This is a genomic window from Ruegeria sp. HKCCA5839, assembly GCF_013035585.1.
In the GTDB taxonomy this organism is placed as follows: Bacteria; Pseudomonadota; Alphaproteobacteria; order Rhodobacterales; family Rhodobacteraceae; genus Ruegeria.
Genome location: NZ_WQIE01000002.1, coordinates 227,872 through 343,214, shown reverse-complemented (window position 1 = coordinate 343,214; position 115,343 = coordinate 227,872). Strand labels below are relative to the sequence as shown.

Genomic DNA, 115,343 nt, shown 5'->3' with positions numbered 1-115,343 from the left:
TCCATCTCGTCGCCGCTGATCACGCTGGGCCCCTGGGTCAAAAGCACATTCCCGCGCATGTTGATGACACCGGTATCGATCGTGTACTCTGCCCAGTCGCCTTCTGCCGCATCCGGCGGACTGACCAGCACCACATCTTCGGTCGCTTCCATCCGTTCAATGGCCGAACGTTCCTGATTGTAGATCACAAGAACCCGCTCAGCCGTCAGACGCATCTCGCCTTGAATAACGATCACATTGCCGATGAACTCGGCCGAGCCGTCTTCCTGGTTAACGTTCAAGGTTTCCGAGGTGACTTCGACCGGAAGTGTAGGGTCAGCATTTGGCGACCCGAACGCGACCTGCGCTTCTTGCCCCGCAACAGGTATTGCCGTGAAACTGAGGGCAACGGAAACAAGGGCGGCGCGCAAATCAATCACAAGTTATCTTTCTGCTTTTGGGGGTTCGTATATCAGTTTCACCCCATCTGTAAAAAGAATATGGACCGGGCCATCCTTTTTTTTAGTTCCAAAGGTCATGCGCCCGGCTGTAAATTCTCCAATCGGACCAACACCATCGACCTGCCCGGGCGTATCGCCTCGGATTTCATCCAGCGACGTGTTCAGCAGATCGGTGGTCACCTGAATACCGTCAGCCGTCAGGATCACGACATCGCCTTCAAAGGTGGCTGTGCCTTTGTCGGGCCGAATAGAGCCGGTATTCGAGTCAAGCGTGATGACGCCACCGTTGTGCAGATTGTAAGTGCCGTGAAATTCCGTTGCTGTGGGCATATCCCGGTCAGTGCCCTGGGCCGCACGGATCGCTTCTACCCGAACCTCCTCGCCGTTGCGCGTCACCCCTTTGTAGTCAGGCATCGTCACCACCTGATCGGCCAGCCGTTCGTCAATCGCTTCGGCTGTGAAGGGCACCGAGACATCCGTTTCGATGCTGCGCGACAGCAGAAAGACCGAGGCCAGTAGCAGGATCGCCGCCAGCGGCAGCAGTACCTTGAGGAACTGCACCATCCGGGAATAGCGATCCATGGTATTGCGCATCAGCCCAACCCGACGCGCAAGCAGTCATGGATGTGAAGGATACCCTGAGCCCGTCCATCCCCTTCGGGATCGACCACAAACAAACACGTGATTTTTGGCGCCTGCATTGTCATGAGAGCAACTGCACTTTCTGCCAGCTCTTCGGGTCCGATTGTGCGTGGGTTTCGAGTCATGACCTCTTCGACTGCCTTCTCCAGCAGACCATCCATGTTACGGCGCAAATCCCCGTCGGTCACGATCCCCAACAGGCGTCCGTCGGCATCCGTGACCCCAACCACGCCAAAGCTCTTCTGACTCATGACCAGCAACGCTTCGCTCATCGGGGTATCGGACAGCACAACCGGAATATCGGTATGCATCAAGTCGCGCACCTTGCTCAGCTGCGCGCCCAGTTTTCCACCGGGATGGAAATCGCGGAAATTCTCGGGCTTGAAATCGCGGTATTTCATCAGGGCAATGGCCAGCGCATCACCCATCGCCAGGGTCAAGGTGGTCGAGATCGACGGTACCATGCCGAAGCCGCAGGCTTCGCCCAGTGACGGGATCAGCAAATGCACATCTGCCTGTTTCATCAGCGAGCTTTCGGGCTTGCTGGACAAGCCAATCAACGGGATGCCAAAGCGGCGCGTGAAGGCCAACAGATTGGCAAGCTCGGGCGCTTCGCCCGAGTTGGAGATTGCCAGGACCACGTCGCCTTTTGACACCATACCCAGATCACCATGGCTGGCCTCGGCCGGGTGCACGAAATAGGCAGGTGTTCCGGTGCTGGCCAAAGTGGCGGCAATCTTATGACCGATATGTCCCGATTTGCCGATGCCGCTGACGATCACGCGGCCTGATGCCTGCAGGATCATGTGCACGGCTTCGGCAAAGTGCTCATCCAGACCGTCGGCCAGCACGTCCAGCGCTCGGGCTTCGTCGGTTACGACCTGCCGGGCCGTTTTCAGGAATGCTTCGTTATCGGTCATGAGTGCGCAAAGATATCCGTTTCGGGCCAACCTTCCAGGTCCAGCTTGGCACGCATGGGAAGGAAGTCAAAACACGCCTGCGCCATTTCGGTCCGACCTTCGCGGGCAAGACGCCCGTTGAGCGCATCCCGCAAGCGGTGCAGATACAGAACGTCAGACGCGGCATAGTCCAGTTGTGCGTCGGTCAGGGTTTCGGCCCCCCAGTCGCTCATCTGCTGCTGTTTCGAGATATCGACGCCGATCAGTTCCTGACAGAGGTTCTTCAGCCCGTGCCGGTCTGTATAGGTGCGCACAAGACGACTGGCGATCTTGGTGCAATAAACCGGCGCCGCCAAAGCGCCAAATGCGTGATACATCGCCGCGATATCGAACCGTCCGAAATGGAACAGTTTCAAAACCTCCGGGTTCTCCAGCATGGCACACAGATTGGGCGCCTCGGTCTGGCCTTTTTCGACCTGAACAATATGGCTGTCACCGTCGCCTCCCGACATCTGGATCACGCAGAGCCGGTCACGATGCGGGTTCAACCCCATGGTTTCACAGTCAATGGCCACAACAGGCCCCAGGTCCAAGCCGTCTGGCAGGTCGTTTTTGTAAAGATGGTTCGCCACGCGACTAATCCTTTGAGCGATATTGCCCCCGAGATAAGAGGTTTGCCCCATAAACTCAACGCCATCTAAGGGGCATCGGCCAAGCGGTGCCAAACCCAAGCTGTCAAAGCCATTGCCTTTTTGTTGAAAGCCACAAAAGCTGGGACGCATGTCGAAGGCTGAATTCCGATGTTGAACGTTCTCAGAAACCGAACCTATCGCCACCTGCTGGCCGCACAGATCGTTGCCCTGACCGGCACCGGCCTTGCGACGGTTGCTCTGGGGTTGCTCGCATATGATTTGGCGGGTGACGCCGCTGGTTTGATCCTTGGCACCGCGCTTACGATCAAGATGGTTGCCTATGTCATCGTGGCACCGTTGGCTGCGGCATTTGCCGAACGTTTGGATCGCCGCAAGATGCTGGTTGTTCTCGACCTGATCCGCGCGGCCGTGGCGCTCTGCCTGCCTTTCGTGACCGAGGTCTGGCAGGTCTATGTTCTGATCTTTGTTCTGCAATCCGCCTCGGCCGGGTTCACGCCGGCATTTCAGGCCACGATACCAGATGTTTTGACCGACGAGGCGGATTATACCCGCGCGCTATCGCTATCGCGACTGGCCTACGATCTGGAAAGCCTGCTGAGCCCGGTTTTTGCAGCTGCTTTATTGTTACTGGTCAGCTTCAACAGCCTGTTTTGGGGGACCGCCTTGGGCTTTGTAGCGTCGGCCCTCTTAGTCGTGTCGGTCGCCCTGCCCTCGCCCAAACCCAGCAGGCCCCGGGGGATCTATGACCGCACGACACGCGGCATCAAAATCTATCTCAAAACACCCCGGCTGCGCGGTCTGCTTGCGCTGAACGCAAGCGCAGCAGCGCTGAGCGCCATGGTCATCGTGAATACGGTTGTGATTGTGCGATCTGATCTTGGGTTGTCCGAAAGCGCGGTGGCCATTGCGCTGGCCGGGTTTGGCGGTGGATCAATGCTCGCCGCCTTCATGCTGCCCCGCCTGCTGGACCGAATCGAAGATCGCCGCGTCATGCTGGGTGGAGCAATTCTGGGTGCTACGACAATGGCCTGTGCCGCGATCTTGGCAGCACATGTCCCGTTAACGCTCGGACTACTGGTCGCGCTGTGGGCGCTGACCGGGTTTGGCTATTCCGCCACGTTGACCCCATCAGGCCGTCTTTTGACCCGATCCGCACATCCCGAAGACCGTCCTGCCGTGTTTGCCGCGCAATTCACCCTGTCGCACGGGTGCTGGCTGGTGACTTATCCACTGTCAGGTTGGTTGATGACCGTGTCAGGCGCCGCAGTCGCGCTTGGTAGCATGGCGGCGCTTTCTGTCTTGGGGATTGTCGCTGCATTTGGCCTCTGGCCGCGCAAGGACCAGGATCCCATCCAGCACGATCACCCAAACCTGCCGCCCGACCACCCACATCTGGCAGGGGGTCTGCCACACGCCCATCCCATCATCATCGACGACCTGCATCCAAAGGTCCCTCGGCAGGCTTGAGACCACGGGCAAATCTGCCATAACCAAATACATGCGCCCTGTACCGGAGCCCCAATGGATCAGCTGAATCGTCGTATTATCGCCGCTCTGCAGGCCAATGCCCGCGCCTCGACCACGCAGATTGCCGGTGCCTTGGGCGTGGCGCGCACAACCGTCCACGAACGCATCAACCGCATGGAAGAACGCGGCGTGATCGCGGGCTATACAGTGCGTCTGGGGGCGACCGAAGATACGCCCAAAGTGCAGGTCATCGTGATGCTGGAGGTAAGGCAGAATGAGACCACACGCATTGTGAAACGGCTTGAGGCCTATCCCGAAGTCAAACTCTGCCTTTCGATCAACGGAGATTTCGACCTTATGCTGTCAGCCGAGGCGCCTCGGCTTGAGGATCTGGATATTCTGGTTGATGAACTGGCGAAAATCCCGGGCGTGTTACGGACCAATACAAGCGTTGTCTTTGGCCGCCGGATTGATCGAAACTGAAGCGGTGCTAACCCTCTGTAAAGGGAAACCCCGCTAGCTTGGCCCGGACCAAAAGAATCCCGGACCGGCAGAATGCCCAATCCTTTGAACTTGATCCTTGCGCTGTGGGCGCATGTTTTTGCCCTCATGGGCGCGATGGCGCAGGCTTCGGTCTGTGATCAGGCCGCGCGACATGCAGCGCGGGCCGAAGGGGTAGGGATGTCAGAATCTCAAGCGTGGCCGTCTCGCAAGGCAATTTGACCCTGACGGTCGAAGAAGAGGAAGGCACTGGTCTGGCCGAAATCCCCGAGGCAACAACTTTGTCCGAAGTGGTGGCCGGTTTGAACGCCCTGGGTGTGTCGCCACGCGACATGATTGACATCCTGAAAACGATCAAGGCGGCTGGTGCGCTACATGCAGAATTTGTTGTCAGGTAAAGACCGGCTATGGAATAGCCGAAGGACCCTGTTCGATCTTACTTCGACTTCCAACTGTCCAGCCACCGTCTGAATCCCTTGCGCTTTTCGTCAATCGCGTCACCTGCGGCATACAAGCCGTCTTCGACATTTTCCAAAACAGGATCGATCCGTCTTTGCCGGAAACGGCGCCACCGAACCCACAGAGCCCAAACGATGGCCGCAAACACTGTCAGGAAAATTATGTTGAACCAAGGGATGATACGGACATCCGGGCCTTCGACATGTCGAATGAAAATCGCATTAGGGAAGATCGACATAAACTCGTTCCGCCAGCCATAATGGGTGACCACTACCCAATCCGGATCCTCTTTCGTCGACTTTGCATCATTCGCTTCGGTATAAAGGTTCGCCGTGTCGAATTTGAAATAGGGCGGCCAACCCCAGCCCGTATCTTCGTTGCGATACACGATGGGTTTGCCATTGGCGCGCACCGCCTGAATGAATTGAACGTCGCGGTTCGACAAGCTGGTCGATTGATCCTCGGGTTCAGACCAGAAGATCCGCGTCCAATCGTTCAGATCCTGACGTTCCTCATAAGTGTTAACGATCCGCACGACATCATGTTGCGGCAGCGCATATTGGAGGATCGTGCCAAGCGTGATCCAGAAGACAAGAATGAAACCCCATTTCAGATAAGCCATGTCTTATCCCTCACATGTAATTCACGATATAGATCAGTGCGCCAACAGCGATCCAGGGCACAATGTAGACCGCGAGTATCAACTTGCGCCGGAAAGAATTGTCATAGACGTGCAATCCGCGTTCAACAAACGCGTTCTTGTCACCGGTTTTGCCTTTCTCGTCCCACCAGCTTTCCAGTTTTTGCCGCCGGACACCGCGCGAGTAAAGAGACAGCGCAAAATATGCAACCGTCTGTAAAAACAAAAGGATCAGAAATAATCGTAGCGCTCCGAGCATTTCAATCCCTCCTTACAGAACCCCAGGGCCCGACACGAGCAATCAGATCGTCACTGATCCGATCCTCACCGCTCATATCAGGCTCATGCCCGAACAAGGCCGCCCGTGCACCTGCTTTGTCCAGCTGATACTCGCGGGCAAGGAAATCGGCAACATAGGCTTTTTTGCTTTCAGGCCACTGGGCGTAGGTCGCATAGAACAGCTCTTTGTGGCAAATGAACATCTGGCGCGGGTCCAGTGGCGCCATCTCGGTCAGCAACATGTTTACCAAATCCCGATGCGGCGTGTTGGCCGCCCGCAGAGTATAGAAATAGGCCGGGTGATCCGAGGTTATGCGCGGCCACCGCCCGCCATCCGTTGCCCAGCGCAGCAGCTGCGCCAGCCCGTGATAGGCCTCAGGCAATTGGTCCACATGACGGCGCGCAAGATGGCGCAGGTCCCGGCGGTCCAAGCCTTTCAGGTCAACATCGGCATGCGCAGCCGCCGACACCGTCAGAAAATCCATCTTTTGCTGCAAAATGGCAGCAGAATCCACGCCGCGCGCCTCGATGATGGTTTCCACGAGCTTGTTATAGCTCAGAAATTTGGCGATCTGATTGTGCTGCGCCATGTGAAACACATATTCCAGCGGCAAGCCGTCTGGCCGTTCACCCGCAAAAATCGCAGCCGGATGCTCAAGGTCAGGAAACAGATAAAGCCCGCCATAATGCGCCGTCCAGAAGTTCGGCTGATCAAACGCGGTGTGGCGCAAACGGACCGGGTTGCGCGTCACGTCGCCTGTATCTTTGGCTGTTTCGATCATCCTGGCGATCAGAACATCGTCGAACCAGGCGTCCTCTTCGGTTTTGAACTGCTCGACCATACCCGCCAATTGCTCGGCCTTGCGCAGGGTCCCGCCCACTGTATCCGCTTCGATCTCGATCTTGCTGAGCGTCAGCAGATCAGCTGGCGTGGTGAGCTTGAAGACCGAATTCACCAGCTCTCCGGCCACCGCATCCGTTGCGGTCAGAGCAAACAGCTGCGCTTCGTTCTGTTCGATAAAGTCGCGCAAGATGTCGCGCGAGGTTGAGAATTTGACATTCAGCAGAGGCGCGCGTTTCTGCTCGGTCGTCAGCAGGATGAACTGCCGATTGACCCCATTGGGGTTGAGGTAAAGCGGGTCACCCAATTCCTGCCCGATCTCGGGGGAATAGCCCGAGATATCGATATGAAAATCCGCAAGCGCCGTGGTCTTGCCCGTCAGACGCCGCAAAGCACGGTTATACCGCTCGACCAGGGCCGGGCTGGAAATGTGGACAAGATTGCCAAACATCAGGCCTTTTTCGATGAGGCGGATCATGACGACAACCTATGCGCAACTTGAAGATCAATTCCTTTGGCCAAGCCGACCCAATAGGGTGCCGACAAAATGAGCCCCCCCATCAGGAGTATGGAGGGCTCTAGACGCTGACCCAAACCCCAAATTTCCAAAACAAGAACACCGGAAAAAGCGATAACGCCGAAGTATACGGCAACTACAAAACCCAAACTTGCGGTCCACCAAACAAAGAAACGCAACCACATGAACGCTCCCTTTGGAACAGGCAAGAGACGCCTTATCACCCAAAGGACGAACTTAATGCCGAAAAAGGCGAAAAGAGTACAGGTTATCAGGAAGACGATATCTAGCACTCAGGCTCACTCGCTAAACAGTTCAAGCATATTTTCAACTCAGCTTACTCCCTTGCTGAACCGCCCCACAACCACAACCGCCAACACCAGCAAAGGCAACGCAAAGGCTCGCGCGGTGATCTGCAAATTAAACCCGATGTAAGACACCACGCTGCCCTCAAACAGGATCAGCGTCTCTTCCCACGAGGCGCCCTCGAACCCGCGGCTGGTATTGATGCCGAACTGGATCAGATAGAGAACCGCCACAGCCCCCAGAAAGCCAACTACGCCCCAGCGCAATGGCAAGATCAGACCCAAAACCAGAGCAACAGCGGTGATTGCAAGTGTCAGTATCATGTCTTCGCCTCCTTTGAACGACGACGCGTTGTTGCATACGCGCCACCTGCAAAGATCATCGCCGGAACATACCAGAACAACGACTGGCCAAGAAAATGTGAAGGCATTTCACCAGGTCCGAATGCGTGCAACAGAGACTGAGGACGCAAGACCGAGGCACCATTGATCCAAATCTCGAACAGGCTGCTCCAGATATAGGTGATCGCAAATACGATAAGCGCAAGCATCGCCACAGCCCTGCGCGATGCATTTCGACAACGGGCAACCCAAATACCCATAAAGACGCAGGCCGCAATCAGAGACGCCAAAATAAGGAACAGCCCGCCGCTCACCCTTTCCCCTCCAGATACCGGCGTTTGGCCTCCTCCATCCGGCCCATCTCACGCACCGCGTTCTCAATCGCGACCTCGTCGCTCTTGTCGGCATAGCGGAATTCGCTGTCGGCGTAGCGGTTGATTTCCTGGATCACCATCTCGACCGTGATCGGCTGGCGCAGGTCAGCGATCATGGCCTTTTTGGTGTCATAGTCGCGGAACAGGAACAGCTCGGGGTTTTCCATCCACTCGTCGGGCAGTTCGAAATCCATCGCGCGGACCTTGACCGCGTCGGTGATGTTCTTAATGGCGCGGCCCGTGAACCGTTCATCCGCGGCTTGGATCGCCTTGAGGTAGGTGCCCAGCTTGGCGATGGTGTCCATCTGGCCGATCTGAGCCGATACCCGGTCGTAAACCTGCAACAAAGCATCCTCATGCGGGCGGGAATGGCTTTCGAAACTGGCGGCGACGGCCTTCTTGATCTCCTGCGCGGCATAGGCCTCATGTTCGCCCAGCGGAATGTCGTGGTTGCGGCCCATCAGCAGGTGCAGGATGTCGATATAGTCCTCACGCGTTTGCGGCCCGTCCACCAGGAACCGCGCACCGGCCCGCTGGCGCAGGGCGTCATCCACATTCTCGGGGTAGTTCGAGAACATGCCAAAGGTGCAATTGCCACGCACAACCGTGTTGGCCCCGGCAAAGCTTTCCATCAGCACGGCGGTGATTTCCAACTGTCCGGCGCTGGACTGCCGATCACCACGCTTACCCGCCAGTTGGTCGATATCGTCGATGGTACCAAAGCCGATGACCGAGGGGTCAATAATCGTGTTGATAAACGCCTTGGCGTTCTGGCCTGACTTGCCCTGATAGCTGTCGATATTGTCGGTGCTCAGGTTCTGATAGCGGAACGGATAGCCTGCGTTCTGGCAATACTCGTTGATCAACCCGGCCATCATCTGGATCAGCGTGGTTTTCCCTGTGCCCGGTTTGCCGTCGCCCATGAAGGTAAAGATGAACCCGCCAAGCTCGGCAAACGGGTTCAGGCGACGGTCGAAATCATAGGCCATTAGCATCTTGGCCAGCTTCATCGCCTGATATTTGGCGATATGGTTGCCCACCACTTCGTTCGGTTTCTTGAACGTCATAGTCAGTGTGGTGGATTTGGCCTTGGACGCCGGCTCAAACCCCCGGATCGTCAGATCATCCGCTTCGATATGCCAGGCCGCAGTCTGAAACGGGCTCAAATGGCCCGCTGATTGCGCGCGCAATGCAACCTTGTCCATCAACTGCTCGGCATAGGCGCTGGTGGCCGCGATCAGATGCGCATCATCGGGCGCATGTTTGGCCAGCATCTGATCCAATTCCCACAGCGCGCCATGCAGAGCAAGCTGGCCATTATCCGTCAATACCTCTTCGATCTCACCCAGATCTACCGTGGTTTCGCCCAGATGCGAGGACATGAGGTAAGCCAGCGAGTTGCCAAACACATGACCCGTAATCAGCGCCTCAGCCGTCAGCAATTCCGAGAATTCACTCTTCCGCGCCGCGGGCAAATCCCCCGCCAGATTGGCGCGTTTCAGATCGGCCAGCGGGGTCTGTTCAGCATAAGCCTCAGCCACCGCCAGAGCAATCGCGATGGCCCGGCGAATACTCTGCTGCACCGTCGCCTGCGGCGGCGATACCAGCGCATCGCCATGATCCGACGCCTCGATCCGCTCGACCAGATGCACACCATCCGCCCGCGCCACCCGCCGCGTCACCAAACCCGGCGTCGTCGACCGAAATCGCCGCCTTGTTGTGACACCCGGAGACCGCTCCACCGCTGCCTCAACCGGTTTGGCAATCCGCGGCGCATGCTCGAACCCGTTCAGCAAAGCGGTCGCTGCCGGATAATGCTTGCGAATATCCGCCTCGCGCAATTCCATCTGATCTGACGTCAAACTCATGAAATATCTCCACTTTTTATCCGCTGCGACAGAAAATCCTGCGCGATCTGAGCAATCTTGTAGATAATCACATCATCTGAAATTTCGGGGCATTCGTTTCTGAGCGACCACTCCAGTTGAGCAAAAGACGCTCGAGGCTCGTCAGCATACCGGCTCCGTACCCACTCGCGAAACGTGCCAGATAGGTCGAGACTTGCTCCCATGAAGAGACCAGACAGGAAGGTATTCACAGCAAACACGTCATCGGAGCGCCCAACATACATGCCGGGTCGCCGCCCGATCACTTCAACTATTGGCATAAGCCTATTAAGATCTTCAGTCATATCTTCTTCTGTTCAAAAATACCTCCGCCGGAGGCATGAAATCTAATAGCGCAACACCTGCCCTGCCTTGCTGACCACGAATTTACGCACATCCCCAAAACCCGGCGGGTTACGCTCAGCCAGCACCTGAAACGGGCGCTGCGGCAGAATGATCGAGCGCTGCGTGCGTGTCTCCCCGGTTTCGGCCCCTTGCCCGCCAAACGGGTCCAGCGCAAAAACCTCGCGGTCGACCATGCCGAACCAGCCTGCGCGTTCCTGCACCACGTCCTCGCTCTGCAACTCCTCGGTGGTCCAGGCCATGGCCCAATCCTGTCCCTCAGGGGCCTGCGCATCTTCCAGCACCCGACGCAATGGCCCGGATTGCTCGGTATAGGCCGAGGAATACATCGGCCCCACATGGATACGGCGTACGTGTTTGGGATGCAGATCGTCGAAATCCTGATCGAACCCTTTGGCGATGGTCACCAACTTCAACCCGCCCAAAGACTGCGCCATAAGATGTGCCTGCACCTCGGGCCAGCGGCGTTGGTCCTTGGGCAGCGCTGTCTTGCCGCTGTCTTCCAACTGCATCATGTATAGAACCGGCAGGTTGATCTGACTGTCATAGACGGCCCAGTGCAGCAGGAACTTGCGGCGATCGCCTTCATTCTCGATCCAGTGACATTCGGGATCGTTACGCGCCCAAAACAGCTCTCCCTTAAGCAATTCCTCGTAATAGAGCCTTTGGGACAGCGCGAATTGCAGCTTGGTGGGGATCTCCTGATCGCCAATAATCGTCCGCACCATGTCGTTTTTCAGCTCATCGGCTGAGGGCATATTCGCCAGATGCACCTGCGCCTGCTGCGCGTCATTCGCCATGGTCAGCAACTCGGCCGCCACCGGAAACCCGCTGTCGCGCTTGTCCATCGCAAGACTGCCAAAGAACCGCCCCGTATCGCGCCCGACCAGCAGGTATTTCATGCTGAGCGCGCGAAAGGTGTAGAGCAGCCCCGAAAGATACCGCGACACGATCCGCACCTCTTGCTTGCTGAACGCGCCCTCAGCCTCCATCGTCGCAGCCACGCGCAGGAGGTGAACGGTGATCACCTCAAACTTACGGAAATAGCGGCGCGAGGCGAAAGTGTCGGTCAGGCCGACATGGTCTTGGGTGGGGTTAGTCATTTTGGGTTACCAAACTTGTCGTAGGCCCAAGGGCGGTATTTTCGATCAAGCTCGTTCCCCTTTGTGCGAAACCAAGTGAACAACCAAACACCATAGACAATGAACGCCATGCTGGTCGAGACTAAGACGACCTCGGCAATCAAAGCATCCGAACCAAAAACTCTTATTGCGATCACACATGATCCTACGCAAAACAGCATTCCGATGGCGCTAAGCCCCAAGAACGAAGCCAAGAGTTTAAGGATCGAGCTAGTCCGACCCGATCGAACCATAGAGGTTTAACCCCCATACAAATTCTTATCATGCTTCTCCACAATCGACGCGAACCGACGGGCAAAGCGTTCGTCCGCCTTGGCCTTTTTCTCCAGCACGTCGCGGGCGAAGACCATGTGGTCCTCATGCGCCTCAAGCATATCGGCCATTTTCTGGTTGGTCGCGGTGCCGATGGCGGCCATGGCGGTTTGGGCCTCTTGGTCGGTCTGCACGCCGATCTCGTTGATGCGGTGCGCCACGTCCTGCTGCTGCGCGGTTTTCAACGATTTGGTCAGGGCGTCATAGAGCACCACGCGCTGCTGCGTGTCTGTTTGCAGCTTGTTGATCAGCACCATCTGCGTCGCCGCCTGGTTTTGCAGTGAATCGACCCAGGTTTTGCCCTTTTCGATATAGCGCTCAAGCGTCTGGCTTTTGGCCAGCTTGACCTGTTCTTCCTGAACCTTGGCGTTGTATTGCGTGTTCAGCTCGGCCAGTTCGGTTTCCAGCTGTGTGCGCGCAGCGGCGTCCTGTTCGACGCTGATCTTGTTTTCCAGAGTAATAATCGTCGGGTCCATGCCTTGAATCTCGGCACGCAATGCCTCCAGTTCGGCCACGGTCGCCTCACGGTCATCCAGCGTGACGGAAAGGTTCTGTTCGACCTTCACCCGCTGTTCTTCCAGCACCGCCAACTGCCCTTCCAGCAGCTTCACGATCACATCGGATTTGGCGATCAGGTCTTGCAGCTTGTCGTCAATATTGGCGGTGCGCATCCGCTCCTGCCGCATCGACTCGGATTTACCCTTGGCGAAAATGCCGACAAAGCTCTCCCACCCGGTCTTAGAGCGCATTTCGTCGAAATCCTTGGAAAAGGCGCTGGTCACGTCGTCCAGACCCATGATCAGCTCGGCGATATTGGCGTTCATCACCTCGGTATGGGCGTGCACATCCTCTAACGTGGCATTTTCGATGTCGATATCGGCCTCAGCCGTGCCGATCTTGGCCCGTGCGGCTTCGATCCGCGAGGTCAGGCTTTCGATCTGTGACTGGCTTTCGCGGACTTTGGTCTGGGTTTCCTGAATCAATGATTCAAACTGCTGGTTCGACATCTTCTATCCCTTTTTTCGTTATATACCCTATAGATAGGTGATGTTACGGCCTTTTACATCCCCTCGGGCGATAAATTCCAGAAAAGACTGACAAATTCACCCGCCAAAAGATAGCGGCAACACCCATTTGGCGCGTGGATTTGGGTACGCGCGCTTTCCCTGCAACGCCGCCGCCCTTTGTCATCAAACTGAAACAAAACCGTCATGGTCACGCAATAAACCCGGTCCATGCCACTCGACGTTCTAGTGAGAGAGGATACCACAGGATGTCACTGCGCCTTGTCTGCCTGACATCTGCCCTTGCACTGACCGCCGGTCAGGGCCTGGCAGAGATGAATTTCAACCGGATTGCGTCTTTCCCTGTTGTCAAAAACATGGGCGAAGGGGCCGATACCACCCGCGAAACCTCGCCCGAGATCATCGCCGCTACGGCCGATGGCATGACACTGGTCTATACCGACAGCCCGCTGGGTGTGATCGGGATGATCGACATCACCAACCCCGCGAAGCCGGCCCCGCTGGGTGCGATGGATGTGGGTGGTGAGCCCACTTCGGTCGGCATCGTTGGTGCGACCGCGTTTGTCGGTGTGAACACATCCGAGAGCTATACCGCACCGTCGGGCAAGCTGATCTCGGTCGACATCGCAAGCAAAGCGGAAACCGGCGCCTGCGATCTGGGCGGTCAGCCCGACAGCGTTGCCATCGCACCCGATGGCAGTTTTGTTGCCGTGGCCATTGAAAATGAGCGCGACGAAGACCTGAACGATGGCATCATCCCGCAGCTGCCTGCCGGGTCTCTGGCTCTGGTGCCGCTGAAGGATGGCGCACTGGATTGCGCGGGCATGACACTGGCCACCCTGACCGGTCTGGCCGAGGTTGCGCCCACCGACCCCGAGCCTGAGTTTGTTGACATCAACAGCCTGGGTGAGACCGTCATCACCCTGCAGGAAAACAACCACATCGCGGTAGTCAACAAGGATGGCAAGGTCATCAGCCATTTCTCAGCCGGTAGCGTAGATCTGGACGGCATCGACGCCACCGATGAGCGCGGCGCACTGATCTTTACCGAAAGCCAGCCGGGTCGCCTGCGTGAGCCAGACGCGGTGAAATGGATCGATGACAACCACTTCGCCACGGCTAATGAGGGCGATTACGAAGGCGGTTCGCGCGGTTGGACGATCTTTCACAAGGACGGCAGTGTTGTTTACGAAAACGGCACCGATTTCGAGAAAGCCATTATCCAGATCGGTCACTATCCCGACAAACGTTCGGACAGCAAAGGGGTTGAACCCGAAAGCGTGACCGCTGCCACATTTGGTGGCACTCCGATGATCTTTGTCGGGGCCGAGCGCGCCTCGGTCGTCGGCGTCTATGACGCCACTGATCCGGCGAACCCGGTGCTGAAACAGCTGCTACCCTCAGGCGTTGGCCCTGAAGGCTATGTAGCGATCCCCGAGCGCAACCTGCTGATCTCGGCCAATGAAAAAGACCTGATCGAAGATGGTGGCCCGCGCGCGCATGTGTCGATCTTCGAATATCAGGATGCGCCTGCCACCTATCCGCATCTGACCTCGGAAGGCGCGGATGAGTTGATCGGTTGGGGCGCCCTGTCCGGGCTGGTCGCGGACGAAGATGGCATGATCTATGCGGTCAATGACAGCTTCTATGGCTTTCAGCCTTCGATCTTCAAGATCGACCCCAGCCAGCAGCCTGCCCGCATCGTGGACGTGATCCGCATCCATCGCCAAGACGGCAACCCGGCGCAAAAGCTGGACCTTGAGGGCATCACCCTGGACGGCAATGGCGGCTTCTACGTCGCCTCAGAAGGTCGCACCGACCGGGTTATCCCGCATGCGATCTATCACGTCTCGGCCGACGGTCTGATCAAGGATCGCAAGGGTGAGATCGGCCTACCAGCGGAATTGATGGCCGTCGAGAAACGCTTTGGCTTTGAGGGCATTACCAAGGTCGGCGACACTCTGTGGATGGCCGTTCAGCGTGAATGGAAGGACGACCCGGAAAATCACGTGAAACTGGTCGCCTACAATCTGGACAGCGGCGAATGGGGTGCGGTGCACTATCCCAAAGCGGATCCTGAAACCGGCTGGGTCGGTCTGTCGGAGATCGTGGCCTTTGGTGACCATGTTTATGTCATTGAACGCGACAACCAGCACGACCACCGCGCGGTGACCAAAAAGATCTATCGCATCCCGCTGGCAGACATGAGCCCTGCCCCGTTGGGAGGCCCCCTGCCCGTGGTCAGCAAGCAAGAGGTCCGCGACCTTCTGCCCGACTTGACCTCAACTGGCGGCTATGTTCTTGACAAGATCGAAGGCTTGGCGATCCTGCCCTCGGGCGACGCGTTTGTGATGACCGACAATGACGGTGTCGACGACGCTTCGGGTGAGACGATGTTCTGGTCGATCGGATCTGTGAACGCGGGCAATTGATCCAGCTCTGAAAGCACAAGCTTCGCGTCTGACTTCGCGGAGCTTATTTAACGTTGATACGACCGAAGTCGCGAATGCCGATAGGGCCGAGCGAAACAATACGACGATTAATACAGCATTGTGGCCAAAGTTGGGGTGTATTAATTTAATTTGGTTTTCTTATTTCGCGCACTATTGTATTATATTTTAAGTACTGAATATTAATTCGGTGCCCCTTTAACGAGTGAACGAATGAACCGACTGTCGACCGACTCTCAGATTATTTCTGTTACCAGATTTCTATGCATTTTTTGCATGATGTACGTTCATGTGAACCCTGGTCCTCGCCAAGAAAGCGCGGTGATGACAGGGGACTATCAGTTTCTTGCCTGGCTCTTGATTGAGACGAGCGGCCGCGCGAGCGTTGCGGCATTAAGCATGATCAGCGGCTTTCTCTTATACGACACGGTTATTCGCGGCTTGCTGAAAACCATAAAAGATCGATTTATCGTTTTATATGTTCCCATGATCGCTTGGAACGTCATCACGATTGCTTTGGCACTTTTGGCTCTTTCCGCTGGGATATCGACAACAACAGCCGAGATCCTCAAATCAGCGTCCCAGTTGGACCTATTGAATAACGTGACAGGACTGTTTGACAAAACGCTCGGCCTTCCTCTGTTCTTTCTGCGCGATTTGTTTGTTTCCTCGTGCATTATCGCGCTCGCGCGACCTTTGATTGTCGCCTTTCCCTTGGTCAGCGTTGTTGTCGGTTTGGCCGCCTACTTTACCGACAGCCTGGAACCACTGGTCTTTCGCGAGAGCATTTTGCTATTTATGCTTTTTGGCTTTGTATTGCGTCACAAGCGCGTTTCGCTAGCGCAGATGGCAGATCCCAAGATTGCCATACCTGCCTTTATCTCGTTTTTTGCGCTGATGCTCTTCATGTCGCAAACGCAACCGGATTCAAGCCAACTCCAAAACCTAGTCCACCTTGCAAGTAATCTTTTCAAACGGCTTGCACTTGTTTTTGGTTTCTTGGCACTCAGCCTTGTAGCTGTGAAAATACACTTCTCAGGCTTCTTCGTTAAGCGCGAGCCATTTATTTACCCCGCGTTTCTTAGCCACGCGATAGTTATCTCTACCTTGTATCAAGTATTGGTGCACATTGGATTAGATCCAAACCAGCCGATATATGTGCTTTTCTTCCTTGGAGCGCCGGTGATAGCACTGTTCTGCGGATCAATCCTCTATAAAGTTGCACTCAGGTTGCCGAGCACTCTGTCGGTGTTATTGATTGGCAAAAAAACGCATCGGAAATCTGTGGCAAGAGGTCAGGAAGCTACATAGTTTTTTGCGGCAGTGACCAGACCAATGCAACCAGGTCGAAGTACCCGCTTGACCCGGTGTCGCTGAGACATTAGCTGCACCACCTTCTGCGCAATTTCTAAAAAGCTTTGGGCATGGCACCTCATGGCCCCGTATTGGGTATTGATTTCGGCACGTCGAACTCCGCTGCCGGGTATCTGGAAAACGGAAAGCCCAAGCTGGTCGAGATGGCGCCCGGGCAAACAACCCTGCCCACCACATTCTTCTTCGACTTCGACACCCGCGAGACCCTGATTGGCGAGCCCGCAAACACGGCGCTGTTGAACGGGGCCGAGGGGCGATTCATGCGGGCGCTGAAACGGGTATTGGGCACCAGTCTGATGCATGAGAAGCGTCAGATCCTGAATGAAAGCGTAACCTTCGTCGATATCATCTCGCGCTTTCTGGCCCGCATCAAAGAGCGGGCCGAAGCACAGTGCGGGGCAACAATTGATCAAGCTTTGTCAGGTCGCCCCGTCGTGTTTCACGCCACCGCGGACCCACGCGAAGAACAGGCCGAGGCCGACCTGCGCGCATGCTATTTGGCGGCCGGGTTTAGCCAAGTGGATTTCATGCCCGAACCCGTCGCGGCGGCGATTTCCAGCGGGGCATTGGGGCAGACGGATCAAATCGGGTTGATCGTTGATATCGGCGGCGGAACCTCGGATTTTTCGCTGTTTCGGACCCACGGGGCGCAGGTTGAGATTTTGGCCAATCACGGGGTGCGTATTGGTGGCACGGATTTCGACCGGGCCATCAACGTGGATTTGGTGATGCCCCTATTGGGCAAAGGCACCAAACTGTGCAAAGTGATGGGCCCCGGCACCTCACCAACGCCTGCAGCAATTTTCAACGACTTGGCGACTTGGGAAAAGATCCCGTTCCTCTATACGCCACAAAATCGACGGATGGTCGACGAGATGGCGCGCCTGGCGGAAGAGCCCTAGAAGCTGGCGCGGCTGTCAACAGTTCTGCATGACGAGCTGGGCCACGATCTGGCCTTCGCGGTCGAACGCGGCAAGATCGCGGCCAACACGCAAAGCTCTGACGCAGAAATCTCGCTGGCTCAAATAGAACGCGACTTGTGTGTCCCGGTATCGATGGCGCGCTTGGCTCCGTCGCTCAACCCGTTTGAGCACAAACTGTCAGAGGCAGCACGCGAGACACTGAAACAGGGTGGCATCGCCACGAATAAGGTGGATTGTATTGTCTATGTCGGCGGATCAAGCCTGATGAGCACTGTGACAACATCCATGAAGTCGGTTTTTCCTGACGCAGAGCACCGATTTTCGGAGGTGTTCACCGCTGTAGCTGACGGCCTGTCTATTGCTGCAAACCGTAGCTAGGGGCAGATTGCGCTTCGGTGAACTGTTCCAGCATCACTTGATATTCGGACGGTACATCTTGCATCGACAACAGCCCGACAACCCGCGGCCCATCGACGACCGGCAAATGTTTGAACCCGCCCTCGACCATCAGCTTCATGGCCTCTGCAGGGCTGCAGGTCGCATGAGCGACTGACGGGCTGGGCGTCATGATTTCACGCACGCGAGTCTGACCGGTCGATTTCTTCGGATATATACATTTCTCGATTACATCGCGTTCACTCAGAATACCGATCAGCGCATCGTCTTCGATGACAACCAAGGCACCCACATTGAGGTCATCCAAAACACCACAGGCCTCGCTGACCGTAATGTCAGGACCGCTTTGTGGAAGCGCGCGCGTCTTTACAATTTCTGCAACCGAATGAACAACCATGTATTACCCCCTAAAACAAAACTCTTCCGGGCTAGCATGGAAATGAGGTGGCTTGAGTGAACTGGTTCACAGATCGAGCCGTTTACAGCCCCAGAATTTCCTAAAAACCGAAACAATCCGCTTTTTTGGGCAGGAAAGTAACGCTCAACCAGAGATATTGTCCCCGTTTCTGCGCTTCAACGCAGCGGCGATCCCGCTCTGATTCTACGGGGTGCTCTAAGATCACAACGCCCCGCGTCTGGAGGAACGCGGGGCGTGTGGTGCGATAATACGGGAGGAGGAGATTATCGCGGGTTCAAAAGGGCCTTAGTTTACGGCCTTGGCGTCAACGACGTCTTTTTCGATCGCTTTGGACGAAGAGATCTCGATCCGGCGCGGTTTCAGCGCTTCAGGCACTTCTCGCTTCAGGTCGATGTTCAGCATGCCGTTCTCATGGCTAGCGCCGGTGACGCGCACATGATCCGCCAGTGCAAAACGGCGCTCGAATGCGCGGGTGGCGATGCCACGGTGCAGATAGCTGCGTTCTTTTTCGTCCGCCGCTTTCTTGCCAGAGACGACCAGTGAATTCTCTTTCACTTCGACCGAAAGATCATTTTCCGAAAACCCGGCAACAGCCACCGAAATACGATAGGTGTCAGCGTCGGTCTTTTCGATGTTGTAGGGCGGGTATGTGGGCTGAGCCACATCTTTGGTCAACACACGATCCATCACGTCGGCGATCTGGTCAAAACCAATGGTGGCGCGATGCAGCGGTGCAAAGTCAAATGTACGCATAGGTGCAATCCTCTTTCAGAGCGATTTATGTCGAAGCCCTCCATTCGGACGGGCGATTGAGTGTTCCGGACCCCGTTGTGGCGATCCGGTAGGATTCAGATGGGAAGCCTTTGTGGTGTGTTCAAGACCCGTCCGGACGAATGAATTTGGCACCCGAACCTGACTTGCCTGAGCCGACACGCAAACGACGAATTTCGGCCTTGGGCTGCGGCGCCCGTTTGCGCATGGTGCTGCGCAATTCCGATACAATGCCCGATAACTCCATCCCAAATCCGATCTTGCCACGTTCATCTACACTGACAGCCGACACAACTGACAGGATCTGCCAACGCGATCCCTTGCGCGCCAAAAGCGCAGAACCGGAAGACCCGAAGGTAATGTCACAATTGAACAGGATCAGGCCCTGTACTCGGTCCAATATGTTGCATGACCTTTCGCGCGTTATCGCGTCGGCGCGTCCGCGGCCATATGAGGCGATGCTGACTTCATCCGACAACGCCTGCCCATCATGCAGTGCAAAGGGATTTGCAATTGAATAGGGAATTGGCTCATCCAACCGCATCAGAGCCACATCCGTACGAACACTTGCGGGCGAAAGCGGTGCATTGGTTCCATAGTCGGGGTGCGCAACAATTTGCACGACCTTACGATCCGCAAGCGCCGATCCATTGCTGAGCCCTGCGCGAAAGGTAACTTCACCGGGCAAATAAGGATTTCCAGTCTTACGATCCAAAGCGCAATGTGCAGCGGTCAAAACCAGATCCTGCGCGATTAACGTACCGGTGCAGAACGAGCGAGTGCCAATATCCAACCGACCGACAGCTTCCCATCCGTAAAGGTCGCTCCGATCGGTCAGCTTGCGCTTGTCGCTTTGGGCCAAAGCAATTGAAGCGTTCAGGGTCAACAAAATGGAAAAAAGAAATCTTATCACGGTCGAATAAACCTCGCTCCGATATTCCGGTCAGTTTCAGAACCTTGGGATGATGCTTTCAAACCCCGGCCAGCCGACAATTCATCGTGCAAGACCTCCAACGCGTCGTCGACCGGGGTCGCCAGAGCAACACGCTGTCCTCTGATTTCGGCTTTGGCCGCGACGATCGAGACAATCTGCGGCTGCTCACCCAAAAACGAGAACACCGGCGCACCCGACGCGCCCAGCTCCACGTCACAGGACATAACAAGAATGCCCCCCAACCCGCTCATGACCGAACAAACTTCTTGCAAAGAGGGTGTTTCAGCGCGGTCCTGAGCATAAGAGACAACGCCAACTTCTTGACCCTGCGCAGGGCGTTGACCGGTATCAAAGGGTGTTACCGCAGTGTTGCGAACCGGTTGCCAAAGCTCGATCAAGGCGATGTCATTTTGGACCCGCGCAGCGGTCGTTTCGTGGTGGTATTCATAGTCGGGATGAATAACGGTCTGGCGCGCAACCCGATATGCCGAAGCGCGGCCCAATCTCCAACCTGCGAGAAACTGAATGCGCGCCGGATCAATCCGCGTTTGTGTCGCCTTGTCGAAAAGACAATGCGCGGCAGTCAGCACATGTGTTGGGGAAATCAGCGTGCCGGTGCAAAACCCCGCGCCCTTGATATCCAGCCGCCCGACCGCCATCCACTGACGCCCGGCATCCGTTGTATCCAGACGCTTCAACCCTGTGTCCTGCGCCATGACGGCCGCGGGTAGAACCGCACAAATAAATGAGAAAATCCAACTGCGCACGCGTAACTCCGGCTCTCCACCCCGGACACAGGTGGTAAGCCGTGCGTTTGTCGAAATTAGGGCAAAAACGGTACCTTAGCGTTAACGCAGGATAGGAACCTCAGACCCTGGCATTGTGTCTTCTTTCAAACTGCGCGGCTCGGGCCCGCCGGTCGCCCAATCCAACAGTTCGACAGTATGGACAACAGGAAGTTTTGTACCCGACCCAATCTGCATCATGCAGCCGATATTTCCCGCTGCGATCACGTCGGGTTTCTTCGCCTCCAACGTCTGAACTTTCCTCTGCTTGAGCTTGGCAGAGATCTCGGGTTGCATCAGGTTATAGGTACCGGCACTGCCACAGCAAAGATGGCTGTCAGCAGACTCTAACACAGTGAATCCGGCCTTTTTCAGCAAGTCTTTGGGATAGGTTTTGATCTTCTGACCGTGCTGTAGGGAACAGGCTGCGTGATAGGCCACAACCATATCCTTCTGAGCTCCATCAGGCAGATCCAACTGCATCAGCAGCTCGCTGATATCCACGGCGATCTCGGATACACGCGCAGCGTCTTTGGCCAAAGCTTCGTTGCGGAACATATGGCCATAGTCCTTCACCGTGGTGCCGCAGCCTGATGTATTGATCACAATCGCATCCAGACCGTCATTATCCATCTCGCGCGTCCAGGCTTTGATATTCGCGGCCGCCGTTGCATGGCTTTGCGCTGTCTTGCCCATATGATGGGTCAGCGCACCGCAACATCCTGCCCCTTCAGCCACTACAACCTCGCATCCCAACCGCGTCAGCAAGCGGATCGTGGCATCGTTGATATCGGTATTCAGCGCCTTTTGAGCGCAACCCGTCATCAATGCGACCCGCTTTTTCCGCTGCCCCTTGGACGGAAAGCTCTGAGGATCATCGTTGCGGCTGACCGGAGGAATGTATTTTGGCGCCATGTCCAGCATCGCCCGCAATCGTGCATCCGGCATCAAAAACTTGAACGGTCGCCCCAGCTTGGCCCCGATCAACGCCCAGCGAAACCGCATCGGATAGGGCAGGATCTGCGCCAATACCCACCGCAAGACACGGTCGGTCAAGGGGCGCTTGTAGTTCGCCTCGATATACTCGCGCGCGTGATCCACGAGATGCATGTAGTGCACACCCGAAGGGCAGGTTGTCATACAAGCCAGACACGAAAGGCAGCGATCAATATGTTTGACCGTCTTTTCGTCGGGCACACGCTCATTCTCCAGCATGTCTTTGATCAGATAGATACGCCCGCGGGGGCTGTCCAACTCATCGCCCAAGACCTGATAGGTTGGACAGGTCGCGGTACAAAACCCGCAATGCACACAACTGCGCAAAATCTCATTCGAGCGCTGGATTGCCGGATTCTGCAACTGTTTTTCGGTAAATGTCGTCTGCATCGCTTTACCTCATGAGCCCCGGATTAAACAGCCCGCGCGGGTCGAATTTGGCGCGAAGCCCCTGTGTCAGAGCCGAAATCCCTGCGTTTTCGGGCTGAAAACGTCCGAGCGCTTCAATTGTCGAACGCTCTGCGCGCACAAGTGTCGCGTGACCTGAATAGGTACCAAGTCTTTGGCGCAAATCTGTGCCCGCGGGAACCCTCAGCCACACCAGACCCCCGCCCCAATCGAACAAAAGCTGATCAGCCCCGGCTTTGTCGGCAACATCCGGCGCATCGCTGGGCTTGACCGAAAGCCGCCAAACATCACCTCCGCCTTGACCAAAGGCCCGAACATCGCGGATCTCTGCCCAAAGGGATACGGCATCTGGCTCTTCGACAAGAGTACCAAATCCCCTGAGCGTCTCAGCAAGCTGATCGGTGCGATAGGCAACTGAATCTGCGAACCCCTCGACCCTAAACAAGGCTTTTTGTGCGGTTGGGTCAAAAGCGGCACCGTTCACTTCATACGGAGATCTCAGCGCTTGCGACATGGCCGAGACGGCTGTTGCCGCATCAGAGATGGCAAGCGACAGGCTCGCCACAGCCGCGGGCTTGGGCAAAACCTTCAACGACACTTCGGTCAAAACCCCCAAAGTCCCCCAGGACCCGGCCATCAGCTTGACCAGATCATAGCCGGTGACATTCTTCATCACCCGCCCGCCGTTTTTGATTACCTGACCGCGCCCATCGACAAAACGTACCCCCAAAAGGAAATCGCGGCACGCCCCCGCGTGAATGCGGCGCGGGCCCGAAATGTTCGCGGCAACTACGCCACCGATCGTAGGTTCCCCTCGCGTGCCCAACACTCCGCGATGATCCATTGGCTCAAATGCCAATTGCTGCCCTTCTGCATCCAACGCAGCCTCAATCTCGGCCACCGGTGTCCCGGCTGTTGCCACAAGTGTCAGCGCACCAGGCTCATAAAGGGTGATCCCGCTCAGGCCACGCGTGCTCAACTCCGTCTCAGGCCCGCCAACACCACGCGTTCCACCACCAACAATTCGCACCGGTTCCTGCAACCCGGCCACCAATTCGGCCAGTTCCGCTTCTGTTTGAGGGTTCATATCTCTTCTTCTGTTCAAAAATACCTCGGGGGAGTCGCGCCTGCGCGACGGGGGCAGAGCCCCCTATTCCGCCGCCATCCGCCGCCCCTCGGACACGTCCAAGGGGAACACTTTTGCCGGGTTCAGCAACCAGGTCGGGTCAAACACATCCTTGACCGCCATCTGCGCCTCCAGATCGGCTGGTGTGTACTGATGATGCATCAGGTCGCGCTTTTCGATGCCAACCCCATGCTCGCCGGTCAAACAACCGCCTTCATCCACACAAAGCTTCAGGATCTCAGCGCCAAACGCCTCACATTTCTCAAGATCACCCGGTTTGTTGGCATCAAACAGGATCAGCGGGTGCATATTGCCGTCACCGGCGTGGAACACATTGCCAACCGGCAGGCCATATTCTGCACTCAGCTCACCAATCCGGCGCAAAACCGCAGGCAGAGCCGAGACAGGGATTGTTCCGTCCAGACACATATAGTCGTTCAACTGCCCCATCGCGCCAAAGGCCGATTTGCGACCCAACCAGATCCGGGCGCTTTCCTCGGGCGACTGGCTTTCGCGCAGTTCAACCGGGTTGTGGCGCTTGGCGATCTCGACGATCTTGGCGAGTTGACTGTCAATTTCGGCTTCTGACCCTTCAACCTCGACAATCAGCAGCGCTTCGCAATCGGGATACCCGGCCTGCGCAAAGTTCTCGCAGGTTTGAATACACAGCTTGTCCATAAACTCGATCGCCACGGGCAAAATGCCCGATTTGATAATGTCAGATACGCATTGCCCGGCCACCTCATTGTCATCGAACCCCATCAGAACCGGACGCGCACCTTCGGGTTTACGCAGAATTCGCAAGGTTGCTTCGGTCACCACGCCCAATTGACCCTCCGATCCGCAAATGACGCCCAAAAGGTCCAACCCGCCTGAATCCAGATAGGCGCCGCCAATCTCGACAACGCTGCCATCCATCATGACCATGGTGACGCCCAGCAAGTTGTTCGTGGTCACGCCATATTTCAAACAATGCGCCCCGCCGGAATTCATCGCGATATTGCCGGCGATGGCACAGGCCAGCTGAGATGAGGGATCCGGCGCATAGAAAAAGTCTTCTTCTTCGACGGCTCCGGTTACGCTCAGATTGGTGCGCCCGGTTTGAAGGCGGATGAACCGGTTGTCGTAATCCGTCTCAAGCACGTCATTCATGCGGGCAATGCCAAGGATGACACAATCCGCCGTCGGCAAAGCGCCACCGGCCAATGACGTGCCCGAACCGCGCGGAACCACCGGCACGCCCTCTTCGTGGCAGATGCGTAAAACGTCCGACACCTCCTGCGTCGAGGCAGGCAACACCGCCAGCATGGGTGGGCAGCGATAGGCAGTCAGCGCATCGCATTCATAAGCGCGCGTCTCGGCTGGATCATCAATCACCGCATCAGCAGGCAGGACCTGCTGCAATCGCGTCATAACAATGCGCTTTTTCGCGAGCACATCGGGATTTGGCCGTGGCATTTCCATTGCTGATCCTCCAATTTGGTAAAATAATATTACCAATTCTTCAGTCTGGCAAGTCCTCTAAACGGGCTCTAATGTCGCGGCCATGACTTGGATTGATCGCGCTCTGGTTTTCTCTCCCCTGGATTTTGTTGCCGTCCTCGTGTTGATCGGTGCTTGGCAGGCCATTGGCTGGATGATCGAACATCCGTCACGAAAACGCCCGTCGGTTGCAATGCTGATGGATGAATACCGACGCGGCTGGATGCGCGAGATGGTGACGCGGCAACCGCGTGTCTTTGATGCGCAGGTGGTGGGTGCGATGCGTCAAGGCAGCACCTTTTTTGCCTCGACCACCATGATTGCCATTGGCGGCGGTTTGGCCTTACTGGGCAATACCGAGAAACTGGCAGGTGTCGCCAGCGATCTGGCTATCGGCATGGCCCCCGCTTTGGTGTGGGAGATCAAGATCCTGGTCGTCATACTGCTGTTGGCCAATTCCTTCCTGAAATATGTTTGGGCCCATCGCCTGTTTGGTTATTGCGCTGTACTGATGGCAGCCGTTCCCAATGAGCCCGAAGACCCCCAAGCCTATCCCCGCGCCGCCCAAGCTGGCGAAATCTGCGTTACCGCCGCGCGCAGTTTCAACAGGGCGCTGCGGGCGACCTATTTCGCGCTGGCCTCTTTGGCCTGGTTTCTTGGGCCGATCACCTTGATCCTTGGCGCGGCGATCACCTTCGGCGTGCTCTATCGACGCGAGTTTGCATCGCAATCGCGGTCAATCCTGCTAACCCTGCCCGGCGACACCAAGACGTGATCCCAATTCAAACTCTGGCATTCTATGGTTTCTCTATGCGTTATCTGATTCTCTTTGCTTTTCTGGCCACGCCTGTGCTGGCCGATCCGCCCACCATCGAAAAAGTCGAGGCGAGTCGCAGCGGCGACACCTGGCGGTTCGACGTCACGATTCGCCACCCCGACACCGGCTGGGATGACTATGCCGACGGCTGGCGGGTGCTGGATATGGACGGCAATGAACTGGGCGTGCGCGTGCTGCATCACCCGCATGTGGATGAACAACCCTTTACCCGTTCGCTGGGTGGGGTGGTGATACCCGCCGGGACGACGCAGGTGCAGATCCAGGCCCGTGACAATGTGGGCGGGTGGAGCGACGACACCACGATATTTGATCTGAACTGAGGGTCAGAACACCCCAAGGCTTAGTCCGGCCGCCATGGCAGCGCCGATCTCACGGCATTGCTCAAGCTGGTCATTTGGGATGGTCTTTTCGGCCAGAATCGCTTCGGGTGTCTGCGCATGGGTGCACAGGATCAAGTGCGGTTGCACTTCTTTCAACCGCCAGCCTGTGGCGATCCGGGCCATTTGACGCGCCGCGTTTTCGCCGTCTGACCCGGCACAAACCATCTGCGCATAGGGGCGACCTTCGATCTTGCCCAGCACCGGGTAATAGGACCGGTCAAAGAACTCCTTCATCAGACCCGAAAGTGCCGCCAGATTTTCGGGCGCACAAAAGATATAGCCATCTGCCGCGAGCAAATCCGTAGGCCCTGCCTGATCCGCCGGTTTCAAGACGACATCAGCCTCGTCGCGCCCCGCCTCAGCGGCGGCCTCGGCCATTTGCCGCGCCCCGCCGGTGCGCGAATGGTAAACGATCAAAAGCTGCGCCATGTCAGACCCGGTGATATGGGCCGCCCGACAGGATTGTTGCGGCCCGGTAAAGCTGTTCAGCCAGCATCACACGGACCAGCATATGGGGCCAGACCATTGCACCGAACGAGATGGAAAAATCCGCCTCGGCCCGCAGATTAGGGTCTATTCCGTCTGCGCCGCCAATGATCAACGCCAGATCCTGTCGCCCGGCGTCGCGCCACTCGCCAAGTTTGTGCGCGAAATCAGGAGAGGACATCATCCGCCCGCGCTCATCCAGCGTGCAGATCACCGCCCCTTTGGGCAGCGCTTTGCGCAGCAGCGCGGCTTCGGCGCCCATGCCTGCGTTCTTCTTGTCCTCAACCTCGATCACCCGCGCAGGACCAAGGCCCAGGCCACGGCCAGTCCGGTCAAAACGGTTCAGGTAGTCGTCAAGCAGTGACTTCTCGGGTCCGGCGCGCAATCGCCCGACCGCAACTATGCTGATACGCATATGTCTCTCGCCTCCGACCTTTCAATACAGGCCGGAATAGCGCCTCAGTTCGCCGAGGCGCTGCCGCCCGCAGGCAGCCACATCTTTTCCAGCTGATAGAATTCACGCACTTCGGGGCGGAAGATATGAACGATCACGTCGCCCGTATCAATCAACACCCAGTCGCCGGCATCCTTGCCTTCGACCTTCGAGGTGAACCCAAATTCCTGCTTGATGCGATCCGTCAGCTTTTCCGCCATGGCCGAGACCTGACGGGTCGAGCGACCCGACGCAATCACCATGTGATCAGCAACCGAGGATTTGCCCTGCAGGTTAATCTGCACGACATCTTCGGCCTTGTCGTCGGAAAGTGAGGAAAGGATTCGTTCAAGCAGCTTGTCGCTGATGGACTGAGAGTGGGCCATCATGCTGGCCCGGTCATCGGCGGGCAAACCCGCCTGGGTATGTAGAGACAGGACATAGTCCTCCTTTGTTGCGCGCCGCCACATCCCCGGCGCAGGGGTGTATATAAAGTAACAAGCACCTTATGACATTTCAATGAAGACGCAGCAGTGACCCCAGATCAAATTTTGGTTGATGCATCGGCGCACTCCGGAAGCTCCGAGGAAACGACATTGTTCATAACAGTCCGCGCTGGAACATCTACAAGTAATGGCAGGAATTCACCTTCTTGGCTCAGTCGAATGGCTACGGTCAGTCGTTCCTGATCAATATCGGTTGGGTGATTTAGGCAGGGACCAAAGCTCAATGACAAGCTGCCTTTTGTCCCTTCCGGATCTTCCATTTTCATCCTGCTGATCTCCTGTTGCACGGACTGGAACCTTTCAATGTCCTGATCCGCAATCAGAAAAACACCGTCATCAACCTCATGCAGCACAAAACGCTTAGAAATTGAGCCATCGGCCCCATGTCCTGAAAGTTCAATGCGCCCAGAATCCGGTCGGACACCCAACGCGCTTGGCAATTCGAGCTTCAGGGCAATGTCGGATGGGCGAGCCGTTAACGGATCGACATCCGTCAGTTGCCGAACAGTGCCTGGAACAACGCTATTACACCCTATGAAAAGCAGGAAAACCACTGGAGCTACAAATTTCATTATTCACCCTTTCGAATTATTTCTTATTGTTATACGATAATTACTAATTGCAGAAAGGCAATGATATGAAGCAACGCATTATTCAAATGTCGAAACGGCTCTATTGGTTCACCACCGGTGCCGTGGTTATCATTCCAACGCTCGTAGTTTACGCAATACTCAGCGGCGAAGTCCCTGCGTTTGCGATGTTTTCATCCGATATGCCGCTGAGCGGTACGATTGCACTTACTCTTATCGCGATGCTTGGTCTGGCCCTGCTGATTTGGGTGCTTTGGATCCTGCGCACGATCCTAAAAGATTGCGCGGGTGGTGCTGTGCTTGTTCCCGAAACAGCAAAGAACATTCAACGGCTGGGCAAAGTCGTTCTTGCGCTTGCTGCCTTTCAAATCCTAGACGATACGCTGATCGGCCTTGCCGAAAGTATTGGAAAGGCCCAGGGCGAACGCAGCCTCGTTATCAGTATTGGCTCATCAGACTTGCTTATGCTGCTTTGCGCAGGGTTGGTTTATCTGATTGGTTGGATCTTTGCTGAAGCCGTGTTGATAGATCGCGAGAACCGGGAATTCGTATGATGCAGATCGTAGTTCGGTTGGATGTCATGATGGCCAGACGCAAAATCAAAGGCAAAGACCTGGCGCATTCGATCGGCATCACCGAGCAAAATTTGAGCTTGCTGAAGTCAGGAAAAGTCAAAGGTGTTCGATTCGAAACTCTCGCCAAGCTGTGCGAAGCCTTGGACTGCCAACCTTCCGACTTGCTCGAGGCCGTCCCAGACGACCCACCCATTTCCCTTGAACCAAGCACCAACGGATAGTATCTGGGGGCCATGAGACTCTCAGTGGCCCAGATTCAGAACCTTGAAGATCGCGCGCGCTTGCGTGAACGGTTCTATGGGGCTGCCCGCACTGTTCTGGCCCGCCTATCCGCGGCCTAAGCCACCTCGCCAGCCAATTCTCATTCCAAAAAACGGGAGAGGACACATGTCCCCCAAAACACTCTATGACAAGATCTGGGATGCCCATGTCGCCCACGAGGCCGAAGATGGCACCAGCCTGCTGTATATCGACCGCCATCTGGTACATGAAGTGACCAGCCCGCAGGCCTTTGAAGGGCTGCGCATGGCGGGTCGCAAAGTGCGCGCGCCTGAAAAAACCATCGCTGTACCGGATCACAACGTGCCCACTACGGCTGACCGCGTGAACGGGATCGAAAACCCGGAATCGCGCATCCAGGTCGAAGCGCTGGACAAGAACGCCAAGGATTTCGGCATTCACTATTACCCGGTGCATGACGTGCGCCAGGGCATTGTGCATATCGTCGGCCCGGAACAGGGCTGGACCCTGCCCGGCATGACTGTGGTTTGCGGCGACAGCCACACAGCCACCCATGGCGCGTTTGGCGCGCTGGCCCACGGCATCGGGACATCCGAGGTCGAGCATGTGCTGGCCACGCAGACTCTGATCCAGAAGAAATCAAAGAACATGAAAGTCGAGATCACCGGCAAGCTGCAGCCCGGTGTGACCGCCAAAGACATCACCTTGGCCGTGATTGGTGAAACCGGCACTGCTGGTGGCACCGGCTATGTCATCGAGTACTGCGGCGAGGCGATCCGCAACCTGTCGATGGAAGGCCGTATGACCGTGTGCAACATGGCCATCGAAGGCGGTGCACGTGCGGGCCTGATTGCCCCGGATGAGACCACGTTCGAATATGTCAAAGGCCGCCCGCACGCTCCGAAAGGTGCGCAATGGGAAGCGGCGATGGAATGGTGGAAGACGCTCTATACTGATGAAGGTGCGCATTTCGACAAAGTTGTCACCATCCGAGGTGAAGATATCGCCCCTGTCGTGACCTGGGGCACCAGCCCCGAGGATGTTCTGCCGATCACTGCTACGGTGCCACATCCGGAAGATTTCGAAGGCGGTAAGGTCGACGCGGCCCGCCGGTCTATTGAGTATATGGGGCTGGAAGCCGGTCAGAAACTCAGCGACGTCGAGATCGACACCGTCTTTATCGGGTCCTGCACCAATGGGCGCATCGAAGATCTGCGTGCCGCAGCCCAGATCTTGAAGGGCAAGAAGATCAAAGACGGCATGCGCGCGATGGTCGTTCCCGGCTCGGGCCTTGTGCGGCTTCAGGCCGAAGAGGAAGGCCTGGCCGATATCTTCAAAGAAGCCGGTTTCGAATGGCGTCTGGCGGGCTGCTCGATGTGTCTGGCGATGAACCCCGACCAGTTGCAGCCGGGTGAGCGCTGTGCCGCGACTTCGAACCGCAACTTTGAAGGCCGTCAAGGCCGCGGTGGGCGCACCCATCTGCTCAGCCCGGCGATGGCTGCCGCAGCGGCAATCACAGGACGGCTGACAGACGTGCGTGAATTGATGTAAGGTCCGCTCATATCTAGATATTTGAGGGATTGAATCATGAGTGACTGGATCAAATGGCTTCTGCTGGGGCTTCTATCCATAGCGTTCGGCATATTTGTGCTGGGCGCACCGGTGGTTGCATCCGTTGCCGTAACAGTGGTGACCGGTGTGTTGCTGCTGATTGCGGGCGGATTGCAGATTGTTGGTGGCTTCACCGTTGAAGGCGTCGGTAACAAGATCCTGTCACTCATCATGGGTGCGGTCATGCTGTTCCTGGGCTGGTCCTTCCTGGATCACCCGTTGCAAGGCACGCTGACCTTGGCGACCGTGATGCTGATCCTGTTCATGGCAGGCGGCATTGCACGGGTCATTCTGTCGTTCCAGATGAAAGGAACACAGTTTTTCTGGCCCACGATGATCTCGGGCATCTTGTCCATCATCCTCGCCGGTATCATCTGGACCTATGTGGGCAAAGAGCCAGCTGCTCTGCTGAGCATTCTGGGGATTTTCCTGGGCATCGAGATGCTGTTCAACGGGTTTGGATTGGTCTTCATGGCGTTCTTCGTCAAGAACGCACCCAAGGACGAAACAACCGAAGCGAAAGAAGCTTAAACGCGGGACTTGGGCGCGGCCCTCTCTCGCAGGAGTGTAGACATGGAAAAGTTTGAAAAAGTCCACGGGGTGGCCGCCCCAATGCCATTGATCAATATCGACACCGATATGATCATCCCCAAAGTGCACCTGAAAACCATCAAGCGGTCCGGCCTGGGCGTCGTTCTGTTTGACGAGATGCGCTATCACGATCATGGCGGAGAAAACGAAGAGTTCGTTCTGAACAAGCCAGCATATCGCAACACCGAGATTCTGGTCGCTGGCGACAATTTCGGCTGCGGTTCGTCGCGGGAACATGCGCCTTGGGCAATCAAGGATTTTGGCATCAAGGTTGTGATCTCGACCAGCTTTGCCGACATCTTCTTCAACAACTGCTTCAAGAACGGCATCCTGCCCATCGTTGTTGAAGAAGAGCATCACGCTGTTCTCATGGAAGACGCACACAAGGGTGAAAACGCCCGCATGACCGTGCATCTCGAAGATCAGACGATCACCACCTCGGATGGTGTGGAAATCGCGTTCGACATCGACCCGCACCGCAAGCATTGCCTGCTGAACGGTTTGGACGATATCGGGCTGACGATGGAAAAGGATCATCACATCGACAAGTTCGAGGAACACGCGAGTCAGGCACGGCCCTGGGTCTAGGCTCAGAGTGATTCTGCGCGAATCAACTTAAAGGGGTGTCTCAGCACCCCTTATTAAATTTATAGGTGCATCAAGCTCAGCAACCACAACATGTAGCGTGTGGATTAAGATACACGTCGAATTTGCGTCGGAAATGATGCAAAGCCGCACCAGTTTCGCCATCTTTTTGCCCTAAACGACATGTTTTCTGCAGCTTGGCTTGAGCAGTCAGTTCAATGCCGCCACTGTTGATCCGAATGAGGCATCGGTCAAAGAAGAGCGGCTGGCACAAGTTGGAATTAGGTCGGCGTAGAATCGACTAATCCGGTTTGAAAAAGGGTACGGATAGTGATTGCACGCACGATGGGAGCGGCAATTCGGGGATTATTGGTGGCGCTCATGGTGCTCACCCCTGCATTGTATCTTCCGGTTTCGACGCTGAACGGCACCGAGATCGTCGTTTTCTTGGCGATTCTGGCCTTTATTCTGACCTTCTCCGAGTACAACTCGGCGTTCCCAAGCTTTATTGAATTCCGTGACGCGCCGCCGGTGAACCGCCTGCGCTTTGTTGGGCTCACCTCGATGGTGACGTTCCTGACGCTGATCTGCAAGGACATGTACAGCCCGACCGAATTGACAAATCTGTTTTACGCGATGGGGCTCGCGGTCGCCAACGTGGCTGATTTCCCCTATTCGCCGGTGCGTTTGGTTGTTCTGGTGCTGCCCAGCGACGCAAGTGTCGCGCTGATCGAACTTGTCCGGATCTGTGCCAGTATCGCCTATGTCGCAGCACTGGTCACAATCGCCAGCTTCTTCTACGCGGTGAAAATGCGCGGCTGGCCGACCGGAAACGGTGCTTTCAATGTCTGGACCAACCTGCCGCTGTTTGATCCCACCAAAGGCGTTGATGTGGTCACACGTTTGCAGCGCGACGGACGTCTGAACATCTCAATCGGTATTCTGCTGCCCTTCCTGATCCCTGCGATGATCAAGCTGCTTTCGTCTTTCGTAATGCCGATCAGCCTGGCAAATCCCCAGACGCTGATCTGGACGTTAAGCGCCTGGGCCTTTCTTCCTGCCAGTATGATCATGCGGGGCATGGCCACACTGCGCATCGCCGCTCTGATCGTCGACAAGCGGCGCGCCTACACCACATCCGAGACCACTCAAACCGCATGATCCGCAGCCTTGCCCTGCTGCTTTTGCCATTTGCGGCACAGGCAGAGGCGATCCGGGTAGCCAGTTTCAACACCGAGCTCAGCCGGGAAGGACCGGGCCTGTTGCTGAGAGACATCCAGCGGCAGGATCCCCAGGTTGCGGCTATTGTCGCGGTTCTTGTGGAAACCAAACCCGACATCGTCGCACTGCAGGGCATCGACTGGGATCTGGACGGGCTGGCAGTACAAGCCCTGATTGATACGCTCGGCTCAGATGGCCTGTCCTATCCGCATTGGTTCAGCGCGCAGCCCAATTCCGGGATGGCGACCGATCTGGACATGGATGGCGACGGGCGTATGCAGCAGCCCGGGGATGCACAAGGATGGGGGCGGTTTACCGGAAACGGAGGGCTGGCTGTCCTGTCGCGCCACCCGATCCAAACCGAAGACATCCGCGATTTCTCGGACCTGTTGTGGAAGGATCTTCCCGGCGCGACCCTGCCAACGCAAGATGGAATGCCCTTTCCTTCGGCCCAAGCACAGGAAATACAACGCCTGTCTTCTTCCGCCCATTGGATCGTACCGATCGACACGCCATTGGGACGGATCAATCTTTTGACCTACCATGCCACACCGCCGGTTTTTGACGGCCCCGAAGATCGCAACGGGCTGCGCAATCGTGACGAAACCCGGCTGTGGTCGCTGCTGTTGGACGGAGAATTCGTGGAGCCGCCCGCAGCTCCGTTTGTGATCGCGGGTGATGCCAATCTGGACCCGAACGCAGGAGATGGCCGCAGACAAGCCATGCGCGATCTGTTGGAGCACCCCAAGCTGCAAGACCCTCTGCCCACAACGCCCGAGGGCAACACCGCCACTGTCGAGTGGAAAGCGGTCGGAGAGATGCGTGTGGATTATGTGCTGCCATCCACCGACTGGGCCGTTCTGGATTCGGGTGTTCACTGGCCCGCACCAGACACTGCCCCAGGTGACGCGGCAAGGGCAGCCAGCCGCCATCGGCTTGTTTGGGTTGATCTGACCAAATAGCGCTTTTGAGGCTCAAGGCACAAATAAGCCGGGCAAGGATACCCTTGCCCGGCCATATCATTGCGTTCGAACCGGCTTAGGCCAGCAAATCGAACCGGTCGTTCATCATGACCTTGTCCCAGGCGGCCACAAAGTCACGCACGAACTTCTCGGCGTTGTCGTCCTGCGCGTAGACCTCGGCATAGGCTCGCAGGATCGAGTTCGAGCCGAACACCAGATCCGCGCTGGTTGCGGTGAACTTGACCTCACCAGAAGCGCGGTCTTTCAGCTCATAGGTGCCATCGTCAGCAGGCGCCCAGGTCAGATCCATATCGGTCAGGTTGACGAAGAAGTCTGTCGTCAGCTGGCCCACACGATCCGTAAAGACACCGTGCTGCGAACCGCCATGGTTTGCACCCAGAACCCGCAGGCCGCCGACCAGTACGGTCATTTCGGATGCGGTCAGACCCAGCAACTGTGCGCGGTCCAGCATCATCGCTTCGGGCGATACAGCGTAGGGCTTGAGCTGCCAGTTGCGGAACCCGTCTGCGAGCGGCTCCAGCACCGAGAAGCTGTCCGCATCGGTTTGCTCATCGGTCGCGTCACCACGACCCGGTGCAAACGGAACCTCTACGTCGAACCCGGCTGCCTTGATCGACTGTTCAAGACCGACACTACCGGCCAGAACGATCACATCAGCAATCGATGCGCCGCTTTCGGCAGCAATCGGCTCCAGGACACCCAGAACCTTGGCCAGACGCTCGGGCTCGTTCCCGGCCCAGTCTTTCTGAGGCGCCAGGCGGATGCGGGCACCATTGGCCCCGCCGCGATTGTCCGAGCCACGGAAAGTCCGCGCGCTGTCCCAGGCGGTGGTGATCATCTCGACCGCGCTCAACCCGCTTGCGGCGATTTTGGCTCTGACCGCATCAACGTCATAATCGGTTGCACCAGCCGGGATCGGATCCTGCCAGATCAGATCTTCTGCCGGAACGTCCGGGCCGTAATAATTCGCCCGAGGGCCCATGTCGCGGTGGGTCAGCTTGAACCAGGCGCGGGCAAAGGTATCGGCGAAATAGTCGGGATCAGCGATGAACTTTTGGCAGATCTCATTGTAGATCGGGTCAACCTTCATCGCCATATCGGCATCGGTCATCACAGGCATGCGGCGTACCGACGGATCGGTGGGATCAACCGGCTTTTCGTCTTCTGGCATATCAATCGGCTGCCACTGATGTGCACCCGCCGGGGACTTGCCCAGCTCCCACTCATAGCCAAACAGATAGTCGAAATAGCCCATATCCCATTTCAGCGGCTCTTTGGTCCAAGCGCCTTCGATACCCGAGGTGAAAGCGTTGGTCGCTTTACCATGCTGGTCGGGGTTGGACCAACCCAGGCCCTGCCCTGTAACTGGGCACCCCTCGGGCTCGGCGCCGATATTGTCGCCGGCCATCGCACCGTGCGCTTTACCGACAGTGTGACCACCGCAGGTCAAGGCTGCGGTCTCTTCGTCATTCATCGCCATCCGACCAAAAGTCTCGCGGATGTGCAAAGCGGTTTTAGCGGGATCGGGGTTACCGTTGACACCTTCGGGGTTCACATAGATCAGGCCCATATGGACCGCGCCCAACGGGTTTTCCAGCGTTTCGGGCGTTTCCAGATCGCCATAACGGTTCTCGGACGGGGCCAGCCACTGGCTTTCCGATCCCCAATAGACGTCTTTCTCAGGCCCCCAGATATCTTCGCGACCGAAGCCAAACCCAAATGTCTTCAAGCCCATCGACTCGTAAGCCATCGTGCCCGACAGCAAGATCAGGTCAGCCCAGGACAGTGCGTTTCCGTATTTCTTTTTGACCGGCCACAACAGGCGGCGGGCTTTGTCCAGGCTGGCGTTGTCCGGCCACGAGTTCAAAGGCGCGAAGCGGATGTTGCCCTTGCCACCGCCACCACGGCCGTCACCCAACCGGTAAGACCCGGCAGAGTGCCAGGCCAAACGAACCATCAGACCACCATAGTGACCCCAGTCCGCAGGCCACCAATCTTTGCTTTCGGTCAGAACCTTTTCGACATCAGCGCGAACAGCGGCGAAATCCAGGCCTTTGACGGCATCGCGGTGATTGTAATCCGCATCCATTGGATTGGTGCGCGTGTCATGCTGCGCCAGAATGTCGAGGTTCAAAGCATCCGGCCACCATTTGGTAACGGAATTGTCCATACCGGTGTTTCCACCATGCATGACCGGGCAACCACCTGTTTTGTGGTTTGTCGGATTTCCATCCATCTGAATTCTCCTGAGTCGTGTCTGAGGGGCTTATGGGCAGAACTTAGAACGTTTCTATTATAAATTCCAATTGGAACTTCTAATAGTTTTGATAATCTCTAGCTATGAAAAGCCTGACCCTGAAACACCTTCGATATTTCACCGCATTGGCCTCTCATGGGCATTTCGGGCGCGCGGCTGATGCCTGTTCAATCTCGCAACCCGCACTGTCCGTTCAGATCAAAGAAATGGAGGCAATCATGGGCCGCCCCCTGGTCGAACGTGCTGCGCGCGAGATCCGCCTGACCGCGTTTGGTGAGGATATATTGGAACGGGCGCAGGATATTTTGGAACGCGTGGACGACCTGGGAAACCTGTCGCGCCGGGCGGCTGCGCCCTTTTCTGGGCGCTTGCGGATCGGGATGATCCCGACCATCGCGCCCTATTTGCTACCGACAGTCATTCAGGCACTGGCGGCCCGGTTCCCGAATCTGACACTGGAACCCAAAGAGACGGTAACCGAGACACTGCTTAGCGAAATGACAGCGTCGAAACTGGATCTGGCCATCGTCGCGCTTCCGATCTCGGAACCCACGTTGCAGGAATTTGCGCTGTTCGAAGAAGAGTTTCTGTTGGTCCGCTCCGCCAGGGATGCTGGCAACCCGATCCCCAGCCCGTCGCAACTGTCTGCCATGGATCTGCTGCTGCTAGAGGAAGGGCACTGTTTCCGCGATCAAGCTTTGTCGTTTTGCGACCAGGCAAATGCCCGACCCAAGCAGATCATGGAGGGCAGTTCGCTTTCGACACTGGTGCAAATGGTGGGCGCCGGGATCGGCATCACTTTGATCCCCGAAATGGCGCTGTCGCTGGAAATCCGCTCGGCCGAGGTGTCCGTGGCCCGGTTTCCTTCTCCGGCACCGTCGCGCAGTGTGGGACTAATCTGGCGCAAAAGCAGCCCGCTCAGCGCTGAGATCCTGCAGATCGGGGCGGTCATCCGCAAAACGGCCGAGGCACATCTTGCCTTGCATGCCGATCAAAACGGCTGGGCGCGGAGCCTGTAACAGAGTCGGGCCATGCCAAACCAAAGCGGCGATGCGCGTGACGCTCTGTTCAGCGCTTCGCCGGGAATTTGACCTTACAACGCGCCGGTATAGGTGCCGCGCGGCGGGTAATTGTTGTTCTGTGTGAATTTCAGACCACCAATAATATCCGACATCGCAGGACGCCCGAACGGGGTGGTTTGCTGCCAAGCGTAATAAAGCGTTCGGTCCGGGGCCACGTAGAAATGGCCGGGTTCGGCAAAGAAGTCCGGTTCAGCGCTGCCTTCGCGCGCGGTTGAGATCTGCAAGCCCCAGGCGTCGCGTGCTTCAGACATTGGCAGACCATGCCCGACCCGCAAACGTGAGACCCCGGCCTTCTCGACCGCCTCGGCGGTGCGCTCGGCTGTATCTGTGGTGATCATGATCACTTCGATCCCCAGCTCTGCGAACTCATCCAATGCAGCCTCGACCTCAGCCATTTGTTTGAGGCAGATCGGACAATGCAATCCACGATATTGGATCACCAAAGCCCCGTTTTCGCCCTTGTCCGCGTCCAGATCGAAACTGCCATGGGCGACCGTATCGATTTTCAGCGCGGGAACTGGTTTTCCAGGTGTCAGCATGTGTTTTCCTCATGGATTGAAGGGCCATCTCATTGACCCGATGCGCCGCAAACGCTAGGGCCTGTGCAACGAAACGCAAGGAGATCCTTCATGTCCAACCCTTCGCTCCTTATCCTGCCCGGAGACGGAATTGGCCCGGAAGTTATGGCCGAAGTGCGCAGAATCATCGATTGGTTCGGTGCGAACCGGGACCTTCACTTTGACGTGAGCGAGGATCTGGTAGGCGGTGCGGCTTACGACGCCCATGGCAAACCGCTTTCGGATGAAACTATGGCCAAAGCGCAAGCGGCAGATGCCGTTCTGCTGGGTGCTGTTGGCGGCCCGAAATACGACGATCTGGATTTCAGCCTGAAACCCGAACGCGGGCTGCTGCGATTGCGCAAGGAAATGGATCTGTATTCCAACCTTCGCCCGGCACAATGCTTCGACGCACTGGCCGATTTTTCGTCGCTGAAAAAGGATATCGTGGCCGGCCTCGACATCATGATCGTGCGCGAACTGACCTCGGGCGTCTATTTCGGTGAGCCGCGCGGCATTCACCAAGAAGGCAACGAGCGCGTGGGGATAAACACCCAACGCTATACCGAATCCGAGATCGAACGCGCCGCGCGCTCGGCCTTTGAACTGGCGATGCGCCGGAACAAAAAACTGTGCTCGATGGAGAAAGCCAACGTCATGGAATCGGGCATCCTCTGGCGCGAGGTCGTGGATCGTGTGGCCAAGGACTATCCCGAGGTTGAAGTGACGCATATGTATGCCGACAACGGCGCGATGCAGCTGGTGCGGGCTCCGAAACAGTTTGACGTCATCGTGACCGACAACCTGTTCGGCGATATCCTGTCCGACTGTGCCGCGATGCTGACCGGGTCGCTGGGTATGCTGCCCTCGGCCAGCCTGGGTGCACCGATGGAGAATGGTCGCCCCAAGGCCATGTATGAACCCGTCCACGGCTCGGCCCCCGACATCGCGGGTCAGGGCAAGGCCAACCCGATCGCCTGTATCCTCAGCTTCGCCATGGCGCTGCGCTACAGCTTTGACCAAGGCGCCGAAGCTGACCGCCTCGAAGCTGCGATCGAAAAGGTTCTGGCTGACGGCGTTCGCACCGGAGATCTGCTGGCAGACGAAGGTGTCACACCCGTCTCGACAACAGAAATGGGCGACGCGATTCTGAAAGCGCTGGACGAAAGCCTCTGAACGTAAAAGGACCCCACCGATCGACAGATAGGTGGGGTCTTTGCTCCTTAGGATCGTTTGTCGAAAACCGACGTCGAACCCAATCAGTTCCCAAAAATACTGTTCAACAGGTTGTTGATGTCCTGCGCGAAACCGCCTTGCTGGCGACGTTGTTGTCGTTGCGGCTGAGCCGTTTGAACCGGAGGTTCGGGTGCTGACATGGGCAAAGGAGTCGGTGTCATCCCATCGGTGATACGCAACATGGTTTCGCGCCAGATCTCGGCGGGCAGACCGCCGCCTGTGACGCCTGACAGCGGCGTGTTGTCATCATAGCCCATCCAGACACCGGCCACGTAATCTGCGGTAAACCCGATGAACCAGGCATCCCGTGCGGCCTGCGTGGTGCCGGTTTTGCCCGCAACCTGCCAACCCGGCAATTTGGCGCGACCGCCGGTGCCTTCCGACACCACGCGCTCCATCATCCAAGTGAGTTCGCGGGCAGCCTTGTCATTGATCACCCGTTCACCGATCCCTGTTGTGGTCACCATGACGGGGGTTTCGTCCCCCAGCAGCTTCAACTCGGTCAGACCATAAGGTTCAACCGCAGACCCGCCGTTCAAGATACCGGCATAGGCGCCCGTCATCTCGATCAGCGTGCTTTCCGACGCACCCAGCGCCAACGCTGGTCCCTGGGCCAGATCGCTGGCGATGCCAAAGCCACTGGCCACGGTGCGCACATTCTCAAGCCCCGAAATCTCGGCCACTTTTACCGCTGGAATGTTCAAAGAATTCATCAGCGCATCCGCCAGCGTCACGCGGCCGTAGAACTTGTTGGTATAGTTCTTGGGGCACCACTGGCCCGAGCCTGGGATGTCGACGCAATAGGGCTCGTCCATCACGGTATCCAGTGGCGAATAGCCCAGTTCAAGAGCCGTGGCATAAACAAACGGTTTGAACGACGAACCGGTCTGGCGCAGCGCCTGTGTGGCACGGTTGAATGCGCCGGAAACGCGGGTCTTGCGCCCGCCGACCATTGCCCGAACCGCACCATCGGCAGACATCACCACGATCGCGGCCTGTGCTTTGGAGCCCTCGCGCACCTTTTCCTCGAAGATGTATTTCAACGCGTCTTCTGCCGAACTTTGCAAGCGTTGGTCCAGAGTTGTGCGGATCACCACATCTTCGGTGGTGTTGCGCGTGAAGAACTCGGGTCCGCTGGCCATAACCCAATCGGCGAAATACCCGCCCGCCCGCGCCGCCGCGGCCTCGGACAGTTGCGCCGGACGGCTGCGCGCCTCGCTGGCCTGCGCTGCGGACAGATAACCCTGTTCCTCCATCAGCCCAACTACCAGCCGCGCCCGATCCTGCGAGCGTTGCAAATTGTTCGTTGGCGCGAACCGCGTCGGTGCCACCAGCAACCCGGCCAACATGGCCGCCTCGGCAGGGGCAACTTCGGCGGCGGATTTGCCGAAATACCTTTGGCTTGCAGCTTCGAACCCTCGCGCGCCCGAGCCCAGATAGGCCCGGTTCAGATAAATCGTCAGAATCTCGTCCTTGGAGTACTTGACCTCCATCGCAATCGCATAGATCGCCTCTTTCGCCTTGCGCCACAAAGACCCCTGTCGGCAATCGGCCTCATACGCAGCCTCGGATTCCCATTGGTCAGGCTCATAAACCACTCCAAGGCACAGCAGCTTGGCGGTTTGTTGCGAAATAGTCGATCCACCATGGCCCGAAAGCGGCCCGCGTCCTTCTCGCAGGTTGATGCGCACCGCGCTTGCCACGCCGCGGGGGCTTACCCCGAAATGACGATAAAAGCGTTTATCCTCAGTTGCGACGACCGCGTGTTTCAGATGGGGTGAGACCGTGTCAGCGGTGATAACCCCACCAAACTGGTCCCCGCGCCAGGCGAAGACCTTGCCGTCCCGGTCCAATAGCGTCACCGAGCCTTTAGCGCGGCCATCCATCAGCGCGTCGACTTCGGGCAAAGAGGAATAGACGACACCAACAGCCAGGGCCAGCAGCAAGGCCGATACCGCTCCAACGCGCCAGGTTAGACCCCAGATCACCCGCCAAATCCAGCGGAACAGGCGACGGAAGAAGCCACCGCCACCACCACGTTTGCGGGTGGATCGCTTGCGCGTGCTGCGCGGCGTTGTCGTTTTTCGCGCTGTCGCCTTCTTGCCCGCCGGTTTCGCAACGCGCTTTTTCGCCGAAGGCTTTCGCCCCTTCGACGGATAGCGCTTGTCCGCAATCAGCGGCGACTTTCGGCGCTTGGACTCAGCCATGCTTTAACTCTGCCCGTTTTTTCTTTTGCCACACCATAGCCTGCCCTCAATGTCATGTAGAGGTGTGAAATTCGGAAATCTCCACTCTTCAATTTGACTAATATTTAATCAAACACCCCAATTTGTGCAAAAAATGTGCAACTTCTTAGGATTTTCCCAAAGGTTTCAGGCCCGGAATCGTTCCCATGGTCCTTTCGTTACGGTCTTTTTCTGCAGGTGCAAATAGGCCGGTCTAACCGGGGAAGCAGAGGGGACGAACGTGAAACTCATCATTGCGACAATCAAGCCGTTCAAGCTCGAGGAGGTGCGCGAAGCACTGACCGAAGCGGGCGTGCGCGGCATGATGGTGACCGAGATCAAGGGCTTTGGCTCGCAATCCGGTCACACCGAAATCTATCGCGGCGCTGAATACGCTGTGAATTTCGTGCCGAAGATCAAACTCGAAATCGTGGTACCCGCGACCATGGCCGACCAGATCGTCGAGACCATCACCAACACCGCCAAGACCGGCAAGATCGGCGACGGTAAGATTTTTGTCCTCGATGTCGAGCAGGCACTGCGCGTGCGGACCGGGGAAACCAACGAGGAAGCGCTGTAAAGCGCCCCGAACTCACATCATTCGAGGACTGACAATGAACCTGATGAAATCACTCATCCCTGCCGCTGCGATCGTTGCGCTGCCGCAGATGGGTCTGGCGCAAGAGGCTGCCGAGGGCGAGGCCGCGCTGCATACCCAATATATCTTTACCACCCTGCTGTTCCTGATGGCGGGTTTCCTGGTCTTCTTCATGGCGGCAGGCTTTGCCATGCTGGAAGGTGGCTTGGTGCGTTCCAAGAACGTGGCCATGCAGATGACCAAGAACATCGCGCTGTTTTCCATTGCCGCCATCATGTACTGGCTGGTCGGCTTCAACACGATGTATCCGGGCGACTTCAACGGGTTCTTTGCCCTTGGCGGTCCAACCGTGCTTGATCCGGTTGGCGTTGACCCTGCCGAGGCTGCTCTGGACTACGCTTCGATCGGCTCGGACTTTTTCTTCCAGCTGGTCTTTGTCGCTGCAACCGCGTCGATCGTATCGGGTGCCGTGGCCGAGCGTATCAAGCTGTGGCCCTTCCTGATCTTCGTCGTTGTGCTGACAGGCATCATGTACCCGATCTCGGGCTCCTGGCAGTGGGGCGGTGGCTGGCTGTCCGAAGCTGGCTTCTCGGATTTCGCCGGTTCGACCATCGTGCACTCGGTCGGCGGCTGGGCGGCTCTGGCGGGCTGTCTGATCCTTGGCCCGCGTATCGGCAAGTACAAAGACGGCAAAGTACACCCGATGCCCGGTTCGAACCTGGCACTGGCCACACTGGGTACATTCATCCTGTGGCTGGGTTGGTTCGGCTTCAACGGCGGCTCGCAGCTGGCGATGGGCACCGTGGGTGACGTATCCGACGTGTCGCGCATCTTTGCCAACACCAACATGGCCGCCGCATCCGGTGCTGTTGCAGCCCTGCTGATGACCCAGATCATGTACAAAAAGCCTGACCTCACCATGGTGCTGAACGGCGCTCTGGCTGGCCTGGTGTCGATCACAGCTGAACCGCTTGCCCCGACCCTGTTCGGTGCACTGTGGATCGGTGCTGTGGGCGGTATCATCGTGGTCCTCGCGGTCCCGATGCTGGACAAGTTCAAGATCGACGACGTTGTGGGCGCGATCCCGGTTCACCTGTGTGCCGGTATCTGGGGCACCATCGCCGTGATCTTCTATGGCGAAGCCAGCCTGGTTACGCAGCTGACCGGTATCGTTGCATACGGTGTCTTCACCTTTGTCGGCGCACTGATCCTGTGGACCATCCTGAAGGCGACAATGGGCATCCGCGTCAGCGAAGAAGACGAGATCAACGGTCTGGATATGGCAGAGCTGGGTATGGAAGCCTACCCCGAGTTCTCCAAGGGTTAAGAGCTGATCCATCAAGATCCGAAAGCCGGGCGTTCGCGCCCGGCTTTTTTGTGTTTGATACAATACTGCTGCTTGACCGGATCAGCAGTCCGCGACATCTCAGAAGTACCGCGATTGTGCGGGTTCGGGAGGTCTGGGTGAAAACAATCGGTATTCTCGGCGGCATGTCCGCTGCCTCGACACAAATCTACTATCGCCTGCTCTGCGATCTGACCCGGCAGCGTCTTGGCGGTCTGCATTCCCCTCAGCTTTTGATCCGGTCACTGGATTTCGCTGAAATTGCGGTTCTGCAAAGCAAGGGCGACTGGGACAGCGCCGGTAGCATTCTGAACCGCGAAGCCCTCGCGCTGGAACGGGGTGGTGCAGATCTTCTGGTGCTTGCAACCAACACGATGCACAAGCTGGCCGATCAGATGATGGACAGCGTTTCCATTCCCTTTGTGCATATTGCCGACGCCACAGCGGACGCCATCCAATCCGCGGGCCTGACGTCTCCTGGCCTGATGGCAACGGCCTTCACAATGCAACAGAGTTTTTACACCGATCGTCTGCATGCGGCTGGGTTGACGCCTGTTTTGCCCACCGAAGCCGATCAAAACACCACGCACCGCATCATTTACGAAGAGCTGTGCAAAGACATTGTTACAGAGGACAGCAAAACCGCCTATGTCGAGATTGCGCAACGTCTGTCTGACGCCGGAGCAGACAGCCTGATCCTTGGCTGTACCGAAGTTGGAATGCTGCTGAACCCCGAAAACGTTTCCTACCCGGTTTTCGACACCACACGCATTCACTGCGCAAAGGCCTTGGAAATGGCCTTGGCCTAGGATCAGGTCTTCATCTTATCGCGACAAAAAAGGCTGCGGGATTCGTGCAGCCTTTTGTGTTTCTCGCCAGTGTCTCAGACGCCAACGTCGACGATCGCCTGCGCCAGTATCGGCACGGTATTTGCGTTCAGACCCGCTATGTTCAACCGGCTGTCGCCGACCATGTAGATACCATGTTCGTTACGCAGCTGCTCAACCAGTTCCGGGGCTGCACCGAGGCGTGAGAACATGCCGCGATGTTGGGCAACAAATCCAAACCGGTCGGACCCGCTGAGACGTTGCAGCTCATCGGCCAGTTGCTGACGCAGCCCCAGCATGGAAAGACGCACTTCTTCCAACTCAGTAGCCCAATCGGCGCGCAAGGCATCATCGTTCAGGATCGTGGTCACGACCCGTGCGCCGTGATCGGGCGGAAAGGAATAATTCTGGCGGTTGAGAAACGCCAGCGTGCCTTGATTCAGCGCTGTTTCTTCGGCTTTGTCGCTGATGGCCATCAACAGACCCGTGCGCTCACGGTAGACGCCAAAGTTCTTCGAACAGGACGCCGCGATCAGGCAGCGGCTGACGGATGAGGCCACCAGACGGGTTGCTTGCGCGTCTTCCTCCAGCCCGTCGCCAAAGCCTTGATAGGCGATGTCGATCATCGCCACGAGGCCTTGCGCGTTGATGATGTTCACAACTTCTTGCCACTGCACCATGTTCAGGTTGGCACCCGTAGGGTTGTGGCAGCATCCATGAAGCAGGACCACGTCGCCGGGCTTGGCCGTCTTCAGATCGGCAATCATACCGTCGAAATCAACGCCGCGGGTTTCGCTGTCGAAATAGCGGTATTGAACCGTCTCGATACCCAGATAGTTCAGGATCGAACGGTGGTTGGGCCATGTCGGGTTCGAGACAAAGACGCGCGCAGACGGGTTGGCCATCCGGATCATCTCGAACGCCTGACGACAGGCGCCGGTGCCGCCGGGGGTGGCCACAGCGGCGATATTGGCGCGCGGAACCGCGCTGCCCAGGATCAGGCCGATCATTGCGTCTGCAAAAGCCGGATCACCGGCAAGACCGGTATAGGCTTTGCTGTCCTGCTCTTCCCAAATACGTTTCTCGGCGGCTTTGACCGCGCGCATCACCGGGGTCACGCCCTCGGCGTTTTTGTAGACACCAACACCCAGATCAATCTTCTGGTCTCGCGGGTCTTCGCGATACATCTGCATCAGAGCCAGGATCTTGTCGGCGGGCTGCGGTTTGAGGTTCTCGAACATCAGGTCTCTCCGGTTGCGACGGGCAGGGTCGGGAAGGCACCCCATTCCGCCCAGGAGCCGTCATAAAGCGAATGGTCTTTCTTGCCCATGCGTTCCAGCGCAAGGCTGAGGATCGCGGCGGTCACGCCCGACCCGCAAGAGGTGATCGCGGGTTTTGACAGATCAACGCCAGCAGCCTCAAAAACGGCGCGGCACGCGTCGGGCGACTTCATCGTCGCGTCCTTATTCAGCAAATCGGGAAAGGGTACGTTGCGTGACCCGGGAATATGGCCCGAACGCAACCCTTCGCGCGGCTCGGGCGTAGTACCGGCAAAACGCGCGGCGGCGCGGGCATCGATGATCTCGTGATCCGCCAGTTTGGACGCAGCCGAGACCTGAGTGACATCGCGCACCAGATGATTTTGAACCCGCACCGTCATGTGGCGGTCGCGGATAACGGGCGGCAGATCTTCGATCTCACGCCCCTCGGCTTGCCATTTGGGCAGACCGCCATCAAGAACAGCAATGTTCTCTTGCCCCATCAGGCGGAACAGCCACCAAACCCGCGCAGCTGACATCAGCCCGGCCCCGTCATAGACCACCACCTGATGCCCGTCGCCCACACCCATCGCGCGCAGCCGAGACATGAACTTTTCCACCGGAGGCGCCATATGCGGCAGGTCCGAACGGTGGTCGGATATATCGTCGATATCAAAAAACCGCGCACCCGGGATATGGCCCGCATCATATTCGGCTTTGGCGTCACGGTTCTGCGACGGCAGGTACCACGACCCATCCAAAATCCGCAGATCCGGGTCTTTCATATGAGCGGCCAGCCAATCCGTGGATACAAGGGTTTTGGGATCATCCTGCATCTTAGCATCTCCTAAGCGAGCTTGAATTTTCCCTATACCCCGCAGCATGGCGGTTCAAGGCTGGATAGCGCCTATTCTGCCGACCGGCGCAACCTGAAATGCTGCACGATCCCGACAATGCTGATCAAAATCCAGAACCCTTCGATCAGCATCGAGGCCAGATTGAAGTTGTAGACCAGCGAATAGACGATCAGCACCGAGCCCAGCAGATTCACCACCGGAAAGGCCAGATCGTCGGAGTTCATCATCCGCATCTGCGTCGCGAAATAGGCTGCAACCACGATCAGCGCCCCGAAAGAGCCGATGGCGTCCACGATAGTAAGGCTGTCAAGCAGTGCGGTCATGGGATACCCGTTCAGAAACCTCAGGGTTTTGCGCATAGTGATGCATGTTGAGGAACGCAGCGCCGTCTGCTCCGGCGCGGTAGCCATGCGGCTGATCCGCGGCAAAGCGCAGGCCCTGGCCGGTTTGTAAAGGCAGCCAGTCGCCATTGCGCATGATTTCCAGGTGACCGCTCAGCACAAAGACCTCTTCGGTCACCCCTGCTGCATGAGGCGGCGACTCGTGGCTTTGGTTCGGAGCAAGCTGGACGTGAAAGGTTTCGGCGCCAAGTGCGGGATCAAAAGGAAAGACGATCTTGACCTCGATACTGCCGGGAAAGGTCACTGTCTGGAACACGCCCGAATTGGCCGGATCACGCAGCGCCGATGGCCCGATCAAAGCGCTTAGCGGCAGTTGAAACCCTTTGGCAATCTTCCAAAGCGTCGCAATCGTCGGGCTGGATTCACCGCGTTCGATCTGGCCTAGCATCGCTTTGCTGACACCCGTCATCTCGGCCACTTTCGACAGGCTCAGCCCCGATGCGGCCCGCACGTCCCGAAGTTTCAGCGTAATCTCGTCTGGTGCCATATCCCGGCCTTCCGAATCCTCTTGTGCGTTATAGCGCACATGTGATACGTGCGCTATAACGCACAATCCTTCGAACATGCAACCCGAGGCAAAAGGGAAACAGCATCATGCCATTGTACAGATCCAGAACCTCTACCCATGGCCGCAACATGGCGGGCGCGCGTGGCCTGTGGCGCGCCACTGGTATGGGCGATGACGATTTCGGCAAGCCGATCATCGCTATCGTCAACTCGTTCACCCAATTTGTCCCCGGTCACGTGCACCTGAAGGATCTGGGCCAGATGGTCGCGCGCGAAGTTGAGGCCGCAGGCGGCGTGGCCAAGGAATTCAACACGATTGCGGTGGATGACGGGATCGCCATGGGCCATGACGGTATGCTCTATTCCCTGCCCTCGCGGGAAGTGATCGCGGATTCGGTCGAATATATGGTCAACGCCCATTGTGCTGATGCGATGGTCTGTATCTCGAACTGCGACAAGATCACGCCGGGTATGTTGATGGCCGCCATGCGCCTGAACATCCCGGCCATTTTTGTCTCAGGTGGGCCGATGGAGGCGGGCAAGATCGACATCGCCGATCTGGATGTCAAAAAGATCGACCTTGTGGACGCGATGGTCGCCGCAGCGGATGACAAATACACCGACGAACAGGTCAAACATATCGAAGAAAACGCCTGCCCGACTTGCGGCTCATGCTCGGGCATGTTCACGGCGAACTCTATGAACTGCCTGGCCGAGGCGCTGGGTCTGGCGCTGCCCGGCAACGGCTCGACCCTGGCGACGCATTCGGACCGCAAAGAGCTGTTCCTGGAGGCCGGTCGCCGCATCGTCGAGATCACCAAGCGGCATTATGAGCTGGACGAAAAAGGGTTCCTGCCCCGTGAGATCGCCACGTTTGACGCGTTTGAAAACGCAATGAGCCTGGATATCGCCATGGGTGGTTCAACCAACACGGTGCTACACCTGCTGGCCATCGCCAGCGAGGGCGGTGTCGATTTCACTATGTCCGATATGGACCGGCTCAGCCGACAGGTTCCGTGCCTCTGCAAGGTCGCGCCCAATACCGAGAATGTGCATATGGAAGACGTCCACCGCGCCGGTGGCATCTTCTCGATCCTCGGTGAACTGAGCCGCGCAGGCCTTCTGCATGAAGACTGCTGCACCGTCCATTCGGCCACCATGGGTGAGGCGATTGCCAATTGGGACATCAAGGTTGCCAACAACCCAAAGGCGCAGGATCTGTTCAAAGCCGCGCCCGGCGGTGTGCGGACAACGCAGGCCTTCAGCCAGTCGAACCGGTACAAAGAGCTGGATACAGACCGCGAAACCGGCGTGATCCGGGCCAAAGAACACGCCTTCAGCCAGGATGGTGGTCTGGCGGTTCTCTTCGGCAACATAGCGCGCGACGGCTGTATCGTAAAAACCGCAGGCGTTGATGAGAACATCCTGAAATTCACCGGCTCGGCCTATGTGTGCGAAAGCCAGGACCAGGCCGTCAATGACATCCTGACCGGCAAGGTCAAAGAGGGCGACGTGGTGGTGATCCGCTATGAGGGCCCGCGCGGTGGACCGGGCATGCAGGAAATGCTGTATCCGACGTCATACCTGAAATCCAAAGGCCTGGGCAAAGCCTGTGCCCTGCTGACGGACGGGCGTTTCTCGGGGGGTACATCGGGCCTGTCGATCGGCCATGTCTCACCCGAGGCGGCCGAAGGCGGTGAGATCGGGTTGGTCAAAAACGGCGACCGGATCGAGATCGACATCCCCAACCGCACGATCCACTTGGCGGTGTCCGAGGAAGAGCTGGCCACCCGCCGCGCCGAGCAGGACGCAAAAGGCTGGGAACCGGCAGAGCCCCGCAAGCGCAAAGTGTCCACTGCGTTGAAAGCCTACGCCAAATTGACCACCAGCGCCGCGAAAGGAGCCGTGCGTCAACTTTGAGTAAGAAACTGCTCAACAAAAACAGCCCACCTACCCGGTGGGCTGTTTTTGTTCTGCTGTGCGGACAAAGGGGCCACCGCCAATTCAGGCCACTTACGCACAAATCATCCTACAGCGGTTATGCCCAGCCGAGTTGCTTTAACGAGTGAACGTCATTCCAAATCTTGGTCATGTGCTTAATTTTGTCGCCGTCAAACTCCATCGCATAGACGTAATCTGCCGCAACCTTATTTCCGGTCGCGGGCACTGGCCCGTCTACCGAGTGGGTTCCGTGAAACACGGCAAATGCTGTTACAACGCCACGATCTGCATCGGTCGAGAATGACTTCAGCTCGTAATGACCATCTGGGACGGGTGTCAGCAAACCCTTCATCCACTCCGCATACCCCTCCAGCGTAAGTACGTCAGCTAACGCATCTGCCTGAGCAGAGAATGTAGCGTCTTCATTGCAATAGCCTTTGCACCCTTTCCAACCCTTACCAGTCTCGCAAGCCTCAAAAAATTCTCGTGCGGTCGTTTCGATTGACATAGTTTGTCCCCCCAAGGAAGTTGATTGCTTTATTCAGCTTTTCGACAGAGCAGTGTGGCGAGTGTACACGAAAGTCTGTCGTATGCCTAAAAAACTAGAGGCTACACATTGCTAACGTGCCGATGGGAACGGTTCCAATCTGGACATTGCAAAATCCGCTTTGGGCTCGTGTAAACGTTCGCCAAATCGCGGCGAATGACAGCTCGGCGGACGAAGCCGCCATTGGTGATGTCCAATCAAACGTCCGCTTTGTAGTGCGCCAAAAACATAGCGACGCAATCGTCCAGGACGTCTTTTGGTGTCGGGTTCTCGCCAAGAAAGAACTCCGGCCAGAAGAAGAAGTTTTTGACGAGCCCCAAAAGCTGGTTCGTTGCGAAGGCCGGATCAGCTTCTCGTATAACGCCAGCGTCCATAGCCTCACCAATCAACCGCGTCATCGGATAATCGTGGGTTTCGGTCTGAGTGAAGAACCGCCGGGACCGATCAAGGTCACGGATCAGCTCTGACAGGACCATGCGATTTAATCCGATGGCTGTTTCTTCCGTGATCACTCCGACGTAGCGCCAAAGAGCATCCTTCAGTTGCTCGGCGAAGTCGCGATCCGGATCATAGGATACCGGCTGCATGCTGCGGCTCTGTTCCAACATGATCTCTGAGATCGCGTCGAACAGCGCCTCCTTGCTTTCGAAGTGATTGTAGAGCGTGCGACTCGATACGTTCGCTTTTTTCGCGATTGAGGTGGTCTTCGCCCCCAGGAACCCTTGCTCACGGAACTCATCGATGGCTGCGTCGATGATATCTTTCCGTTTCTTTTCAGTACGTTTCACAGGTTTCATCTCAATAAGTAAAAAGGTGTGTTTACAAACACCTTACCACCCCATAAGTAAACTTCACAATTTACTTTTGCAAGGCCAAGCGTCTTCCAACCCGAAAGGACCAAGACCATGACAACCCAAACCCTTAGCGCTGGCAAAAACCAAGTGACCTTCAAGTCCTTTGGTGTGGATTTGGCAGGCGACCTCTACCTTCCCGAAGGATTTGACGCGTCGAAGGAATACAAAGCCATCGTCGGCGCTAGCCCCTTCCCGCAGGTCAAAGATCAGATCCCCGCGACCTACGGCCCGGAAATGGCCGCACGCGGCTTCATCTATCTGGGCTTTGACTATCTGGGCATGGGCGACAGCCCCGCGCTGCCAGGAGAGCACATGAAATCGCGTTATATGTTCCGCCTGATCGAGAACACTTGGGACGCTGTGTCATACCTCGGCACCCTGCCATTCGTCGAAGAAATCCACGGCCTGGCGTGTGCCAGGGCGGCTCGATCATCGCCTCCGCCGACGTAACCGACCACCGCATCAAGAAAATCGCTCTGGTCTCTGGAATGATGGCCGCAGATGGGTTCCAGTGGGCCGATCCCAACATGGCGCACCAGATGATCGCAGCGTCCAATGCGGCGATGCAGAAGATGTATGAATCCGGCGAGCCGGTCTACGTTGACACTTTCGGCCTGGATGACGAGATTTCCCGCGAAGATTTTGTCGCAGCCGCACCGTTCCCGTCGATGGCTGAGGCCAGCTATGACTACTACGGTCGCACAGGGGCCAAGGGGCCGGAAGCAGTTCCGAACTTCTCAAACATGCATATTGCCGATCAGAGCATGCAGTCCCTGTTCTCACTTGGTGAAGCCTATGCTGACAAGATCACGCAACCTACGCTGACGATCTACTCCAGCACGGCATTTACTGCGCCTTGCTCCACCCAGTTTGTCGAAAAGCTGACGAACGAGCATGAGGAATTGGCGTTCGACGAATTCGGCCACGTGGACTTCTACTACAAGCCAGATGCCGTGAAAGCGTCGACCGACGCCGCCGCCGAGTTCTTCAACAAGTGAACCAACGAGACAGAGGCCACAGAATGGCCTCTGCCTACCTCATACCGGGAAACAGACATTGGTCCGTAGCGCAGCATTCGAGAGTTTGGGCTCCAAGCAGACACCCACCTGCAAATCGCGTTCCACGCAGATAAATCTCTGCCGCGGACACCCAGTGCTACTCAATCCCCCAGTTTGGCGTGAATCTCTTCCAGGTCGATTTCACCGATTGGCAATTTGTTGGCCGGGTTTTCGAAATCGTATTTGAACAGTTCGAAATCCTGTTTGTAGATCTCGTAGACCAGATGCATGGACAGATCGTCAAAGAAATCCTCAACCGGATGTGCGCGTTTTGGCCCATGACCTTCGGATTCGTTGAAACGTGGAACATCTGACAAGGTGATTGTATGCTCGGTCTGCACCTGATCCAAAACGCCCTGCATGCCGTCGTTGAACTTTTCAGTCCAAAAGATCCGGTCATAGCGCCCGCCATTCACGATCAGCGTCGAGACATGGCCCGACATGGCCGACCAATGAATGTCGGGATCCATCGGGCGGCGCCACCGGATGGTATCGCGCGCAAACAGAAGGAACCGACGAAAGCTGGCGATCTGGTCGAACTCGCCCTTGCCGTCATCCCCGCCAACCTCAATCCCATAGTTATAGATCAGGCTGGGCACCAGATTGCCCCGGTATCGCTTGCCGTTGCGCTGAATCCCGCAAATCTTGTCGAAGAACGAACTCAGGATCCGCGTATAGGGATTGCGCACACAGGTAAATGTGTACGAGCTATGCCCACGGACATTCTCGGCAATCGGGGATTTGCTGTTCTCAAAGGACCACTTGTGCAGCCCCTCAGATGCATCGTGGATGTCGCCGTCGAAAAAGACACCATGATCCGAATAGTACATGATCTGACCAATGGTCGAGCAGGCGCATTTGGGCACCACACGGTAGACCATGCTTTGACTTTCGGTCATCCATGTCCCGGGAAACCCCATTAACTGCGCCTCCTTATGCCACCGGATCTCAGTCCGACACTTGGCCTATACACACAAAAAATCAAAAATATTCTGTTTATTCAATCGCTCATCCTCAGTATCACGGGTGCAAACGGGCAGAAACGGAAATAGCGCAAACCAATGGCAAAAATTGCCTTTATCTTGTTATGCCACAAAGACCCCGACGCTATCATTGCTCAGGCTCAGCAACTGACGGCGGTGGGGGACTGCATCTCCATCCATTTCGATGCGCGCGCATCCGCCAAAGATTATCAACGCATCCGCGACGCATTGCGTGAAAACCCGAATGTTGCGTTTGCGGCCAAACGGATCAAATGCGGCTGGGGCGCGTGGTCTTTGGTACAAGCCACGCTTCATGCCATAGATGCGGCGACCGAAGCGTTCCCCCGGGCCACGCATTTCTACATGTTGTCCGGCGATTGCATGGCCATCAAGACGGCAGAATATACGCATGATTTTCTGGACCGGCACGATCTCGACTTTATCGAAAGCCACGACTTTTTCAAAAGCAACTGGATCAAGACCGGAATGAAGGAAGACCGGCTGATCTATCGCCACTATTTCAACGAACGAACGCAGGCGGGCCGGTTTTACGCCAGCTATGAGGCACAAAAGAAACTGGGCCTGACACGTGAAATACCCGGTGATTTGAAAGTGATGATTGGCAGCCAATGGTGGTGTCTGCGGCGCCGAACAATCGAGATGATCCAAAAGCTGCTGCGCGAACGCCGCGATATCATCCGCTTTTTCTCGACCACCTGGATACCGGACGAGACGTTTTTTCAAACCCTGGTCCGCCATCTGGTTCCGAAACAGGAAATCGAGAACCGCACGCTGACGTTCCTGATGTTTTCCGACTATGGTATGCCGGTTACTTTCTACAACGATCACTACGATTTGCTGCTCAGCCAGGACTATCTGTTCGCCCGAAAGATCAGTCCTGAAGCACGCGAGATGAAAGAACGGTTGGGCCAGCTTTACGCGCAGGAAGGGGTCAGTTTTCAGATCTCGAACGAAGGGCGAAATCTACATGCCTTTCTTACCGGTCGCGGCAGGGTTGGGCGGCGCTTTGGCCAACGGTTCTGGGAAGCGAACAACACACTCGGGCCCGAACGGGATCTGTATCTTGTAGTTTGCAAAAAGTGGCACGTCGCCAAACGGCTGGTCGATCAGATCGCTTCGGAAACCAACATTCCCTGTATCGAATACCTTTTCAACGAAGAGGAAACGCCCCTCCCCGATCTGGGCGGGATCGAGACCACTCTGTTGAAACGCTCGCGGCATCGGCGCGCCGTTGTTCGTATGCTGTTTGAGCATTTCCAGTCTGATCAACTGGTGATTTGCCTCGATCCCGCCAATCTGGACGTCATTCAGGACTTTTGTGCCGACCAGGTCCGCACACATATCCTCGAGGTCGAATGCAGCTATTCCGATGACTACCTGACCGGGCATGCCCGAAGGGTCGGCTTGACCGGTGAAAACAGCCGGCCCGAAACGGTGGCCCACCTGCTGCCGACACTGCGCAACGATATCGCATACGAATCCGAATTGATCCGGCGAGCCGAGTTTGACGGCTATTTGCGCCTGCGCGAAACCGCGAACCGCGCCGAGAATGAACGCGCGGTTGCTAGATTTCTGGGCCTGCCATCTGACACAGCGCAGGCCATCATGCGCCTGGATTATCTATTTGCCGACTAAGGCCCGACCATGTCCAAATCGGTCGGGCCATTGGTTCAGATGTCGAACTTGACCCCCTGGGCCAGCGGAAGTTCGGCTGAATAATTCACCGTATTTGTCTGCCGCCGCATATAGGCTTTCCAGGCGTCCGAGCCGCTTTCGCGTCCGCCGCCAGTTTCCTTCTCACCGCCAAACGCGCCGCCAATCTCGGCCCCGGATGGACCAATATTGACGTTGGCAATCCCGCAATCAGACCCGGCGGCAGTCAGGAATTGCTCGGCCTCGCGCATGTTCAGGGTGAAAACGCAAGATGACAGGCCTTGCGGTACGTCATTTTGAATGTCGATGGCCTGGTCGAAATCGTCATAGCCCATGACGTATAGGATTGGCGCAAAGGTCTCGGTCTTAACCACTTCGGTCTGGCCTGGCATCTCGACAATCGCAGGTTCCATATAGACCCCGTCCGGCACACCGCTGGTGACACGATTGCCGCCAAAAACGGTGCCGCCTTGGGCTTTGGCAGCCTCCAGCGCGGCGGTCATCGCTGCTCCTGCGGCCTCGTCAACCAAAGGACCAACCAATGTGCCCTGGGCCAACGGGTTGCCGATGGGCAATCCGGCATAGGCCTTCTTCAAACGCGCAACCAGATCGGTCTTGATCGAGTTGTGGACGATCAACCGCCGCAGCGAGGTACAGCGCTGACCGGCCGTACCAACCGCCGAGAACACAATGGCCCGCACCGCCATTTCAAGGTCAGCCGAGGGGCCGACGATCATTGCATTGTTGCCGCCCAATTCCAGAATGCATTTGCCGAAACGCGATGCTACAACCGGGGCCACCGCACGGCCCATTCGGGTTGAGCCGGTTGCCGAGATCACCGGGACATGTTCGCTGGCCACCAACGCCTCGCCCAGTTGCGTACCGCCAATGAGTGTCTGTAGCAGACCCTCGGGCGCATCGCCGAACCGCGCCACTGCACGCTCAAAGATCTTCTGGCAGGCCATCGCCGTCAGTGGAGTCTTTTCTGACGGTTTCCAGATCACCGGATCCCCGCAGACAAGCGCCAGCGCCGCATTCCAGGACCAGACGGCAACAGGAAAGTTAAACGCCGAAATCACACCAACCGGCCCGGCAGGGTGCCAGGTTTCCATCATCCGATGGCCCGGGCGTTCAGATGCGATGGTCAGGCCATAAAGCTGCCGGGACAGACCCACTGCAAAGTCGCAGATGTCGATCATCTCTTGCACTTCGCCCAGACCTTCCGAGGTGATCTTGCCCGCCTCCCAACTGACCAGCGCGCCCAGGTCATCCTTGGCCACGCGCAGCTCTTCGCCCAGCAGGCGGATCAGCTCACCGCGCTGGGGCGCAGGCACGATGCGCCAGGATTTGAACGCCGCCTTGGCACGGTCGAACACGGCATCCATCTCGGACAGAGGTGTTTCATGCACCTCACCCAGCAAGCTGCCATCGATCGGAGAGGTAACGGCCAGTGTTCCACCCGTCAGCTCTGCTGCGCTCAACCCCAAATTCTGCAAAATCTGCTCTGCCGTCATAACAACATCTTTCATCGCTTAGGCCGCCTTGTTCTGTTCAGTGACATCGCCAGCACGATAGAGCTGACCAAATTCGGTGTTCAGGAAGTCGTCCAACCGGACCTGCTCTTGCCGCACAAACCCGTTTTGCGGCAGCTTGCCTGTGCGCATCAGATCAACCGCGCCCAGCACGCCGGCAGCTGTTGTGATCTGAATGGCGCTCCAGGTTTGACCGTGGATGTCGCGCGCAAAGCTTTTGTTGATCAAAGACTTTTCGCGCAGGGTTCCGTCGATTTTGCCTTTGGCCGTACAATAGACAAGAACCACGTCTTGATCGGTGCGTGGCAATGCCGTCTCGAATATGCCTTTCAGCAGATCCCGACGCTGCGCGAGCCCGAGATCATGCAACAACAGTTTGAGGACATCACAGTGACCGGGATAACGGATCGATCGGTAGGACACCGCCCGCGCCCGGCCCTCAAGCGTTTCCGGCAAAGTCCCCAGCCCGCCAGAGGTGTTGAAACACTCGTATTCAACCCCGTCATGACCGATCCGTTCATAATCTTCGAGCGGCGCGGTCTTGACGCGTTCACCATTCACGATGGCATCGCACGGGTTGCAATATTCATTGATCAACCCGTCTGTCGACCAAGTCAGATTGTATTTCAACGCATTGGTCGGGAACATCGGCAAGGCACCAACACGCATATGCAGGCTGTCGATCTGGTCAAACTCAGCCGCCAACGCAGCGCCCGCGATACCAACAAAGCCTGGGGCCAGACCACATTGCGGCATGAAGGCGGATTTGCTGCCATCGGCCAACGCGCGCACGGTGGCAGTTGCCGCGACATCTTCGGTCAGATCGAAATAATGTGCCCCTACAGCCTTGGCAGCCGCTGCAATGGCCGGAGTAAGAAAGAACGGAGCCGCCGAGATGATCGCGTCAAACCCTTCCAGCGCCGCTTTCAGCCCGGTCTCGTCCGTCGCGTCAATCTGGCGAGTGGGAACGCCCATGGTTTTGAACGCCGCAAGCGCCGACAAATCATGGTCTGCCACCGTCACCGAATAATTGCGGGATTGCTTCAGCAAAGTGGCGATCATCTGCCCAATCTTACCACCGCCAAGAACACAGATATTCCAGGTCATGCGCTGCCTCCTTACGCGTTTACTCCAGTATGAGACGCGAAATGTCCGAGGTGCAGGGACCACAGTGACGAATTGGTCGGTAATAACGTCAATATGTCGGATTTTTCGACTTTATGTCATCTCGCCTACGCCGTCACGCAAGTATCGCAATAAGACATCACAACAAAAATTTTTCACCTAATCGTTGAAAGTTAACTATTGACCAATGCGTGGCCTGATTAATCTAACCCTGCGCAAACGTGTCTTTTTTCGGCGCATCCCATTGCAACACAGATTTTAGAAACCAAACGTTAGATCGAATTAAAAAACTGAATATGTTAAGAATTATTATTGTTTTGGGCGCCGTTTTTGGCCCAAGCCTTTATCGCGCCCTTGAAGTCGAGCTCCTTGTTTCCAGCATGACTTCAACGCCACGCCATGCGTTCGTTGAAACGCTTCGAAACGACTTTATTCTGCTGGTGCCGATCTCGCTTTTGCTGCTGGTTTCCGCGGCATCGAGGCGGAAAAACATAGCGGTCGGGTGCTTTCTGGTGGCCATTATCTTGCTGAGCTTGATCTTCCTCGATGTCCTCATCTCGCAGCAATTTGGGCAGCGTTTGACCGTATCCGACATTGGAAAGTTTGGTTCCTACTCGCTGACCTACCTGTTTGACTTCAAACCTCTTACGCTGATCGCGATTGCATCGACTTTGGTGGCGTTTTGCTGCGCGGTTTTCTGTGTCTGGCGCCTGTTGCAAAGTACTAGGATCAGTCACCATACGGCAACAGCTTTGGGGATTGTCGTCGCGGTCGCGGGCATCCTCGTCTGGAACATGCGCGAGACCGGATATGTGCATTACCGTCTTTTCCAGAACGTCATTTCCTACAACCAGACAGATCTCAGCGAGTTTCGGGCCTATAGTGCCGAGTTTCGCGGCACTCTTTCTGATCCATTCGAACCGATATGCTCTGACGCCCCAAGGCTTGCCGGGCCTTTGGTTATCTACATGGTCGAATCCCTTTCGTCTTATCATTCCGGGTTTTTCAGCGGACTGAATGACTGGACACCAGAGCTTGACAAACTGGCCCGTGAAAACCTTGCCTTGGGCAATTTCCTGGCCAACGGCTTTACGACCGAAGATGCCGAGCTTTCGCTGTTGACCGCCGAATACCCGATCTATCCTCCGAACACCCTGACCGACGGAGGAAACACCCATTTCGCCGGATATTGGGCGGCAAAAGACTCGGTGGTATCGGCATACGCTGCAAACAATTATGACAGCTATTTCCTGACCACCTCTGATCTCGAGTTCTCATCAACCGGAGAATGGGCCGACGCATTGGGGTTCGAGACAGTCCATGGCAGTGCAGCCAAATTCTATGAAGGATGGCCCCGCTATCATTTTGATGCGGCACCCGATGCCGCTTTGGTCGAGCGGATCATCGACGTCATACAAGGCGCCACCGTGCCAACGTTGATCTTTGCGAAAACGGCTTCCAGCCATCATCCGTTCGTCGCGCCAGACAGTGGTATCCGCTCGGAAGAACAGGTTATCCGCTATGTCGACCGGCAAATCGGCGCGCTATACCGCCATCTTTCAGAAGCTGGCTTTTTCGAAACAGGCCATCTGATAGTTTTGGGTGATCATCGCGCGATGCGGCCGTTACTCGGCCAAGAGGTCGACAGATACGGGTACGAAAAAGCCTATACCCAAATACCCGCTGTTGTGATCGGGCCGGTTCTTGCCCCCGAGCCGAAACGTGTCGATACGCAATTCAGCCAAGTCGACATTGCCAACAGCCTCGTGGCATTGGCTGATGCCAAAGCCTGTACCAGCCCGATCCGAGGCATGATCTGGGGCGAAAACGCATCGGCGCCCAAATACACGCTGCATCGCCGCGGAGACCATCGAAACCAGTTCAGCGTTTTTTCAGGTGATCGGTTGGGGGTCGTTACGTTGAACGGTGACAGAACCCATTTTGAGGGCGCCGATTTCGAGGAAAACGAAGCTGCCGACATCGTGCAGTTCCTCAACTTCAAACGTGTTCAGGCCGACGCCGCAAACTCACAGCAGTGATCGCAGCCTAGATGTCGTTGGGAAGATCTCCACGCCGATCAACTGAGCGTCAAAGCCATAGACCTCAGACCTGTGCGCGGCGTTTTGGGGTCTTGGCCTCTCGCATCGAATATTCGGTGATCAGATCCGCAAGCTCGGGCCGGCACGAGCCGCAATTGGTGCCTGCCTGAAGCGCTTCGCCGATTTCAGCGACGCTCAGATGGCGCTCGTCTTGTATCGCGCTGATGATGGTCTTCAGCCCAACGCCGAAGCATGAACAGACAACCGGCCCGCAATCGACCTGATCCAGCGCAGCGCGTCCCGACAGCAGTTGATAGGGGGCCACATCTGGCAGGGTTGCAAGATAGTCCCGCATCAACGAGATCGGTTGCGACGAGACATAAAGTGCGGCCAAAACCCGGTGTTCATTGGACAACACAATCCGAAACGCGCCGCGTTTCGGGTCTTCGATCACTGTTGCCGTAGCATCGGGCAAGTCAAACCACGCGCGCGCGGTAACTTCCCAATCATCAATGGCGTGACATCCCGCCAATTCGGTTCTGTACCCGTTGTCGGTTTTTACCAACGCCCAATAATCCGAAGACGGAGCAGGCGCGGAAACCGATACTGCGAACCCATACCATGCCGCTTGCATGGGCTTTACGGACACAGCCGCCGCTTTGCTTTCCGGCTGACCCGAGATCGGATCTGTCACGCTGGGCACCAAGGCATCGACACGCGCAGCAGGCGCGGTTTCGCCAGTCCAGTGGATGGGGGCAAAGACCTGCCCCGGCGTGACCGCATCGGTGATCCGCAGCCGGAAGATACCTTTGCCAACCGCGCTTGTGATCTCGACCAGATCTGCTGGGGCAAGGCCCAGTTTCTTCGCGTCCTCCGGATTCACCTCGACATAAGGTTCCGCCAGATGGGCAGACAAGCGCGGCGACAGGCCCGATCGGGTCATCGTGTGCCATTGATCGCGGTTGCGCCCGGTGTTCAGCACAAATGGATAGGTCTCGGACGGCGTTTCCTGAGGTGGGCGATGGGAAACGGGAAGAAGACGCGCCTTGCCGTCGGGGTGAAAGAACGCCCCATCCTCAAAGAAACGTCCACCGGTTCGTTTCGCAGATACGGGCCAGCGTGTAGGCGCTAGCTCGGCATAGTCATCCTCGGTGATATCCGTGAGGCCAGAAATGTCGAAATCCTTGCCGAAAGACCCCGCGAGCGACGACATGGCTGCATATTCGCGAAAGATCTGCGCCGGAGAGTCAAAACTGAACGCCTCGTCCCAGCCCATACGGCGTCCGACCTCAGCCAGGATGTCCCAATCGGCGCGGGCTTGACCGGGTGGCGTCAGAACCGCGCGTTGCCGGCTGATCGTGCGGTCCGAGTTGGTAACGGTCCCGGATTTCTCGGCCCAGCCTGCCGCAGGCAGGACCACATCCGCGAGGCGCGCTGTATCTGTCTGCGCGGTCAGATCGCTGACCACCGTAAAGGGGCAATCTTTGATCGCCGCGCTGACCCGGTCTGCATCCGGCATGGTGACCGCCGGGTTGGTGTGAATGACCCACAGAGCTTTGACCTTGCCTTCTTCGATTGATCGAAACAGATCGACCGCTTTCAAACCCTGTTTTTGCGGCAGAGTTGGCGCGTTCCAGAACCCCTGCACCGCGGCGCGATGATCGTCGTTTTCGATGTCCAGATGGCAGGCCAGCATATTGGCCAAGCCGCCCACCTCACGACCGCCCATCGCGTTGGGTTGACCGGTGACCGAAAACGGCCCCATGCCTTCGCGCCCGATCCGTCCGGTCGCCAGATGGCAGTTCAGGATCGCGTTGACCTTGTCCGTTCCGCTGGAGGATTGGTTCACGCCCTGACTGAAGATCGTCACCACGCGTTCGGTTTGGGTCCAAAGCGTGCAAAACCGTTCGATGTCGGCGGGGTCCAAACCGGTGACCGCCGGATCATCCTGTTGGGCGGCCTCAAGCGCTTCGGCGAAGCCAACTGTGTGGTCCAGAAACTCAGGCGCGACATGCCCGCCTGCATGGATTTGCGTCAACAGGTGATTGAACAAGGCCACATCGCTGCCGGGCTGCAAGGCAAGGTGCAGATCGGCCTGGCTGCAACTGGCTGTCCGGCGCGGGTCGATGACCACGATCTTGGTGCCCTGCGCCTGTCGCGCGGCGATTATGCGCTGATAGAGAACCGGGTGACACCACGCGAGGTTTGACCCCACGAGAACAATCAGGTCGGCCTGATCCAGGTCCTCGTAGGTGCCCGGAACCGTATCCGTCCCAAAGGCCCGTTTGTGCCCGGCCACGGTGGAGGCCATGCACAGCCGCGAATTGGTGTCGATATTGGCCGAGCCGATGAACCCTTTCATCAGCTTGTTGGCGACATAGTAATCCTCGGTCAGCAACTGGCCCGAGACGTAAAAGGCGACGCTGTCAGGCCCGTGATCCCTGATCGTTGTGGCAAAGCGATCCGCCACCAGCTGCAACGCATCGTCCCACGTTGTGTCTTTTCCCAACACACGCGGGGCCAGCAGGCGGTGATCCAGCCCGACAGTTTCCCCCAAGGCCATGCCTTTCGAGCATAGACGCCCGTAACTTGCCGGATGCTCCGGGTCTCCACGCACGGCCAGCCCCCCGGCCCCGTCCGGGCGCAGCAAGACGCCACAGCCGACACCGCAATAGGCACAGGTTGACCGGGTCTCGGGCAGGCCGGTTCCGTCCATCAGGCCGCGCTCCGCCGGGTGACGGCGCTGTCGTCCAGCAGGATGCGGCCGTCTTCGACGCGTACGGAATAAGTGTCGATCCGCCCCTCATCCGCGCCCTGCGCCTGACCGGTGTTCAGATCAAACACCCAATTGTGCAGCGGGCAGGTCACGGATTGCCCGTGCACGATGCCTTCGGACAAAGGCCCACCCTTATGCGGGCAGCTGTTGGTGGCGGCGAAAACTTCGGCCTCGGCGGTGCGAAACACCGCGATACAGCCGATATGGGTTTTCACCAGACGTGCGCCGCGCAGGGGCACATCTTCGAGGCTTCCAATGTCGATCCAGCTCATTCCGCGGCCTCCAATGTGAAATCTGCAATCGGTGCATAGGTCTTGGCCTTGTCACGCACATGCTCGGCCCAGGGGTCCTTGCGGTAGATGCTTTGCGACAGCTCAAACCGCGCAACCAGTGCGGCACGGTTGTCCAGGTCTTCGACGACCTGCGCCTTGACCCAGTCCATGCCGACCTTGCCCAGCCATTTATACAGGCGGTCCAGATACTTGCCGCCTTCGCGATAGGCTTGCGTGACGGCCATGACGACCTCAATCGCCTCATCCTCGGTGGGGACCTGACACAGCAGCTCGGTCTCTTTCACATCCATCCCGGCAGCCCCGCCGATGCTGATCTGATAGCCCGAGTCCACACAGACGACGCCGATATCCTTGCAGGTCGCTTCGGCACAGTTGCGCGGACAACCCGAGACGGCCAGCTTGAGCTTATGCGGTGTCCAGGACCCCCACAGGGTTTTCTCAAGCTTGATGCCAAGCCCGGTGCTGTCTTGCGTGCCGAATCGGCAGTGATCAGTGCCAACACAGGTTTTCACCGTGCGCAGACCCTTGGAATAGGCGTGGCCCGAGACCAAACCCGCATCGTTGAGATCCGACCAGATCGCGGGCAAGTCCTCACCCTTAACGCCCAGCAAGTCGATGCGCTGGCCGCCTGTCACCTTGACGGTGGGCACATCGTATTTGTCGGCGGCGTCTGCGATGGCACGCAGCTCATCCGGCGTGGTGATCCCGCCCCACATACGCGGCACAACGCTGAAGGTGCCGTCCTTTTGGATATTGGCGTGTTTGCGTTCGTTCACGAACCGGCTTTGCGGATCGTCCTGATATTCCAGCGGCCAATCGGCCAGAAGGTAATAGTTGATCGCCGGGCGGCAGATATGACAGCCATTGGGTGTTGTCCAACCCAGCTCCTGCCAGACGGCAGCCTGGCTTTTCAACTCCTGCCCCTTGATCAGACGGCGCACATCCTCGTGGGTCAGATCAGTGCAGCCACATACCGGCTGCGCCGCTGGCATCTGGAACTCATCACCCAGTGTAACCTGCAACAATTGCCCGACCAGCCCCGTGCACGTCCCGCAGGATGCGCTGGCCTTGGTGCTGGCCCGCACCGCGCCCAGATCACCGGCCCCTGCTGTGATCGCTTCGACAATCTCGCCCTTGCATACGCCGTTGCAGCCGCAAATCTCCGTCTCAGGCGGCAATGCTGCAACGGCTGAGAGAGGGTCCGCGGTATCGCCCCCCTGATAGGCCGGGCCGAAGATCAACGTCTCGCGCATTTCGTCGATGTTTGTGCCGTCTTTGATCAGGCCAAAGAACCAGCTGCCATCTGCGGTGTCGCCATACATGACCGCGCCAACCAACCGGTCCTCTTCGATCACCAACCGCTTGTAGACGCCGCGCGACGGATCGCGGAACACGATGTCATCGCGCCCGGGGCCATCGGCAAAATCACCCGCGCTGAACAGGTCGCACCCGGTAACCTTCAGCTTGGTCGAAAGCGTCTTCTGAACAAATGCTGCGTCCTGCTCCATCAGAGCCTGCGCGGCGACCTTCGCCTGATCATAAAGAGGCGCCACAAGGCCAAAGACCGCACCATCATGTTCGACACATTCGCCCACCGCATACACATCCGGGTCCGAGGTGAGCATCTGGTCATCAACATGAATACCACGCCCCGTGGCCAGGCCGGCCTCCTGCGCGAGTGTGGTGTTGGGCCGGATGCCCACCGCCATCACCAGCAGGTCGCAGGGCAGTTCGGTGCCGTCCTCCAACAGCAGCGCCCGTACTTTGCCGTCCTGGCCCAGGATCTCCTTCGAGTTCGCCTGCAGGCAGATCTTGATGCCTTTCTCCTCCAGCGACTTCTTCAGAAGGTAACCGGCGGCCTCATCCAGCTGACGTTCCATCAAGTGGCCCATGATGTGCACCACGGTCACGTCCACCCCATGCACGGCCATGCCCGCTGCGGCCTCAAGGCCCAGCAAGCCGCCACCGATCACGACAACTTTGTTGTCGGGACCCATACCCATCATCTGCTGCGTATCTTCGAGATCGCGATAGGCGATCACGCCGTCCAGATCATGACCGGGCAGAGGGATGATGAACGGGTTTGACCCGGTGGCAATCACCAGTTTGTCGTAGGGCACATGACCCTTCTCACCCTCGACCACCTTCATTTCACGGTCGATCTTCGCAACCTTTTCGCCAAAGCGGCAGGCCACGCCACGCTCGGCATACCAGGCATCGTCATGGGTGACGATCTCGTCATAGGTTTTCTCACCCGACAGCACCGGGCTCAGCATGATGCGGTTATAATTCCCGCGCGGCTCGGCATTGAACAGGGTGATGTCATACGCATCCGGCGCGTTGTCGGTCAGGGTTTCCAACACCCGGCCCGAGGCCATGCCTGCGCCGATGACAACAAGTCTTTGTTTCATGGTTTCACTCCGCTGCAATCGCCTTGGGGGCGGGCGATTTCGGCTTGGCGCCGTGTTCGTATTCTTCCAGGAAATCCAGAACTTCCTGCCGATAGGCGTAATAATCGGGATGCTCCAACAACGCCTTGCGGGTGCGCGGGCGCGGCAGATCGACGTTGGTGATCTTGCCGATGGTCGCCTGCGGACCGTTGGTCATCATCACCACCCGGTCAGCCAGCAGGATCGCCTCATCGACATCATGGGTCACGCAGATCGCGGTCACCTTGGTGCGCGACCAGACCTCCATCAGCACTTCTTGCAACTCCCAGCGGGTCAAGCTGTCGAGCATCCCGAAAGGCTCATCCAGCAGCAGCAGCTTGGGCGACAGGGCAAAGGCGCGGGCGATGCCAACGCGCTGCTTCATGCCGTTCGACAGATCGCTGGCGGATTTGTCCATCGCGTCGGCCAGACCGACCCGTTCCAGATAGTATTCGACCACATCCTGCCGCTCGGCCTGGCTGGCCTTGGGATAGACCTTGTCGACCCCGATCGCCACGTTCTCTTTGGCGCTGAGCCAGGGGAACAGGTTGGGTGACTGGAAGACCACCGCACGTTCGGGATCAGCGCCTTCAACGTGACGCCCATCCAGTTTAATCGCGCCTTTCGAGATCTCGTTCAGTCCGGCCGCCATGGTCAGAACCGTGGACTTGCCGCAGCCGGAATGCCCGATCAGCGAGATGAACTCGCCCTTGTCGATCTTCAGATCGAAATCCTCAACGACGGTCAGCGGTCCCTTGGGTGTCGGATAGACCTTGTGCAGTTGCGAGAAGTCCAGGAACCGGTTTTCGATCATCCCAGCCTGTGCCTCGGCTACTGCAGCGGGCACGCCGTGGATCGGGGTGACATCAGGCAGCAGACGCGTGCCTTCAACCTTGGCCTCGATCCCCACATCCATCAGGTATTTGGTGACATCAGCACGCAGACGCTTGAACGTCTCGTTGTTGTTCATCGCCCCCCGTTCACGCGGACGCGGGATCGAGACGCGGAACTCCTGCCCCAGCGTGCCATCAGGGTTCAATGCGATGATACGGTCGGCCAGAATGATCGCCTCATCCACATCGTTGGTAATAAGCACACAGGTTTTCTTGTCGGCTTCCCAGATATGTTCGATCTCGTCGGCCAAATTGGCGCGGGTCAGCGCATCCAGTGCCGAAAGCGGCTCGTCCAGAAGCAGAACCTCGGGGTTCATCGACAGGGCGCGCGCCACGTTGACCCGTTGCCGCATCCCGCCCGACAGTTCCGCCGGACGACGCGTCGCGGCGTGGCTGAGGCCCACCATCTTGACGTAATGCGCGACCTTCTCGGCTTTTTCCGCCTTGCTGAGACCCGGGAACACAGTGTCCACCGCCAACCCGACATTGCCATTGACCGTTAGCCACGGCATCAGCGAATAGCTTTGAAAGATCACGCCGCGTTCGGGGCCCGGGCCCTTGATCGGCGCGCCTTTGAACGTGATCTCACCCGAAGTGGGCGTATCCAGCCCTGCCAGCAGGTTGATCAGCGTGGTCTTGCCAGTGCCGGAAAAGCCGAGGATGACCAGGAACTCACCCTCTTCCACATCCAGGTCGATGCCCTTCAGCACATCGGTGCGTCCGGCGCCCTCACCAAAGGATTTCGAGGCGTTTTTGATGCTTAGAATACCCATCACACTCACCGGTTGTTGGTAAAGGTAAACAGGGATTGCAGCGCGTACATCACCCGATCCAGCAGGAAGCCGATGATGCCGATGGTCAAAACCGCAACCATGATCTTGGCCAGCGACTGAGACGAGCCGTTCTGGAACTCATCCCAGACGAACTTACCAAGGCCAGGGTTCTGCGCCAGCATTTCAGCGGCGATCAGAACCATCCAGCCAACACCAAGGCTGAGGCGCAGACCAGTGAAGATCAGCGGCAGAGCCGAGGGCAGAACCAGCTTGGTGATCTTGGTATAGGTGTTCATTTTCAACACCTTGGAGACGTTCACCAGATCCTTGTCGATGGATGCCACACCCAAAGCGGTATTGATCAGCGTAGGCCAGAGCGAACACAGTGTTACGGTGATGGCCGAGACCAGGAAGGACTTGGCGAACCAGCCATCCTGCGTGACGTAAACGGCCGAGACAACCATGGTCACGATGGGCAACCATGCCAGAGGAGAGACCGGTTTGAAAATCTGGATCAACGGGTTCAGCGCTGCATTTGCGGTCGGCGAAAGGCCCGCAGCGATACCAAGCGGCACGGCGACAACCGTGGCGATCAGAAAGCCGAAGAACACGGTTTTGATCGAAGTCCAGATTTGCGCGTAATAAGATGGCGCGCCGGTGAAGGGGATATCTTTCACCTTTTCAGGCTGGCCCCGGTCGATAAAACGCTGGTTGCGCTTTTCGACGCGTTCTTCATGGGCTGCCCGTTTTTCAGCGGTCGCTTTTGCCGCTTCGTGCAGGTTGACCGCTTCAGTCCAGACTTGCGCCGGGCCGGGGATCGCCCCCAGAGAAGTTTGGACCTTTGGAGCGAGCGTGCCCCACAAGACCAGAAAGGCCGCAATGGCCAGCAAGGGCACGATCAACAGTCGCCAGATTTCGCTGACTTGTGCCTTGGGGTTATCGCCCGCAGCAGCCTTCAGGACAGGCGTCAGCCAAGCAAGGCCAAGCACCTGAAACCATTTGTCGGCCTGGTTGATACGTGTGAACAAACGCTCTTTGCGCTGTTCAGAAGCTAAGGAACTGGGGTCGATCGCGGTCATGTGTCGGGTCCTGCTTTGTGGCGGGAAGTTGGATGGAGGGATCGCGCATCAGTGATGCCGGGGCGGGGAAGGATTTGAAGAACCCTTCCGCCGCAAGCCGTCGCCGATGCGCGGCTCAATTAGCCTTGGATCTCGGTGCCAACGACTTTTTGGTCACCTTTCAGGCCGATCGGAAGGCTGTCCAGATAGGCGTTGGGCGCTTTGCCGTCATAGCCGATGCCGTCGATGACGTCCGCTGCCGGAGTAGGCGCTTTGTACCCGTCGCTGTCCCAGGGGAAGTCGGCTTCGTTCGCCAAGCCTTCGTCTACCAGCAGCTTGGCCGCTTCCAGATAGATTTCAGGCTTATAGACAGACTTGGCGACCTCGTCATACCAGCTGTCTGGTTTGGCTTCCGAAATCTGGCCCCAGCGGCGCATCTGTGTCAGGTACCACACCGCGTCGGAATAGAACGGGTATGTCGCGTTATAGCGGAAGAACACGTTGAAGTCGGGCGCCGGACGACGGTCGCCTTTTTCAAACTCGAAAAAGCCGGTCATCGAGTTTGCGATCACCTCGTAATCCGCACCCACATATTCCGGGCGGCTCAGGATCTCGACCGCTTCTTCGCGGTTGGCATTGTCGTTTTCATCCAGCCAGATAGCCGCGCGGATCAGCGCCTTGACCACGGCGAGGGTCGTGTTCGGGTTTTCTTCCGCGAATTCCTTGGTGATGCCAAAGACCTTTTCGGGGTTGTTCTTCCACATATCATAGTCGGTGATGACCGGAACGCCGATGCCCTTGAACACGGCCTGCTGGTTCCATGGCTCGCCCACGGCATAGCCATAAATGGTGCCCGCTTCGAGTGTGGCCGGCATTTGCGGCGGAGGCGTCACAGACAGGAACGCTTCGGCTGCGATCTGACCGGTGATGTTTTCAGGAGAGTAATAACCAGGGTTGATACCCCCCGCTGCCAACCAATAGCGCAGCTCGTAATTATGCGTCGAAACCGGGAAGACCATGCCCATGTTAAAGGGCTTGCCTTCGGCGTTGTATTTTTCGATCACCGGCTTGAGCGCTGCCGCAGAAATCGGGTGCTGCGGGCGACCATCGTCCATTTTCGGCACGTTCGGCTTCATCTCTTCCCAAACCTCATTGGACACGGTGATGCCGTTGCCGTTCAGGTCCATCGAGAAGGGCGTGATGATATGCGCTTCGGTGCCATAGCCGATTGTCGCCGCCAAAGGCTGACCGGCCAGCATATGTGCACCGTCCAGCTGACCATCGATGACGCCATCCAGCAGCACTTTCCAGTTGGCCTGCGCTTCAAGCGTGACAAACAAGCCTTCGTCGTCGAAGAACCCTTGTTCCTGGGCAACCGCCAAAGGCGCCATGTCGGTCAGCTTGATAAAGCCAAAGGTCAGCTCGTCTTTTTCCAGCTCCAGCTCGGCAAATACAGGCGAGGCAAGGGCCGTCGTCGCTGCCAGGCTCAGAATTAGCTTTTTCATCTTCATCCCTCTCGGTTCAGCCCATTGGGCAAACAAAAAAAGCCGCCGACACACACCGCCGGGAGGAGTTGGCGGTTGGTCGAGCGGCTTTGCTCTTTTTAGATGCCCTGCGTTGTGGGCGAATTCCGTCGGTGGGCTTCGTTGCCTTCCGATGACCTCATTAAGCCCCTGACAGGTGGTGGCGTCATTCCTTTTTGAGGTTTGCGCCCCGATTTTTCTGCAATGCAGCGTCAAACTACGCTGCGATGCAAAAATTTTGTGCAGACTTAACTGGTCGGCTCGAAAATGCGCCGGTCGAAGAACACATTCTGAGACAGAATCAGGCTTCCATTGGCTGAAGCGACGGCGGTTGACTCGGCCAAAGCACCTTCCTGTTTCTCGGATGCGCCGGGGGTTTCGACCCCCAGCCCCTGCAACTCGCGCCGGTACAGATCACTGCGAAAGACCTTGGCAGCCTGACGTTCGGCTGTGCTGGCGTCCAGCCCGTTTCGCATCGCCAGTTGGTGCGCCACCCACTTCGCCTGACTGCGCCAGGGGAAAGTGGCCGCACCGTCAAAGAATTCGACAAAACCTTCGACTTGGCGCGTCTCACCGCGGGCCGAGATGGTGAACTCACCCATCAACGCGCGGTCAACCAGTTCGGGCGAGACATCAAGATAGGTTTTGCGCGACAACATTTCAGAGGCGGTGGTCCGGCTGTCCGGTTGCGACAGCCACCGCGCTGCACGCCACACGGCGCGCATCAGACTGCCCAGCAAATGCGGCTCGGTCTCGGCCCAATCATTTCTGACTGCCAGCACCTTTTCCGGCGCGCAGCTCCAGATCGCACGACCGGGCAAAAGCAGCGCACCGACATTGTCATCCACCGCAAAAGAGCCCCAGGGTTCACCCACGCAAAACGCATCGATTTCCCCTCCGGCCAGCGCCTGTGCCATCAGAGGGGGCGGAACCGTGCGAATTTCCACTTGTTTCGAGGCCAGATCGGTGCCCGCAACCCAATAGCGCAAAAGCTCGACATGCATCGAGAACGGGAAGGGCACGCCAAACACCAGAACGTCACCGGCCACCTTTGCCAAGGCAGCACCCGCCGCTTGCGCATCGGCAAAGTCAAAGGCAAAACCCTGATCCGCCAACCGCTGGGCCAGATGCGTACCAACGCCGATAACATTGCCATTCAGCGACAGGACCGAAACCGCAGAAAGCGACGTTGCAATGCCCCCCAGGCCCAAAGCCATCGCCACCGGGACTGGCGACAGCAGATGCGCCGCATCCACATGCCCAAAGGCCAGCATATCGCGCAGCGATGACCAAGACGGGGCCGGGCGCAAATCCAATGAGATGCCTTCGGCATGATCAAACCCCATCTCGCGCGCAACGATCAGGGGGGCGGCATCGACCAGAGGCATATAGGCGACGGGCAGAGTGACGGTTCTCATGACAACAACCCCGACGCGGTGACCAGCGCCTCGGCCACATCCGCAACCCTGCGGTTCTGGTTCATGGCCGTTTTGCGCAACAGCGCATAGGCCTCGTCCTCGGAAACTCCCTTGGCCTTGATGATCAATCCTTTGGCCCGGTCAATCACCTTACGCTCTTCCAGTGCGCGGCGGGTTTCGGCCAGTTCCACGCGCATCTGACGCAGGACCTGAAACCGGGCAATGGCCGTATCAATAACCGGTTTAATCCGCTCGGCCTGCAAGCCATCAACCACATAGGCAGACACGCCGGCCTCAACAGCCGCTTTGGCCAAACCGCCCGCCGCGCCCGTTACGAACATGGCCACCGGGCGTTCGAGCGGGCTGGAGGCGACGGTCAGCTCTTCCAGCATGTCGCGTGAAGGGTTGTCGATATCAATAAGCACGATGTCGGGGTCATGCACTGCAATCTGGCGCGCCAAGCCCGAGACATTGCCGATCACAAACACGTCCGCGTCACCCGCCTCTTTCAAGGCATCAACGATCGCGAACGCGCGTTCCTGGTTCTGCTCGACAACGACAACTGTCAGATTCTGGCTCATGCAGACCATCTGGACACTTGTTGGGCCGACCTCAATCAGCAGGGTCAGGCCCACCGCTTTCGGGCCCACTTCCGCCTAAATATTGAGCGGAAACGGCGAGGCTGCGAAAGCGATGAGCAGTTTTAGGTGTCGCCCACCCATGGACTCAAGCTGGGTTCAGGATTTCCCGGGCCAGTTCGGGTGGGAAAGCCTCGGGCCGGGTGCAATCTGTCTCGATCTCGACAAACGAACCGATCTCGGCCGATTTCAGAATAGCGGTCATGACATCGACACTATGCACAGCAAGTTCCAAGGCACACCGATGCGGGCGACCCGCATGCAGACCGGCAATCATGTCGGCCAGCCCCGCACAGCGATAATTGGCGCGCGGCTCCGCTGAATCTAGGTTTTCATTGGCCCGACCAAAGGGGTGGTTCCAAGGCTCGACCGTCTTGACCTCACCGTCCTCACCCGCAAGGGAAAGCGTACCTCCGAAAAAGTTCGGATCAGGCACATAGAGCGAGCCATGGCTGCCATAAAGCTCCATATTGCTATGGGTGTGCGCCTTCACATCCCAACTGGTGCCAAGCGTTATTATCGCGCCCGACTGAAACTCCAGCAAAGCCATCAGCGTTGTGGGGGTCTTCACCGGTACCGTCTCACCGCGCCGGGGCTCAGACTTGATGACCCGTTCGGCAAAAGCGGTCTGCGACAGCGCAGCAACCTTTCGCACCGGCCCCAGCATGTTTATGAGGTTGGTCACGTAATACGGCCCGATATCCAGAACCGGCCCAGCGCCGGGCAAAAAGAAAAAGTCGGGGTTTGGATGCCAATGCTCCATCCCCGGCCCCATCACATAGGCGGTCCCCGAAACGACCTGCCCAATGGCCCCATCATCGATCAGCTGCCGCGCCTGTTGATGGCTGCCACCCAGAAAAGTGTCAGGTGCAGACCCGACACGCAGCCCGCGCTCATTGGCCAGTTTGGACAGCGCGATGGCCTCATCCAGCGTCAGAACAACCGGTTTTTCCGAATAAACATGTTTTCCCGCCTCAAGCACCGATTTCGAAACCTCGAAATGCGCCGCAGGGATGGTGAGGTTGACCACAACGTCAATGTCATCCGCCGCAAGCAACTCTTCGACCGTCGCGGCCCGGATCCCGAACTCGGCCGCCCGTGCCTGTGCCGTTTCCAGGTTCAAATCGGCAATGGCCCGCATTTCGAACCCTTTGAACAACGGGGCGAGCCTTAGATAGGCGGCCGAGATGTTTCCGGCCCCGATAATACCTACGCCCAAATTCGTCATGTGTTGTCCTTTGCAAATGCGGTTGCTGCCTCGAACGAACGCCGGGCGAACCGTGCATGGTCAGACGGGTTGTCATGTTCCATGATGAAGTGCTTTGCGCTGGTCCCTTTCAGCGCTGCAAACAGTGCCGACCAGTCCAAAATGCCCTGCCCTACATCGGCCCAGCCGTCTTCGTCCTGACACATGCCTTCGGGCGCGATGTCTTTGACGTGAACGGCAGAAATCCGGTCACCATAGCGGGCGATAAAGTCAAACGGGTCACGCCCGCCCCGTGCAACCCAAGCCACGTCGAGTTCCAGCAACAGATCATCCGACGCCTGCAAGATCAGATCCAATGGCGTTTCCGCTATCCCCAGATCGGCAACTTCAAAGTCATGATTGTGCCAGCCGAAGGACAGTCCGGCATCCTGCAAAGGCTTGCCCGCCTCAGCCAAAGCTTGACCAAACGCTGTCCATCCCTGCGCATCCACCGGGCGATCCTGAGGCATCAGGAACGGAAAAAAGACGATCTCGACCCCAAGTTCCTTGCACAGTTGGACCACATCGCCAGGGTTTTGGCGCACGGCATCCAAACCGAAATGAGCGGTGGGCAGGCGCAACCCGGTTTGGTCCAGCCCTGCCCTCAACTGTCCAAGCAGTTCAGCATCCTGAAACAGCGCGCCATAACCTTCGACTTCTTGATAGCCGATATCCGCCAGCAAGCTAAGCGTATCGGTGAGTGGCGCAAAATTGCGCGAGCTATAAAGCTGATATCCAAAAGCGGTCATGATCTATCCTTGTTGGTCGTGCCGTATGTGGCGGAATACAGATCGCGCAGAACGAATTCGACGCGCGCGTGCGGGTCGGATGGCGTGAAGGTCAACTGGCGCGGCTCTTTCGGAAGCACCAAAAGCGCGTTGTCTGAGAACCGGCCAGGTTTGTCGGCCTCGATACCGGCGAAAAAGGCAGGCTTGTCGGTGCTGACGGTCAACTTGTATCTGTCACCATCACGCTCAGACGTCAGGACCAACTGCGTCGCCGGCAAGTTATAGGCCTTGTAGGGTAAGGGCGCATGGTGATCGGTCTGCACAGATCCGTCCGGTAGGGTGGTGCGGTAGAGTAGGATTTCGTCGGCAGCAATCAGACTGGTGGGCACCTGCAACAGCTTGGCGGCACGATCTGGCGTGACCCTCCCTTTCGCCCGCGCAACCTCACGTTCTTGCCCGTCCATGCCCAGCGCGCAGAGGGCAACAGTGACCTCAACCGGGGCCGAAGTGTCATTCACCGTGATCAGATCATAGGCACCGTCACTGGGCACAAGCGTGGTGCTGACCGGCGCATAGAAATGGCGCGCCATATAGTGCATCAGCTTCCACCCGCCGCCATAATCCAGCGAAGACCAACTGGCGACGGGCCAAGTGTCATTGAGCTGCCAATAAAGCGTGCCCATGCAGCGTGGCTTTTGTGCGCGCCAATGGGATACAGCGGTTTTGATAGCTAAGCCCTGCTGTACCTGGCTGAGATAGACGAAATTCTCGAAGCCTTCGGGGAAACGGAAATAGCGAAACATTGTCTCGGCAATCCGCGCATTGCCGCCTTTGTTCTTCTGGTGGCTTTCCAGCACCGGGGCGGCGATGTTGAAATCTCGTTCCTCGGCAAAGCTGCGGATAACATCCATCGACGGGTAGGATTGAAAACCGAACTCGCTGCAAAACCGCGGCGCCACGTCGCGATAATGATCAAAATCGCGCCCTTCATGCCAGACCGACCAGAAATGCATGTCACCGGCGCGGTCATCATGCCAACCGTCGCCGAAATCCAGCCGCCCCAGGGACGGTGAAGAGGGCCACCAATTGGCGTCTTCGCCCAGCACGTCCTTGACCGCGCGTTCAATGGTGCGGTTCAGCCGGTCATAGGCCACAAGATAACGGTCACGGTCCTTTACGCTTTCAGGATACCAGCCCAGCGCGCCGACCAGCTCATTATCGCCACACCACAGCGCGACGCAGGCGTGGTTCGAGAGACGCGCGGCCTGTTCCGTCACCTCGGCCCGCACATCATCCAGAAAACTGTCATGCGCCGGGTAGAGGTTGCACGAGAACATCGCGTCCTGCCAGATCAGCAACCCCAGCTCATCACAGGCCTCGTAAAAGCTGTCGGGCTCATACCGCCCACCACCCCAGACGCGCAGCATATTCATATTGGCGTCAACCGCCGATTGCAGCAGGTCGCGGGTCTTTTCCGGCGTAATCCGGCCCGGCAACGCATCAGCGGGGATCCAGTTTGCGCCCCGGCAAAAGACATCGACCCCGTTAACCTGCACCCGAAAGCTGGTGCCGATCTCATCGGGTTCGGTGACCAGAAGCATGTCGCGCAACCCGATCCTGCGCGTCTCTGTGACGTCTTGGGCACTGAGCGTTAAAGGATGCAATGTCTGCGCGCCCAGCCCAACCGGCCACCACAGATCCGGGTTTTCGACCTCGAACGCCGCTTCGATCCGGCCATGCACATCGCGGGTAACCGTCTGGGTCTCGCCTGTAAAGCAAAGCTCTGCTTGATCCGCGCCGTCCAGCTGCGCTTGCACGGTCAATGTCACGCGGTTTCCGGTATGGGCCTGCCGTGTGGTGATCTGCGAAAAATGTGGCTGGTCTTTGGGCCGCAGGCAGATATCGCCATAGATCCCAAACGGGGCCAGCGCGATGTTCCAATCCCAACCGAAATCACACTGCACCTTGCGCAGCATGTTGCCGTTTGGAATCGGACAATTTCGCGGATGGCTGGGCACTGGATATGGCAGCGCCGCCTGACGGTCGGCGCTTTCGCGCACGCTGGAATGCAGCGTGATCCGCAACGTATTCTCCCCGCGCCGCGCCGCGTTCGAGATATCGGCGCGATAAGACCGGAAGACGTTATCTGTGGTCAGAACAGGCGTGCCGTTAATCGTAACCTCGGCCACCGTATCCACCTGCGACAGTGTCAGAACGAAACTCACATCATCCAGATGGAAATTGCGTTCGAACACCCAATCCCGCTCGGCGATCCAACGCAGATCATATTCGTTGCGCCCAAAATAAGGGTCGGGGATCAGGCCCTCCTCATAAAGCGCCGAGATCCCATCGCCCGGCAGCGCGACGGCCAGATCATACTCGCCCAGCGCATCCCGCATGTGCCACGGGCCGGTCAGATCAATCGCGCCGTTTTCCTGCATGTCCTTCACAACCGCACCTCGGTTTCAGCGTCAAAGAACGAGGCTTTCGCCATATCAATCCCGATTTTCAGCTGATCACCGGGGCGGATATCGGTCTGCCCATCCAGTCGCACACGGAACGCCTTGTCTGCAAAACGGGTCCAGGCCAGAGTGTCTGACCCCATCGGTTCGATCACCTCAACGGGAACATCAGTGTGAAACGGCAAAGCCTCGGCGGCAGCGCCGGTTTCGATATGCTCGGGACGGATGCCCAATGTGGCCGGGCCGCCTGGCGTTTTGGCAAAGGGATAACCTGCCACCGACAGCACCTGATCCTGCATCTCGAACCGGTCTTCGATCAGCATCCCATCGATGAAATTCATCGCCGGAGAGCCCACAAAATCCGCAACATAGCGGTTGCCTGGCCGGTTGTAGATTTCCGTGGGCGAGGCCAATTGTTGAATCTGCCCGCCTTTCATCACCGCAATGCGGTCGGCCAATGTCAGCGCCTCGACCTGATCGTGGGTCACATAGATGATGGTGTTTTTCAACTGCTGGTGCAGGCGCTTGATTTCCACCCGCAGATCGGCACGCAGTTTGGCATCCAGATTGCTGAGCGGTTCGTCAAACAGAAACACATCGGCATCGCGCACCAGCGCCCGACCGATGGCGACACGCTGACGCTGACCGCCCGATAGGGCCGCGGGTTTGCGTTTCAGCAGCGGTTCGATCTGCAAAATCTCGGCCGCCCGCGCGACGCGCTTGGCGATCTCGTCCCGCGACATGCGGGCGTTTTTCAGACCAAAAGACAGGTTCCCCTCGACCGTCATCTGCGGATAGAGCGCATAAGACTGGAACACCATGCCGATACCCCGGTCCGAGGGTTCCTCCCATGTAACATTACGGTCTTTGATGAAGATCTGCCCGTCCGTGACCTCAAGCAGCCCGGCAATGCAGTTGAGCAGCGTGGACTTGCCGCAGCCGGATGAACCGAGCAGAACCAGAAACTCTCCGTCCTCGATATTCAGGTTCAGACCTTTGAGCACTTCGACCGCGCCGAAGCTGAGATCAAGATCGCGTATTTCGACAGAATGCATGGTTATCCTTTCACGGCACCGGCGGCGATACCGCGCACAAACAGCTTGCCTGAGACAAAGTAGATGATCAGCGGCACCAGCCCGGTCAGCAGGGTCGCGGCCATGTTGACGTTGTATTCCTTGACGCCCTGAACCGAGTTGACGATGTTGTTCAACTGCACCGTCATCGGGTAGGTTTCGGGCTTGGTATAGATCACTCCGAACAGGAAATCGTTCCAGATACCAGTGACTTGCAGGATTATCGCCACCACGAAGATCGGAAGAGACATGGGCAGCATGATGCGGAAATAGATGCTCCAGAACCCGGCCCCATCGACCCGCGCGGCCTTGTGCAGATCCTCGGGGATCGAGGCGAAATAGTTCCTAAACAGCAGGGTCAGGATCGGCATACCAAAGATGGTGTGCACCAGCACCAGCCCACCCAGATCGCCCATCAATCCGATCTCGCGCAGGATGATCACCAGCGGATACAGCATCGTCTGATAGGGTATGAATGCGCCCACGATCAGGATCGAAAAGAACACCTCGGACCCTTTGAACTTCCACCGCGCCAGGGCATAGCCGTTGATCGAAGCGATGGCGATGGACAGCACCACCGACGGGATCAGGATCTTGACCGAATTGCCGAACCCCCGGCTCAGCCCGTCACAGTTGATCCCGGTACAGGCCTGCGCCCAGGCCTTGACCCAAGGCTGGAAAGTGATTTCAAGCGGTGGGGAAAAGATGTTCCCTGTGCGGATTTCCGGCATGCCTTTCAGTGAGGTCACCACCATCACGTAAAGCGGCAGCAGGTAATAGACCGACACGACAATCAGCGTGCCATAGAGAAAGATGTTCGCCCGGCTGAAGCTGCGTTTGGGTTTGGGGCCACGGGGGCCATCCAGGCTGCGGGATGAGGTCAGATCAACCACGTTTGCGCCCTCCGAATTCAAGATAGGCCCAGGGGATCAGGATGATGGCCACCGAGACCAACATCATGGTCGAGGCCGCAAAGCCCTGCCCCAGGTTTTGCGCGCGGAACATGTACTGGATCACGTATTTCGCGGGCACTTCCGAGGCGATGCCGGGCCCCCCGTTGGTCAGCGCTACTACCAGATCATAAAGCTTGATGATGCCGCTTGCGATCAGCACCAGCGCGGTCACAAAAACCGGGCGCATCATCGGGATGATGACCACCACATAGGTTTTCACGGTGCCAATGCCGTCCACTCGGGCGGCTTTCCAGATGTCTTCGTCAATGCCGCGCAGACCCGCCAGCATGATCACCATGATCAGCCCGGTACCCTGCCACAGCCCCGCAATCAGGATGCCATACATCACGATGTCGGGGTCGTTCAGCGGGTTGAAGGTGAAGCTTTCCCACCCCAGGCTGCGCACCACGTGCTGAATGCCCAGATTGGGGTTCAAAATCCACTGCCAGGCCAGGCCCGTGACAATGAAGCTGAGCGCGAAGGGGTAAAGGAAGATCGTGCGAAACACGTTCTCACCCCGGATCTTGCGGTCCAGCAGGGCGGCCAGCGTAAAGCCGATGACTAAGGTAAAGACCAACGACAGGATACCGTAGAGCGCAAGGTTTTCCAGCGACACCAGCCAGCGGCGCGTGGTCCACAGTCGCTCATACTGCTCGAAGCCTACAAAATTGGTCTTCGGCAGCAGTTTCGACGAGGTAAAAGAATGCACCACCGTCCAGGCCGTTCCGCCCACGAACACGACCAGAGCGGTCAGGATCATGGGGATCGAAGCGATTTTGGCGGACAGGTTGCGAAACAGTGACACAGGCCGTTGCGCTTGCTTGCGCTCGGATGTGTCGATTGACGACAGATCTGACATGATAGTCCCTTGGCGCGGCTTAAACCTGCCCGAGATTACCTAATCCCGGACAGGCGCGCGAGTGGTGGCGCTTTACTCAGAGGACCGAATGATGTCGGCATAGCGCGCTTGCGCATCACCGGCAGACATATCGGTCGACCAGAACTCGGCCATCAGGTCTTCGATCTGGGTTTGCGTGTCGGGCGTCAGGTTCATTTCGCCCGATGGCAGGATGCCACCCGCCTTGAGGATATCCAGACCCTTCTGCATGCAATCATTGGCCGCAGACAGATCAACATCGCCACGCACCGGCAGCGACCCTTTTTTCAGGTTGAAGGCCACCTGCACATCCGGGGAAATCAGGGTCGAAGCCAGGGCCATCTGGGCCTCTTGCACCGCCGGATCATCAATCACAGGGAAATAGAACGCGTCGCCACCGGTATCCAGAATCTCATTGATCCCCAAACCGGGCAGGCAGGTATAGTCTTCACCGGCCACTTGCTCGGCGATCTGGAATTCGCCTTGCGCCCAATCGCCCATGATCTGCGCGCCGGCCTTGCCGGTGATCACCATATTTGTGGCCTGGTTCCAGTCCTGGACGTTTGAGTCGGCAGCCAGCTCACGTGCGGTTACAATCGCTTCAAACACCTTTTGGTATTCCTGGCCCATCGCCGCATCTGCATCGCGATCGACAACCACTTTGCGCCAGGCGTCAACACCTGCAATGGCGATAGCCAAGACGCCAAAGGCACCGTTCTGCTGCCAGCTTTGCTGCCCCATCGCCAGCGGAACAATCCCGGCCTCTTGCAGTTTCGGTGCGCTGGCGACGAATTCGTTCCAGTCGGCGGGGACATCCAGACCTGCTGCCTCATAGGCGTCATGGCTCAGCCAGATCCACTGCCAGGAATGGATATTGACCGGCACGCAATAGATGCGTCCTTCATAGGTGCATGCATCCAGCAGCGAGGACGGGTTCACAACATCCTTCCAGCCTTCTTTCTCTGCCAGCTCGGTCAGGTCGGTCAGCAAACCGGCCTCGATCAACTCTTCCGCCTGTCGACCATGGTTTAGCTGCGTGGCGCCCATCGGGTCACCGCCGATGATGCGGCTGATGATGATCGGACGCGCGGTGCCACCTGATCCGGCAATCGCGCCGTCGACCCAGTTGTGATCCGTATTGTCAGTAAAGGCTTTGGCAAACTCCGAGACCGCTGCGGCCTCGCCTCCTGATGTCCACCAATGCGTGACCTCAAGGTCCGCTGCATGGGCTGCTCCGGCCCCTGCAAGAAAAGTTCCAGCCATTATTTTCGCCAGGCGATTCATTGATTCCTCCCAAATCTAAATCGTTATAGATCGCTACTATAACGTTTTAGAAATTTCTTGCAACGGATTTACTTCCGGCCTTTCGCAGGTTAATTTCGTCTTTCAAAATAGGGCGAACGGCAGCTATCGAGCTGCCATAAAGCCCAACAAACTCCACCAAGGCGCACCAAGAGATGCCGGATTCGGACAAGCCCAGACCAACATTGCGCACCATCGCCGAGATTTCGGGGCTGGCGGTGCCCACTGTATCGCGGGCACTGAACGATGCGCCGGATATCGGGGTCGCGACCAAGGAAAAGGTACGCGCGATCGCGTCACAGATCGGATATGTCCCCAACAGAGCCGGATTGCGCTTGCGCACCGGCAAGACCAATGTGATCTCACTGGTCCTGTGCTCTGATCATGAGGTGACCGATCACACCGGGCAACTGGTCTCGTCAATTGCCGATGCGCTGCGCGATACGCGTTACCATCTGATTGTGACGCCCTATTTTCCCGGCGAAGACCCGATGAAGCCGGTCCGCTACATCCTCGAGACTGGATCGGCGGATGCGTTGATCCTGAACCGGATCGAAGTCGAAGACCCGCGCGTCGCCTATCTGCTGCGGCGTCAATTCCCCTTTGCCACTTACGGCCGGACGAAGTGGCGCGATCAGCACCCTTATTTCGACTTTGACAATGTCGCCTTCGGGCGGATCGCAGCGCAAGAGCTTGTCCGCAGCGGTCGTCGCCGCATTGCGATGCTGACCCCACCGCTGACCCAAAACTATGCACAGGACATGCTGAAAGGCGCGCGCGAAGCCATTGCGCAGACCGAGGCGCATTTCGAGGCGATCCCCGGATCATCGAGCGATGAAAGCGGCGAGGACATCAAAGAGCATATCAGGGATTTTCTGCTCAGACGGACCGATATCGACGGCATTATCGCTCCCTCCTCGACGGCGGCGATCTTTGCCAGCGTCGGGGCCGAAGGGGCTGGCAGGGTTCTGGGTCAGGATCTGGATATCTTCGCAAAAGAAGCGGTACCGTTCTTGCAGCACTTCCGGCACGCGATCAAAGTGGTGCGCGAGGATGTTCAAAATGCCGGCAGCTTTCTGGCCAAGGCAGCGATCCGCGCGATCGAGGCGCCGAACAAAGCACCCAGCCAAGACATTATTTCACCCAAGCAGTTCTGAGCCGAACAGCGCGTGACGCGCGTGTGCCCAGACTCAGCACAAAGACCAACAGGTCCCTCTGCCGCACCGGTGACTAGAGCGTCGCGGAAACCAGCGCCCCCCTGCCTGATCAAACAGAGCCGCGATCACTAAAATCACTGACACTCTGCGCCTCGCAAACTATTTAATCGTTGATATGGTCTAAATAATATAGTATTTCGTTTGGAACGTATAACAAAATGCGGCCGCCTTTGCGATGCGAAGCGCATATTCCGCCAAAACTGCTGGGAGGGGCTTTTGGCAAGCGTTACGCTTCAGGGGCTTTCGAAGGTCTACGATGGATCCGCCAAGCCTTCGCTGGATCACCTCGATCTTGAGATTTCAGATGGCGAGTTTCTTGTGCTCGTCGGCCCGTCCGGCTGCGGAAAATCTACCGCGCTCAAGCTGATCGGTGGACTGGAAGACCCCTCCGGGGGTGACGTCTATATCGGCGAACAACGCGTGACGGATTTTGAATCGCGCGACCGGGACATCGCGATGGTGTTCCAAAGCTATGCGCTCTATCCGCATATGTCGGTCTTCGACAATATCGCTTTTCCCCTTCAGATCGCCAAAGTTGACAAAGCCGAAATTTCCAAGCGTGTTCAAGCCGTTGCTGAAACACTGCATCTTAGCGCTTTTTTAAACCAGCGGCCGGGCCGCTTGTCGGGTGGCCAACGGCAACGGGTTGCGATGGGGCGGGCGATCATCCGCCAGCCTTCGGTGTTTCTCATGGACGAACCGCTGTCGAACCTCGACGCAAAACTGCGGGTCAAAATGCGTTCGGAAATCGCCCAGATTCAGCGACGTCTGGATGTGACCACCATCTACGTGACCCATGATCAGGTCGAAGCGATGACAATGGGTGACCGCGTGGCCATCATGCGTGAAGGCGTGCTGCAACAAGTGGCCACGCCTGATGACCTCTATCGAAAACCTGCCAATACATTTGTGGCAAGTTTCATTGGCTCACCCCCGATGAACCTGTTTCGGGCCAGCCTGAGCGGGACCGGCGACAAGCAGATAACACTTGGGGACCAGACCCTGACCATCGCCCCCGAAAGCATTGAAGCCTTTCCCGGAATCTCCGCACACACAGGTGATGTCATCCTTGGGATCCGCCCCGAAGATATAGAAGACGCGGATCTGTCCCCAGACACGCGCGCGGGCGACACGATCACAGCCGAAGTTGCACATCTCGAGTCGCTTGGCGCGGATCACATGGTTCATTTGGCCTTGGAGGCCGAGCAGGTCCATGTTGGTGATCAACCCCAGGATCAGGTCGAAACCCCGCTTGGGCCTACATCCGGCGGATTGTGTATCTGCCGCTTTTCACCGCGATCCAAAGCCCGTTCCGGCGACCGCGTCCGCGCGCGTATCGCCACAGATAACCTTCACTTCTTTGATCCGGCGACAGGAGGAGCGCTGAACCAGTGAAGTGACATCAAGACCAACTTGGAGGAGAAGAAAATGAAGAAACGTGTGTTCCGTTCCCTTGTCACAGCTGCCGGGTTGGCGTTCTGCGCGAACCAGACCCTGGCTGAAACGACCCTGACCATGTGGCATCAGCACCCTGAATGGAAATCGGCGGTCGAAGCCATTCTGGACAAATTCGAAGCCGCCCATCCCGACATCAAGATCGATCTCGAAGAGATCGCAGGCACCAACTACTCCGCCCGGCTGAACACAGCCCTTGCCGCAGGCGAAGCCCCTGATCTGTTTGGCCTACCCGCAGGGCCCGAGACGGTTGCCGCCGCCGAGGCAGGCTATATCACCGATCTGACAGGCAAGGTTGACGTTGCCAACCTGCGCGACGCGGCACGTGAAGCGATTGAAACCAATGGTCAGGTGTGGGGCGTTCCGATCCTGGGCGCCTATTCCGTGGGTCTTTATTACCACCGGGATGTCTTTGAAGAGAACGGATTGACGCCTCCGTCGACGCAGGCGGAGTTCATGGAGATGTGCACAACGCTCAAGGCCAAAGGCATCACGCCGATGGTTGTGCCAGCCTCTGACGGGATCGTGCCATCCTTCATGTATATGATGCTGACCTCTTCGGTCATGGGGGCAGATGGGTTTGCCGATCTGCGTGCCGGCAAGCGTAAATTCACAGACCCTGACATGGTCGATGCTGCCCGGTTCCTGCAAGAGATCGGGCAGAACTGTCTGCAACCTGGCGCTCTGTCGACACCCTATGTCGAAGGAAAGGCGCTGGCGGCGATGAAACGCGGCGCGATGATGCCCGGCGGCTCGGCCGACTATGTCGGATATAAAGAGATCAACCCCAATGTCGATCTCGGTGTCGTGCCGTTCCCCGCAGTTGGGGATAATGCGCCCTCGACCGTGACCGGTCTGGAATACATCTTTCTGGTCAACTCGGACGCCGAAGACAAAGACGCGGCCTACACATTCCTGAATTGGATGCTGTCGGAAGAGGCGCAGCAGATGGTGGTCGATACGATCACGATGACCACGCACAAAGACGTCACGCCCAGTGAAAACCGCATCCTGGATGAGTTCACCTCGGCGGCAAAGGTAAACGACGTTCGCGTATTCTATGAGCTGCCCGAAACCGGCAATGTCTGGTCCGTCGTTCAGCAAAACGTAGCGGCCCTGTTTTTGGGAGAGATGAGCCCAGAAGACTTTGCTCAGGCGGCTCAGGACGCCGTCAAAATTGCCAACTGACACCAAGACAGGATCGGTTGCGCCATTTGGTGCAGCCGATCCAGCAAGAGCGCACATGCAAAGCAATCCGAAAAACAGACGGTCATCCTACAGCCATCTCTGGTTTGTGTTACCAGGGCTGGCTTTCTTTTTGGCAGTCATGATCTTTCCGATCCTGTTTGCCTTTGGCCTGTCGATGACCGACTGGAGCGGGCTTGGCAATGATGTGTCGTTCATCGGATTGGCGAATTATACCGAAATTCTAGGCTATTGGCCCTATTACCGTGCAGCGTTACACAATGCGGCGATCTTTGTGGCGATCCTCGTGTTTCAGCACACAGTCGGGCTCTATATTGCGGTCCTATTGAACGAAAAACCGCGCTTTATGGAATTCTACCGCACGGTTCTGTTTCTTCCCGTCATTCTGTCGCTGGTGGCCACGGGGTTTGTCTGGACATTGATGCTGTCGCCCAATATCGGCCTGATCAATCCGGCGCTCAGATCGGTGGGGCTTGATTTTCTGGCGCTGCAATGGCTTTCGAATCCAACCTCAGCTTTGGGTGTCGTCATTGCTGTGACCGCGTGGAACTCGCTGGGTTGGGCGATCATTATCTACCTTGCAGGATTGCAGAACGTATCGGAAGAGCTGCGCCAGGCAGCCGCGATGGATGGGGCCAATACCCGTCAGATCTTTTGGCGCGTCACTTTCCCTCAGCTTTCTCCGGCATTCACGGCGCTCAGCGTCCTGACTTTCATCGGAACCTTTCGCACTTTCGATGTTGTCTATGTTCTGACCGGCCCGCTCGGGGCGCCGAACTTTTCGACCGATGTGCTGGGCACGCTCATCTATCGGACGGCTTTCGGCAGTTCATCCTTCTCCAGCGCTGAAATCCGCTTCGCATTTGGTGTCGCCATGGCGCTTTTGACCATGCTGGTCATGGCAGTGATCTGCCGTCTGATCCTCAAAGTCTTGCGCGCGCGGGAGATCGAGACATGAGTTCCACTGAACTGGTTCAACGTACAAGCGCCAAGTCACGGTTCCTTGTCACCTCGGCGCGAACTGCGGTTCTGATATTGGCCGCTGCCTGGGTAATCCTGCCGCTTTTGTTCATGGTCCTGGCCTCATTCAAGTCCGTGAGCGAGATCTTCATGGACCCGTTTGGTCTGCCATCATCATGGAGCTTCTCGAACTACAAACGCGCTTGGGATGAGGCGAACCTGTCTCTGACGTTGCCCAACACGATCATCGTGACCGGAACGGCTGTTGCCGCCTCCAGCTTTCTGTCGGCCATGGTTGCCTATGGCTTGTCTCGGAAAGAACGCAAGTTTTCGACCGGGCTTTACACATTGTTCGTGGCGGGCCTGCTGGTGCCTGTCCATGCGATCATTCTGCCGCTTTTTATTCTGCTCAAGACCGTCGGGCTTTTTGGTACGCTATTTGCATTGATCATCCCCTATACCGCCATGGGGCTGCCGCTGGGTGTGCTGGTGCTGACCCCGCTGGCCGCCAGCCTGCCACGTGACCTGATCCACGCGGCCCGCATGGATGGGGCGTCGGAATGGCAAGTGTTTCGGCGGGTCGTATTGCCGCTGTTGAAACCGGGCTTGCTGTCGGTCTCGATCCTGAACGGTGTCTGGATGTGGAACGAGTTTTTCATCCCTCTCATCATCGCCTTCGATCCCGAAGTTCAGACGATGCCGGTTGGTATCGTGTCTTTTGTAGGATCGTATTCGACCGAATGGGGGCTTGTATTTGCCTCGGTGGTTGTTTCGACCCTGCCGGTCGTCGTCACCTATTTCCTGATGACACGCCAGTTCCAATCCGGACTCACAGCCGGTGCGCTGAAAGGCTGATACCGGTCGCTAGATCTCGCCCGCATAGTGGCACAGCACATCCGCGCCAGCCACTGGTTTGGCCTTGGGTGTTTCGTTCCGACACAGCTCGGTTGCATGTGGGCATCGGGGGGCAAAACGGCAGCCCTTGTCGGGCACACCGCCATCCCCGACCGGCAAGCGACGCTTTGCTTTGTGACGCGCGCGCGGGTCGGGAATAGGCACCGCAGACAAAAGCGCTCGGGTGTAGGGATGTTTGGGGGCGCGGAACAAATCCTGGGTTGTCGACAGCTCGACAATCTCACCCAGATACATCACCGCGATCCGGTCACAGATATGTTCGACCACCGCCAGATCATGGGCGATGAAGATATAGGTCAGGGCAAACTGTTCTTGCAGGTCCTGCAACAGATTGAGCGTTTGCGCCTGAATAGACACATCCAGGGCCGAGACAGCTTCATCCGCGATGACCAATTCGGGCTTTGTCGCCAAGGCGCGCGCGATGCCCAACCTTTGACGCTGTCCGCCTGAAAAAGCATTGGGATAGCGCATCAGGAATTCCTTGCGCAGTCCGACCTCTTCCAGCAAACCGCCCACCCTGTCGGACAGCGCTTTACCGCTTAGACCTTCGGATTTGCGCAGGCATTGACCAACGATCTCAAGCACGCGCAAGCGGGGGTTCAGGGACGATTGCGGGTCTTGGAACACCATCCGCATATCTTGCCAGGCTTCGGTCAGGCGCGTGCGGTCGGCAGTGACCAAATCAAGCGAGTCCTTGCCCTTCCGGTGCAAAGTCATGCCCCCGTTTGTCGGGCTCAACACGCGCATGATACAGCGGCCCAGCGTGGTCTTTCCGCTACCGCTTTCGCCAACAATGCCAAAGGTCTCGCCCCGCTCAACATCGAACGACACGTTGTCGACGGCGCGCACGATATCTGTGGGCTTGCCAAAAAACCCACCGCCAATCGGGAAATGCTTGTCCAGATTGCGGACCTTCAGAATGGGGTCAGACATGTTTGGCACCCTCATCGTGAAGGAAACACGCAACCTCGCTGCCATCGCGCGGCACCAGAGGTGGGGTCTGCGCATCACACTTGCCCGCGATGACGTGGTTACACCGGGTTCGGAACGCACAGCCCGAGGGGCGCGCCAATGGATGTGGCACCATGCCTTGAATCGCAGGCAAACGCCTTTGCCGCGTCATGCCCATACGCGGGATTGAGGCCAGCAAAGCCTGTGTATAGGGGTGTTTCGGGTTCTCGAAGATCGAGTAGACGTCGCCCTTCTCGACAATCTGCCCCATATACATGACGGCCACATCCTCGGCCACTTCGGCCACCACGCCCAGGTCATGGGTGATCAGCATCACGCCCATCTTCAACTCGTCCTGCAACTCGGCGATCAGATCAAGAATCTGAACCTGGGTGGTCACGTCCAGCGCGGTGGTCGGCTCATCCGCGATCAGCAACCGAGGTTGGCACGACAGAGCCATTGCGATCATCGCCCGCTGACGCATGCCGCCGGACAGCTCGAACGGATAGGCCTCGAACCGTTCGGCAGGTTTGGGGATACCGACCTTGGCCAACATTTCGATTGCCAGCTCACGCGCCTCGGCCTTGGTCAGGTTTCGGTGCAGATGCAAGGTTTCGACAATCTGCTTGCCGATCTTCGTGATCGGACCCAGCGAGGACATCGGTTCCTGAAAGATCATCGCGATGTCACTGCCGCGAATATCGCGCAGCTCTTTCGATCCGGGCCGCGCCCGGGCCAGATCCACTGACCGCCCTTCGCGCCCGTGATAGGTGATACTGCCTGCGGTTATCTTGCCCGGCGCGTCAATGATCCGCAGGATCGACCGCGCCATGATCGATTTGCCACAACCGCTTTCGCCAAGAATACACAAGGTCCGATTGGCGAAGATGTCCAGGTCAACGCCTTCCACGGCCTTGACCACACCGTCATCGGTAAAGAAATGGGTCTTTAGCCCCCGTATCTCGACCAGCGGAGATCCTTCGGGCGGGGCGATGGACATATCAGTGGGCATGTGGATCTGCGGCATCGCGAAGGCCGTCCCCCAGGAAGTTCAACGCCAGAACGGCCACAACAATCATCGTGCCCGGCGCCAGCAGCAGCCAGGGGGCCTCGATAATCGTGCGGATATTCTGAGCCTCTTTCAGCAACGTCCCCCAGGACACGATGGGCGGTTGCAGCCCAATACCCAGAAAAGACAATGAGGTTTCAGCCAGGATCATCATCGGCACCGCAAGTGTGAGCGACGCGATGATATGGCTGGAAAAGCTGGGGATCATATGCTTGCGGATCACTTCCCAATCCGACAAGCCGTCCAACCGCGCGGCAACGATAAAATCTTCGCTGCGCAATGACAGAAACTTGCCGCGCACCTCGCGCGCAAGGCTTGTCCATCCGATCATCGACACGATGATAGTGACCACGAAATAGGTGCGAAGGGGCGGCCATCCCAATGGGATCGCAGCCGCAAGCCCCATCCAAAGAGGGATGGTCGGTATCGACCGCAGAAACTCGATCAAACGCTGGATGACATTGTCGACCCAGCCGCCGTAATAGCCCGACAAACCCCCAAGCGACACGCCGATGACCAGTGAAATCGCCACTCCGACAAGACCGATCGACATCGAGATCTTGGTGCCAATGATGATACGACTTAGGATATCGCGCCCCAATCTGTCGGCCCCAAGGAAATAGACAACATCATCAGGGTCTTTCGGGCCAAAGAAATGGGTGTTGGACGGGATCAGCCACAAAAGCTTATAGTCATAGCCTTCGACAAAGAAGCCAAGCGGGATGATCTTGCCCGGAACGTCAACATAGCTGCGCCGCATCGTCGATTGATCGACCTGCACCTTGCGCGCCTTGGCGTGAAGCTGAAACTCACGCGATCCGTCTTCGTTTTCCACAAAGAAATGAATGCCCTGCGGAGGTGCAAAGATGCCCCTACGGTTGGTGTCGTCCAAACGTTCGGGCGCAAAGAAATCCCCAAACAGCGCCAGCGCATAGATGAAACCGACCAGCCAGAGGCTGACATAGGCCACCCGGTGACGCCGGAACTTTCGCCACATCAGCGACCACGGCCCCAGCAGTTCGGGCACGGCAACATCCGCTTGCTTTGCGGCTTCGGATTGTGTGTCTGCCAAGCTCATTGATACCGTATCCTCGGGTCGATCCACGCCAGCAACAGATCCGAGATCAACGTGCCCAGCACCGTCAAGAGGCTGACGATCAGGATCAGAGATCCGGCAAGGTACATGTCCTGCACCAATAGTGCCCGCAGCAGCAGCGGGCCGGTGGTCGGCAGATTCATCACAACCGCAACAATGATTTCACCGGACACAAGCGTGGGAAGGATCCAGCCGATTGTTGAGACAAATGGATTAAGCGCGACGCGAACGGGGTAGCGCATCAGAAGCTGAAACTCGGACATGCCCTTGGCGCGTGCCGTTACCACATAGGGCCGATACAACTCATCCAGCAGATTGGCGCGCATGATACGGATAAGCGCCGCCGCACCCGACGTGCCAACCACAACAATGGGCATCCAGATATGTTTCAGCAGATCGACGAACTTGTCCCATGTCCAGGGCTCGCCGATATATTGTGGGCTGACAAGACCACCAACGCTTTGGCCGAAAAATTTGAAGGCCACATACATCATCACCAAAGCCAGCAGGAAATTCGGCACGGCCAGGCCGATGAACCCGAACAATGTGGCAGCGTAATCCCCAAAGGAATATTTCCGAACAGCAGAATAGATCCCGATGGGCAGCGCGACGATCCAGATGAACAGCAGCGTCAGGACCGAAATCCCAAAGGTCCAACCCAATCGATCCCAGATCAGATCATTGACCGGCACGTTCTTTTCAAACGAGATGCCAAAGTTCCAATCAAAAATGATCCCCGTGATCCACTTGTAATATTGGACATAGAACGGCTGACCCAGACCATATTGATCACGCAATGCCTGCGCCGTCGCCTCATCCAGCCCGCCTTGATCCGACAGTTCCGCCGCCAACGTATCCAGATAGTCCCCAGGAGGCAGCTGAATGATCAGAAAGGTGACCACCGAAACCAGAAAGACTGTCGGGATCATGTAGAGTATGCGGCGGTAAAGAAATCCCAGCACGATCCTTGGTTCCGTTTCAGGCGCGGTGCAGCGCAGTTATAACACGGGGTGAGCTAATGGAGGACACGCTCACCCCGCAGAAATCACGCCCGGATGGGCCGGACGCAATTATTGGCGTTTAGGGCAGGTTGGCGCCGCCTTCGAAATACACCTGCGAGGTATAGGGCGCAGGCGTCCACAGCTGACCGGCGATGGGCATCGGATCCACATAGTTGCGCACATTGTTGCGCACGATCCCAAAGGCCCCGTTTGATTGGATCAAACCAATGGTCAGCAGCTGCGAGTTCGCTTTTTCGATCAGCTCAAGCAAGGCCGCTTCCTGCGCTACCGGGTCACTGGTCGATGTCACACCGCGATAGATCTCGAACAGCTCTTTGATGTGCTCGGGTGGCTCGATCCCGGTATTCGGGTCTGTCCCCCAATCAGCCCATTTCGGGGCCCAGTAAACAGCACCTCCGCGCGGCAAATAGCAGAACGGGTTGACATAGGCATCAACCAGTCCACCGGGACAGTTCCAGATATAGGCGTCATGTTCGGCGGCTGACGCGATTTCCTGCAAACGCGACCGGTCAGAGGCACGGATCTGGAAATCAAGGCCAACATCCTTGGCATATCCCTGAAGCAGCTCGCCCACATCCGGGTATTGCCACCCAAAGACATCCGCGACCAGGAAGACCAGTGTAAACCGGTTGCCGTCGGGCCCCAGCCGGAAGCCATCCGCATCGCGTTGATCCAATCCGATACCGTCGAGCAGTTCGTTGGCCAGATCGGGATCAAACTCGGTATACCGTGTCGCCCAGTCTTCGTTATAGAACGGTGCGTTCGGGTGCGGTGCGGTTTGAACCGGTCGGCCAGCACCCAGATACACAAGATCGTTGATCTCTTGGCGATCCACCGCATGGCTCAGCGCCTGGCGGAACTCGAACGTGTTGACGATCTCGTTTTTCACCGGATCGGGGTTGTTGAGGTTCAACAGCAAGGCGGTCTGGCTGCCGGGAATGTCTCCGACCTGAAAGAAACCATACTGGCCACGATCTTTGTTATCGGTCAGAGCGGCAAGATTCACCGGGCGACCGATATGACGCGCCATATAGTCGATCTCACCGTTGAAGGCTTTCAACAGTATGGTCTCGGCGTCTTCAACCTGATCCCAGGTCAGGCCGTCGATATAGGGCAGTTGATTGCCTTCTTCATCGACCTTCCAGAAATAGGGGTTCCGTTCGGCCACAACACGGTCGACCGAGCCATAGGCGTTTTTCACCTTCCACGGATGCAATGTCGGGCGATCCGGGTTCTGCCAGAACAGAGGCGTATGCATCGGGCCCGCTTTAAGGTTGAACAGAGAAACCCAATCGGTCGCTGCCGGTTCGGCATCCACAAGCGCCTGAACATCGGGATTGTGGTCGATGTGGAACTGGCTCAGATAGTGTTTGGGATAGACTACGGGTGGGTAGCCGAACCCATAGGCCAGTGCCTGTAGGAAAAGACCGTTCGGTTCGTTGAATTTGAATTCAACCGTGTAATCCCCAAGCTTTGTGACCTGCACCGGACCGCTGGCATCAACGAAATTCGCGTGCTTCGACGGCGTCAGCCTTTCGTCCAGAAACACTTCATACCAGAACATGATATCGTCGGCGGTAAAGGGCTCACCATCCGACCAGCGCATGCCCGGGCGCAGTTCGAACGTATAGGTCGTGGCGTCATCCGAAACCGTCCAGCTTTTGGCGATATTGGGTTTCACCTCACTCCAATCGGGGCTCCAGCGCACCAAAAGCTCGGTTCCGATCTGGCGCAGAATGTTGTGCTGATCACCGCCCCCAAGGATCGCACGGCGCAGGGTGCCGCCATATTCGCCAATGCTGTCGAGCGTTTCCATCACCATCGGCTCATCGGGCATCCGCTCTTCAACCGGTGGCAACTCCCCCGCGGCCACTTTTTCGGCCAGCGCCGGCGCTTCTTGATAGGCCCAAGCCGGCAGCGTGCCCGCTGCGGTCAGGCAAAGCGCCGTAACCAACGGACGTAAATGTCCAAAATCCAAACTCATCTTTTCTCCTCCTCCTAATGCGTGTGTGTCACCAGTTGGTGACAGACCCATCGGGCCGCCACAGATGCGGCGGCTCGACATGTTCGGGTTTCGAGTTCCGAACCTTCTCTTCGTCCACCTCGACGCCAAGACCAGGTCGATCCGGCACTTTGTAGGTGATCCCTTCCAGCGGAACTTGAACCGGGAAAATCTCGGGGTCGTGAAAACCCAGGGACTCAGTCTGAGCCTGCCTGGTTTCGACCCAACTGAAATTTGCGACCGCTGCGGCCATATGAACCGTGGCCGCGGTGCAGACCGGGCCAAGCGGGTTGTGGGGCATCAGATCGACGTAATGTGCCTCGCACCAGCCCGCGACTTTCATCGCTTCGGTAAACCCACCAATATTGCAGATATCGAGCCGCATATATTGCGTCAGGCCGCCTTCGATATAGGGCAACGCCTCCCATTTCGAGGAAAACTCCTCACCGATGGCGAACGGAATATTCGTCATGCCACGCAACGTCCGATAAGCCTCTGGCGTCTGCGAGCGAATGGGCTCTTCCAGGAAATTCAAAGTACCCTGAGGCAGCCGGGCACAGAAATCAGCGGCCTCGGCCAGCGAAAGCCGGTGATGCATGTCGATGCCAATACAAAGCTCTGGACCAAACTCCTCGCGCAACGCGATCAATTCGTTTGCTGCGCGGTTCAGATTGCGCCTTGGGTCGAATTCACCATTCCCGTCGAACTCGCCAGTGTAGATGCGCAGACAATCCCAGCCAGCGTCCACCAGAACTCTGGCTTTGCCGAGCAGTTCCTCGACGTTTCGGCCCTGACAGCTTGGGAAGGTGGGGATTTCATCGCGCTGTTTACCACCCAGAAGCTGATACACAGGAACTCCAAGGCGTTTGCCCAGAATGTCATAAAGGGCGATGTCGATGGCAGACATTGCCGCCGTCAGAACGCGACCGCCTTCGAAATACTGGCTGCGATAGGTTTCCTGCCAAATGCGCCCGATCTGCCGTGAATCCTTGCCAACGAGAAACTCGGCAAAATGTTCGACAGCCGCCGCAACAGGGCCTTCACGACAGGAAAGACCCGATTCACCCCACCCGTACAAACCGTCCTCGGTCGTCACTTTGACCAAAAGCTGGTTACGGATCCCGACCCGGGCCAAAAGAGGTTCAATTGCGGCAATCTTAGTCATTCCATGTCCTTCTCAATGCCAGCCCACGCGTGGGGCTGCCGGAATCATGTCGTCTGGTCGTCTGTGGATCATGTCCATCAACTCATCGCGCAGCGGTCTGTGCGACGCATCGGACCATAGGTTGGTTGTCTCAGAGGGGTCGGTATCGAAATCGTAAAGCTCACCTGCACCGGTGCTCAGATCAACCGACATCCGGTGGCGACGCGTTCTGACGGTGCGCAGGTCCAGCGAAACACCACTGCGTTCCGCATCGACTTCCCATTCGCTCAAAGCAAAGTCACGGCGTTCCGCGCCGGTCATGACGGGCACCAGCGAACGCCCATTGTCTGCCGTCGCGTCGATTGCAGCCAGTTCTGCCAGTGTCGATCGCAGATCCAGGGTCGAGACCGGGTCGTCGATCACCCGTCCGCGCGGGACGCCGGGCCCCGCAATCACCAGAGGGACACGCAGCAACCCATCATAGAGCATCGGCCCTTTCAGCAAGAGCCCGTGATCCCCCAGCCATTCGCCATGGTCGCTGGCGAAAACAATAATGGTGTTTTCTAACGCGCCCGTGTCCTCAAGTGCTTTGACGATCCGACCGACCTGATGATCAACCGCCGAGATCATGCCGAAGTAAATCGCCGTGATCTGCCGCAATTCGGCCTCGTCCAACCGACCCATATCGCTCCAGTTTTTGCCACCTTCCGCATTTTCGCGCTCAACGTCGCCTGCAAGCCGGTGTTTCAAGAAAGCGCTGTGCCACCATGGGCGGCCCTCAAGATCTCGCGATCTGCTTTTGGCGATGACGACGTCCTGCGGGTCATACATCTGCGACCAAGGTTCCGAGGCCAGGAACGGCGGATGCGGGTCGGGGAATGAAATCCAGGAAAATATGGGCTTTTCACCCTTGTTCTCGATCAGATCCACAGCGCGGTCACCAATCCAGGTTGTGGATTGCCAGCGATCACCCAGAGGGGTTCGCCAGGCTTGTGGATGATCTGTAGCCGGCGGCGCCTGCTCTTTCGCACGCTGCCAACGCGCACGGCCAAGCCCGTCACCGTTCAGAAAGTTCTCGAAATGCAACGTATAGGGGGGATCGTTCCACGCGCAGTGATGATGCGGCCGCAGGGTTAGTTCAACAATTTGAAATCCGAAATACGGCCCGCACCAATCCGCCGGGAAATCTGCGGTCGACGTATAGCATTCTGGACGCCCGGTTGCGTCAAACGTCTCATTTGATGAAAAATGTGCCTTGCCGATGAAATGGGTCTGATACCCGGCGCGTGAAAACACGCCACCCATCCCGTCTTGCCCCAAAGCTTCATCCAGGTTGCGCCCGTTGTCGCGCACACCGTTCGAATAAGGCAGCTTGCCCGTCAGAATTGCCGCGCGCGCGGGCTGACACATTGGATTGGGCGTGATGCAGGTATTAAACCGTGTCCCGGTCTCTGCCAGACGATCAATATGCGGTGTTTTCACACCTCGCACACCATAGCCCATGCAATCGCCGCGATGCTGGTCCGTTGTAATCAGCAATACGTTCGGTTGGCCTTTTGGCATTACCCGACCTGCTTGCCGTGCTCAAAGAGCCCAAGGCTACCCACGACCGTCACTCCTCCCCAGTTCGTCGAATCGAATGCTAAAAACAATAATATGAAACATTACAAATCGTCGATGATTTTTTCGCAATAATCGACTTAAAATGCACAAAGGCAAAAGTCAGTCGGTCAAAGTTAGAGAATCCGCGGCGCGAGCCGTCACATCCGGGTACTCAGACCCGAGGTCACAGCCCCAAGGCGCGCATTTGCTGCGACATCTGCACAAACGACCCGTCCACATGGGTGCGGATCACCCGATCCGCCTGTTCCGGATCATTCTGACGAAACGCTTCGATCAGATCATCGTGCTCTTTCAGAATGTTCCGCAACCGCCCCTGACTGATGCGCAGAGGCGCAGCGTGAACGTTCAGCGCCGTGCGCAGTCGTTTCCACGTTTCAGCGGCAACGTCATTATAATGGTGCTGACAGATCACGCTGTGAAACTGCAAATCAAGCTTGCGGAATTTCAGCATGTTGCCGTCACCGCAGGTTCGAATTTTCTCTTGAATTTCGCTCAATCGCGCGACGTCCTCAGGGCGGGCATGCTCGGCGAACCAACTGACGAAGTAAGGCTCTAGCAGCTGAAGAACCTCAAAGATGTTCTGGATCGTGCTGGCATCAGCCAGTTTGATTGTAGCACCGCGATTGGGGTGGATCTCGACAAAGCCCTCGCCTTGCATCTGCCGCAACGTTTCGCGCACCGGGCTTGCACTGACACCAAACCGGTCTGCCAGTGCCGAGATTTTCAAACGCTGGCCGCCGACAAGCCTTCCACTGGAAATATCATCGAGTATTGCCTGGTAAAGCGTGGCCGTCTGTTCGTCGCCTGTTTTCAGCTCAATCGTCATACGCACTCCGCTTCATTAGTATTTGTGGCCCGATTTTCCGCAGGCATATACCATAAGGCACACCAACTTCAGTTCAAAACAGATTATCAGTGGTGTGAACCACAATATATACTAAATGAAAAAAATAATCGACGATTTTTTAGAAATGATGCTATTTTCGTGACGAGAGATTCGCAACCAGCGGATCCCAACGAGGAGGAAACCATGAAACAGCGCACGGCTTTGGCGGCTGCGAGTTCGATATTGGCAGTCACCGCATCAATGGCCTTTGGTCAATCTGTAACACTGGATGTCACCGCCTGGAAAGGCAACGAGGCAGAGCCTGCGGGTTTGGCCGAACTGATCGAGAAATTCGAATCGGAACACCCCGATATTGATGTCGAACTCAGCTACATTGGGCGTCTGGATACCGACACGATCATTCCGCCGCGCCTGCAGGGTGGAAATCCACCAGACGTCATGATGACTGATATGCCGCTGGTCGAGGTTTGGGGCAACGCCGGTCTGCTGGAAAACCTTGGTACAGATTCCGAATGGTATGGCCGTATTCCCGAAAGCCTGCAGGCGGCTCTGACCTTGAATGGCAACGCTTTCATCATGCCGCTCGAAGTTATTGGTATGGGCAATTTCGCCAATATGGACCTGTTGGCCCAGGCCGGTGTTGAGGAAATGCCCACAACATTGGACGAACTGAAATCAGCCTGCGGTGCGCTTGCGGATGAGGGGATCAACCCGATGATCTTTACGGGCGGCTTTCAGGCACCTCTCTTTCTGATCGCAAACGGGCTTGAGACAACAACCAACGCAGCCGCATCGCTTGGATCAGGTGACGCGAAATTTGCCGAAGACGCTGCATTCAACCAGGGGATCGATCTGATCCGCGATCTGATTGACGCCCGCTGTTTTGATCCGTCGCTGCAGGCGGGGCTGGATCCCTGGAGCACGGCGCTGACCGAATTTCAGGGTGGCAATTTTGCGATGATGCCGCAGGGCGCATGGAACATAGCGGCTTTCAAGCAGATCGACGGGCTGAACTTTGCGTTCGGACCTATCCCGACCTCGCAACCATCGGGCGTCGCGCTTGATCTGTTTGGCATCGGCTGGTCCATCGCGTCTGGCAGCGAAAACAAAGACGCTGCGCGCACTTTTGTGGACTGGTTTGCCCAGCCCGAGAACCTTCAGGTCATGCTGGATGCCGAATCCGCCTATTCGCCCTTTGACGACGGTGCCAGCGGCACCCCGGCCGAGGCCGCACCTTACGATGCGGCGCGCAGCGCAGGCGGTATCATCAATTATCCCTTTGCACTGTTGCAATGGCCCAAACCGTTGGAGGGTGAGATCTGGGACAGCCTGACCGGTTTCCTGCTTGACCCGTCAAAGCCAAGCGAAGACGTTCTGACACGTTGGGACGAGGCAGTTGAAGACGCGTTTTAACGCGTCTTCTCACTGGAACGAGGACAATGGTATCTAGAAGCTCTGCGGTGATGTTCACCCTGCCCGCTCTGATTGTTTTGAGCGTGTTCTTTGTCTATCCAATATTGCTCACGTTCCAGATGAGTTTCACCAACTTCACGGGCGTGGGCGTTTCGGAAAATATCGGTCTGAAGAACTATGAACGTATCATAGGCCGCAGCAGATACCCCGAGGCGCTTTGGGTGACCGTCAAGTTCACGGTCTTTGTGGTGTCTGTCCAAACCCTGGCTGGCTTGGTTCTGGCGGCCTTGCTGCACCGCTTGCCCGCCATCCGCAACTTTTCCCGCGCGGCCCTGTTCACACCGGCGATGATGTCCTTTGTTGTCGTCGGCTATGTCTGGCAATTCATCTATTCCCCGTTTTCGGGTGGCCTGAACTCGATGCTGAACATGCTGGGGCTGGATTGGCTGGCGCGGGGATGGCTGGGCGATCCGTCCACGGCGCTTTATGCGATCGCTGTGGCCCATGTCTGGATGTTCACCGGATACACCACGGCCATTTTTCTGGCAGGCTACGCCAATATCCCGCGCGACATTGACGAGGCCGCGCGGCTTGACAATGTCTCATCCTTTCAGCGGTTTCGATATCTTGAAATTCCACTTCTCGCGCCGGTGTTCACCATCAACATCATTCTATCGACCATCGGGACGCTGAAGACGTTCGAACTGCCGTTCATCATGACGCGGGGCGGGCCGGACGGGGCAACGCGAACCCTCAGTCTTGAGATCATCGAGCAGCTGTTCGGCAATTACCGTTTCGGCTTTGCCTCGGCACTGTCGGTTGTCATGCTGGTCATCGTGGTGGCTGTGGCGGTCATTCAAAACTGGTATCTTCGCCGCAAGGAGGAGCTGTGATGCTCCAACTTGCCAGAACCACCGGGCGGTTTGCCTTGAACGCTGCCATCATCGGCCTGGTCGTGGCGATGCTGCTGCCCGTTTTCTACATGATCGCGATGTCCTTTCGCACCGCGACCGAAATCGCTCAACAACCGCTTGCTTTGCCCACAAGCTTTGCCTGGTCGAACTATGCCAACGCGCTTGAGGCGATGAATTATCTGCGGTCGGTTTTGAACTCGGTCGGGATCACGGTTTCCGTCACGGTCATTGTGGCGCTTCTGGGATCGATGGCTGCTTTCCCGCTGGCACGCAATACAGGCCGGTATTCGCGGCTGTTCATCATGCTGGTGGCGCTTGGCCTGGCAACGCCGAATTTTGTGACGATCACACCAATCTATGTGATCTTTCGCGACCTCGGGCTGCTGGACACTTACATAGGCATCATCCTGGCCTTCACGGCGCTGAACCTGCCACTTGCGGTGTTCTTCTATGTCGGCTTCATCGCAGCGATCCCAAAAGAGCTGCTCGAAGCCGCCAAGCTTGACAATTGCAAAGACTGGCAGGTGTTCTGGTACGTCATTCGCCCCTTGTTAGGGCCTGCTACGGCCACGTTGTCGCTGTTTGTCATGCTGATGGTGTGGAATGATTTCACGTACCCGCTTCTGCTGCTGACCGACAAAGACAAGTTCACTGTGACCATCTCGGTCTATCGGTTTGTCGGCAATCAAAACGTGCAACCCGACATGCTGTTTCCTGCGGCCGTCCTGGGCTCGTTGCCTTTGCTGGTCATGTTCATCATCTTCCAAAGACGTATTGTTGCGGGTCTGACGGCAGGGGCGGTCAAATGAGCGGATCACTGGAAAATAAAGTCATCATCGTAACAGGGGCCGCTGCGGGCATCGGTTTGGGGATCCTAAAAGCCGTCATTGGCGCTGGCGCGCGTGCGACCGGTTTTGACATCTCATCCGACGGTTTGCGGCGGATCCGCTGCGCTGGTGCCGAAGCCATGCAGGTCGATGTCACCGACGCCCAGGCCCTGACCGAAGCCATTCAAGACGTCAGAGCGCGTGAGGGGCGGTTGGATGGGCTGGTCAGCAATGCGGGCATAACCGAAATGGCACCGTTCCTTGAGGCGGATATCGACCATTGGGACAAGCTTTACCGTGTAAACCAGCGCTCGGTTCTGGTGGGCTGTCGGGCCGCCGCGCGGATCATGGCAGAGGACGGCACCAAAGGGGCGCTGGTCAATATCGCCTCGGTCCATGCCGACGCAACGGATCACGGCTTCGAAGGCTACGCTGCCACCAAAGGTGCGATCGTCGCGGCCACCCGCGCCATGGCTTGGAGCCTTGGGCCACAAGGCATCCGCGCCAATTGCCTGTCACCGGGGCTTACTATGACCGAACGCGCGGCATCAGCCGCTGAAGACCCCGCAATCGACCAAATGTTTCGAAGCTGGCAAGCCAATGGCACGGTACCAACGCCCGACGACATGGGTGCGCTTGCGGTATTCCTGCTATCGGATGCCGCCTATGCCCTGAACGGCGCCAATATCGTCGCCGATCAGGCCACCTCGGCGCGTCTATTCGGTGTGGGTCGCTGACCCCAAGATGGCCTGACATCGACCCAAAGCCTCAAGAACCGCAGCACCGGTCTTGATACCGTCGATGAACCGAACGACCTCAAGGTTTTCGTTGGGCGCATGGTTGGCCTCATCCGCGTTGGCATAAGGAATGACGAAAGCATCCTTGCCCAGGATCTTGGTAAAGACATAATCAGGCAGTGAGCCGCCTACCGTAGGATAGATCAACGGCTCGACCCCACGTGCGGCAACAATCGCTTCGCGCAGAGGTTTGGCAAACGGGCTGTCGAGCGGGGTCTTTGACGGCAACATCCCATTGTGCCGCACAACCTCAACCTCGGGCGCGTGGCGTGCGACATGTGCCTCAATCCGTTCAAAGACATAATCCGGGGTCAACGGTTCGACCAGCCGGACATCGCATTTCGCAATGGCCTCATTTGGCAGCACCGTTTTACTGCCTGGACCGCCATACCCCCCGTGCATCCCGTTGATCGTCAGGGTTGGATGAAACATCAGCCGGTCCCAATAGGGGCGATCCACAGGACCATCCATATGGTCAAGCTTCAGATCCTCCATCACCGCCTGTTCGTCATTGGGCAAGCGCGCGATGGCGTCGCGTTCCAGATTGGTGGGCGGGATGACCGGCTCGGTCAGGCCTTCGACGGTGATGTTGCCTTCGGGGTCTTTCATCGTGGCCAGCAATTGCACCAGCGTCCAGATCGGATTGGGGACGACGCCACCGTAATTTCCCGAATGCACATCGCGCGCGGCCCCCTTGGCGACAAGATCAAACGAGGCCACGCCACGCACACCAAAGGTAATCACCGGTGCCCCGCTTTCGTGCAGAGGCCCATCAGAGGTCACCACGAGATCGACCTGCAAACGATCCCTGTTCTGGCGCACAAAATCAGCGATTTGCGGCGAACCGATCTCTTCCTCGCCTTCCAGCAAGAAGATGATGTTACAAGGTAAAGAGCCGTTCACCGCCAGATGCGTTTCGATGGCCAACAGCTGCGCGAAATGCTGACCTTTGTTGTCACCGATGCCGCGTGCCCAGATCCGGCCGTCGCGCAGTGTCGGCTCGAACGGAGGACTGATCCACGCATCCAACGGATCGGGCGGCTGCACATCGTAATGACCATAAAGAAGGACCGTCGGCTTTTGCGGGTCAACCTTCGCGTGCCCCAGCACAAACGGGTGCCCGGGTGTCTCGACAAGCCCTGCGTCAAACCCCAGACCTTCCAGATGCGCGACCAGCATGTTCGCCACATCCCGAATACCGATATCATGGGCCGAAATCGACGGATGCCGCACATATTCCATGACGCGTTCGACGAAGCTGTCGGCATTTTGGTCGATATGGTCAAACAGGGTTTGGGTCATGTGGTCTCTTTCGTCAGCAGCACTGCGCCCGAGGGATGAACCGTAGCCACCCAGCCCGGGGCAATGATGGCTGTGGTGTCCAGCTGAGTCAGAATGGCCGGGCCTTTGATCACCACCTCAGCGCCCAGCGCGGCGCGGTCATAGATCGGTGTTTCGACAACGCCCTCTGGCCAGACCACCTTTTGAAACTGCAAGGGTTCGGGCAGGTCGGTTTTCGCAAGCTTTGGGCTGTCCACCGGCTCTGTTTTGCCAATGGCCTCGATCCGCAATGTGACCAGTTCAATCGGGGCGTCCAGTATGAAGCCATACAACGCCGTATGTGCGTCGCGAAAGCGGGCCTCGGTCTCTTGCGCGGTGCTGCCCCAATCCACGGCGATCTCACCGCCCTGCCCGTGAAAGCGCATCAGCGCGCGCGCCTGAAGGCTTCGTTGATCAGGGGCGATACCTTCATGTTCCATCCAAGTGACGGCATCTTGGGTCAATTCGGACAGGATCTTGTCGCCAGCATCCTGATCAACAGGCCCCGGCATTGGCAGTGCGCGGGTAAATTCGGCCTTCATATCTGCGGCCAGCAAACCAGCGGCACACAGCAGCCCGGGGGCCGATGGGATCATGACCTGCCGAATGCCCAACAGTTCTGCCAAAGCGCAGCCATGTAAGGGACCCGCCCCGCCAAAGGGCACCAAAGTGAAGTCTCGCGGATCATGGCCCCGCTCGACCGAGACCGTGCGCACCGCGCCCACCATATTGTTGTTCATGATGGCCAGGATCCCGCGCGCCGCGTCTTCGGGCGTCAAACCCAGGGGGCGTGCGACGTTGTTGGTCACGGCGGCTTTGGCTGCGTCAACGTCGAGTGACATCGCACCACCGAGCAGCGCGTGGGGCAGGTTACCCAAAGTGACGTGCGCGTCGGTGACCGTCGCCTCGACCCCGCCATGACCATAGGCAGCAGGCCCCGGACGCGCACCAGCCGAATTGGGGCCGACCGACAGCGTGTTATTGGCGACTGCCGCGATCGACCCGCCACCTGCACCAATGGTCACCATATCCACCATCGGCAGAGAAAGCGGCCATTCGCCCACCTTGCCCTGCTGTGTCAGGTTTACTTGCCCGTCGCGGATCAGGCAGATATCGGCTGATGTGCCGCCGATATCCACTGTGATGATATCCTTGATCCCGCAGGATGCGGCTTCGTCAACGGCACCAACCACCCCTGCTGCGGGCCCTGACAGGGCCGTAAGCGCAGGCGCGGTTCGGATCGCCTCAGTCCCTGCAACACCGCCATTTGACTGCATCAGCAGCAAGGGTGAGCTGGCCTTGGCCTCAGCCAGCCGGTTTTCCAGCCGTGAGATATAGGTGGACACGCCGGGCATGACATTTGCGTTCAGAACAGTGGCCAAAGACCGCTCGAACTCGCGAACCACCGGAAGCACATCCGTGGAACAGGTGATCGCCACGTCGGGCAAAGCGGCGCGCAGCAGCCGTGCCACCTGCTTTTCGTGATCCGGGTTCGCATAGGCGTGCAGCAGGCAGATGGCGACAGCTTCGACCTGTTGGGCGCGCAGCTTTTCGACCAGAGCGGTGACGCTGGCCTCATCCAGTTCTTGCAACACATGACCGCCGGTGCCGATCCTCTCATCCACCTCGTGAATGCGGTCCGCCGGAACGGGTCGCGCGGGTTTGACCCAGGTGAACAGATTGGCATGGCGCGGAATGTCCTGCCGCCCGATCTCAAGCACGTGGCGAAAGCCGCGCGTGGTCACCAAAGCGGTGCGTGCGCCCTTGCCCTCAAGGATCATGTTGGTGGCAACGGTTGTGCCATGCAGCACGCCTGACAGCTCTTGCGCGCTGATGCCCGCCTGTTCCAGCACCATGTTCACACCGGTCATGAAGGCCTGCGAGGGGTCACTGGGCACCGAAGCGGTCTTGGCCCGCCAAACCGCGCCCGACACCCTGTCCATCAGCGAGATATCGGTGAAGGTCCCACCGATATCGACAGCAACGGCAAAAGAGGGGTCAAAGGACATATCAGACGAGGGCATCGACATACTCCTGTCGGTAAAAACGGCGCGTTTCTGGGCGTTTAGCCCGCAATGCGTTGGTGGCAGGGACGTCAATGGCATCCTCTGAGACAACAACGCCATATTCGGCCCGCGCAGCATCAGCAGTGACAAAACCGCTCAGGACATCCTGCAACACGGTTTCAGCAGGCCGGTCGAACGGGTGGCCGTAACCGCCCCCGCCGCCTGTTTCGATACGCAAGATATCCCCGCGTTTAAGCATATTGCCGTCCGAGAGCGGGTCGAGCCGCAGTTCCTGCGGTGTGCCGGGGTTCACAATGGCAATGCCATGCCGGCCGGATTTGCCGCCGTGAATGCCCCAGGGCGGGTTCTTGACGCTGTCGATGCGGATGGCGACCATGGTCTCTTCGGCAAGTATCTCATATTCGCGCACGATCCCGCAGCCGCCACGATACCGGCCCGCACCGCCAGAATCCGCTACGATCCCATAGCTGCGCATCGTGACCGGATAACCGGCCTCCAGAAACTCGACCGGATAGTTTTCCTGAGCAACAAAATAGACCGCATCAATCCCGTCCGCCGTTGCCCGCGCGCCATAGCCAACACCAATGCCATCGGCCAGCAAATAAGGCTCTAACGCGCCACTTTTGGTACGATATGTCCCGCGCATGATATTGACCACATAGGCTGAATTAGCGGCAGGTGCCTCTCCGCCACCGGCGTTGAGCAGGCCGCACATCGCTGAAATCATCCGCATGGCGGTAAGGCCGCGCAAACCCAGCGGGGCCGGGTATTCTGGTTGCAGGAAACTGCCCTTGCGAAACAGCACCTCGTCCAGCGCATTGGGGCCGCCCGCATTGCAGACCTGACTGGAATCGCCCCCCAAGTAAAACAGGCCCAGCGCCATGCCGGGCACTCCTTTGTTCATCAGGTAATTAACCGGGCCCGGCGCCTGATCATCACTGTCGCGCGCGTCAAAGGTAAAGCGGTCCTGGCCGTCTGCGCCTTTTTCCCGCGTCAGCGAAAACCGCATATGGAAAGGCCCGTTGCCATGTCCATCCGTGTCAATCGCATCGGTAAAGGAATGAGTTCCATAGTCGAAGGTCTCGGCCATCTTGTCGCGCACAAGGTTGCGGGTGCGCTCCAACAACTGCGCCAAAGCATCTTCGGTCACATCAGGGCCAAACCGGTCGAGAATCTCACCCACCCGGCGCACGCCCAGCTCGACGCTGGCCATAAGCGCCCGCATGTCGCCTTCGCTTTGGTCAGGATAGCGCGAGTTGCGGTGAAAGATGTCCAGAACCGCCTGATTGACCTGACCGGCCTCGATCATTTTGGTGACCGGGATCATCACACCTTCCTGGAAGATATCCGTGGCATCCGGGCTGATCGATCCTGGGCGCAGACCTCCGATATCAGCAAAATGCGCCCAGCTCATCACAAAGGCGCAAACGCGCCCGTCACGAAACACCGGGGCCAGCAAGACCTGATCATTGGAATGCGAGATGGCACCGTAAGAGCCATAGCAATCATTGTACCAATAGACATCACCCTCTTGCATAGTCTCCATCGGAAATTTCTCAAGCACGGGCCGTGTCATGTCGCCAAAGATCGGCACCATCGAGCCGACCGCCATCGTCCCGTTGCCGTCAAACAAAGCGGTATAGAAATCCTTTTTTTCGCGAATAAAGGCGGAAATGGCGGTGCGCTCGATCAGCGCTTCCATCTCGGATTGCGCGGCAGCAATCGCCCCGCGGATGATCTCAAGCGAGACCGGATCGCACAGCGCCTTTTCGCTGAGCCGTGACGGCTTGTTCATGGTCCTCTCCCGTATGATAGGCTGAAAACAGGGCCTAACAGGCCCTTCGCGCGCATTGGCGCAGATCTGGTATATGAGTCTGCCCGCGTCATTCTTCGGCGAAATGGCACGCGACGCGGCGTGTTCCGATGGGGCGCGGTAAGGGGATTTCTTCGGCGCAGCGTGCCTGCGCCCGGGGGCAACGATCCCGAAAAACACAGCCCGAAGGTGGATTGCGCGGATCGGGCGCGCCGCCACCGATGGGCAGGGGATCATGGCTTTGGTCAACATGGGGCGTAGGAACAGCAGCAACCAAGGCCTGGCTATAGGGATGCAGCGGCGCGTGCACAATGTCTTCGGTTGGCCCATCCTCCATGATCCTGCCAAGATACATGACGATTGTCCGGTCGCAGACATAACGCACCAGCGCCAGATCATGGCTGATATAGATCGCCGTCAGTCCCAGCCGGTCGCGTACATCGCGAAACACATTCAGAACACCGGCGCGCACGGATACATCCAGCATCGAGACCGGCTCATCCGCGACCACAAATTCAGGTTCTAGAATAAGCGCTCGGGCCATCACCACCCGTTGCAATTGCCCACCGGACAGCTGATGCGGAAAGCGTTCAAGAAACTGCGTTGGGTCACCCAGGCCCACAAGCTCCAGCACTTCGACGATGCGGCCTTGCCATTCCGCCTGTGGGATGCGGGCATTGGCCAAGGGCTCTTCCAGCGTCTTGCGGATCGAGTAACGCGGGTTCACAGCGTCAAACGGGTTCTGAAAGATCATCTGCGACCGGCTGCGGAACGCCTGCAACGCATCGCCCGTAAGATCCTTGATCTCTTGCCCGTCAAACTGTGCCGACCCGCCTGTGATCTCTTCCAGCCGGACGAGGATGCGCCCCATCGACGTTTTGCCGCAGCCCGATTCCCCCAGCAAACCGACGCTTTCGCCCTTGTTTAGGGTCAAATTCACGCCATCCACAGCCTTGACTGTCGCTGGCAGGCCAATCATCGCCGAAATCGCATTACCGATTTTGTAGTGAAGCTGGGCGTTCTCCATCTGAATCAGAGGTACGGTCATGCGACTGCCCCCCAGGTTGCCGGATCTTTGGCGGTTTCGCGCAGCACAGCAGCCTCACTGGCGCGGTGGCAGGCGACATGGTGATCAGGTGCAGCCTCGGTCAGCGCGGGTTCGGTGTTGCGGCACAGATCAGTGGCAAAGGGACAACGCGCGGCAAAACGACAGCCTTTGGGTGGATCAATCAAATCCGGAGGGCTGCCGGCGATAGGCGTCAAAACCCCCGTGCCTGCAGATTGCAGATCGGGGAACGCGTTCTTCAGGCCCATTGTGTAGGGGTGCAGCGGTTCGTTCAAAAGCGTTGCGGTATCGCAGTTTTCGACGACCTTGCCCGCATACATCACCACGGTCCGGTCGCAGATATAGGCCACCACGGAAATATCATGGGTCACCATGATGACAGACAGCCCCAATTCGCGCTGCAACCCGCGCAGTTGATCCAGGATCTGCCGCTGGATGATCACGTCCAGCGCGGTCACCGGTTCATCGGCGACAACCAGCTTGGGGTTCAGCGCCAAAGCCAGCGCAATCGCCGCGCGCTGACGCATCCCGCCCGAGAATTGATGCGGAAAGTCGCGCAAACGGCCGGGATCAATGCCCACCATTTCAAACAGCTCAACGGCGCGTGCCCGCGCCTGCGCCTTACGCATCCCGCCCCGGTCGCGCAGAACCTCGATGATCTGGTATTCCACGCGATAGACCGGATCGAGCGAGTTCATCGCGGATTGCGGGATAAAGGAAATGTCGCGCCAGCGCAGCGCGTTCATGTCGCGTTCGGACAAGGCCGCCAGATCCTGACCGTCGAACTGCATCGCTCCGCCATCAATCCGCGCGTTGTCGGCAATCACGCGGGTCAAAGCGCGGGCCATCGTTGTCTTACCGCACCCGGATTCACCGACAAGGCCAACGATGGCGCCCTGCAGCACGTCAAAAGATGCGCCGCTGACAGCGACAACGTCTTTTGACCCCACCTCATAGGCGATGGAAAGGTCGCGGATCGAAAGGAGTGTCTCGGCCATTTCAGCGACCTAGCTTGGGGAACAGCAGGTTTTCATACCCGCGTGAAATGAAGAACCCGGCGCTGACGACAAGGATGATCGCCAGACCCGGAGGGATGAACCAGTGATAGGCCTGCCGCGCTAACGCCTGGCTGGCAAACGCGTCCTGCAGCATAAAGCCCCAACTGATCGCATCCGGGTCGCCAAAACCAAGAAAGCTGATCGACGCTTCGGTCAGGATGGCCCAGCCAATGGCGATAGAGCCATAAAGAAAGCTGAGCGGCAGGATGTTGGGGGTGATATGGCGCAGGATGATCTTCAGATCGGATGAGCCAACAACGCGGGCAGCCTCGACATATCCGCGCGACCGAAGCGAGAGGACTTGTGACCGGATCACACGGCCCGTGTCGCGCCAAAGAACCAAAGCCATCGCAATAACCGTGTTCCAGATCGACGGTTCGGAAAAGGCCGAGATCACGATGACGAAGGGCAGAAACGGAATGCCAAACGCCACATCAGCCAAGCGCATCAAGACCGCATCGACATGGCCGCCGAAATAGCCCGCCAGCAGCCCCACGACCGAGCCGATAAAGGCCACCATGAAGGCCGCTGTGAACCCAACCAGCAAGGCCGACCGCGCACCCCAGACAATCTGCGAAAAGATATCGCGCCCAAGCGATGTGGTGCCCAGAATATGCCCCTCCTGTCCCGGCAAAAGGTCCGAGGCGAGGTCGTAATCAGCGGTATAGAGGATCTCGGTCGGGTCATAGGGCGCGATCAGCGGTGCAGCCAGTGCTGTTACGATAAACAGCGCATAGATAAGCAGCCCCGCCAACGCAAAAGGGTCGCCAACCGGCAGTTTGATGGCTTCGAAAATGCGCGCCACACCCGAAGACGCCTTGATCGTCGTATCAGGCATGAGAAATCCTTGGGTCCAGGAAGGTATAAAGCAGATCGGCGATTAGGTTCATGGTGATCACCACAATGGCGATCATCAAAAACGCCCCCTGCGCCAGAGGGTAGTCCGAAGCTGCAACGGCATTTACCAGCTCTCGGCCCAGACCCGGCCAAGAGAATACGCTTTCAACCACCACATTGCCCTGTAGCTGATAGCCGACCGCAATGGCAAAAGACGTCATCACCGGCAGCAACGCATTGCGCGCGCCATGACGGATCACCACAGCCGAGGGCGACAGACCTTTGATCTTGGCCATGGTGACGAAATCCTCTTTCATCACGTCCAGCATGTTCGACCGCATCAAAAGCAGCGGCAGGCCTTGCGAATAAATCGCCAGTGTCATCATCGGCAGAAACAGATGAGACAGGAAATTGGCAGAAGTATAAAGCTGCCAAAGGCTGTCATAGCTGGTGCCCGCCGAACGGGTTCCACCCGCGGGAAACCACCCAAGCGAGAACGAAAAGATCGCAAGCAAGACCATGCCCAGCCAGAACTCGGGCATGGCGCGGGTGGCCAGAACGGCGGGCAAGGCCGCGGCCTCGAACCGCGAGTTGCGCTTCCACGCCAGCCAGGCACCAGCGAGAATGCCGAAGGTATAGGCCACAATCAGGGATGAAAACGTCAGGATCAGCGTATTGGGCAGCAAAAGCAAAATACGCTCGGCCACAGGGGTGCGGTAGCGAAAGGAATCGCCAAGCTCACCCTGCAAAAGATTGCCCAGATAGGTGAAATATTGCTGCCAGAGAGGCTTATCCAGACCGAACTGACGAATAAGCGCCTCTTGCTGTTCGGCTGTGAAGGTCGGGTCGATATAGGCGGCCAGCGGATTGCCGGGCATCAGCCGAAACATCAAAAACAGGATCGTCACGACCGCCCAGAGCACAAGCAAAAGCTGCAGCGTTCGTATAAGGAAAGGCTTGAGGGTGCTCATCGCTGGTCCTGAGGGGCCCAATAAGGTCTAATGTTAAAACATGACGCGGCAGTTACCCGCCGCGCCATGCCGACAGGCGTTAGTCCGCGAGTGTTTCCGTCACACCGTCGGGATAAGTCAGCCGATCACCGATGCCGCCATAGCCAGCCTCTTCCAGGATCGCCTTGGCCACATCGCTGCCTGCTTCAAACCCGCTGACAACATCGCTCGCGTGCCAGTATTCCAGCGCAGGCGATACGACCGAGTTCGATGGGACCGCGAATTTCTTGAACGCCGCGTTGACGATTAGGCGCCGGTCCACCGCTGCGGATAGCGCTCGGCGGAATGCAGGATCGTTGAACGGTGGGCGGCGCAGGTTGAAGGCCACATAGCGGAAACCGATATCAACGGTTGAGACCACCTCGAGATCACCATCCTGTTCAGCCGCATCCAGCAGAACCTGCGGGTCGCCTTGGAAGTCGGTCAGGAAGTTCAACTCACCCGACCGCAGCATCCCAAGGGCGGCTTCGGCATTGGGCACAAGGCGCAGGATGAACCGTTCGGCCTTGGGCGCATTGAAATGGTCTGCATTGGCCTCAAGCACGATTTCCTCATTCGGCAGCCAGCGAACAAACTTATAGGCACCAGACCCGATGGGAATATCTTCCTGATAGCTTTCCGCATTCTCATCCTTGGTGGACAGATCCGCCAGAACTGGTTCCCACACATGTTTCGGGATGATGTTGATCTTGGCCAGGCTTGACGTCAGGAACGAGGCCGAAGGCGTATTCAGCGAAAAGACAATCGTGTTGTCCCCTTCGACGTCAACGCTGGCCACATTGCTGCCAAACGGTGCATACATCGGGGCCTCGCCGCCTGTGGTGGCCGCGTAGGAAAACACCACATCCTCGGCTGTGACCGGCTTGCCGTCATGGAAGGTCAAACCGTCGCGCAGCGTGATCGCAATGGTGGTGTCATCGCGCCATTCATAGCTTTCGGCAGCCCAAGGCTGCGGCAGACCATCAGGACCAACCCGGAACAGGCGGTCATAAATCAACTCGGTCAGCCAGTTGTCGGTCACGCCCGAGATATACAGCGGGTTCACCGCAATCACATTGTCCGAGCTGTTGACGATGATGTCCTTCTGGTCGCCGGTGGGTGTCAGCTCCAGCCAGGTCCAATAGCTGCGGATGCCGATGCCGGATTGATCCACGACGGTTGCAGGGTCAAACACGGTCTTATCAAAGGCAAAAGCCTGCTGCGGGTGAACCAGCATCATGTTGGGTTGATCGGCGTCCAGGATTTCCTGTGCTCGCAACACCAGTTTCTGACGCGCTTCGGGATCGACCGTCACACGCTGTTCTTCGACCAGAGCGTCATATTCGGGGTTTTCATATCCGATGAAGTTATACCCGTTCTCTGCCGTAGACGAATGGAACAGGTTGAAGATGATCTCATCCGGGTCCGACCGCTCGGGCCGTCCGGTCATCTGCCACGCAGTTACATCCCAATCGTCACGGTTATACCAGACAGCATCAGCCATCTGGGACCAAGGCATGACATTTACATTCACATCCAGCCCCAGCTTGCGCCATTCCTGCGCGATCAGCTGGATCGCCTGAAACTCGGCCGGTTGAGCGGCTTGCGGTCGGGTCAAAAGTTCGATGGTTCGGATTTGGTCCTGTGCGCTGGCGGTTGCTGCCCAGAGCGATGCTCCGACAGCTATCCCTGCAGCGGCCTTAACAAGAGTCTTCAAGGTCATTCTCCCGTTGGTTGGCCCACGGGCACGCGGGCTGTTTCGATAGTGACGGTCGATTATCCGCCGCCTATTGTGCAGTACCTTTCCCGTGGCCACCCATTGACGCCACCGCCATGGGATTCTTTTTGTTTTACTCACTGAAACAGGTTTGCTATCGTTCATTCAGTAAAACACAGATTCGATTAAAAGCAAGGGCGTCAAAGCAATCCATGTCGCAGGAAACTGTAGAAGCCGGAAATGACCGCAAATCCTATCGCATCGACGCCGTGGCACGCGCGTTGCGCGTGATGGAGGCGCTGGCCGAGACTCCCGGCATCGGCGCAACAGCTTTGGCCGACAAGCTTGGGCTGACGAAATCGATCGTGTTCCGCCTTTTGCAGACGCTGGAAGAAGATGGCTATGTTCAACGCGATGAAGAGCGCGCGATCTATTCGCTGGGGTATCGCGTGGCGCTTTTGGGTGAGCGCGTTGGGCGCGAAGGCGCGCTGTTACAAGTTGCCCGTCCGGTGATGGACGCGTTGCGCGATGACACGGGTGAAAACGTGAACCTCGTGATACGCGAGGCGACCGCCTCGGTTGCCATCGCAACACGCGAAGGGCTGCATAGTATAAGGCTATTTGCCCAACCAGGCAGGCGCGGACCGCTCCATGCTGGTGGCGCTTCGATGCTGCTGCTGGCCTATGCCGAACCCAGTATTCGCGACAGTGTTCTGGCCAGCAAGCTTGAACAATTCAGCCCCCACACCATCACCGACCCGGACAGGTTGCGCGAGGTTTTGCTGCTAATCCGGGCCAATGGGTACAACGTGGCGATCAATGATCTGGATGACGGAGCTTTTTCGATCGCAGCGCCGATCAAGAACAGTGCCGGTGAGATTATCGCAGGCCTGTCGGTGGCGGGCGCGTCGGTTCGGCTCGATGAGGTGCGGCGTGCAAGCTATATCGAAAAGGCGCTCACTGCCGCGAATGAGATCTCGGAAAAGCTGACATTGGGCTGATCCGGGCACGTGCTCAAGTTTTAGGCACTTTCCACTTTTTTTCACGCGCACCCCCCGGACGGGGGCCTTGCGCGGATTCAATTTGTCCGTCAGTGTTTTATTCAGCGCTACTGTGTTTCACTGAATAAAACATTGGAGATCCCCATGACCCCCGAAGAAACCGCATTGCTTGACCAGGTCGCGATTGATGAGCCTTGGGCTCTGGTCGAGAGTTTCGCAACATTCAAGCGCGAGCATCCGCACGACGTAAATCGCGGTATGGATGAGGTGGTCGAACGACTGACCAAACACGGGGTCGAAGTGAACGTACACGAACCCGAGCTTTTCCTGAGCTTACCCGGAGAGGCACGGGTCGAAGCACAAGGCGTGACCTATCGTGCCAAACCTCCGGCATTCAGCGCCAATGCGCCGGACGGTTTTAGTGGCCCGCTGGTCTATATCCGGGGCACCACGAATATGGACGAAGAGGATGCGTTCGAAAGCCAGCTTGAGGCCGGGCCCGAGATGGAAGCCCGTGTGCGCGGCAAAATTGTCCTGACCGAAGGCTTTGCCAGTCCCGCCATCATTTCTTTGATGGAAGGCTGCGGTGCCGTGGGCGTCATCGCCATCAATCCCGGCGTTGATATCCATTGGGGGATTTGCACCACGATCTGGGGGATCCCAAGTGCAAGTGACCTACATCGCAAGCCCGCAATCCCAGCAGCAGCGGTGAATATGGACAGCGGCAAGGCGCTGATCGAGATTGCCAAAGCCGGAGGTGAGGCCACGATCTTTACCGAGATGGAAGAGGGTTGGTTCACCTCGAAACTGCCCGAATTCACGATCACCGGCTCTGAAGAGCCAGACAAATACGTGCTGCTCCATGGCCATTTGGACAGCTGGGATGTGGGCGTCGGCGACAATGCCACGGGCGATGCGACCATGTTGGAAATCGCGCGCGTCCTCTGGGCCAATCGTGGCAAGCTGAGGCGCACGGTCAAGATCTGTTGGTGGCCCGGCCATTCGACCGGGCGATACGCCGGATCAACCTGGTATTCGGATACGTTTGCGCTGGACCTTGATGAAAACTGCGTCGCGCAGGTGAATTGCGACAGTCCCGGCTGCCGCTGGGCCACCGAGTTCATAAATGTCTCGGTCATGTCCGAAGCGCATGATTTCTTGGCGAAGGTCATCAAGGATGTCGCCGGCAAAACGCTGCAGTCCGAACGTCCACATCGCGCAGGGGACTATTCGTTCAACGATATCGGCATCTCCAGCTACTTGATGCTGTCCTCTGCCATGACCGACGCCCATCGGGAAGAGTTGGGATACTATGCGGTCGGCGGCTGCGGCATGAACATCGCGTGGCATACGGAAAACGATACGCTCGAGATTGCCGATAAGGACATTCTGCTGCGCGATATCAAAGTCTATCTACTGGCCGTCTTCCGCAACGCCAATGCGGGCATCCTGCCCATGGACTGGCGCGCCACGATGCACGAGTTTCAGGCGACCATCGCGGACTATCAGACGCAAGCGGCTGATCATTTTGACCTGTCCAGAACCTCAACAGCCATCGCCGCGCTGCTGGCCGACCTCGAGGCGTTTTATGAGCGCGCCCAAAGCGGGGCGATCCCGGAATCGGCGGCCAATCAGGTGATCCAGACCCTTGCGCGCATTCTGGTGCCTTTGAATTTCAACCGCACGGATCGGTTCCGCCATGATCCGGCCCTGACGATCCCACCTCTGCCCGCCCTGGAAGAGGCGACAAAGATCGCCACGCGCGAAGAAACGCTTCGCGGCTTTTCGCGCACTGAACTGACACGAGGGCAAAACCATGTGATCGCGGGCCTCAGACGCGCGCAGTGCTTGATCAACACGGTTGGCGCCTAAGGTGCCAATCTCACTGTATCAGGCTCGTTTTTCACTGATGGTGGCGATACCGAGAACCGAGAGGACTTTGGCCTCGATATGTTCGGCATTCATGCCCGCCACCGCATACATGTCGGCGGGGCTGGCCTGGTCAATGAAAACATCCGGTAACACCATCGAGCGATATTTCAACCCGCGATCAAAGACGCCCTCGTCGGCCAAAAGCTGCGCGACATGGCTGCCAAACCCACCCACGGCGCCCTCTTCTATGGTAATCAGCGCCTCGTGATCTTCGGCCAGATCAAGGATCAGGTCGCGGTCCAATGGTTTGGCAAATCGCGCGTCGGCGATGGTAGGCGTAATGCCACGGGCCGAAAGCGCCTCGGCGGCCTTCTGCACTTCTGACAGACGGGTGCCAAAAGACAGCAGCGCCACACGCGAGCCATATTGAATCATGCGCCCCTTGCCGATCTCCAGCACTTCGCCACGTTCGGGCAGATCAACACCAACGCCTTCGCCACGCGGATAGCGGAAGGCGATGGGCCCCGCGTCATGCGCCACGGCGGTGGCGACCATATGCATCAGTTCAGCCTCATCCGCGGCGGCCATCACAACCATGCCCGGCAGGTTGGCGAGGTAGGCAATGTCGAAAGAACCCGCATGGGTCGCCCCATCCGCACCCACCAGACCTGCACGGTCGATGGCAAAGCGGACAGGCAGGCGCTGAATGGCGACGTCATGAACCACCTGATCATAGCCACGTTGCAAAAAGGTCGAATAGATCGCACAAAACGGCTTCATCCCGCCAGCGGCCAGTGCAGCCGAAAACGTTACACCATGCTGCTCGGCAATGGCCACATCGAAACAGCGGGACGGATAGCGTTCGGCAAAGAGGTTCAGCCCGGTGCCATCGGGCATCGCGGCGGTGACCGCAACAATCTTGTCATCCCGCGCGGCTTCTTCGACCAGCGTCTTGCCAAAGACCGAAGTAAAGGACGGCGCGTTTGAAGGCGCCTTTTTCTGCTCACCCGTGACCACGTCGAACTTGGCCGTCGCGTGGCCCTTGTCACGCGCTTGCTCGGCAGGGGCGTATCCCTTACCTTTCTTGGTTAGCACATGGATCAGGATCGGCCCGGTCGCACGCGCTTTGACCGTACGCAGAACCGGCAGCAACTGGTCCATCTCATGCCCGTCAATGGGGCCGAGATAGGAAAAGCCCAGCTCTTCAAACAAGGTTCCGCCAACAGCCATGCCTTTCAGCATCTCTTTGGCGCGCTTGGCGCCTTCGCGGAAGGGTTCCGGCAGCAGCGACACCGCGCCTTTTGCGGCGGCTTTCAGATCATGGAACGGCTCTTCGGCATAGATCCGGGACAAATAGTTCGACAAGGCCCCCACCGGCGGCGCGATGCTCATCTCATTGTCGTTGAGGATCACGATCAGGCGTTTTTTCAGATGACCCGCGTTGTTCATCGCCTCAAAAGCCATGCCCGCCGACATCGAGCCGTCACCGATCACCGCAATCGCGTCGCCCAGCCCTTCGGGCGTGACACCGCCCAGATCCCGCGCCACGGCAAAGCCCAGCGCCGCGCTGATCGACGTGCTGGAATGCGCCGCACCGAACGGGTCATATGGGCTTTCGCTGCGTTTGGTGAACCCGCTTAGCCCGTCTTTCATCCGCAATGTTCGAATCCGATCACGGCGCTCGGTGAGGATCTTGTGCGGATAGCACTGATGGCCAACATCCCAGATGATCTTGTCACGCGGCGTGTCAAACACGGCGTGCAGCGCTGTGGTCAGCTCGACCACACCCAACCCGGCACCCAAATGTCCACCCGTGACCGACACGGCCGAGATCGTCTCGGCCCGCAATTCACTGGCAAGCTGATGCAGTTGCGCGTCTGAAAATTGCTTGAGGTCCGCAGGGCGGTTCACAAGGTCCAACAGGGGCGTATTCGGGCGGTCAGACATTTGGCATTCCTGGCTTAGCTGTCCCGGGCAATAACGAAGCGGGCAGCCTGCTTCAAGGTTTCTGCCTTGGGGCCATAGCTGTCCAGCGCGGCACAGGCCTGATCGACAAGCTCGGCAGCGCGAGACTTGGCCTCATCCAGACCCAATAGCGAAACAAAGGTTGCCTTGCCCGCGTCGGCATCTTTTTGCAGCCGCTTTCCTGCCTTTTCGGCATCTCCTTCTACATCCAAGATGTCATCAGCGATTTGAAAAGCAAGGCCAAGCGCCTGGGCATATTGGCGCAAGGGGGCCGGATCACTCTGGGCCAAGCGCGCACCCGCACAGGCCGACCATTCGATCAGCGCTCCGGTTTTGCCCGCTTGCAAGCGAGTGATCTGGTCCAAAGTCAAAGGCTCTGCCGCAGTCTCGGCCGCGATATCCAATGCCTGCCCCAGAACCATCCCCTGCGCACCGCTGGCTTTCGCCAGTGTTAGAGCCAATTCAGCGCGAATTTCAGCACCTCCGACCTCTGGTCGTGTGCAAACCTCAAACGCCAAGGTTTGCAGCGCGTCCCCTGCCAGCACAGCAATACCGTCATTCCATTTGACGTGCACCGTGGGGCGCCCACGGCGCAGGTCATCATCGTCCATGCAAGGCAGATCGTCATGCACCAAGGAATAGGCGTGCAAGGCTTCGATCCCGGTCGCAGGCCAGATCGCACGCG

At 57.6% G+C, this 115,343-nt stretch carries 105 protein-coding genes and 2 pseudogenes (2 of these 107 only partly in view); 38 read left to right on the top strand and 69 right to left on the bottom strand.

Features of this window, described 5'->3' with window-relative positions; translation table 11 throughout:
• The 4 genes in view from GOV38_RS07235 to GOV38_RS07220 are tightly spaced (at most 3 nt apart) and all read right to left on the bottom strand, a layout consistent with a single transcriptional unit that may run on beyond the window.
• On the bottom strand, window positions 1-419 hold the 5' portion of the coding sequence (locus GOV38_RS07235) for an LptA/OstA family protein (RefSeq protein ID WP_171097860.1). It extends 76 nt beyond the left edge of the window; only the first 419 of its 495 coding nucleotides appear in the window; its start codon is at window positions 417-419; its stop codon lies off the left edge, out of view.
• A 3-nt stretch (window positions 420-422) separates the two neighbouring features.
• Window positions 423-1,034 (bottom strand): LPS export ABC transporter periplasmic protein LptC, encoded by a 612-nt coding sequence (gene lptC / locus GOV38_RS07230; protein ID WP_254430510.1) that lies wholly within the window; start codon window positions 1,032-1,034, stop codon window positions 423-425.
• Window positions 1,034-2,002 carry an SIS domain-containing protein gene (locus GOV38_RS07225; RefSeq protein WP_171208614.1) on the bottom strand — a complete coding sequence of 323 codons (969 nt, stop codon included), beginning with the start codon at window positions 2,000-2,002 and terminating at the stop codon, window positions 1,034-1,036. The genes lptC and GOV38_RS07225 overlap by 1 nt, the downstream gene beginning before the upstream one ends.
• Window positions 1,999-2,613: a ribonuclease D gene (locus GOV38_RS07220; RefSeq protein ID WP_171208613.1), complete on the bottom strand. Its 615-nt coding sequence runs from the start codon at window positions 2,611-2,613 to the stop codon at window positions 1,999-2,001. The genes GOV38_RS07225 and GOV38_RS07220 overlap by 4 nt, the downstream gene beginning before the upstream one ends.
• 168 nt (window positions 2,614-2,781) lie before the next feature.
• Here GOV38_RS07220 and GOV38_RS07215 point away from each other — a divergent pair, with 168 nt between their 5' ends.
• From GOV38_RS07215 to GOV38_RS07200, 4 genes and pseudogenes are all read left to right on the top strand, one after another.
• Entirely contained in the window at window positions 2,782-4,101 is a 1,320-nt protein-coding gene (locus tag GOV38_RS07215; RefSeq protein ID WP_171208612.1) for an MFS transporter, read from the top strand.
• A gap of 54 nt (window positions 4,102-4,155) precedes the next feature.
• Window positions 4,156-4,584, top strand: coding sequence for an Lrp/AsnC family transcriptional regulator (locus tag GOV38_RS07210; protein WP_171208611.1), 429 nt, complete (start codon window positions 4,156-4,158; stop codon window positions 4,582-4,584).
• 72 nt (window positions 4,585-4,656) lie between these two features.
• Complete coding sequence (locus GOV38_RS07205; protein WP_171208610.1) at window positions 4,657-4,824, top strand: hypothetical protein; 168 nt, start codon at window positions 4,657-4,659, stop codon at window positions 4,822-4,824.
• Window positions 4,776-5,000 (top strand): annotated as a pseudogene (locus tag GOV38_RS07200) (flagellar basal body P-ring protein FlgI); the annotation flags it as partial. The gene GOV38_RS07205 and the pseudogene GOV38_RS07200, both read left to right, overlap by 49 nt.
• Window positions 5,001-5,038: 38 nt before the next feature.
• Here GOV38_RS07200 and GOV38_RS07195 read toward each other — a convergent pair.
• The 9 genes from GOV38_RS07195 to GOV38_RS07155 all read right to left on the bottom strand — a co-directional run bounded on the left by GOV38_RS07195 (window position 5,039) and on the right by GOV38_RS07155 (window position 13,069).
• Window positions 5,039-5,683 (bottom strand): DUF1523 family protein, encoded by a 645-nt coding sequence (locus GOV38_RS07195; RefSeq protein ID WP_171097846.1) that lies wholly within the window; start codon window positions 5,681-5,683, stop codon window positions 5,039-5,041.
• Window positions 5,684-5,693: 10 nt separating this feature from the next.
• Entirely contained in the window at window positions 5,694-5,960 is a 267-nt protein-coding gene (locus tag GOV38_RS07190; RefSeq protein ID WP_171097844.1) for a hypothetical protein, read from the bottom strand.
• A 1-nt stretch (window position 5,961) separates the two neighbouring features.
• Window positions 5,962-7,299, bottom strand: coding sequence for a DUF6638 family protein (locus GOV38_RS07185; RefSeq protein WP_171208609.1), 1,338 nt, complete (start codon window positions 7,297-7,299; stop codon window positions 5,962-5,964).
• A 371-nt stretch (window positions 7,300-7,670) separates the two neighbouring features.
• Window positions 7,671-7,967, bottom strand: coding sequence for a hypothetical protein (locus tag GOV38_RS07180; RefSeq protein ID WP_171208608.1), 297 nt, complete (start codon window positions 7,965-7,967; stop codon window positions 7,671-7,673).
• Window positions 7,964-8,299, bottom strand: a complete 336-nt coding sequence (locus tag GOV38_RS07175) for a hypothetical protein (protein ID WP_171208607.1) — start codon at window positions 8,297-8,299, stop codon at window positions 7,964-7,966. The genes GOV38_RS07180 and GOV38_RS07175 overlap by 4 nt, the downstream gene beginning before the upstream one ends.
• Window positions 8,296-10,227 carry an ATP-binding protein gene (locus GOV38_RS07170; RefSeq protein ID WP_171208606.1) on the bottom strand — a complete coding sequence of 644 codons (1,932 nt, stop codon included), beginning with the start codon at window positions 10,225-10,227 and terminating at the stop codon, window positions 8,296-8,298. The genes GOV38_RS07175 and GOV38_RS07170 overlap by 4 nt, the downstream gene beginning before the upstream one ends.
• A complete protein-coding gene (locus GOV38_RS07165) occupies window positions 10,224-10,550 on the bottom strand; it encodes a hypothetical protein (RefSeq protein ID WP_171208605.1) in 327 nt (108 codons plus the stop codon). Before GOV38_RS07165 ends, GOV38_RS07170 begins: the two co-directional genes overlap by 4 nt.
• Before the next feature lie 42 nt (window positions 10,551-10,592).
• A complete protein-coding gene (locus tag GOV38_RS07160; RefSeq protein ID WP_171208604.1) occupies window positions 10,593-11,711 on the bottom strand; it encodes a hypothetical protein in 1,119 nt (372 codons plus the stop codon).
• A gap of 278 nt (window positions 11,712-11,989) precedes the next feature.
• The gene (locus GOV38_RS07155; protein ID WP_171097833.1) at window positions 11,990-13,069 is read right to left on the bottom strand and encodes a hypothetical protein; all 1,080 of its coding nucleotides are present in this window, start codon (window positions 13,067-13,069) and stop codon (window positions 11,990-11,992) included.
• A gap of 266 nt (window positions 13,070-13,335) precedes the next feature.
• Here GOV38_RS07155 and GOV38_RS07150 point away from each other — a divergent pair, with 266 nt between their 5' ends.
• The 3 genes and pseudogenes from GOV38_RS07150 (at window position 13,336) to GOV38_RS07140 (ending at window position 18,212) form a co-directional block, all read left to right on the top strand.
• Window positions 13,336-15,519 (top strand): esterase-like activity of phytase family protein, encoded by a 2,184-nt coding sequence (locus GOV38_RS07150; RefSeq protein ID WP_171208603.1) that lies wholly within the window; start codon window positions 13,336-13,338, stop codon window positions 15,517-15,519.
• 231 nt (window positions 15,520-15,750) lie between these two features.
• Entirely contained in the window at window positions 15,751-16,848 is a 1,098-nt protein-coding gene (locus GOV38_RS07145; protein WP_171208602.1) for an acyltransferase family protein, read from the top strand.
• A 113-nt stretch (window positions 16,849-16,961) separates the two neighbouring features.
• Window positions 16,962-18,212, top strand: a pseudogene (locus GOV38_RS07140) (Hsp70 family protein).
• On the opposite strand, the gene GOV38_RS07135 reads toward GOV38_RS07140, so the two are convergent.
• The 7 genes from GOV38_RS07135 to GOV38_RS07105 form a co-directional block, all read right to left on the bottom strand.
• Entirely contained in the window at window positions 18,190-18,627 is a 438-nt protein-coding gene (locus tag GOV38_RS07135; RefSeq protein WP_171208601.1) for a CBS domain-containing protein, read from the bottom strand. The pseudogene GOV38_RS07140 and the gene GOV38_RS07135 overlap by 23 nt on opposite strands.
• A gap of 306 nt (window positions 18,628-18,933) precedes the next feature.
• Complete coding sequence (locus GOV38_RS07130) at window positions 18,934-19,401, bottom strand: Hsp20 family protein (protein WP_171097826.1); 468 nt, start codon at window positions 19,399-19,401, stop codon at window positions 18,934-18,936.
• Window positions 19,402-19,522: 121 nt separating this feature from the next.
• Window positions 19,523-20,332 carry a trypsin-like serine protease gene (locus GOV38_RS07125; protein WP_171097824.1) on the bottom strand — a complete coding sequence of 270 codons (810 nt, stop codon included), beginning with the start codon at window positions 20,330-20,332 and terminating at the stop codon, window positions 19,523-19,525.
• Window positions 20,329-21,069 carry a serine protease gene (locus GOV38_RS07120; protein WP_171208600.1) on the bottom strand — a complete coding sequence of 247 codons (741 nt, stop codon included), beginning with the start codon at window positions 21,067-21,069 and terminating at the stop codon, window positions 20,329-20,331. Before GOV38_RS07120 ends, GOV38_RS07125 begins: the two co-directional genes overlap by 4 nt.
• Before the next feature lie 132 nt (window positions 21,070-21,201).
• A complete protein-coding gene (glcF, locus tag GOV38_RS07115; RefSeq protein ID WP_171208599.1) occupies window positions 21,202-22,524 on the bottom strand; it encodes a glycolate oxidase subunit GlcF in 1,323 nt (440 codons plus the stop codon).
• A 4-nt stretch (window positions 22,525-22,528) separates the two neighbouring features.
• Window positions 22,529-23,629 carry an FAD-binding protein gene (locus tag GOV38_RS07110; protein ID WP_171208598.1) on the bottom strand — a complete coding sequence of 367 codons (1,101 nt, stop codon included), beginning with the start codon at window positions 23,627-23,629 and terminating at the stop codon, window positions 22,529-22,531.
• Between the two features lie 63 nt (window positions 23,630-23,692).
• Entirely contained in the window at window positions 23,693-25,132 is a 1,440-nt protein-coding gene (locus GOV38_RS07105; RefSeq protein ID WP_171208597.1) for an FAD-linked oxidase C-terminal domain-containing protein, read from the bottom strand.
• A gap of 82 nt (window positions 25,133-25,214) precedes the next feature.
• On the opposite strand from GOV38_RS07105, the gene GOV38_RS07100 reads away from it, so the two are divergent.
• The gene (locus GOV38_RS07100; protein ID WP_171097813.1) at window positions 25,215-25,925 is read left to right on the top strand and encodes a DUF599 domain-containing protein; all 711 of its coding nucleotides are present in this window, start codon (window positions 25,215-25,217) and stop codon (window positions 25,923-25,925) included.
• A 35-nt stretch (window positions 25,926-25,960) separates the two neighbouring features.
• The gene (locus tag GOV38_RS07095) at window positions 25,961-26,308 is read left to right on the top strand and encodes a hypothetical protein (RefSeq protein WP_171208596.1); all 348 of its coding nucleotides are present in this window, start codon (window positions 25,961-25,963) and stop codon (window positions 26,306-26,308) included.
• A gap of 3 nt (window positions 26,309-26,311) precedes the next feature.
• Here the strand turns inward: GOV38_RS07095 and GOV38_RS07090 are convergent, their stop codons facing one another.
• From GOV38_RS07090 to GOV38_RS07075, 4 genes are all read right to left on the bottom strand, one after another.
• Window positions 26,312-26,797, bottom strand: coding sequence for a flavodoxin family protein (locus GOV38_RS07090; RefSeq protein WP_171208595.1), 486 nt, complete (start codon window positions 26,795-26,797; stop codon window positions 26,312-26,314).
• Between the two features lies 1 nt (window position 26,798).
• Window positions 26,799-27,269, bottom strand: a complete 471-nt coding sequence (rlmH, locus tag GOV38_RS07085) for a 23S rRNA (pseudouridine(1915)-N(3))-methyltransferase RlmH (RefSeq protein WP_171208594.1) — start codon at window positions 27,267-27,269, stop codon at window positions 26,799-26,801.
• A 44-nt stretch (window positions 27,270-27,313) separates the two neighbouring features.
• The gene (gene rsfS / locus GOV38_RS07080) at window positions 27,314-27,676 is read right to left on the bottom strand and encodes a ribosome silencing factor (protein WP_171097805.1); all 363 of its coding nucleotides are present in this window, start codon (window positions 27,674-27,676) and stop codon (window positions 27,314-27,316) included.
• Window positions 27,677-27,831: 155 nt separating this feature from the next.
• A complete protein-coding gene (locus GOV38_RS07075; RefSeq protein WP_171208593.1) occupies window positions 27,832-28,365 on the bottom strand; it encodes a hypothetical protein in 534 nt (177 codons plus the stop codon).
• 65 nt (window positions 28,366-28,430) lie between these two features.
• Here GOV38_RS07075 and GOV38_RS07070 point away from each other — a divergent pair, with 65 nt between their 5' ends.
• The 8 genes from GOV38_RS07070 (at window position 28,431) to GOV38_RS07035 (ending at window position 34,168) form a co-directional block, all read left to right on the top strand.
• Window positions 28,431-28,937, top strand: coding sequence for a hypothetical protein (locus GOV38_RS07070; protein WP_171208592.1), 507 nt, complete (start codon window positions 28,431-28,433; stop codon window positions 28,935-28,937).
• Complete coding sequence (locus GOV38_RS07065) at window positions 28,937-29,179, top strand: helix-turn-helix transcriptional regulator (protein ID WP_171097799.1); 243 nt, start codon at window positions 28,937-28,939, stop codon at window positions 29,177-29,179. Before GOV38_RS07070 ends, GOV38_RS07065 begins: the two co-directional genes overlap by 1 nt.
• Before the next feature lie 24 nt (window positions 29,180-29,203).
• Window positions 29,204-29,299 (top strand): isopropylmalate isomerase, encoded by a 96-nt coding sequence (locus GOV38_RS07060; RefSeq protein ID WP_245709781.1) that lies wholly within the window; start codon window positions 29,204-29,206, stop codon window positions 29,297-29,299.
• 46 nt (window positions 29,300-29,345) lie between these two features.
• On the top strand, window positions 29,346-30,749 hold the full coding sequence (gene leuC / locus GOV38_RS07055) for a 3-isopropylmalate dehydratase large subunit (RefSeq protein WP_171097796.1): 1,404 nt from the start codon (window positions 29,346-29,348) through the stop codon (window positions 30,747-30,749).
• Window positions 30,750-30,785: 36 nt separating this feature from the next.
• Window positions 30,786-31,340, top strand: coding sequence for an HdeD family acid-resistance protein (locus GOV38_RS07050; RefSeq protein ID WP_171208591.1), 555 nt, complete (start codon window positions 30,786-30,788; stop codon window positions 31,338-31,340).
• Window positions 31,341-31,382: 42 nt separating this feature from the next.
• Window positions 31,383-31,988 carry a 3-isopropylmalate dehydratase small subunit gene (gene leuD / locus GOV38_RS07045; RefSeq protein WP_171097792.1) on the top strand — a complete coding sequence of 202 codons (606 nt, stop codon included), beginning with the start codon at window positions 31,383-31,385 and terminating at the stop codon, window positions 31,986-31,988.
• Window positions 31,989-32,366: 378 nt separating this feature from the next.
• On the top strand, window positions 32,367-33,146 hold the full coding sequence (locus tag GOV38_RS07040; RefSeq protein ID WP_174838626.1) for a hypothetical protein: 780 nt from the start codon (window positions 32,367-32,369) through the stop codon (window positions 33,144-33,146).
• Entirely contained in the window at window positions 33,143-34,168 is a 1,026-nt protein-coding gene (locus tag GOV38_RS07035; protein WP_171208590.1) for an endonuclease/exonuclease/phosphatase family protein, read from the top strand. The genes GOV38_RS07040 and GOV38_RS07035 overlap by 4 nt, the downstream gene beginning before the upstream one ends.
• 76 nt (window positions 34,169-34,244) lie before the next feature.
• On the opposite strand, the gene katG is transcribed toward GOV38_RS07035, so the two are convergent.
• Window positions 34,245-36,425 carry a catalase/peroxidase HPI gene (gene katG, locus GOV38_RS07030; RefSeq protein WP_171208589.1) on the bottom strand — a complete coding sequence of 727 codons (2,181 nt, stop codon included), beginning with the start codon at window positions 36,423-36,425 and terminating at the stop codon, window positions 34,245-34,247.
• Window positions 36,426-36,529: 104 nt separating this feature from the next.
• On the opposite strand from katG, the gene GOV38_RS07025 reads away from it, so the two are divergent.
• Window positions 36,530-37,465, top strand: a complete 936-nt coding sequence (locus GOV38_RS07025) for a hydrogen peroxide-inducible genes activator (protein WP_171208588.1) — start codon at window positions 36,530-36,532, stop codon at window positions 37,463-37,465.
• Between the two features lie 74 nt (window positions 37,466-37,539).
• Here the strand turns inward: GOV38_RS07025 and GOV38_RS07020 are convergent, their stop codons facing one another.
• On the bottom strand, window positions 37,540-38,067 hold the full coding sequence (locus GOV38_RS07020) for a redoxin domain-containing protein (RefSeq protein ID WP_171208587.1): 528 nt from the start codon (window positions 38,065-38,067) through the stop codon (window positions 37,540-37,542).
• A gap of 90 nt (window positions 38,068-38,157) precedes the next feature.
• On the opposite strand from GOV38_RS07020, the gene leuB reads away from it, so the two are divergent.
• On the top strand, window positions 38,158-39,261 hold the full coding sequence (gene leuB / locus GOV38_RS07015; protein WP_171097780.1) for a 3-isopropylmalate dehydrogenase: 1,104 nt from the start codon (window positions 38,158-38,160) through the stop codon (window positions 39,259-39,261).
• 83 nt (window positions 39,262-39,344) lie between these two features.
• Here leuB and GOV38_RS07010 read toward each other — a convergent pair whose 3' ends face one another.
• Window positions 39,345-41,528, bottom strand: a complete 2,184-nt coding sequence (locus GOV38_RS07010; protein WP_171208586.1) for a transglycosylase domain-containing protein — start codon at window positions 41,526-41,528, stop codon at window positions 39,345-39,347.
• A 259-nt stretch (window positions 41,529-41,787) separates the two neighbouring features.
• Here GOV38_RS07010 and GOV38_RS07005 point away from each other — a divergent pair, with 259 nt between their 5' ends.
• The 3 genes from GOV38_RS07005 to GOV38_RS06995 all read left to right on the top strand — a co-directional run bounded on the left by GOV38_RS07005 (window position 41,788) and on the right by GOV38_RS06995 (window position 44,298).
• Entirely contained in the window at window positions 41,788-42,126 is a 339-nt protein-coding gene (locus tag GOV38_RS07005) for a P-II family nitrogen regulator (RefSeq protein ID WP_039525370.1), read from the top strand.
• Between the two features lie 34 nt (window positions 42,127-42,160).
• Window positions 42,161-43,471 (top strand): ammonium transporter, encoded by a 1,311-nt coding sequence (locus GOV38_RS07000; protein ID WP_171133561.1) that lies wholly within the window; start codon window positions 42,161-42,163, stop codon window positions 43,469-43,471.
• Between the two features lie 137 nt (window positions 43,472-43,608).
• Complete coding sequence (locus GOV38_RS06995) at window positions 43,609-44,298, top strand: aspartate/glutamate racemase family protein (protein ID WP_171208585.1); 690 nt, start codon at window positions 43,609-43,611, stop codon at window positions 44,296-44,298.
• A 74-nt stretch (window positions 44,299-44,372) separates the two neighbouring features.
• Here GOV38_RS06995 and GOV38_RS06990 read toward each other — a convergent pair whose 3' ends face one another.
• The 4 genes from GOV38_RS06990 to GOV38_RS06975 all read right to left on the bottom strand — a co-directional run bounded on the left by GOV38_RS06990 (window position 44,373) and on the right by GOV38_RS06975 (window position 47,320).
• The gene (locus GOV38_RS06990) at window positions 44,373-45,557 is read right to left on the bottom strand and encodes an amino acid aminotransferase (RefSeq protein WP_171208584.1); all 1,185 of its coding nucleotides are present in this window, start codon (window positions 45,555-45,557) and stop codon (window positions 44,373-44,375) included.
• Entirely contained in the window at window positions 45,557-46,411 is an 855-nt protein-coding gene (gene sseA, locus GOV38_RS06985; RefSeq protein WP_171208583.1) for a 3-mercaptopyruvate sulfurtransferase, read from the bottom strand. The genes GOV38_RS06990 and sseA overlap by 1 nt, the downstream gene beginning before the upstream one ends.
• A 71-nt stretch (window positions 46,412-46,482) precedes the next feature.
• Window positions 46,483-46,755 (bottom strand): hypothetical protein, encoded by a 273-nt coding sequence (locus GOV38_RS06980; RefSeq protein WP_171133557.1) that lies wholly within the window; start codon window positions 46,753-46,755, stop codon window positions 46,483-46,485.
• On the bottom strand, window positions 46,739-47,320 hold the full coding sequence (locus tag GOV38_RS06975) for a helix-turn-helix domain-containing protein (protein WP_171208582.1): 582 nt from the start codon (window positions 47,318-47,320) through the stop codon (window positions 46,739-46,741). Before GOV38_RS06975 ends, GOV38_RS06980 begins: the two co-directional genes overlap by 17 nt.
• Window positions 47,321-47,427: 107 nt before the next feature.
• On the opposite strand from GOV38_RS06975, the gene ilvD reads away from it, so the two are divergent.
• Window positions 47,428-49,260 (top strand): dihydroxy-acid dehydratase, encoded by a 1,833-nt coding sequence (gene ilvD / locus GOV38_RS06970; protein ID WP_171097765.1) that lies wholly within the window; start codon window positions 47,428-47,430, stop codon window positions 49,258-49,260.
• A 118-nt stretch (window positions 49,261-49,378) separates the two neighbouring features.
• Here ilvD and GOV38_RS06965 read toward each other — a convergent pair whose 3' ends face one another.
• Together GOV38_RS06965 and GOV38_RS06960 are read right to left on the bottom strand one after the other, a co-directional pair.
• A complete protein-coding gene (locus tag GOV38_RS06965) occupies window positions 49,379-49,789 on the bottom strand; it encodes an ester cyclase (RefSeq protein ID WP_171208581.1) in 411 nt (136 codons plus the stop codon).
• Window positions 49,790-50,025: 236 nt separating this feature from the next.
• The gene (locus tag GOV38_RS06960; protein ID WP_171208580.1) at window positions 50,026-50,616 is read right to left on the bottom strand and encodes a TetR/AcrR family transcriptional regulator; all 591 of its coding nucleotides are present in this window, start codon (window positions 50,614-50,616) and stop codon (window positions 50,026-50,028) included.
• Between the two features lie 117 nt (window positions 50,617-50,733).
• On the opposite strand from GOV38_RS06960, the gene GOV38_RS22205 reads away from it, so the two are divergent.
• Together GOV38_RS22205 and GOV38_RS22200 are read left to right on the top strand one after the other, a co-directional pair.
• Window positions 50,734-51,132, top strand: coding sequence for an alpha/beta hydrolase (locus tag GOV38_RS22205; protein WP_217352070.1), 399 nt, complete (start codon window positions 50,734-50,736; stop codon window positions 51,130-51,132).
• Window positions 51,133-51,170: 38 nt separating this feature from the next.
• Entirely contained in the window at window positions 51,171-51,680 is a 510-nt protein-coding gene (locus tag GOV38_RS22200; RefSeq protein ID WP_217352069.1) for a hypothetical protein, read from the top strand.
• 161 nt (window positions 51,681-51,841) lie between these two features.
• Here the strand turns inward: GOV38_RS22200 and GOV38_RS06950 are convergent, their stop codons facing one another.
• Entirely contained in the window at window positions 51,842-52,660 is an 819-nt protein-coding gene (locus GOV38_RS06950; RefSeq protein ID WP_171097739.1) for a sulfotransferase family protein, read from the bottom strand.
• Between the two features lie 141 nt (window positions 52,661-52,801).
• On the opposite strand from GOV38_RS06950, the gene GOV38_RS06945 reads away from it, so the two are divergent.
• Window positions 52,802-54,379: a DUF5928 domain-containing protein gene (locus GOV38_RS06945; RefSeq protein ID WP_171208579.1), complete on the top strand. Its 1,578-nt coding sequence runs from the start codon at window positions 52,802-52,804 to the stop codon at window positions 54,377-54,379.
• 35 nt (window positions 54,380-54,414) lie between these two features.
• On the opposite strand, the gene GOV38_RS06940 is transcribed toward GOV38_RS06945, so the two are convergent.
• Window positions 54,415-55,911, bottom strand: a complete 1,497-nt coding sequence (locus tag GOV38_RS06940; protein WP_371808514.1) for an aldehyde dehydrogenase family protein — start codon at window positions 55,909-55,911, stop codon at window positions 54,415-54,417.
• An 18-nt stretch (window positions 55,912-55,929) separates the two neighbouring features.
• Window positions 55,930-57,036 carry a saccharopine dehydrogenase family protein gene (locus GOV38_RS06935; protein ID WP_171208577.1) on the bottom strand — a complete coding sequence of 369 codons (1,107 nt, stop codon included), beginning with the start codon at window positions 57,034-57,036 and terminating at the stop codon, window positions 55,930-55,932.
• Window positions 57,037-57,566: 530 nt separating this feature from the next.
• Here GOV38_RS06935 and GOV38_RS06930 point away from each other — a divergent pair.
• Entirely contained in the window at window positions 57,567-59,093 is a 1,527-nt protein-coding gene (locus GOV38_RS06930; protein ID WP_171208576.1) for an LTA synthase family protein, read from the top strand.
• Window positions 59,094-59,157: 64 nt separating this feature from the next.
• Here GOV38_RS06930 and GOV38_RS06925 read toward each other — a convergent pair whose 3' ends face one another.
• The 15 genes from GOV38_RS06925 to GOV38_RS06855 form a co-directional block, all read right to left on the bottom strand.
• Window positions 59,158-61,809, bottom strand: a complete 2,652-nt coding sequence (locus GOV38_RS06925) for a nitrate reductase (RefSeq protein WP_171208575.1) — start codon at window positions 61,807-61,809, stop codon at window positions 59,158-59,160.
• The gene (gene nirD / locus GOV38_RS06920) at window positions 61,809-62,141 is read right to left on the bottom strand and encodes a nitrite reductase small subunit NirD (protein ID WP_171208574.1); all 333 of its coding nucleotides are present in this window, start codon (window positions 62,139-62,141) and stop codon (window positions 61,809-61,811) included. Before nirD ends, GOV38_RS06925 begins: the two co-directional genes overlap by 1 nt.
• Window positions 62,138-64,573, bottom strand: coding sequence for a nitrite reductase large subunit NirB (gene nirB, locus GOV38_RS06915; protein ID WP_171208573.1), 2,436 nt, complete (start codon window positions 64,571-64,573; stop codon window positions 62,138-62,140). The genes nirD and nirB overlap by 4 nt, the downstream gene beginning before the upstream one ends.
• A 4-nt stretch (window positions 64,574-64,577) precedes the next feature.
• On the bottom strand, window positions 64,578-66,257 hold the full coding sequence (locus GOV38_RS06910) for an ABC transporter ATP-binding protein (protein ID WP_171208572.1): 1,680 nt from the start codon (window positions 66,255-66,257) through the stop codon (window positions 64,578-64,580).
• A gap of 5 nt (window positions 66,258-66,262) precedes the next feature.
• Window positions 66,263-67,336: an ABC transporter permease gene (locus tag GOV38_RS06905; protein ID WP_171097721.1), complete on the bottom strand. Its 1,074-nt coding sequence runs from the start codon at window positions 67,334-67,336 to the stop codon at window positions 66,263-66,265.
• A 119-nt stretch (window positions 67,337-67,455) separates the two neighbouring features.
• Entirely contained in the window at window positions 67,456-68,820 is a 1,365-nt protein-coding gene (locus tag GOV38_RS06900; protein ID WP_171132361.1) for a CmpA/NrtA family ABC transporter substrate-binding protein, read from the bottom strand.
• Window positions 68,821-69,086: 266 nt separating this feature from the next.
• Entirely contained in the window at window positions 69,087-70,256 is a 1,170-nt protein-coding gene (locus GOV38_RS06895; protein WP_171212979.1) for an ABC transporter substrate-binding protein, read from the bottom strand.
• The gene (locus GOV38_RS06890) at window positions 70,253-70,837 is read right to left on the bottom strand and encodes an ANTAR domain-containing response regulator (protein ID WP_171097715.1); all 585 of its coding nucleotides are present in this window, start codon (window positions 70,835-70,837) and stop codon (window positions 70,253-70,255) included. The genes GOV38_RS06895 and GOV38_RS06890 overlap by 4 nt, the downstream gene beginning before the upstream one ends.
• A gap of 145 nt (window positions 70,838-70,982) precedes the next feature.
• Window positions 70,983-72,122 (bottom strand): Gfo/Idh/MocA family protein, encoded by a 1,140-nt coding sequence (locus tag GOV38_RS06885; RefSeq protein WP_171208571.1) that lies wholly within the window; start codon window positions 72,120-72,122, stop codon window positions 70,983-70,985.
• Window positions 72,119-72,889: a sugar phosphate isomerase/epimerase gene (locus tag GOV38_RS06880; protein WP_171208570.1), complete on the bottom strand. Its 771-nt coding sequence runs from the start codon at window positions 72,887-72,889 to the stop codon at window positions 72,119-72,121. The genes GOV38_RS06885 and GOV38_RS06880 overlap by 4 nt, the downstream gene beginning before the upstream one ends.
• Window positions 72,886-75,309 carry a glycoside hydrolase family 2 protein gene (locus GOV38_RS06875; protein ID WP_171208750.1) on the bottom strand — a complete coding sequence of 808 codons (2,424 nt, stop codon included), beginning with the start codon at window positions 75,307-75,309 and terminating at the stop codon, window positions 72,886-72,888. The genes GOV38_RS06880 and GOV38_RS06875 overlap by 4 nt, the downstream gene beginning before the upstream one ends.
• A 5-nt stretch (window positions 75,310-75,314) precedes the next feature.
• Window positions 75,315-76,385 (bottom strand): ABC transporter ATP-binding protein, encoded by a 1,071-nt coding sequence (locus tag GOV38_RS06870; protein ID WP_171132367.1) that lies wholly within the window; start codon window positions 76,383-76,385, stop codon window positions 75,315-75,317.
• Between the two features lie 2 nt (window positions 76,386-76,387).
• The gene (locus GOV38_RS06865) at window positions 76,388-77,296 is read right to left on the bottom strand and encodes a carbohydrate ABC transporter permease (RefSeq protein ID WP_171208569.1); all 909 of its coding nucleotides are present in this window, start codon (window positions 77,294-77,296) and stop codon (window positions 76,388-76,390) included.
• The gene (locus GOV38_RS06860; protein WP_171208568.1) at window positions 77,289-78,215 is read right to left on the bottom strand and encodes a carbohydrate ABC transporter permease; all 927 of its coding nucleotides are present in this window, start codon (window positions 78,213-78,215) and stop codon (window positions 77,289-77,291) included. The genes GOV38_RS06865 and GOV38_RS06860 overlap by 8 nt, the downstream gene beginning before the upstream one ends.
• A gap of 72 nt (window positions 78,216-78,287) precedes the next feature.
• On the bottom strand, window positions 78,288-79,496 hold the full coding sequence (locus GOV38_RS06855; protein WP_254430508.1) for an ABC transporter substrate-binding protein: 1,209 nt from the start codon (window positions 79,494-79,496) through the stop codon (window positions 78,288-78,290).
• Window positions 79,497-79,690: 194 nt separating this feature from the next.
• On the opposite strand from GOV38_RS06855, the gene GOV38_RS06850 reads away from it, so the two are divergent.
• The 5 genes from GOV38_RS06850 (at window position 79,691) to GOV38_RS06830 (ending at window position 85,228) form a co-directional block, all read left to right on the top strand.
• Entirely contained in the window at window positions 79,691-80,692 is a 1,002-nt protein-coding gene (locus GOV38_RS06850) for a LacI family transcriptional regulator (protein WP_171208566.1), read from the top strand.
• A gap of 276 nt (window positions 80,693-80,968) precedes the next feature.
• Window positions 80,969-82,147, top strand: coding sequence for an ABC transporter ATP-binding protein (locus GOV38_RS06845; protein ID WP_171208565.1), 1,179 nt, complete (start codon window positions 80,969-80,971; stop codon window positions 82,145-82,147).
• 33 nt (window positions 82,148-82,180) lie between these two features.
• Window positions 82,181-83,395 carry an ABC transporter substrate-binding protein gene (locus tag GOV38_RS06840; protein ID WP_171208564.1) on the top strand — a complete coding sequence of 405 codons (1,215 nt, stop codon included), beginning with the start codon at window positions 82,181-82,183 and terminating at the stop codon, window positions 83,393-83,395.
• A gap of 139 nt (window positions 83,396-83,534) precedes the next feature.
• Window positions 83,535-84,371 carry a carbohydrate ABC transporter permease gene (locus GOV38_RS06835; protein ID WP_171230970.1) on the top strand — a complete coding sequence of 279 codons (837 nt, stop codon included), beginning with the start codon at window positions 83,535-83,537 and terminating at the stop codon, window positions 84,369-84,371.
• Window positions 84,368-85,228 carry a carbohydrate ABC transporter permease gene (locus GOV38_RS06830; RefSeq protein WP_171208563.1) on the top strand — a complete coding sequence of 287 codons (861 nt, stop codon included), beginning with the start codon at window positions 84,368-84,370 and terminating at the stop codon, window positions 85,226-85,228. Before GOV38_RS06835 ends, GOV38_RS06830 begins: the two co-directional genes overlap by 4 nt.
• Before the next feature lie 9 nt (window positions 85,229-85,237).
• Here GOV38_RS06830 and GOV38_RS06825 read toward each other — a convergent pair whose 3' ends face one another.
• The 8 genes from GOV38_RS06825 to GOV38_RS06790 form a co-directional block, all read right to left on the bottom strand.
• Window positions 85,238-86,221, bottom strand: coding sequence for an ABC transporter ATP-binding protein (locus GOV38_RS06825; RefSeq protein ID WP_217350247.1), 984 nt, complete (start codon window positions 86,219-86,221; stop codon window positions 85,238-85,240).
• On the bottom strand, window positions 86,214-87,251 hold the full coding sequence (locus GOV38_RS06820; RefSeq protein ID WP_217352068.1) for an ABC transporter ATP-binding protein: 1,038 nt from the start codon (window positions 87,249-87,251) through the stop codon (window positions 86,214-86,216). The genes GOV38_RS06825 and GOV38_RS06820 overlap by 8 nt, the downstream gene beginning before the upstream one ends.
• On the bottom strand, window positions 87,241-88,386 hold the full coding sequence (locus tag GOV38_RS06815) for an ABC transporter permease (protein WP_171097686.1): 1,146 nt from the start codon (window positions 88,384-88,386) through the stop codon (window positions 87,241-87,243). Before GOV38_RS06815 ends, GOV38_RS06820 begins: the two co-directional genes overlap by 11 nt.
• On the bottom strand, window positions 88,383-89,366 hold the full coding sequence (locus tag GOV38_RS06810; RefSeq protein ID WP_171208562.1) for an ABC transporter permease: 984 nt from the start codon (window positions 89,364-89,366) through the stop codon (window positions 88,383-88,385). Before GOV38_RS06810 ends, GOV38_RS06815 begins: the two co-directional genes overlap by 4 nt.
• A gap of 118 nt (window positions 89,367-89,484) precedes the next feature.
• Entirely contained in the window at window positions 89,485-91,410 is a 1,926-nt protein-coding gene (locus GOV38_RS06805; RefSeq protein ID WP_171208561.1) for an ABC transporter substrate-binding protein, read from the bottom strand.
• Between the two features lie 28 nt (window positions 91,411-91,438).
• Complete coding sequence (locus tag GOV38_RS06800) at window positions 91,439-92,593, bottom strand: mandelate racemase/muconate lactonizing enzyme family protein (RefSeq protein WP_171208560.1); 1,155 nt, start codon at window positions 92,591-92,593, stop codon at window positions 91,439-91,441.
• A 12-nt stretch (window positions 92,594-92,605) separates the two neighbouring features.
• The gene (locus tag GOV38_RS06795; protein ID WP_171208559.1) at window positions 92,606-94,135 is read right to left on the bottom strand and encodes a sulfatase; all 1,530 of its coding nucleotides are present in this window, start codon (window positions 94,133-94,135) and stop codon (window positions 92,606-92,608) included.
• A 223-nt stretch (window positions 94,136-94,358) separates the two neighbouring features.
• Window positions 94,359-95,021 carry a GntR family transcriptional regulator gene (locus tag GOV38_RS06790; protein ID WP_171097679.1) on the bottom strand — a complete coding sequence of 221 codons (663 nt, stop codon included), beginning with the start codon at window positions 95,019-95,021 and terminating at the stop codon, window positions 94,359-94,361.
• A gap of 204 nt (window positions 95,022-95,225) precedes the next feature.
• On the opposite strand from GOV38_RS06790, the gene GOV38_RS06785 reads away from it, so the two are divergent.
• The 4 genes from GOV38_RS06785 to GOV38_RS06770 are packed head-to-tail and all read left to right on the top strand — an operon-like array spanning window position 95,226 to window position 98,933.
• On the top strand, window positions 95,226-96,455 hold the full coding sequence (locus tag GOV38_RS06785; RefSeq protein ID WP_171208558.1) for an ABC transporter substrate-binding protein: 1,230 nt from the start codon (window positions 95,226-95,228) through the stop codon (window positions 96,453-96,455).
• A gap of 26 nt (window positions 96,456-96,481) precedes the next feature.
• Window positions 96,482-97,348, top strand: a complete 867-nt coding sequence (locus GOV38_RS06780) for a carbohydrate ABC transporter permease (protein ID WP_217352067.1) — start codon at window positions 96,482-96,484, stop codon at window positions 97,346-97,348.
• Complete coding sequence (locus tag GOV38_RS06775; RefSeq protein WP_171208557.1) at window positions 97,348-98,178, top strand: carbohydrate ABC transporter permease; 831 nt, start codon at window positions 97,348-97,350, stop codon at window positions 98,176-98,178. Before GOV38_RS06780 ends, GOV38_RS06775 begins: the two co-directional genes overlap by 1 nt.
• Window positions 98,175-98,933 (top strand): SDR family NAD(P)-dependent oxidoreductase, encoded by a 759-nt coding sequence (locus GOV38_RS06770; protein WP_171208556.1) that lies wholly within the window; start codon window positions 98,175-98,177, stop codon window positions 98,931-98,933. The genes GOV38_RS06775 and GOV38_RS06770 overlap by 4 nt, the downstream gene beginning before the upstream one ends.
• Here the strand turns inward: GOV38_RS06770 and GOV38_RS06765 are convergent.
• The 8 genes from GOV38_RS06765 to GOV38_RS06730 all read right to left on the bottom strand — a co-directional run bounded on the left by GOV38_RS06765 (window position 98,913) and on the right by GOV38_RS06730 (window position 109,826).
• Window positions 98,913-100,295 carry a M20/M25/M40 family metallo-hydrolase gene (locus tag GOV38_RS06765; protein ID WP_171208555.1) on the bottom strand — a complete coding sequence of 461 codons (1,383 nt, stop codon included), beginning with the start codon at window positions 100,293-100,295 and terminating at the stop codon, window positions 98,913-98,915. The two genes, GOV38_RS06770 and GOV38_RS06765, sit on opposite strands and share 21 nt — an antisense overlap.
• Complete coding sequence (locus GOV38_RS06760; RefSeq protein WP_171208554.1) at window positions 100,292-102,337, bottom strand: hydantoinase/oxoprolinase family protein; 2,046 nt, start codon at window positions 102,335-102,337, stop codon at window positions 100,292-100,294. The genes GOV38_RS06765 and GOV38_RS06760 overlap by 4 nt, the downstream gene beginning before the upstream one ends.
• Window positions 102,324-104,135, bottom strand: coding sequence for a hydantoinase B/oxoprolinase family protein (locus GOV38_RS06755; protein ID WP_171208553.1), 1,812 nt, complete (start codon window positions 104,133-104,135; stop codon window positions 102,324-102,326). The genes GOV38_RS06760 and GOV38_RS06755 overlap by 14 nt, the downstream gene beginning before the upstream one ends.
• Window positions 104,136-104,223: 88 nt before the next feature.
• On the bottom strand, window positions 104,224-105,201 hold the full coding sequence (locus GOV38_RS06750; RefSeq protein ID WP_171208552.1) for an ABC transporter ATP-binding protein: 978 nt from the start codon (window positions 105,199-105,201) through the stop codon (window positions 104,224-104,226).
• Window positions 105,198-106,217 (bottom strand): ABC transporter ATP-binding protein, encoded by a 1,020-nt coding sequence (locus GOV38_RS06745; protein ID WP_171208551.1) that lies wholly within the window; start codon window positions 106,215-106,217, stop codon window positions 105,198-105,200. The genes GOV38_RS06750 and GOV38_RS06745 overlap by 4 nt, the downstream gene beginning before the upstream one ends.
• A gap of 1 nt (window position 106,218) precedes the next feature.
• Window positions 106,219-107,115: an ABC transporter permease gene (locus GOV38_RS06740; protein WP_171097663.1), complete on the bottom strand. Its 897-nt coding sequence runs from the start codon at window positions 107,113-107,115 to the stop codon at window positions 106,219-106,221.
• Window positions 107,108-108,085, bottom strand: coding sequence for an ABC transporter permease (locus GOV38_RS06735; protein WP_171097662.1), 978 nt, complete (start codon window positions 108,083-108,085; stop codon window positions 107,108-107,110). Before GOV38_RS06735 ends, GOV38_RS06740 begins: the two co-directional genes overlap by 8 nt.
• A 79-nt stretch (window positions 108,086-108,164) precedes the next feature.
• Window positions 108,165-109,826, bottom strand: a complete 1,662-nt coding sequence (locus GOV38_RS06730) for an ABC transporter substrate-binding protein (RefSeq protein WP_171208550.1) — start codon at window positions 109,824-109,826, stop codon at window positions 108,165-108,167.
• A gap of 206 nt (window positions 109,827-110,032) precedes the next feature.
• On the opposite strand from GOV38_RS06730, the gene GOV38_RS06725 reads away from it, so the two are divergent.
• Entirely contained in the window at window positions 110,033-110,821 is a 789-nt protein-coding gene (locus GOV38_RS06725; protein WP_171208549.1) for an IclR family transcriptional regulator, read from the top strand.
• Between the two features lie 144 nt (window positions 110,822-110,965).
• Window positions 110,966-112,693, top strand: coding sequence for a M28 family peptidase (locus GOV38_RS06720; RefSeq protein WP_171208548.1), 1,728 nt, complete (start codon window positions 110,966-110,968; stop codon window positions 112,691-112,693).
• Window positions 112,694-112,711: 18 nt separating this feature from the next.
• Here the strand turns inward: GOV38_RS06720 and dxs are convergent, their stop codons facing one another.
• Both dxs and GOV38_RS06710 read right to left on the bottom strand, forming a co-directional pair.
• A complete protein-coding gene (gene dxs / locus GOV38_RS06715; protein ID WP_171208547.1) occupies window positions 112,712-114,640 on the bottom strand; it encodes a 1-deoxy-D-xylulose-5-phosphate synthase in 1,929 nt (642 codons plus the stop codon).
• A gap of 14 nt (window positions 114,641-114,654) precedes the next feature.
• Window positions 114,655-115,343 carry the 3' portion of a polyprenyl synthetase family protein gene (locus GOV38_RS06710; RefSeq protein WP_171208546.1) on the bottom strand. Its footprint extends 178 nt past the window's final position, so the window shows 689 of its 867 coding nt (coding positions 179-867); its start codon lies beyond the right edge, outside the window; the stop codon is at window positions 114,655-114,657.

What these genes read in the sequence shown, in the direction of transcription:
- GOV38_RS07025 (WP_171208588.1), top strand. Translation starts at nt 36,530, where the DNA reads ATGAAAAGCCTGACCCTGAAACACCTTCGATATTTCACCGCATTGGCC.
- GOV38_RS22200 (WP_217352069.1), top strand. Translation starts at nt 51,171, where the DNA reads ATGATGGCCGCAGATGGGTTCCAGTGGGCCGATCCCAACATGGCGCAC.
- GOV38_RS06875 (WP_171208750.1), bottom strand. Translation starts at nt 75,309, where the DNA reads ATGCAGGAAAACGGCGCGATTGATCTGACCGGCCCGTGGCACATGCGG.
- GOV38_RS07160 (WP_171208604.1), bottom strand. Translation starts at nt 11,711, where the DNA reads ATGACTAACCCCACCCAAGACCATGTCGGCCTGACCGACACTTTCGCC.
- GOV38_RS07070 (WP_171208592.1), top strand. Translation starts at nt 28,431, where the DNA reads ATGAAGCAACGCATTATTCAAATGTCGAAACGGCTCTATTGGTTCACC.
- GOV38_RS07180 (WP_171208608.1), bottom strand. Translation starts at nt 7,967, where the DNA reads ATGATACTGACACTTGCAATCACCGCTGTTGCTCTGGTTTTGGGTCTG.
- GOV38_RS06760 (WP_171208554.1), bottom strand. Translation starts at nt 102,337, where the DNA reads ATGCCCTCGTCTGATATGTCCTTTGACCCCTCTTTTGCCGTTGCTGTC.
- GOV38_RS07095 (WP_171208596.1), top strand. Translation starts at nt 25,961, where the DNA reads ATGCGTTATCTGATTCTCTTTGCTTTTCTGGCCACGCCTGTGCTGGCC.
- nirB (WP_171208573.1), bottom strand. Translation starts at nt 64,573, where the DNA reads ATGAAACAAAGACTTGTTGTCATCGGCGCAGGCATGGCCTCGGGCCGG.
- GOV38_RS06725 (WP_171208549.1), top strand. Translation starts at nt 110,033, where the DNA reads ATGTCGCAGGAAACTGTAGAAGCCGGAAATGACCGCAAATCCTATCGC.
- GOV38_RS07000 (WP_171133561.1), top strand. Translation starts at nt 42,161, where the DNA reads ATGAACCTGATGAAATCACTCATCCCTGCCGCTGCGATCGTTGCGCTG.
- GOV38_RS07035 (WP_171208590.1), top strand. Translation starts at nt 33,143, where the DNA reads ATGATCCGCAGCCTTGCCCTGCTGCTTTTGCCATTTGCGGCACAGGCA.
- GOV38_RS06795 (WP_171208559.1), bottom strand. Translation starts at nt 94,135, where the DNA reads ATGCCAAAAGGCCAACCGAACGTATTGCTGATTACAACGGACCAGCAT.
- GOV38_RS06900 (WP_171132361.1), bottom strand. Translation starts at nt 68,820, where the DNA reads ATGAAAAAGCTAATTCTGAGCCTGGCAGCGACGACGGCCCTTGCCTCG.
- GOV38_RS06895 (WP_171212979.1), bottom strand. Translation starts at nt 70,256, where the DNA reads ATGAGAACCGTCACTCTGCCCGTCGCCTATATGCCTCTGGTCGATGCC.
- GOV38_RS22205 (WP_217352070.1), top strand. Translation starts at nt 50,734, where the DNA reads ATGACAACCCAAACCCTTAGCGCTGGCAAAAACCAAGTGACCTTCAAG.
- GOV38_RS06965 (WP_171208581.1), bottom strand. Translation starts at nt 49,789, where the DNA reads ATGTCAATCGAAACGACCGCACGAGAATTTTTTGAGGCTTGCGAGACT.
- GOV38_RS06825 (WP_217350247.1), bottom strand. Translation starts at nt 86,221, where the DNA reads ATGTCTGACCCCATTCTGAAGGTCCGCAATCTGGACAAGCATTTCCCG.
- GOV38_RS06890 (WP_171097715.1), bottom strand. Translation starts at nt 70,837, where the DNA reads ATGAGCCAGAATCTGACAGTTGTCGTTGTCGAGCAGAACCAGGAACGC.
- glcF (WP_171208599.1), bottom strand. Translation starts at nt 22,524, where the DNA reads ATGCAGACGACATTTACCGAAAAACAGTTGCAGAATCCGGCAATCCAG.
- ilvD (WP_171097765.1), top strand. Translation starts at nt 47,428, where the DNA reads ATGCCATTGTACAGATCCAGAACCTCTACCCATGGCCGCAACATGGCG.
- GOV38_RS07215 (WP_171208612.1), top strand. Translation starts at nt 2,782, where the DNA reads ATGTTGAACGTTCTCAGAAACCGAACCTATCGCCACCTGCTGGCCGCA.
- GOV38_RS06905 (WP_171097721.1), bottom strand. Translation starts at nt 67,336, where the DNA reads ATGACCGCGATCGACCCCAGTTCCTTAGCTTCTGAACAGCGCAAAGAG.
- GOV38_RS07120 (WP_171208600.1), bottom strand. Translation starts at nt 21,069, where the DNA reads ATGGCGCAGGACACAGGGTTGAAGCGTCTGGATACAACGGATGCCGGG.
- GOV38_RS06910 (WP_171208572.1), bottom strand. Translation starts at nt 66,257, where the DNA reads ATGGGTATTCTAAGCATCAAAAACGCCTCGAAATCCTTTGGTGAGGGC.
- GOV38_RS07130 (WP_171097826.1), bottom strand. Translation starts at nt 19,401, where the DNA reads ATGCGTACATTTGACTTTGCACCGCTGCATCGCGCCACCATTGGTTTT.
- GOV38_RS06855 (WP_254430508.1), bottom strand. Translation starts at nt 79,496, where the DNA reads ATGGCTGGAACTTTTCTTGCAGGGGCCGGAGCAGCCCATGCAGCGGAC.
- GOV38_RS06835 (WP_171230970.1), top strand. Translation starts at nt 83,535, where the DNA reads ATGATCTTTCCGATCCTGTTTGCCTTTGGCCTGTCGATGACCGACTGG.
- GOV38_RS06800 (WP_171208560.1), bottom strand. Translation starts at nt 92,593, where the DNA reads ATGACTAAGATTGCCGCAATTGAACCTCTTTTGGCCCGGGTCGGGATC.
- GOV38_RS06880 (WP_171208570.1), bottom strand. Translation starts at nt 72,889, where the DNA reads ATGACCGCTTTTGGATATCAGCTTTATAGCTCGCGCAATTTTGCGCCA.
- GOV38_RS06745 (WP_171208551.1), bottom strand. Translation starts at nt 106,217, where the DNA reads ATGGCCGAGACACTCCTTTCGATCCGCGACCTTTCCATCGCCTATGAG.
- GOV38_RS06765 (WP_171208555.1), bottom strand. Translation starts at nt 100,295, where the DNA reads ATGACCCAAACCCTGTTTGACCATATCGACCAAAATGCCGACAGCTTC.
- GOV38_RS07225 (WP_171208614.1), bottom strand. Translation starts at nt 2,002, where the DNA reads ATGACCGATAACGAAGCATTCCTGAAAACGGCCCGGCAGGTCGTAACC.
- dxs (WP_171208547.1), bottom strand. Translation starts at nt 114,640, where the DNA reads ATGTCTGACCGCCCGAATACGCCCCTGTTGGACCTTGTGAACCGCCCT.
- leuB (WP_171097780.1), top strand. Translation starts at nt 38,158, where the DNA reads ATGTCCAACCCTTCGCTCCTTATCCTGCCCGGAGACGGAATTGGCCCG.
- GOV38_RS06885 (WP_171208571.1), bottom strand. Translation starts at nt 72,122, where the DNA reads ATGACGAATTTGGGCGTAGGTATTATCGGGGCCGGAAACATCTCGGCC.
- GOV38_RS07065 (WP_171097799.1), top strand. Translation starts at nt 28,937, where the DNA reads ATGCAGATCGTAGTTCGGTTGGATGTCATGATGGCCAGACGCAAAATC.
- GOV38_RS07190 (WP_171097844.1), bottom strand. Translation starts at nt 5,960, where the DNA reads ATGCTCGGAGCGCTACGATTATTTCTGATCCTTTTGTTTTTACAGACG.
- GOV38_RS06860 (WP_171208568.1), bottom strand. Translation starts at nt 78,215, where the DNA reads ATGTCAGATCTGTCGTCAATCGACACATCCGAGCGCAAGCAAGCGCAA.
- GOV38_RS07210 (WP_171208611.1), top strand. Translation starts at nt 4,156, where the DNA reads ATGGATCAGCTGAATCGTCGTATTATCGCCGCTCTGCAGGCCAATGCC.
- GOV38_RS07010 (WP_171208586.1), bottom strand. Translation starts at nt 41,528, where the DNA reads ATGGCTGAGTCCAAGCGCCGAAAGTCGCCGCTGATTGCGGACAAGCGC.
- GOV38_RS07185 (WP_171208609.1), bottom strand. Translation starts at nt 7,299, where the DNA reads ATGATCCGCCTCATCGAAAAAGGCCTGATGTTTGGCAATCTTGTCCAC.
- GOV38_RS06755 (WP_171208553.1), bottom strand. Translation starts at nt 104,135, where the DNA reads ATGAACAAGCCGTCACGGCTCAGCGAAAAGGCGCTGTGCGATCCGGTC.
- GOV38_RS06990 (WP_171208584.1), bottom strand. Translation starts at nt 45,557, where the DNA reads ATGTTCGAGAACCTCAAACCGCAGCCCGCCGACAAGATCCTGGCTCTG.
- GOV38_RS06790 (WP_171097679.1), bottom strand. Translation starts at nt 95,021, where the DNA reads ATGACGATTGAGCTGAAAACAGGCGACGAACAGACGGCCACGCTTTAC.
- GOV38_RS07150 (WP_171208603.1), top strand. Translation starts at nt 13,336, where the DNA reads ATGTCACTGCGCCTTGTCTGCCTGACATCTGCCCTTGCACTGACCGCC.
- nirD (WP_171208574.1), bottom strand. Translation starts at nt 62,141, where the DNA reads ATGAGCTGGATCGACATTGGAAGCCTCGAAGATGTGCCCCTGCGCGGC.
- GOV38_RS06805 (WP_171208561.1), bottom strand. Translation starts at nt 91,410, where the DNA reads ATGAGTTTGGATTTTGGACATTTACGTCCGTTGGTTACGGCGCTTTGC.
- GOV38_RS07090 (WP_171208595.1), bottom strand. Translation starts at nt 26,797, where the DNA reads ATGGCGCAGCTTTTGATCGTTTACCATTCGCGCACCGGCGGGGCGCGG.
- GOV38_RS06735 (WP_171097662.1), bottom strand. Translation starts at nt 108,085, where the DNA reads ATGAGCACCCTCAAGCCTTTCCTTATACGAACGCTGCAGCTTTTGCTT.
- GOV38_RS06940 (WP_371808514.1), bottom strand. Translation starts at nt 55,911, where the DNA reads ATGACGGCAGAGCAGATTTTGCAGAATTTGGGGTTGAGCGCAGCAGAG.
- GOV38_RS06870 (WP_171132367.1), bottom strand. Translation starts at nt 76,385, where the DNA reads ATGCATTCTGTCGAAATACGCGATCTTGATCTCAGCTTCGGCGCGGTC.
- GOV38_RS07020 (WP_171208587.1), bottom strand. Translation starts at nt 38,067, where the DNA reads ATGCTGACACCTGGAAAACCAGTTCCCGCGCTGAAAATCGATACGGTC.
- GOV38_RS07050 (WP_171208591.1), top strand. Translation starts at nt 30,786, where the DNA reads ATGAGTGACTGGATCAAATGGCTTCTGCTGGGGCTTCTATCCATAGCG.
- GOV38_RS06780 (WP_217352067.1), top strand. Translation starts at nt 96,482, where the DNA reads ATGGTATCTAGAAGCTCTGCGGTGATGTTCACCCTGCCCGCTCTGATT.
- leuC (WP_171097796.1), top strand. Translation starts at nt 29,346, where the DNA reads ATGTCCCCCAAAACACTCTATGACAAGATCTGGGATGCCCATGTCGCC.
- GOV38_RS07110 (WP_171208598.1), bottom strand. Translation starts at nt 23,629, where the DNA reads ATGAACCCTCAAACAGAAGCGGAACTGGCCGAATTGGTGGCCGGGTTG.
- leuD (WP_171097792.1), top strand. Translation starts at nt 31,383, where the DNA reads ATGGAAAAGTTTGAAAAAGTCCACGGGGTGGCCGCCCCAATGCCATTG.
- GOV38_RS06820 (WP_217352068.1), bottom strand. Translation starts at nt 87,251, where the DNA reads ATGCCCACTGATATGTCCATCGCCCCGCCCGAAGGATCTCCGCTGGTC.
- GOV38_RS06975 (WP_171208582.1), bottom strand. Translation starts at nt 47,320, where the DNA reads ATGGCACCAGACGAGATTACGCTGAAACTTCGGGACGTGCGGGCCGCA.
- GOV38_RS06935 (WP_171208577.1), bottom strand. Translation starts at nt 57,036, where the DNA reads ATGACCTGGAATATCTGTGTTCTTGGCGGTGGTAAGATTGGGCAGATG.
- GOV38_RS06750 (WP_171208552.1), bottom strand. Translation starts at nt 105,201, where the DNA reads ATGACCGTACCTCTGATTCAGATGGAGAACGCCCAGCTTCACTACAAA.
- GOV38_RS06830 (WP_171208563.1), top strand. Translation starts at nt 84,368, where the DNA reads ATGAGTTCCACTGAACTGGTTCAACGTACAAGCGCCAAGTCACGGTTC.
- GOV38_RS07155 (WP_171097833.1), bottom strand. Translation starts at nt 13,069, where the DNA reads ATGTCGAACCAGCAGTTTGAATCATTGATTCAGGAAACCCAGACCAAA.
- GOV38_RS07165 (WP_171208605.1), bottom strand. Translation starts at nt 10,550, where the DNA reads ATGACTGAAGATCTTAATAGGCTTATGCCAATAGTTGAAGTGATCGGG.
- GOV38_RS06945 (WP_171208579.1), top strand. Translation starts at nt 52,802, where the DNA reads ATGGCAAAAATTGCCTTTATCTTGTTATGCCACAAAGACCCCGACGCT.
- GOV38_RS06785 (WP_171208558.1), top strand. Translation starts at nt 95,226, where the DNA reads ATGAAACAGCGCACGGCTTTGGCGGCTGCGAGTTCGATATTGGCAGTC.
- GOV38_RS07040 (WP_174838626.1), top strand. Translation starts at nt 32,367, where the DNA reads ATGGTGCTCACCCCTGCATTGTATCTTCCGGTTTCGACGCTGAACGGC.
- GOV38_RS07100 (WP_171097813.1), top strand. Translation starts at nt 25,215, where the DNA reads ATGACTTGGATTGATCGCGCTCTGGTTTTCTCTCCCCTGGATTTTGTT.
- GOV38_RS06950 (WP_171097739.1), bottom strand. Translation starts at nt 52,660, where the DNA reads ATGGGGTTTCCCGGGACATGGATGACCGAAAGTCAAAGCATGGTCTAC.
- GOV38_RS06720 (WP_171208548.1), top strand. Translation starts at nt 110,966, where the DNA reads ATGACCCCCGAAGAAACCGCATTGCTTGACCAGGTCGCGATTGATGAG.
- GOV38_RS06850 (WP_171208566.1), top strand. Translation starts at nt 79,691, where the DNA reads ATGCCGGATTCGGACAAGCCCAGACCAACATTGCGCACCATCGCCGAG.
- GOV38_RS07105 (WP_171208597.1), bottom strand. Translation starts at nt 25,132, where the DNA reads ATGGAAATGCCACGGCCAAATCCCGATGTGCTCGCGAAAAAGCGCATT.
- GOV38_RS06770 (WP_171208556.1), top strand. Translation starts at nt 98,175, where the DNA reads ATGAGCGGATCACTGGAAAATAAAGTCATCATCGTAACAGGGGCCGCT.
- GOV38_RS06980 (WP_171133557.1), bottom strand. Translation starts at nt 46,755, where the DNA reads ATGACCGCACTGCTTGACAGCCTTACTATCGTGGACGCCATCGGCTCT.
- sseA (WP_171208583.1), bottom strand. Translation starts at nt 46,411, where the DNA reads ATGCAGGATGATCCCAAAACCCTTGTATCCACGGATTGGCTGGCCGCT.
- GOV38_RS06730 (WP_171208550.1), bottom strand. Translation starts at nt 109,826, where the DNA reads ATGACCTTGAAGACTCTTGTTAAGGCCGCTGCAGGGATAGCTGTCGGA.
- GOV38_RS06815 (WP_171097686.1), bottom strand. Translation starts at nt 88,386, where the DNA reads ATGAGCTTGGCAGACACACAATCCGAAGCCGCAAAGCAAGCGGATGTT.
- GOV38_RS06740 (WP_171097663.1), bottom strand. Translation starts at nt 107,115, where the DNA reads ATGCCTGATACGACGATCAAGGCGTCTTCGGGTGTGGCGCGCATTTTC.
- GOV38_RS07075 (WP_171208593.1), bottom strand. Translation starts at nt 28,365, where the DNA reads ATGAAATTTGTAGCTCCAGTGGTTTTCCTGCTTTTCATAGGGTGTAAT.
- lptC (WP_254430510.1), bottom strand. Translation starts at nt 1,034, where the DNA reads ATGCGCAATACCATGGATCGCTATTCCCGGATGGTGCAGTTCCTCAAG.
- GOV38_RS06840 (WP_171208564.1), top strand. Translation starts at nt 82,181, where the DNA reads ATGAAGAAACGTGTGTTCCGTTCCCTTGTCACAGCTGCCGGGTTGGCG.
- rsfS (WP_171097805.1), bottom strand. Translation starts at nt 27,676, where the DNA reads ATGATGGCCCACTCTCAGTCCATCAGCGACAAGCTGCTTGAACGAATC.
- GOV38_RS07170 (WP_171208606.1), bottom strand. Translation starts at nt 10,227, where the DNA reads ATGAGTTTGACGTCAGATCAGATGGAATTGCGCGAGGCGGATATTCGC.
- rlmH (WP_171208594.1), bottom strand. Translation starts at nt 27,269, where the DNA reads ATGCGTATCAGCATAGTTGCGGTCGGGCGATTGCGCGCCGGACCCGAG.
- GOV38_RS07145 (WP_171208602.1), top strand. Translation starts at nt 15,751, where the DNA reads ATGAACCGACTGTCGACCGACTCTCAGATTATTTCTGTTACCAGATTT.
- GOV38_RS06925 (WP_171208575.1), bottom strand. Translation starts at nt 61,809, where the DNA reads ATGGACGGAACCGGCCTGCCCGAGACCCGGTCAACCTGTGCCTATTGC.
- GOV38_RS07195 (WP_171097846.1), bottom strand. Translation starts at nt 5,683, where the DNA reads ATGGCTTATCTGAAATGGGGTTTCATTCTTGTCTTCTGGATCACGCTT.
- GOV38_RS07135 (WP_171208601.1), bottom strand. Translation starts at nt 18,627, where the DNA reads ATGGTTGTTCATTCGGTTGCAGAAATTGTAAAGACGCGCGCGCTTCCA.
- GOV38_RS06775 (WP_171208557.1), top strand. Translation starts at nt 97,348, where the DNA reads ATGCTCCAACTTGCCAGAACCACCGGGCGGTTTGCCTTGAACGCTGCC.
- GOV38_RS07205 (WP_171208610.1), top strand. Translation starts at nt 4,657, where the DNA reads ATGCCCAATCCTTTGAACTTGATCCTTGCGCTGTGGGCGCATGTTTTT.
- katG (WP_171208589.1), bottom strand. Translation starts at nt 36,425, where the DNA reads ATGGATGGAAATCCGACAAACCACAAAACAGGTGGTTGCCCGGTCATG.